The 115343-nt window shown below is 69.5% G+C and carries 95 protein-coding genes and 1 pseudogene (1 of these 96 running past the window's edge); 42 read left to right on the forward strand and 54 right to left on the reverse strand.

Annotation, left to right across the window (positions count from 1 at the left end; translation table 11 throughout):
• The 4 genes and pseudogenes from JKG67_RS07250 to JKG67_RS07265 all read right to left on the reverse strand — a co-directional run.
• Window positions 1-553, reverse strand: a pseudogene (locus tag JKG67_RS07250) (hypothetical protein); the annotation flags it as partial.
• A complete protein-coding gene (locus JKG67_RS07255) occupies window positions 550-1098 on the reverse strand; it encodes a DUF6318 family protein (RefSeq protein WP_203336634.1) in 549 nt (182 codons plus the stop codon). The gene JKG67_RS07255 and the pseudogene JKG67_RS07250, both read right to left, overlap by 4 nt.
• Window positions 1099-1271: 173 nt before the next feature.
• A complete protein-coding gene (locus JKG67_RS07260) occupies window positions 1272-2201 on the reverse strand; it encodes a hypothetical protein (protein ID WP_203336635.1) in 930 nt (309 codons plus the stop codon).
• Window positions 2202-2204: 3 nt separating this feature from the next.
• The gene (locus tag JKG67_RS07265) at window positions 2205-3140 is read right to left on the reverse strand and encodes an alpha/beta fold hydrolase (protein WP_203336636.1); all 936 of its coding nucleotides are present in this window, start codon (window positions 3138-3140) and stop codon (window positions 2205-2207) included.
• Window positions 3141-3304: 164 nt separating this feature from the next.
• Here JKG67_RS07265 and JKG67_RS07270 point away from each other — a divergent pair, with 164 nt between their 5' ends.
• Complete coding sequence (locus JKG67_RS07270; protein WP_203336637.1) at window positions 3305-5374, forward strand: sensor histidine kinase; 2070 nt, start codon at window positions 3305-3307, stop codon at window positions 5372-5374.
• Between the two features lie 2 nt (window positions 5375-5376).
• Here JKG67_RS07270 and JKG67_RS07275 read toward each other — a convergent pair whose 3' ends face one another.
• Window positions 5377-6048 carry a response regulator transcription factor gene (locus JKG67_RS07275; RefSeq protein WP_238998135.1) on the reverse strand — a complete coding sequence of 224 codons (672 nt, stop codon included), beginning with the start codon at window positions 6046-6048 and terminating at the stop codon, window positions 5377-5379.
• Window positions 6049-6194: 146 nt separating this feature from the next.
• On the opposite strand from JKG67_RS07275, the gene JKG67_RS07280 reads away from it, so the two are divergent.
• Together JKG67_RS07280 and JKG67_RS07285 are read left to right on the forward strand one after the other, a co-directional pair.
• Window positions 6195-6560 carry a hypothetical protein gene (locus JKG67_RS07280; RefSeq protein ID WP_203336638.1) on the forward strand — a complete coding sequence of 122 codons (366 nt, stop codon included), beginning with the start codon at window positions 6195-6197 and terminating at the stop codon, window positions 6558-6560.
• A gap of 116 nt (window positions 6561-6676) precedes the next feature.
• Window positions 6677-6910 (forward strand): hypothetical protein, encoded by a 234-nt coding sequence (locus JKG67_RS07285; RefSeq protein WP_203336639.1) that lies wholly within the window; start codon window positions 6677-6679, stop codon window positions 6908-6910.
• 20 nt (window positions 6911-6930) lie between these two features.
• Here the strand turns inward: JKG67_RS07285 and JKG67_RS07290 are convergent, their stop codons facing one another.
• Both JKG67_RS07290 and JKG67_RS07295 read right to left on the reverse strand, forming a co-directional pair.
• Window positions 6931-7896, reverse strand: a complete 966-nt coding sequence (locus JKG67_RS07290) for a helix-turn-helix transcriptional regulator (RefSeq protein ID WP_203336640.1) — start codon at window positions 7894-7896, stop codon at window positions 6931-6933.
• Window positions 7897-7898: 2 nt separating this feature from the next.
• Window positions 7899-8813 (reverse strand): helix-turn-helix transcriptional regulator, encoded by a 915-nt coding sequence (locus JKG67_RS07295; protein WP_203336641.1) that lies wholly within the window; start codon window positions 8811-8813, stop codon window positions 7899-7901.
• A gap of 208 nt (window positions 8814-9021) precedes the next feature.
• Between JKG67_RS07295 and JKG67_RS07300 the strand changes: the two genes are divergently transcribed.
• Both JKG67_RS07300 and JKG67_RS19045 read left to right on the forward strand, forming a co-directional pair.
• Window positions 9022-10026, forward strand: coding sequence for an alpha/beta hydrolase (locus JKG67_RS07300; RefSeq protein ID WP_203336642.1), 1005 nt, complete (start codon window positions 9022-9024; stop codon window positions 10024-10026).
• Window positions 10027-10077: 51 nt separating this feature from the next.
• Window positions 10078-11100 (forward strand): helix-turn-helix domain-containing protein, encoded by a 1023-nt coding sequence (locus tag JKG67_RS19045; protein WP_203336643.1) that lies wholly within the window; start codon window positions 10078-10080, stop codon window positions 11098-11100.
• Window positions 11101-11153: 53 nt separating this feature from the next.
• On the opposite strand, the gene JKG67_RS07310 is transcribed toward JKG67_RS19045, so the two are convergent.
• Window positions 11154-12542, reverse strand: a complete 1389-nt coding sequence (locus JKG67_RS07310) for a hypothetical protein (protein ID WP_203336644.1) — start codon at window positions 12540-12542, stop codon at window positions 11154-11156.
• 327 nt (window positions 12543-12869) lie between these two features.
• On the opposite strand from JKG67_RS07310, the gene JKG67_RS07315 reads away from it, so the two are divergent.
• The 3 genes from JKG67_RS07315 to JKG67_RS07325 all read left to right on the forward strand — a co-directional run bounded on the left by JKG67_RS07315 (window position 12870) and on the right by JKG67_RS07325 (window position 15008).
• Window positions 12870-13181, forward strand: a complete 312-nt coding sequence (locus JKG67_RS07315) for a hypothetical protein (RefSeq protein WP_203336645.1) — start codon at window positions 12870-12872, stop codon at window positions 13179-13181.
• Window positions 13182-13284: 103 nt separating this feature from the next.
• The gene (locus tag JKG67_RS07320; protein ID WP_203336646.1) at window positions 13285-14349 is read left to right on the forward strand and encodes a hypothetical protein; all 1065 of its coding nucleotides are present in this window, start codon (window positions 13285-13287) and stop codon (window positions 14347-14349) included.
• A 305-nt stretch (window positions 14350-14654) separates the two neighbouring features.
• On the forward strand, window positions 14655-15008 hold the full coding sequence (locus JKG67_RS07325) for a hypothetical protein (protein ID WP_203336647.1): 354 nt from the start codon (window positions 14655-14657) through the stop codon (window positions 15006-15008).
• A gap of 22 nt (window positions 15009-15030) precedes the next feature.
• Here JKG67_RS07325 and JKG67_RS07330 read toward each other — a convergent pair whose 3' ends face one another.
• The 7 genes from JKG67_RS07330 to JKG67_RS07360 all read right to left on the reverse strand — a co-directional run bounded on the left by JKG67_RS07330 (window position 15031) and on the right by JKG67_RS07360 (window position 21815).
• Window positions 15031-15657: a hypothetical protein gene (locus JKG67_RS07330; RefSeq protein WP_203336648.1), complete on the reverse strand. Its 627-nt coding sequence runs from the start codon at window positions 15655-15657 to the stop codon at window positions 15031-15033.
• A gap of 176 nt (window positions 15658-15833) precedes the next feature.
• A complete protein-coding gene (locus JKG67_RS07335; protein ID WP_203336649.1) occupies window positions 15834-16226 on the reverse strand; it encodes a hypothetical protein in 393 nt (130 codons plus the stop codon).
• Between the two features lie 377 nt (window positions 16227-16603).
• A complete protein-coding gene (locus tag JKG67_RS07340; protein ID WP_203336650.1) occupies window positions 16604-17347 on the reverse strand; it encodes a hypothetical protein in 744 nt (247 codons plus the stop codon).
• A gap of 44 nt (window positions 17348-17391) precedes the next feature.
• Entirely contained in the window at window positions 17392-17871 is a 480-nt protein-coding gene (locus JKG67_RS07345; RefSeq protein WP_203336651.1) for a hypothetical protein, read from the reverse strand.
• A 275-nt stretch (window positions 17872-18146) separates the two neighbouring features.
• Window positions 18147-19487, reverse strand: coding sequence for a hypothetical protein (locus tag JKG67_RS07350; protein WP_203336652.1), 1341 nt, complete (start codon window positions 19485-19487; stop codon window positions 18147-18149).
• An 85-nt stretch (window positions 19488-19572) separates the two neighbouring features.
• Window positions 19573-20160 (reverse strand): GNAT family N-acetyltransferase, encoded by a 588-nt coding sequence (locus JKG67_RS07355; RefSeq protein WP_203336653.1) that lies wholly within the window; start codon window positions 20158-20160, stop codon window positions 19573-19575.
• A 14-nt stretch (window positions 20161-20174) separates the two neighbouring features.
• The gene (locus tag JKG67_RS07360) at window positions 20175-21815 is read right to left on the reverse strand and encodes a nuclease-related domain-containing DEAD/DEAH box helicase (protein WP_203336654.1); all 1641 of its coding nucleotides are present in this window, start codon (window positions 21813-21815) and stop codon (window positions 20175-20177) included.
• A 141-nt stretch (window positions 21816-21956) separates the two neighbouring features.
• Between JKG67_RS07360 and JKG67_RS07365 the strand changes: the two genes are divergently transcribed.
• Together JKG67_RS07365 and JKG67_RS07370 are read left to right on the forward strand one after the other, a co-directional pair.
• A complete protein-coding gene (locus JKG67_RS07365; protein ID WP_203336655.1) occupies window positions 21957-22550 on the forward strand; it encodes a hypothetical protein in 594 nt (197 codons plus the stop codon).
• Complete coding sequence (locus JKG67_RS07370) at window positions 22547-23422, forward strand: alpha/beta fold hydrolase (RefSeq protein WP_203336656.1); 876 nt, start codon at window positions 22547-22549, stop codon at window positions 23420-23422. The genes JKG67_RS07365 and JKG67_RS07370 overlap by 4 nt, the downstream gene beginning before the upstream one ends.
• Before the next feature lie 249 nt (window positions 23423-23671).
• Here the strand turns inward: JKG67_RS07370 and JKG67_RS07375 are convergent, their stop codons facing one another.
• Window positions 23672-24382, reverse strand: a complete 711-nt coding sequence (locus JKG67_RS07375; RefSeq protein ID WP_203336657.1) for a PaaX family transcriptional regulator C-terminal domain-containing protein — start codon at window positions 24380-24382, stop codon at window positions 23672-23674.
• Window positions 24383-24473: 91 nt separating this feature from the next.
• Here JKG67_RS07375 and JKG67_RS07380 point away from each other — a divergent pair, with 91 nt between their 5' ends.
• Window positions 24474-26105, forward strand: a complete 1632-nt coding sequence (locus tag JKG67_RS07380) for an acyl-CoA dehydrogenase family protein (RefSeq protein WP_203336658.1) — start codon at window positions 24474-24476, stop codon at window positions 26103-26105.
• Between the two features lie 43 nt (window positions 26106-26148).
• Here the strand turns inward: JKG67_RS07380 and JKG67_RS07385 are convergent, their stop codons facing one another.
• Entirely contained in the window at window positions 26149-26769 is a 621-nt protein-coding gene (locus JKG67_RS07385; protein ID WP_203336659.1) for a hypothetical protein, read from the reverse strand.
• Between the two features lie 212 nt (window positions 26770-26981).
• Between JKG67_RS07385 and JKG67_RS07390 the strand changes: the two genes are divergently transcribed.
• Genes JKG67_RS07390 through JKG67_RS07405 form a run of 4 tightly spaced genes read left to right on the forward strand, consistent with a single transcriptional unit; the run spans window position 26982 to window position 29594 of the window.
• Window positions 26982-27668, forward strand: a complete 687-nt coding sequence (locus JKG67_RS07390; protein WP_238998136.1) for a response regulator transcription factor — start codon at window positions 26982-26984, stop codon at window positions 27666-27668.
• 2 nt (window positions 27669-27670) lie between these two features.
• Entirely contained in the window at window positions 27671-28879 is a 1209-nt protein-coding gene (locus tag JKG67_RS07395) for a sensor histidine kinase (protein WP_203336660.1), read from the forward strand.
• Window positions 28880-28914: 35 nt separating this feature from the next.
• A complete protein-coding gene (locus JKG67_RS07400) occupies window positions 28915-29172 on the forward strand; it encodes a hypothetical protein (protein WP_203336661.1) in 258 nt (85 codons plus the stop codon).
• Window positions 29169-29594, forward strand: coding sequence for a TA system VapC family ribonuclease toxin (locus JKG67_RS07405; RefSeq protein WP_203336662.1), 426 nt, complete (start codon window positions 29169-29171; stop codon window positions 29592-29594). The genes JKG67_RS07400 and JKG67_RS07405 overlap by 4 nt, the downstream gene beginning before the upstream one ends.
• Window positions 29595-29608: 14 nt before the next feature.
• On the opposite strand, the gene JKG67_RS07410 is transcribed toward JKG67_RS07405, so the two are convergent.
• From JKG67_RS07410 to JKG67_RS07430, 5 genes are all read right to left on the reverse strand, one after another.
• The gene (locus tag JKG67_RS07410; RefSeq protein WP_203336663.1) at window positions 29609-30304 is read right to left on the reverse strand and encodes a YceI family protein; all 696 of its coding nucleotides are present in this window, start codon (window positions 30302-30304) and stop codon (window positions 29609-29611) included.
• 68 nt (window positions 30305-30372) lie between these two features.
• Window positions 30373-31458, reverse strand: a complete 1086-nt coding sequence (locus JKG67_RS07415) for an ABC transporter ATP-binding protein (protein WP_203336664.1) — start codon at window positions 31456-31458, stop codon at window positions 30373-30375.
• On the reverse strand, window positions 31443-32117 hold the full coding sequence (gene modB, locus JKG67_RS07420) for a molybdate ABC transporter permease subunit (RefSeq protein ID WP_203336665.1): 675 nt from the start codon (window positions 32115-32117) through the stop codon (window positions 31443-31445). The genes JKG67_RS07415 and modB overlap by 16 nt, the downstream gene beginning before the upstream one ends.
• A gap of 3 nt (window positions 32118-32120) precedes the next feature.
• Window positions 32121-32906, reverse strand: coding sequence for a molybdate ABC transporter substrate-binding protein (modA, locus tag JKG67_RS07425; protein WP_203336666.1), 786 nt, complete (start codon window positions 32904-32906; stop codon window positions 32121-32123).
• Window positions 32903-33295 (reverse strand): TOBE domain-containing protein, encoded by a 393-nt coding sequence (locus JKG67_RS07430; RefSeq protein ID WP_203336667.1) that lies wholly within the window; start codon window positions 33293-33295, stop codon window positions 32903-32905. The genes modA and JKG67_RS07430 overlap by 4 nt, the downstream gene beginning before the upstream one ends.
• Window positions 33296-33428: 133 nt before the next feature.
• On the opposite strand from JKG67_RS07430, the gene JKG67_RS07435 reads away from it, so the two are divergent.
• Entirely contained in the window at window positions 33429-37199 is a 3771-nt protein-coding gene (locus JKG67_RS07435; protein WP_203336668.1) for a tetratricopeptide repeat protein, read from the forward strand.
• 4 nt (window positions 37200-37203) lie between these two features.
• On the opposite strand, the gene JKG67_RS07440 is transcribed toward JKG67_RS07435, so the two are convergent.
• A complete protein-coding gene (locus JKG67_RS07440; protein WP_203336669.1) occupies window positions 37204-47076 on the reverse strand; it encodes a C25 family cysteine peptidase in 9873 nt (3290 codons plus the stop codon).
• A 188-nt stretch (window positions 47077-47264) separates the two neighbouring features.
• On the opposite strand from JKG67_RS07440, the gene JKG67_RS07445 reads away from it, so the two are divergent.
• A complete protein-coding gene (locus tag JKG67_RS07445; protein WP_307816468.1) occupies window positions 47265-47981 on the forward strand; it encodes a cyclic nucleotide-binding domain-containing protein in 717 nt (238 codons plus the stop codon).
• On the opposite strand, the gene JKG67_RS07450 is transcribed toward JKG67_RS07445, so the two are convergent.
• From JKG67_RS07450 to JKG67_RS07460, 3 genes are all read right to left on the reverse strand, one after another.
• Window positions 47935-48921: an ATP-binding cassette domain-containing protein gene (locus JKG67_RS07450; protein ID WP_203336670.1), complete on the reverse strand. Its 987-nt coding sequence runs from the start codon at window positions 48919-48921 to the stop codon at window positions 47935-47937. The two genes, JKG67_RS07445 and JKG67_RS07450, sit on opposite strands and share 47 nt — an antisense overlap.
• Window positions 48918-51842 carry a patatin-like phospholipase family protein gene (locus JKG67_RS07455; protein WP_203336671.1) on the reverse strand — a complete coding sequence of 975 codons (2925 nt, stop codon included), beginning with the start codon at window positions 51840-51842 and terminating at the stop codon, window positions 48918-48920. Before JKG67_RS07455 ends, JKG67_RS07450 begins: the two co-directional genes overlap by 4 nt.
• A gap of 83 nt (window positions 51843-51925) precedes the next feature.
• Window positions 51926-52696 (reverse strand): IclR family transcriptional regulator, encoded by a 771-nt coding sequence (locus JKG67_RS07460; RefSeq protein WP_203336672.1) that lies wholly within the window; start codon window positions 52694-52696, stop codon window positions 51926-51928.
• 81 nt (window positions 52697-52777) lie between these two features.
• Between JKG67_RS07460 and hutH the strand changes: the two genes are divergently transcribed.
• Genes hutH through hutI form a run of 5 tightly spaced genes read left to right on the forward strand, consistent with a single transcriptional unit; the run spans window position 52778 to window position 59712 of the window.
• Window positions 52778-54370 (forward strand): histidine ammonia-lyase, encoded by a 1593-nt coding sequence (gene hutH / locus JKG67_RS07465; protein WP_203336673.1) that lies wholly within the window; start codon window positions 52778-52780, stop codon window positions 54368-54370.
• Window positions 54367-56052 (forward strand): urocanate hydratase, encoded by a 1686-nt coding sequence (gene hutU / locus JKG67_RS07470; RefSeq protein ID WP_203336674.1) that lies wholly within the window; start codon window positions 54367-54369, stop codon window positions 56050-56052. The genes hutH and hutU overlap by 4 nt, the downstream gene beginning before the upstream one ends.
• Entirely contained in the window at window positions 56049-57245 is a 1197-nt protein-coding gene (locus JKG67_RS07475; protein WP_203336675.1) for an allantoate amidohydrolase, read from the forward strand. The genes hutU and JKG67_RS07475 overlap by 4 nt, the downstream gene beginning before the upstream one ends.
• Window positions 57242-58558, forward strand: a complete 1317-nt coding sequence (locus JKG67_RS07480) for a formimidoylglutamate deiminase (protein ID WP_203336676.1) — start codon at window positions 57242-57244, stop codon at window positions 58556-58558. The genes JKG67_RS07475 and JKG67_RS07480 overlap by 4 nt, the downstream gene beginning before the upstream one ends.
• Entirely contained in the window at window positions 58558-59712 is a 1155-nt protein-coding gene (gene hutI / locus JKG67_RS07485; RefSeq protein ID WP_203336677.1) for an imidazolonepropionase, read from the forward strand. The genes JKG67_RS07480 and hutI overlap by 1 nt, the downstream gene beginning before the upstream one ends.
• On the opposite strand, the gene JKG67_RS07490 is transcribed toward hutI, so the two are convergent.
• Together JKG67_RS07490 and JKG67_RS07495 are read right to left on the reverse strand one after the other, a co-directional pair.
• The gene (locus tag JKG67_RS07490) at window positions 59670-60815 is read right to left on the reverse strand and encodes an NAD(P)H-dependent amine dehydrogenase family protein (protein ID WP_203336678.1); all 1146 of its coding nucleotides are present in this window, start codon (window positions 60813-60815) and stop codon (window positions 59670-59672) included. The two genes, hutI and JKG67_RS07490, sit on opposite strands and share 43 nt — an antisense overlap.
• Window positions 60812-61822, reverse strand: a complete 1011-nt coding sequence (locus JKG67_RS07495) for a Rieske 2Fe-2S domain-containing protein (protein WP_203336679.1) — start codon at window positions 61820-61822, stop codon at window positions 60812-60814. The genes JKG67_RS07490 and JKG67_RS07495 overlap by 4 nt, the downstream gene beginning before the upstream one ends.
• Window positions 61823-61933: 111 nt before the next feature.
• Here JKG67_RS07495 and JKG67_RS07500 point away from each other — a divergent pair, with 111 nt between their 5' ends.
• A complete protein-coding gene (locus JKG67_RS07500) occupies window positions 61934-62635 on the forward strand; it encodes a TetR/AcrR family transcriptional regulator (protein WP_203336680.1) in 702 nt (233 codons plus the stop codon).
• On the opposite strand, the gene JKG67_RS07505 is transcribed toward JKG67_RS07500, so the two are convergent.
• From JKG67_RS07505 to JKG67_RS07515, 3 genes are read right to left on the reverse strand one after another with little or no spacing between them, the layout of a single operon-like run.
• Window positions 62602-63795, reverse strand: a complete 1194-nt coding sequence (locus tag JKG67_RS07505) for an acyl-CoA dehydrogenase family protein (RefSeq protein WP_203336681.1) — start codon at window positions 63793-63795, stop codon at window positions 62602-62604. The two genes, JKG67_RS07500 and JKG67_RS07505, sit on opposite strands and share 34 nt — an antisense overlap.
• Window positions 63792-64946, reverse strand: coding sequence for a CaiB/BaiF CoA transferase family protein (locus JKG67_RS07510; RefSeq protein ID WP_203336682.1), 1155 nt, complete (start codon window positions 64944-64946; stop codon window positions 63792-63794). Before JKG67_RS07510 ends, JKG67_RS07505 begins: the two co-directional genes overlap by 4 nt.
• 55 nt (window positions 64947-65001) lie before the next feature.
• A complete protein-coding gene (locus JKG67_RS07515) occupies window positions 65002-66036 on the reverse strand; it encodes an agmatine deiminase family protein (protein ID WP_203336683.1) in 1035 nt (344 codons plus the stop codon).
• A 174-nt stretch (window positions 66037-66210) separates the two neighbouring features.
• On the opposite strand from JKG67_RS07515, the gene JKG67_RS07520 reads away from it, so the two are divergent.
• From JKG67_RS07520 to ald, 3 genes are all read left to right on the forward strand, one after another.
• Window positions 66211-67623, forward strand: coding sequence for an aspartate aminotransferase family protein (locus tag JKG67_RS07520; RefSeq protein WP_203336684.1), 1413 nt, complete (start codon window positions 66211-66213; stop codon window positions 67621-67623).
• A 25-nt stretch (window positions 67624-67648) separates the two neighbouring features.
• On the forward strand, window positions 67649-69076 hold the full coding sequence (locus JKG67_RS07525; RefSeq protein ID WP_203336685.1) for a gamma-aminobutyraldehyde dehydrogenase: 1428 nt from the start codon (window positions 67649-67651) through the stop codon (window positions 69074-69076).
• A gap of 72 nt (window positions 69077-69148) precedes the next feature.
• Window positions 69149-70267, forward strand: coding sequence for an alanine dehydrogenase (ald, locus tag JKG67_RS07530; protein ID WP_203336686.1), 1119 nt, complete (start codon window positions 69149-69151; stop codon window positions 70265-70267).
• Between the two features lie 66 nt (window positions 70268-70333).
• Here the strand turns inward: ald and JKG67_RS07535 are convergent, their stop codons facing one another.
• From JKG67_RS07535 to ureA, 3 genes are read right to left on the reverse strand one after another with little or no spacing between them, the layout of a single operon-like run.
• The gene (locus tag JKG67_RS07535) at window positions 70334-72004 is read right to left on the reverse strand and encodes an amidohydrolase (RefSeq protein ID WP_203336687.1); all 1671 of its coding nucleotides are present in this window, start codon (window positions 72002-72004) and stop codon (window positions 70334-70336) included.
• Window positions 72005-72039: 35 nt separating this feature from the next.
• A complete protein-coding gene (locus JKG67_RS07540) occupies window positions 72040-73698 on the reverse strand; it encodes an urease subunit alpha (RefSeq protein ID WP_203336688.1) in 1659 nt (552 codons plus the stop codon).
• Complete coding sequence (gene ureA / locus JKG67_RS07545) at window positions 73695-74435, reverse strand: urease subunit gamma (RefSeq protein WP_203336689.1); 741 nt, start codon at window positions 74433-74435, stop codon at window positions 73695-73697. Before ureA ends, JKG67_RS07540 begins: the two co-directional genes overlap by 4 nt.
• Before the next feature lie 91 nt (window positions 74436-74526).
• Between ureA and JKG67_RS07550 the strand changes: the two genes are divergently transcribed.
• Window positions 74527-75513, forward strand: coding sequence for a LacI family DNA-binding transcriptional regulator (locus JKG67_RS07550; RefSeq protein ID WP_203336690.1), 987 nt, complete (start codon window positions 74527-74529; stop codon window positions 75511-75513).
• 10 nt (window positions 75514-75523) lie between these two features.
• On the opposite strand, the gene JKG67_RS07555 is transcribed toward JKG67_RS07550, so the two are convergent.
• On the reverse strand, window positions 75524-76309 hold the full coding sequence (locus tag JKG67_RS07555) for a helix-turn-helix domain-containing protein (protein ID WP_203336691.1): 786 nt from the start codon (window positions 76307-76309) through the stop codon (window positions 75524-75526).
• 89 nt (window positions 76310-76398) lie between these two features.
• On the opposite strand from JKG67_RS07555, the gene JKG67_RS07560 reads away from it, so the two are divergent.
• Window positions 76399-76806, forward strand: a complete 408-nt coding sequence (locus JKG67_RS07560) for a hypothetical protein (RefSeq protein ID WP_203336692.1) — start codon at window positions 76399-76401, stop codon at window positions 76804-76806.
• Window positions 76807-76827: 21 nt separating this feature from the next.
• Here the strand turns inward: JKG67_RS07560 and JKG67_RS07565 are convergent, their stop codons facing one another.
• Both JKG67_RS07565 and JKG67_RS07570 read right to left on the reverse strand, forming a co-directional pair.
• Window positions 76828-77610: a TIGR01458 family HAD-type hydrolase gene (locus JKG67_RS07565; RefSeq protein WP_203336693.1), complete on the reverse strand. Its 783-nt coding sequence runs from the start codon at window positions 77608-77610 to the stop codon at window positions 76828-76830.
• A 41-nt stretch (window positions 77611-77651) separates the two neighbouring features.
• Window positions 77652-79292, reverse strand: coding sequence for a PucR family transcriptional regulator (locus tag JKG67_RS07570; protein ID WP_203336694.1), 1641 nt, complete (start codon window positions 79290-79292; stop codon window positions 77652-77654).
• Window positions 79293-79387: 95 nt separating this feature from the next.
• Here JKG67_RS07570 and JKG67_RS07575 point away from each other — a divergent pair, with 95 nt between their 5' ends.
• The 4 genes from JKG67_RS07575 to JKG67_RS18855 are packed head-to-tail and all read left to right on the forward strand — an operon-like array spanning window position 79388 to window position 82735.
• Window positions 79388-80902 (forward strand): CoA-acylating methylmalonate-semialdehyde dehydrogenase, encoded by a 1515-nt coding sequence (locus tag JKG67_RS07575; RefSeq protein WP_203336695.1) that lies wholly within the window; start codon window positions 79388-79390, stop codon window positions 80900-80902.
• Window positions 80903-80913: 11 nt separating this feature from the next.
• On the forward strand, window positions 80914-82245 hold the full coding sequence (locus JKG67_RS07580; protein ID WP_203336696.1) for an aspartate aminotransferase family protein: 1332 nt from the start codon (window positions 80914-80916) through the stop codon (window positions 82243-82245).
• Window positions 82242-82583, forward strand: a complete 342-nt coding sequence (locus tag JKG67_RS07585) for a cupin domain-containing protein (RefSeq protein WP_203336697.1) — start codon at window positions 82242-82244, stop codon at window positions 82581-82583. The genes JKG67_RS07580 and JKG67_RS07585 overlap by 4 nt, the downstream gene beginning before the upstream one ends.
• 26 nt (window positions 82584-82609) lie before the next feature.
• Window positions 82610-82735, forward strand: coding sequence for a hypothetical protein (locus tag JKG67_RS18855; protein WP_275403311.1), 126 nt, complete (start codon window positions 82610-82612; stop codon window positions 82733-82735).
• Window positions 82736-82754: 19 nt separating this feature from the next.
• Here the strand turns inward: JKG67_RS18855 and JKG67_RS07590 are convergent, their stop codons facing one another.
• From JKG67_RS07590 to JKG67_RS07615, 6 genes are read right to left on the reverse strand one after another with little or no spacing between them, the layout of a single operon-like run.
• Window positions 82755-84179, reverse strand: a complete 1425-nt coding sequence (locus JKG67_RS07590; protein WP_203336698.1) for an aminobutyraldehyde dehydrogenase — start codon at window positions 84177-84179, stop codon at window positions 82755-82757.
• Between the two features lie 36 nt (window positions 84180-84215).
• Window positions 84216-85661: an NAD(P)/FAD-dependent oxidoreductase gene (locus tag JKG67_RS07595; RefSeq protein ID WP_203336699.1), complete on the reverse strand. Its 1446-nt coding sequence runs from the start codon at window positions 85659-85661 to the stop codon at window positions 84216-84218.
• Window positions 85661-86464 (reverse strand): ABC transporter permease, encoded by an 804-nt coding sequence (locus JKG67_RS07600; protein WP_307816469.1) that lies wholly within the window; start codon window positions 86462-86464, stop codon window positions 85661-85663. The genes JKG67_RS07595 and JKG67_RS07600 overlap by 1 nt, the downstream gene beginning before the upstream one ends.
• Window positions 86461-87378 (reverse strand): ABC transporter permease, encoded by a 918-nt coding sequence (locus JKG67_RS07605; RefSeq protein ID WP_307816470.1) that lies wholly within the window; start codon window positions 87376-87378, stop codon window positions 86461-86463. Before JKG67_RS07605 ends, JKG67_RS07600 begins: the two co-directional genes overlap by 4 nt.
• Window positions 87375-88520 (reverse strand): ABC transporter ATP-binding protein, encoded by a 1146-nt coding sequence (locus tag JKG67_RS07610; protein WP_203336700.1) that lies wholly within the window; start codon window positions 88518-88520, stop codon window positions 87375-87377. Before JKG67_RS07610 ends, JKG67_RS07605 begins: the two co-directional genes overlap by 4 nt.
• Entirely contained in the window at window positions 88520-89761 is a 1242-nt protein-coding gene (locus tag JKG67_RS07615; protein WP_203336701.1) for an ABC transporter substrate-binding protein, read from the reverse strand. Before JKG67_RS07615 ends, JKG67_RS07610 begins: the two co-directional genes overlap by 1 nt.
• A 136-nt stretch (window positions 89762-89897) precedes the next feature.
• On the opposite strand from JKG67_RS07615, the gene JKG67_RS07620 reads away from it, so the two are divergent.
• The 3 genes from JKG67_RS07620 to JKG67_RS07630 all read left to right on the forward strand — a co-directional run bounded on the left by JKG67_RS07620 (window position 89898) and on the right by JKG67_RS07630 (window position 92504).
• Window positions 89898-90392, forward strand: coding sequence for an Lrp/AsnC family transcriptional regulator (locus tag JKG67_RS07620; RefSeq protein ID WP_238998137.1), 495 nt, complete (start codon window positions 89898-89900; stop codon window positions 90390-90392).
• Window positions 90389-91747, forward strand: coding sequence for an NAD(P)/FAD-dependent oxidoreductase (locus JKG67_RS07625; protein WP_203336702.1), 1359 nt, complete (start codon window positions 90389-90391; stop codon window positions 91745-91747). The genes JKG67_RS07620 and JKG67_RS07625 overlap by 4 nt, the downstream gene beginning before the upstream one ends.
• Before the next feature lie 64 nt (window positions 91748-91811).
• Window positions 91812-92504: a TetR/AcrR family transcriptional regulator gene (locus JKG67_RS07630; RefSeq protein WP_203336703.1), complete on the forward strand. Its 693-nt coding sequence runs from the start codon at window positions 91812-91814 to the stop codon at window positions 92502-92504.
• Window positions 92505-92519: 15 nt separating this feature from the next.
• Here JKG67_RS07630 and JKG67_RS07635 read toward each other — a convergent pair whose 3' ends face one another.
• From JKG67_RS07635 to JKG67_RS07660, 6 genes are all read right to left on the reverse strand, one after another.
• The gene (locus tag JKG67_RS07635) at window positions 92520-93305 is read right to left on the reverse strand and encodes a class I SAM-dependent methyltransferase (protein WP_203336704.1); all 786 of its coding nucleotides are present in this window, start codon (window positions 93303-93305) and stop codon (window positions 92520-92522) included.
• Window positions 93305-93880 (reverse strand): helix-turn-helix transcriptional regulator, encoded by a 576-nt coding sequence (locus JKG67_RS07640; protein WP_203336705.1) that lies wholly within the window; start codon window positions 93878-93880, stop codon window positions 93305-93307. Before JKG67_RS07640 ends, JKG67_RS07635 begins: the two co-directional genes overlap by 1 nt.
• 107 nt (window positions 93881-93987) lie before the next feature.
• Window positions 93988-94245 carry a hypothetical protein gene (locus tag JKG67_RS07645; protein ID WP_203336706.1) on the reverse strand — a complete coding sequence of 86 codons (258 nt, stop codon included), beginning with the start codon at window positions 94243-94245 and terminating at the stop codon, window positions 93988-93990.
• Between the two features lie 838 nt (window positions 94246-95083).
• The gene (locus JKG67_RS07650) at window positions 95084-95935 is read right to left on the reverse strand and encodes an SDR family oxidoreductase (RefSeq protein ID WP_203336707.1); all 852 of its coding nucleotides are present in this window, start codon (window positions 95933-95935) and stop codon (window positions 95084-95086) included.
• Window positions 95932-97425 (reverse strand): flavin-containing monooxygenase, encoded by a 1494-nt coding sequence (locus JKG67_RS07655; RefSeq protein WP_203336708.1) that lies wholly within the window; start codon window positions 97423-97425, stop codon window positions 95932-95934. Before JKG67_RS07655 ends, JKG67_RS07650 begins: the two co-directional genes overlap by 4 nt.
• Window positions 97422-98405 carry a patatin-like phospholipase family protein gene (locus JKG67_RS07660; RefSeq protein ID WP_203336709.1) on the reverse strand — a complete coding sequence of 328 codons (984 nt, stop codon included), beginning with the start codon at window positions 98403-98405 and terminating at the stop codon, window positions 97422-97424. The genes JKG67_RS07655 and JKG67_RS07660 overlap by 4 nt, the downstream gene beginning before the upstream one ends.
• Window positions 98406-98465: 60 nt before the next feature.
• On the opposite strand from JKG67_RS07660, the gene JKG67_RS07665 reads away from it, so the two are divergent.
• Window positions 98466-99065, forward strand: a complete 600-nt coding sequence (locus JKG67_RS07665; RefSeq protein ID WP_203336710.1) for a TetR/AcrR family transcriptional regulator — start codon at window positions 98466-98468, stop codon at window positions 99063-99065.
• 13 nt (window positions 99066-99078) lie between these two features.
• Here the strand turns inward: JKG67_RS07665 and JKG67_RS07670 are convergent, their stop codons facing one another.
• The 4 genes from JKG67_RS07670 to JKG67_RS07685 all read right to left on the reverse strand — a co-directional run bounded on the left by JKG67_RS07670 (window position 99079) and on the right by JKG67_RS07685 (window position 104375).
• Window positions 99079-99711 (reverse strand): DUF4230 domain-containing protein, encoded by a 633-nt coding sequence (locus JKG67_RS07670; RefSeq protein ID WP_203336711.1) that lies wholly within the window; start codon window positions 99709-99711, stop codon window positions 99079-99081.
• Window positions 99712-99991: 280 nt separating this feature from the next.
• Window positions 99992-101623, reverse strand: a complete 1632-nt coding sequence (locus tag JKG67_RS07675; RefSeq protein WP_203336712.1) for a DUF726 domain-containing protein — start codon at window positions 101621-101623, stop codon at window positions 99992-99994.
• Between the two features lie 156 nt (window positions 101624-101779).
• Window positions 101780-102553, reverse strand: coding sequence for an NERD domain-containing protein (locus JKG67_RS07680; protein WP_203336713.1), 774 nt, complete (start codon window positions 102551-102553; stop codon window positions 101780-101782).
• Between the two features lie 31 nt (window positions 102554-102584).
• The gene (locus tag JKG67_RS07685) at window positions 102585-104375 is read right to left on the reverse strand and encodes a GmrSD restriction endonuclease domain-containing protein (protein ID WP_203336714.1); all 1791 of its coding nucleotides are present in this window, start codon (window positions 104373-104375) and stop codon (window positions 102585-102587) included.
• Between the two features lie 221 nt (window positions 104376-104596).
• Here JKG67_RS07685 and JKG67_RS07690 point away from each other — a divergent pair, with 221 nt between their 5' ends.
• Complete coding sequence (locus tag JKG67_RS07690) at window positions 104597-105601, forward strand: exonuclease domain-containing protein (protein WP_203336715.1); 1005 nt, start codon at window positions 104597-104599, stop codon at window positions 105599-105601.
• Between the two features lie 327 nt (window positions 105602-105928).
• The gene (locus JKG67_RS07695) at window positions 105929-108256 is read left to right on the forward strand and encodes a UvrD-helicase domain-containing protein (protein ID WP_203336716.1); all 2328 of its coding nucleotides are present in this window, start codon (window positions 105929-105931) and stop codon (window positions 108254-108256) included.
• 39 nt (window positions 108257-108295) lie between these two features.
• Here JKG67_RS07695 and JKG67_RS07700 read toward each other — a convergent pair whose 3' ends face one another.
• Window positions 108296-109183, reverse strand: a complete 888-nt coding sequence (locus JKG67_RS07700; protein WP_203336717.1) for a nuclease-related domain-containing protein — start codon at window positions 109181-109183, stop codon at window positions 108296-108298.
• A 178-nt stretch (window positions 109184-109361) separates the two neighbouring features.
• Between JKG67_RS07700 and JKG67_RS07705 the strand changes: the two genes are divergently transcribed.
• The 4 genes in view from JKG67_RS07705 to JKG67_RS07720 are tightly spaced (at most 9 nt apart) and all read left to right on the forward strand, a layout consistent with a single transcriptional unit that may run on beyond the window.
• A complete protein-coding gene (locus JKG67_RS07705; RefSeq protein WP_203336718.1) occupies window positions 109362-110879 on the forward strand; it encodes a type I restriction-modification system subunit M in 1518 nt (505 codons plus the stop codon).
• Window positions 110876-112015 (forward strand): restriction endonuclease subunit S, encoded by a 1140-nt coding sequence (locus tag JKG67_RS07710; RefSeq protein ID WP_203336719.1) that lies wholly within the window; start codon window positions 110876-110878, stop codon window positions 112013-112015. The genes JKG67_RS07705 and JKG67_RS07710 overlap by 4 nt, the downstream gene beginning before the upstream one ends.
• A gap of 3 nt (window positions 112016-112018) precedes the next feature.
• On the forward strand, window positions 112019-113101 hold the full coding sequence (locus JKG67_RS07715; protein ID WP_203336720.1) for a DUF8606 domain-containing protein: 1083 nt from the start codon (window positions 112019-112021) through the stop codon (window positions 113099-113101).
• Window positions 113102-113110: 9 nt separating this feature from the next.
• Window positions 113111-115343, forward strand: partial view of a DEAD/DEAH box helicase family protein gene (locus tag JKG67_RS07720; RefSeq protein ID WP_203336721.1) — the 5' portion only. 1133 nt of this gene lie beyond the right edge of the window; the window shows 2233 of its 3366 coding nt (coding positions 1-2233); the start codon lies at window positions 113111-113113; its stop codon lies beyond the right edge, outside the window.

Genomic DNA, 115343 nt, shown 5'->3' on the forward strand with positions numbered 1-115343 from the left:
CGAACAACACCACCACCTGACGACTCGGCTCCGTATTCGTCGTATAGAAGTTCGTCTCCAACTGCACCAACGTCCACCCACGATCCGGCTCCACAAACAGCTCCGCCGCCGGCCACTCCAACCGCTCAAACGCCCGCTGCACCACCCCCGGCGTCACTGTCCCGATCTCAGCAAGATCCGTCTCGCCCAGACACGCCTGGCTGTGCCACGTCCAGGGGATCGCGTCACCTGCATCCTTGGGCCTCCACCAGAGGTTGAAGAGATGACCCTCAATGGCTCCCGAACACCGTCGAAGCCTCGTGCAGGCCTCCTGGAAAGTGAGGGAACCCTCGTCTGCGCAACTCGGGGTCCACCGCCAATCACGTTCCACACTCGTCTCAGCGATCATCACGTTCGCCTCAGCCGCCGACGTCACGCACTGAACCTTGGCACCGACGAGCCCCTGGGTCGACGCCTCACACTCGCCACTCGCCTCGCCTCCGTTGGCATGAGCAAGCGGCGGCGTCAACAGCAACGTGACGACAACCGCACCGAGGGCCCAGCGGCTGATCATGCGAAGGCCCCGTGATTACGCACGCTCCACTCGGTCCCTCGACGGACCAGTTCGACGAACTGGGTACTGGTTCCCCCATCCAAAGTGAGCACATCGCCGCCCTCTTCTTCGACGTACTCCGTGGGCGCTGTGGTCACTTCGAACTGCCACCCTCTGAGGTCGCCCGACCGAGACATGCGCTCGAAGTTCGCCAACGACCGCTCGCCACCAACGACGTAGCCGCCTGCTTCATGGATCCCAACGATCAGGTCGGCGGTCTCCTCGCACACCTCACAGTCGTGAGTCATCGCGAGGTAGTCACTCGGATCTCCCGTCTCGGCCATCCGGTCACCTGCGGCAAACCACCGGCGGATGAACTCCTCCGGGTCCTCCCGCTCCACCGGCTCCGCAGTCGGCTCCGGCTCCGGGTCCGGGTCCGGGGTAGGTGTCGGCGCGACGGTCGGCTCTGGATCAGGACGCGGATCATCGCCAGTACACGCAGATAAGGCACCGGCCATCGCCACAACAACGGCAGCGACGACAGCGATGCGACGTCGAAGAAGCACCCCAACCTCCCGAGCAAGGCAATCAGATACCGGCAGGCTACCCAGCCACACCGGACTCGCGAAACCCCACAGGCGATGCTGTGGACAACCCCCACCTCGGCGGGCCACAACCCCCACCTCGACCGGCCACAAACCCCACTTCGACCGGCCACAAACCCCACCTCGGCGGGGGGTCAGGGGCGGTGTCGGAGGTTCTCAGCCATCACGACCAGGAGAGGGGTGGTGAACACCAGGGTCAAGGCCACTGGCATCCCCCACGCGCCATAGCTGGCCCCGATGGCCACGGCAGCGCCCACGACCAGGGAGACCAGACCGACTCCCAGCGGCACCCAGGTCCCGACCCGCATCGCGAACCGCGCCTTGATCCACAGCGAGGCCATCCACAGCCAGCCGATGATCGCCAGCAGCATCGACAGCGACGCACCGGACACCAAGGGGTTCACCGGGAGCAGCGATACGTCGAAGCCTCCGGCCAGCAGAGCGGCGGGCTCCCAGGTCCCGTAGCGCAGGGCGCCGAGGGACCACAGTGCCGCGTAGCTGAGGGTGATCACACCGAACGCCGTTACGGCGACCGTCGGAGTCGTGGGGCGCCGTCTGTGATGGCTGCGCCAGGCGATGAACCCCCACAGGACGGCGAACACGGCCACCGATTCCCTGGTGCCGGGCTCAGCGCCGTAGACCATCACGGCGAGGTCGTCGTGGACCAGGTGCGCCGCGATGTCGAGAGTCACCGTGTCCTCGCCCGGGTTCTCGAGGACCAGCTGGTACGGCGTCCAGCCGCGGTCATCGCAGCAGGCGATCAGCTCGTTGACCGTGATTGCGCGGGCAGGACCGCGCTCGAGGGCCACTGCGCCGGCCTCGTCGACGAGTCGCAGCACCACGGGCCCATCGCCGGAGAGCCGCACGATCAACCGGTGGTAGTGCACGTCCCCGAGAAACTCCACCGAACCGCCACCCGGAATCGAGACCGCCTGGTCGACCAGATCGCCGTCACCGTGCGCGTGCGCCGGCGGACCGGCGACCATCGCCAGGCCCACCAGGGCCAACACCGTCAACGCCCGCGCCGTCCAACCGCCCTGGCGCCGACGGCCGACCTCGTCCATCGGTCAGCCCACCAGGTGCGCGAGGACGACCTTGGCCGCCCGCTCGGGGTCGTCGATCCACGGCAGGTGACCGGCCTCAGGCAGCATCTCGACCTCGGCGTGCGGCATCGCAGCCACGGTGCGCCGCGCGGTGGCCTCGGCGCCGAAGGTGTCGTCGGCTCCCCACAGGAAGCGGGTGGGCGCCTGCACCGCGGCCAGCACCGAGTCGGGGATGGTGATGGCACGGTCGAAACCCAGCGGACCGCCCAGCCCGGAGATCATCCGGACCTCGTGCGCCATCGTGTCGGTGTCCCGTTGCAGGGCGACGTACCAGTCGATGAACTCGGGACTGATCCGTCCGGCGTCGAGGCTGGCCCCGTGACCGATCTGGCGGAGCACCTGCCTGGCGGCCGTAGTGTTGGGGGGCAGTCTGTTGATCAGCGCGCCGAGGCCGGGAGTCATGATGAGCCGCATGAACGGCGGAGTCCGCATCTCCGGCGTGAATGCCGGACAGGCCATCTGCACCATCCGATCGAACCGCTGCGGATGCGCGGCCGCCGACCGGATGCCGACGTACCCGCCGAAGGATGAGACGACCAGGTGCGCGCGGTCGACGTCGAGTGCGTCGAGTACGTCGACGGCAAGCGTCTCGCCGTACTCGGCCAGGTTCTGTCGGTCGACCGGGCGGCGCAGCGGATCCGAGAGCCCGGTGCCCGGCCGGTCGACGACCAGGCACCGCAGCCCGGACAGCCGGGAGACCAGCTCCATCCACGTCGACCCGCTGTTCGGCCCGCCATGCACGAAGAGCACCGGCTCCCCCACCCCCACCTCCTGCACGCGCACGTCGACGTCGAGGGCGGGTAGATGCACCCGGCGTTCCATCGGCTCAACGCCCACGTGCGCCCACCAGCGCCGTTCCGCGTCGCGGTAGCGCTGTTCGCGGTCACTTCTCGGGCCCATCGGTCTCTCCTCACGTTCGGTATGCCGTCCTGTTCCCTCCACCCTGCGCCGGTACGACGCGGCGGGCGAGGGTGCACCCGCCCGGATTCGGCGGGTGCGCGCTGGTGGTGGATGGGGGTGCCAACACCACCGCGCGCCGGCGCCGAACGGCACATACTGAGGTGATGAGCAGCGATGAGGCCGACGTCCGAGCGGGCCGCATCGCCACGGGCCTGGCCGGCGTTTGCGTGCTGCTCGTGCTGGGTGGCGTGCTCTCCTATCTGGTCCGCGGCGCCCCGGGACGCGAGATGTTCGACGCCTGGCTGTTCCAGAACGCGCCGGTAGGGCTGTCCGCTGTCATCTTCGCGATGGCCCTGCGCAGCCAGCCCGGCAACCTGTCGGCGCGTTGGTTGTTCGCCGCGTCGGTCTTCGGGTCCGTTCACGTGGCCGCGGCGGCGGTCCTGTACGCCCGAGCTGAGGCCCATCCCGGACTACTGGAGGCAGTGCGGCGGGGCGAGGTGACCCTCGCGGAGCTTCCCGCGTCGGTGGTCTGGCCGCTGTGGCTGTTGGCCCTCTGGGTGTTCGCGGCAGGCATCCCGATCACCCTCGGGGTGCTGTACTTCCCGAACGGGGAGTTGCCGTCACCTCGCTGGCGGCCGGTGGCCTGGCTGGCTGGCACCGGAATGGTGCTGGGCTGGGCAGCCTTCGCCTGGGGCAACCGCCCCAGGTCCCAGCACGTGCCCGTCCTCGAATCCGTCCCTGCGGACGACCGGGTAGCACTGACTCTGTTGGCCGTCGGCCTGAGCGCCATCGGTGCGGCCGGACTGCTCACCGTGGCCTCACTGGTGAAGAGGCTGCGCAGCACCGACCCGGTCCAGCGTCGCCGGGTCCGGCCGGTGGTCATCACGGGTTCGCTGTTCGTGGCGGTGATGGTGCTGCTGTGGCCGTGGCAGGCGGTGTGGACGGTCGTCACCGTGCCGGCGGTGCTGCTCTTCTTCACTGTGCTCGGGTTGGGCATCACCCGCGGTGGTCTCTTCGACGTCGAGATCATCGTCAGCCGGGCGGTCACCGTGGCGGCCCTGAGCGCGGCGATCACCCTCACCTATCTGGCAGTGGTGATCGGCCTGGGCGGACTGTTCGGCATCCGCGCGAACCTGTGGCTCTCGGTCGCCGCCACCGCAGTGATCGCCGTGGGCTTCGAGCCGGTGCGCAAGCGGGTGCACGCCGCAGCGACCCGGCTGGTGCTGGGTGACCGACCCACGCCCTACGAACTGCTGGCCGACCTCTCGAACCGAGTCGCACGCGCTGACTCCACCGAGGAGGTGCTCGCCGAGGCGGTACGGCTGCTGGTCGAGACGACCGGCGCTGAGCGGGCCGAGATCCGCACGAAGTTCGGCAGCGTCTCGGAGTTCGCGTCAGGCGCGGGGGTGACTCCCCCACGCCCGGTGATGCACTCGGCCCCGATCGCCTTCACCGGCGAACTGCTGGGTGAGGTGCGACTGTTCGCGACCAGGAACGATCCGCTGCCGCCCAGCGACGAGGCGTTGCTGCGACAGGTCGCTGCGATGCTCGGGCCGGTGCTCCGCAACGCGCGACTGACCCGGGACCTGCACGACCGCATCAACGACCTGCGTGAGTCACGCCAACGCATCGTGACCGTGCATGACCAGGCGCGCCGCGCCCTCGAGCGTGACATCCACGACGGCGCTCAGCAGAACTTGCTGTCGTTGCGGATCAGGCTGGGTCTCGCCGCCACCATGGCCGAGCAGGACGGAAGCGCCGCGGGCACCATCGAGGCGCTGTCGACGGCCGCCGCCGAGGCCGAGGCAGCGATCGCGCAACTGCGAGACATCGCGCGTGGCCTGTTCCCACCGATGCTCGCCGAACAGGGCGTGGTCGAGGCGCTGCGCACCCACGCGCTGTCGGCCCCGGTGCAGGTCGAGGTGGTAGCCCCCGAGTTGGGCAGACTCAGCGCGGATGTGGAGGCCGCGATCTACTTCTGCTGCCTCGAAGCGATCCACAACGCGTGCAAGCACGCCCACCCGAGCAGGATCCGGATCGACATCGGCTCCAGCGAGCAGGTGGTGCGGTTCACCGTCGCCGACGACGGCACCGGCTTCGACACGGCGACGGCTCCGCGAGGCACGGGGCTGACCAACATGCGCGATCGGGTCGACGGCCTCGGCGGCAGCGTCAGCGTCGACTCAACGCCGGGCGGAGGGACCGTCGTACGCGCCGAACTGCCGCTCGGGTGACGTCAGCTCCGGGTCTCGGCGAGGTAGAGCAGCACCGCGCGCACCCGGCGGTGCACCTCGACGTCGTCGGGGCTCAACTCGAGCTTGGCGAACAACGCATTGATGTGCTTGGCGACCGCTCGTTCGGTCAGCGCCAGCGCCTCGGCGATGGTCACGTTCGCCGAGCCCTTGGCGATGTGGGCGAGGACCTCGTGCTCACGCGGAGTGAGCCTGCTGAGCAAGGATTCGCGTTTGCGTTGCCTGGCCGCCACCAGGGCGTCGACCACGACCGGATCGAGCATGGTCCCGCCCGCGTGGACCGCCTCGATCGCCTTGCGCAGTTCGACGACGTCGCCGAGTCGTTCCTTGAGCAGGTAGGCGCGACCCCTGGAGCCGTCCTGGAACAGCCGGAGTGCATAGCTCGGCTCGACGTACTGACTCAGTACGACGATGCCCACCTCGGGGTGGGTGACCGCGAGGTGCTCGGCGGCCCGGATCCCCTCGTCGGTCTGGCTCGGCGGCATCCGAATGTCGGTGAGCACCACGTCCGGTTCGAGCCGAGCCACCGCGTCGAGCAGGTCCGGCATCGTCGAGACGGAGTCGAGGAGTTCGATGTCCGGTTGGGTCGCCAGCAGCAGCCGGGTCCCTTCCCGCACCAGGTAGTTGTCCTCGGCGCAGACCAACCGGATCGTCATCCGGTCAGTATCGACCCCGTCGCCGGTCCGCGCAGCCGATGTCGGGGATGCCTGCACCACCGCAGATGCACACCACAGCGCCATTGGACCGCAGTCGATGCCGCAGCAGAGTCAGTAGCGACAACCACACGACGAAGGAGCCGACCATGAACAAGGGACGTTGGATCGCGGTGATCGTCGCCGGGGCAGTCGCGGCGATGGCCCTCGGACCTCAAGGGCCGCTCGGCGGATTCTGGGGTGCGGAGCCGGCGGGGGACGTCGGTATCACCGGTGCGCTCGCCGGAGGCTTCATCGCCTACGGGCTGATCGAGGGAGCCGGCTTCGGGGCGGGGCTGGCTTGGCTGGCGTTCGGCAGGCCTCTGCTCGGCCGCGGTGCCGACGCCACGGCCGCCTATCTCTCGATCGGCTGGCTGTTGGCCAGTGGTGGCCGCACGGTTCGCTGCACCAGTCGATCGGTCACGACAACTACGGCGCGCTGCTCGGGATCGAGTACGCGTTCCACGCAACGATGATCGTGGCCGCTGTGCTGGTCGCCTGGCATCTGGTCCGGGTCACCCAGGGCGCCGGTGCGGTGGCCGCAGCTAACTCGGTCGAGGCGCGGCACTGACGCGAGGAGTACGATGGGGTCATGGTCACGCGGGCCATCCGCAAGTCGATCCAGGCGCTGAGCGTCGAGGAGCGGCGGGAGTTGCTCGCGTTCATCGTGGAGAGCCTGGCCGAGGAACCCGTCGACGAGGCCGCCGGTGACACCGGCAAGGACAGCCAGGATGCCGCGCCTCGTATCCCGCGAACCAGCGGTCGCACTGCCTTGGAGCAGGCGATGGAGGAGTATCAGGCGACGGCGGGGATGCACGTCCGCTGACCGGCGACGCGTCGGTCGCGTCAGCGGCGATGGTGCTCCAGCAGTTGCCGCGCCAAACCCGGCCCCTCCGCGATCAGCGAGGCGGGCTCCGGCACCCGTACGTCGACCCCGCCGGCCAGCATCAGCAGGCCGACCCGCCATGCCACCGGCGGCAGCAGTTCGGCATCGACCTCGATCGTGTCGTCGGTGTCGTCGACGACGTAGTGCGCTTCGGCGTACTCGTCCAGTGCCCAGCGCGCGTCGTGTGGCAGCACCAGTCGCACCGTGGAGGTGCTCCGCTGGGCATCGAGCAGGGTCCTCAGGTCGGCGGGCGACTCGAAGATCTCGTCCAGCACCTCGACCTCTCGGATCCCGGTGAGCAGGAAGCTGCGGATGCTGCCGTCGTGCTGCACCGGTCCGGCGTCCACCTCCCAGCCACGGACGCTGGTCTGCATCAGCCGGTAGGGGTGGATGACGCGCTCGGTGACGCCGACGCGCCACTGTCGGGAGTAGACGATCCGGACGGCCCGGTGGTCGGTGGCCGCGGCCTGCAGGGTGTCCAGGTGCGGCGGTCGCCACGGCTGCGGCGCTGCCACCGAGCCGCCGTACAGGGTCTCGGCGATCACGTTGATGGCTGCCAGCAGGTCGGTGTCGTCGGGGTCCAGCTCCAGGGCACCCATCGCCGCGGTGTAGACCAGCGCCAGTTCGCTGGCGTCGAGGAGCTCCACGCCGAGGTCGTCGGGGGGATCCACGAGTTGCACGATCGAGGCGTCGTTGGGGTCGATGTCGTCGTCGCCGTCGCTGCCTCTGAACTGCAGCGCATGAGGCCGGGAGAGGCCGAGCAGGTCGGTGGCGAAGTAGGTGAGCAGGTCGTCACGGAGTTCGTCGTGGTCGACGCCGACCTCGTTGGCGAGCACACGCAGGGACACTCCGTGGGGATAGCTGGCCAGCCTGGCGAAGACCTCGGGGAGGCGCGCGATGCGGCGCACGTACTGCGGGGTGGCCATCCTCACTCCCCTGCCATCTCGGCGAGCTCGGCGAGCACCTCGGTGAGGAACTCGTCGGAGTCGACCACGGTCACCCTGGTGCCCAGCACGTACAGACGGGCCCGCATCGCAGCCCGGTTGGTGACCGTGTAGGTGAGCTCGACGGTGCCGTCACCGAGCACGCGCTCGCTGCGGGGGCGCTGGAGCCAGCGGATCGCGTCGGGCACGAAGTCGGCTGCCATCCGCAAGGTCACGTCGTACGGCGGGTCGACCTCCCAGCGCAGCGGGTGCAGGGTGAGCCGTTCGACGGTCGGCACTCGGCGGGCGCTGCCGGTTTCGCCGGCCACCACCTCGGCCATCCGGTCCACGACGAAGTTGAGCACCTTGCCGGGGCGATGGTCGACCTCGCCGGTGAAGTACCAGGTGTAGTTCTGGTGCTTCAACCCGGCCGGGTGCGCGAGTCGTTCCTTGCCCTTGTAGCGGAAGCTCAGCGTGGCGCGCTGCTCGATGGCGCGCACGATGGTGGCCAGGGCATCACCCACGGGTCGGGCGGCGACCCCGACACCGGTCGAGACGGTGCGGGCGCTGTCGGGGAGGCCGATCTTGTCGACAAGGTCGGCTCGATCGGCGATCAGGGCGGCGCGTTGAAGGGCGGCCTGCTGACGTGGGGTGAGCGAGACCCGGAGCCGGTTGTCGCCGGCGATCAATCGGTACCGGCCCTCAGACCCGGTGCCGCCGATGTTGTCGATCTGCCACCCGTGGTTGCGCAGATGCTTCAGATCTCGGCCGAGCTGGTCGTCGGCGTGGTCGCCGTCGAAGCCGGCGACCCGCTGCAGTTCCTTGCCCGAGACCCCCTGGTGCGGGGAAGCGCTGAGAACGCCGAGGACGCGCACCAGCCGCTCCATCGCTGCTCGTTTGCTCGCATCCCCACCCGCCACGCGGGTCAGTCTGCCCGATCGGCGGCGTGGGGTGGTCGGAGTTGGTGAATCCGGCCTGGGTGGTCGTGTGTGTCGAGCAGATAGGTCACCGATGTGCTGGGCCCGCCAGTTGGCGGGGAACGGGCCGGTGGTTCCCGCCACCAGAAGGGTTCCGTGGTGGTGGGTCGTGGCCGAGAGTGGAGGTCACCCGTTCACGAAGGAGTGACGCATGTCCAAGACGCCTACCGGCCGGATCTTCGCCGACACACCCGTCCGACCGCCGTTCGATCCTGAGCTCGCACCGGTGCTTGAGGTCCTGCAACAGATGGTTCCTCCCCTCTCCGACGACGTCCTCCCGGGGGTGCGACAGGGGTTTGCCGAGGGCTTCCCCGGGGTCGAGCCGGCGGACCTGAGCGCAGGTGGCGCGGTCAGGGTGGAGGAGCGCCAGGTGCCAGGGCCGGCGGGTGCACCGGACATCACGCTGCTGATCCTGAGCCCCGCGGAGGAGGCAGGTCCGCGGCCGGTGATCTACTACATCCACGGGGGCGGCATGGTGCTCGGTGACCATCGGCTCGGCGTCGACGTACTGCTGCCGTACGTCGCCGAGGGAAGCGCCGTGGTCGTGTCCGTCGACTACCGCCTTGCTCCCGAGCACCCCGATCCGGCGTTGGTGGAGGACTGCTACGCGGGGCTGGTCTGGACGGCGAAGAACGCCGCCGACCTCGGCATCGATCGACAGCGACTGATCATCGCCGGCACCAGCGCTGGTGGCGGGCTAGCGGCCGGTACGGCGCTGCTCGCGCGGGACCGGGCCTTCCCGACGCTGAGCCATCAGGTGCTCGTCTGCCCCATGCTCGATGACCGCTTCGAGACCCACAGCAGCCGGATGCTCGACGGGGAGGGGGTGTGGGACCGTGGCGACAACCTGTTCGGTTGGACGGCCCTGCTGGGTGAGCGGCGGGGCGGGCCGGACGTGTCGCCGTACGCCGCGCCAGCGCGCGCCGAAGACCTCACCGGCCTGCCGCGCACCTACATCGACACCGGCTCAGTGGAGTCGTTCCGTGACGAGGTGTTGAGCTACGCCAGCAGACTGTCCGAGGCGGGCGTCAGCGTCGATCTGCACATGTGGGGCGGCGGCTTCCACGGGTTCGACCTGATGGCACCGCATGCGGCGGTGTCCGGCGCCTCGATCGCGACTCGTGATGAGTTCATCCGGCGCGCACTCGAGAGCTGAGCATCCTGACCGATCCTCCGCTGGTGAGCGATACTGGTCCGGGAGGTTCACGTGCGAGATCTCATCGGCAAGCTTGAGGTTGTGGACGACGACACGGCCAGTGCTCTGCGCGTGATCGATCACTTCGATCATCTGCTCGAGGAGCGTGCGTCGAAGGCGGCAGTGGTCAGGGCCGTAGCGGTGATGGCCGGTTGCCCAGCTGGCCTGCACGATGCCGCTCACGCGCTCACTCGGCGGTTCGCGCCGAGCGGACGAGCACTCCCCATCGCACCCACCGACACGTGGCGACACGAGCCGATCCCTGGGCACCCCGGCTCATGGCTGTGGCTGGAGAGAACCGGCCCCGATGGACCGCTCGATGCGCTCATCGTTGAGCGTGCGGCTCGGGCGCTGCAGGCGCTCGCAGGGGACACGGCCGATCGCTCGACCATGGGGATGGTCAGGATCGCGTGCGACCTGAACGCTTCCGACGACGATCGACGCGATGCCGTCATGCGACTGGGGCTCCTTGGCCCGGTGACAGTGGTCGTCAGCAGGTCCATGGATCTGCAAGCGTCATTGAGGACCGCCTTCGGATCGGACCGCGTCGCACTCCTTCCGGGGACACCCACCGTCCCCGAGGGTATCCGTGCCGGCGTGTCTGTCGCACCGGAGCCTCTGGAGTTGCCGACCGCGCTCGAGCAGGCGCGGGTAGCGCTCCGGGTGGCAGACGAGGTGGACGGTTCTGCTCCCTCGTTGGTCACATACGAGGGCCTCGGGGCACTCGCGTGCGTTGTCGAACGGTTCACGCCGGAGGAGGCGGCCATGGTCGAGGACGTTCGACGCATCGACAACCTGCTCGCCGGCCATCCGTGGGTGATCCAAACCCTCCAGGCTGTGCTCGACCAGACGAGCCTGCGGCAGTCCGCGACCATGCTCCACCTGCACCATTCCACTCTCCAAGAACGGTTGACCTGGCTGAGCGCGGAACTCGGCTACTCGCCCTTGAAGGCCCGAGGGCGAACACGTGCTGGGGTGGCAGTGCTGCTCTGGCGGATCGCTCACTGCCGTGAGGAGCCCCCTCAGCCGCAGTGAGTCAGACGAGACCGTGACAAAGACTTGCCAGAGCATCCAACCGGCATCGACGATCAGTCGGCCATGAACTGCTCGCCGATGATGTCGCCAGCGGTGTTGGTGAGCAGGGTGACGTTGGCGGTGCCGCGGGGAGTGACCACCCTGGCCAGTCCGTGTGGGGTCCGCCACCGGTACACACCCAGCCCCAACTGGTCCAGGCGATACCCCAGATGTGTCTTGGCCCGGTGATGTCGCCGTGTCAACGGCGAGTCGTTGTGGTCGCCGGTCTGCCCGGGTGGACCATGCCCGTCATAAGGGACCGGATGGTCGTGATCGACCCGGACTCCGGGCAGGCTGCTCGAGTGCGGGAACACATCACCACAGGTCCGCAGTTCGGTACGCCGCTTCACCACTGTCGGATGCTCGTACCCATTGACTGCGTGCGTCTGGTTCAGATCGATCACCGGCGCCACCACGACGTCCCGACGCCCCAGCAGGTCAGCCACCTGGCCGGCCAGCATCGGACCGAACCCCTCCACCCGCGCCACCGAATCAGACAGACCCGTGACGGCGTCGGCAGACAGATGCACATAGATCATCGCCCGACCCCGAGGCCGCGAGGCCCGCTTCCCGTCAGCGTCGGCGCGTTCATCGGGGTGTTCATCGATTCCGTCCAGGAACGCCAACGCCTCCGCGGGCCGCCCCAACAACCCCATCGCATCAGCCCGCAACTGATCCATCGACGGCGCCACGTCGTAGTGGCCGTGGACAGCCAACGCCTGCGCCAACTCCTCCACCGCAGCGAAGAACTCCACCGCCTCGGCCTCATCGAGCCGACCCACCACCGACCGGACCCCCGCCGTCGACTCCACCTCATCGACCGCATCCCCTGGACGCGGCCGCGACAACCACACCCCACGCCTGACCCGGTTCGCCGCGATCCGCTCCTCATGCGCGACCCGGTCGGCCTCGATCACCTTCGCCTCCGCGATCACCAGGATCCGCGACGGCGACTCCGCCAACGCTGCCGCCACAGCCGCATCCACGATCGCGACCGCCTTCAGCGACAGCTGCCGCGACATCCGCGCCACCCGACACCCGACCCAGACCTCACATCGCAACGCCTGCAATCCCGCCCACACCCGCGGCAACCGATGCCGCAGGTCCAACGCATCCGCGGTCAGGTTCTGCGTCGCCACCACCCCAGCCCCACGAGCCACCGCGATCTCAGCGAAACACAGATCGTTGACCCCTGGCGTGCCCTCACCCCCCACCGTGACCAGCACCGGACCACCCCGACCACCCGCCAATGCACCGGGCTCGGCCTGCGGGTCACCCGAATGCACATCGGCCCACGCCAACAGACGCCTCAGATCGTCGACATCGCCCTGCCGCCTGGCCACCACCCCCGCCTGCGCGCACGCAAGGATCTCGCGCTTCTCACAGGGTCCCGAGCCGGCCATACCCCCGTATTGTATCGAACGTATGTTCGAGAGTCAAGGGTTTCTGGACACCAAGTTTGCGCCCGGCTCGAGGGAGACCTGTGGATGAACCCGAGGTACTCCCCTCGGCCTCGGGTAGCGTGATCCGCGACCAAGGGCCGCTCGCTGGCCCACCTACTCTCGGGGGTTGTTGTGTCGGGTTTCGAGGTTCAGCCGTACAACGTCTGGAAGGCCGGACGTGTGCATCTGATGGACATCGCTGGGACGTACCATGCGGCTCTCCTGCACAGCAATGCGGCGTGTGCGTCACCTCCAGCGTTACGCGGCCCGTATGGGCATGGTTCCGCGATGAGTGAGGAGTTCACCCAATTGGGGATGGACCTCAACGACTGGTTGCGCACCTCGATGCAGCGGCTCACCGAGACCGCCGAAGCCCTCGGGGCCACGGCCGAGGACTACGCGGACACCGACGCGGCTGTGGTCAACGACTTCGACCGGCGTCACGAGAGTTACGCACACCACGCACTCGACCCGCGCCCTGCCCCGGTACTCCCCCCAGCGCCGCAGCCGGTCACCCTGGCCGAGGAGGCCCAGCGCCGGATCGAGGAGTACGCCGAGTCTGACGGCGTACTGGACGAGTTCGGGAGGCGGCTGCGATGAGTGATCATCTGGCATGCTGCGGCGATTCCCTGAAGGTCGACCGATGGACGTCCTGAGCAGCTACGCGTCGCACTTCCCCGGTGAGCTCTCCTACAACTCCGCGGTGACCCGTGCCCGTGCCGACCTCGAGGAAGCATTGGCCGCCTCCTGGGTCAGCCGGACCTTCGAGGTGGTGCGCCGATCGCCGGTGCCGGATCCCTTTGTCACCTACACCGCTCACAAGCAAGGTGCGATTTCACCCGTCAGCGGATACGGGTCCTACATGGTGCCGTACCGCTGGGATGGGCACGACGGACTTCCGAACCTGACTCCGTGGGAGCACTGCCGCTTCTTCCAGCATTTCACCTCGGGCGGGGCGCCGCTTGCCTATCGATCGGTGACGTGCCAGTGCAACTTCGGCGAGGTGCTGACCAAGGCCGAGGAACTCGCACGCCTCACCTCCCATGAGCTCACCCGCACGTTGCCGGTCTATCCCGAAGAGTCAGTCTCGCGCTTGGACAGTGTGATCGAGTCCTATGCCCGCCTTGCCGCGACTCTGGGAGCGAGTGTCGGTGAGTCGTCGGGCGACAGCCTGATCAGCATTGAGTTCGCCGAGATCGGCCAACTCACCGATCGTTGGGTGAACGGGGATTCGGTGGCAGGGGCCGCCTTCAAGAACAACTTCCTCATTCCCGCCAGACTCAACCACATCCACCTGCGCAACATCGCCATCCACCTGCACTACCTCGCCGTCGCGAAGCGGGTCCAGGTGATCAGTTCACGGCTGAACGTCCTGTCGATCCTGCACGCCGCGATCACTGCCGCCGGCGAGACGAGTCAGGCGACCGCCATGGTGGAGGACATGGATCTGCGGAAGCTGATCGGGCTCGCGGCCAACGCCATGAGCTCGCCCCCCACCGAGGTCATGAGCCTGATCAGCACAACCCTCGGATTAGTTGAGAGTGGGGAGACTCTCAAGCAATCCACCACGCAGATCCTCACCTACGACGTCCCTGAACACGATCCGAATCAGATCGCTCATGCACTCGCCACGGATCTCTCGGCTGCCGGCGCTCACGCGGATGACGCCGAACAGGGGATAGCTGCACGGATGGCTCAAGTCATCGAACTTGTCGAATCACTCTCGGCCAGCGACCTCACCGTCCCTCACATGGGGGCGCGTCAATGACGGCCCTCCGTCCGCTCATCGCCGTACTTTTCGGGCTCATCCCGCTGCTGTTGAGCGGCTGCTACACCTCGAGCACTTCCGTTCCCCCACCCCCTCAGTTCAAGCGGTCCTTCGATGACTACTGCTCTCAAACCCGTCTCGCGGAGATCGCCGATCTAGTGCTCACGTTTGACGGGGCGGTCGAAGTCGAACAATCCGCGTGGCCCGGTCCGGTCCGTTGTAGCGAACCGTGGGGCGACCAGGCCTTGCGGCAGCACGGAGCAGAGTTCCAAGTCGAGGCAAGCCTTGCAACTCCGGGACGGCCGATGCGGTGGTTTGAGCCAAAGCTTCGCTTCGACCCTGGCCCGCGAGCAGAAAGAATCTGGTTCACCGACGGCGAGAAGATCGAGCTCGCTGGCTGGGACCGGGCTCGACTGTCCAGCGTATCGACGATCGACGGCAGCCAACGTGAAGTCAGCCTCGCGGCTCGACTTGCTGACCTCGATGTCAACGTGTGGATCAGGCTCGTACATCCCGACCACACCTGGACCAGGAAGTACGGGCCCCCGCGAGCCACCTACGACGACGGCTTCCAGCAGCGGGTCGTCGACTTCGCCATCGGCGTCGCCGAGGACCTCCGCGAAGCCCTCCGCATCCCCGAGGATGACCTCGCCGACTAGGACAGTCCGGGCTCGTGTCCCTTCACGATTGTTGGCTCGTCTCGTGGTCGCCACGCAACAACGCCACCGCAGGGCCCAGTAGATACTCCGCCCGCCGCTCCGGCGCCAACCGAGCCAACGTCTCCATCACCTCCGCCACCACCCCCGGACGGTCATAGGTGAAGTCATACAAGAAGATCGACCCCTCACCCGGACGCCCGTACAACGGCACCACCCCCCGCACCCGCCGCCACGAATACGACGACGCACCCGGAACCCCCACAACCCGCAGACCCGCAGGAGACTCCTCCACCCGCACCGCCACCAACTCATCCCACCCCAACTCAGCATCAAAGATGTCCCCACGCACCCGCACCCCCGCCGGCGACAACACCGTGCACGGACGCCGCACCAAGGCCATCGAGCCGTACCAGGCCAATGCGAGAGCGGCGACTGCCGCGACGACTGCCCCGCTCCGGTACACAAGATTCGTGGAGATCTGAAGCACCGCGACATTGGCCACTGCACCGGAGATGCCACTGGGAACGCAAGCAACCTGCATCCGGCGTTGGTGCCTCAGCACCAACTTGTCGCCGACCACCTCCAGCCGGCGACGCGCCCGACTGTCTCCCGACCGGAGACTGCCAGCGAGAGCAATCGGTGCTGCCACGCCCACGACGGAAGCCAATAGGACGACGAGCCACAACTGGCCATCCGAGCTGGCGTACCTATATCCAAAGAGCGCCACGCCTGCCGCGGCACCGGCCGTGCCTATCCAGAGCCATCGCACCCACGGCTTCACGAAAGTCCCCCTCCCAACCCGACGAACTCCACCGCCCACACGATTCAGGACTCCCGGATCGTCTCGTGGTCGCCACGCAACAACGCCACCGCAGGGCCCAGTAGATACTCCGCCCGCCGCTCCGGCGCCAACCGAGCCAACGTCTCCATCACCTCCGCCACCACCCCCGGACGGTCATAGGTGAAGTCATACAAGAAGATCGACCCCTCACCCGGACGCCCGTACAACGGCACCACCCCCCGCACCCGCCGCCACAAATACGACGACGCACCCGGAACCCCCACAACCCGCACACCCGCAGGAGACTCCTCCACCCGCACCCCGACCAACTCATCCCACCCCAACTCAGCATCAAGGATGTCCCCACGCACCCGCACCCCCGCCGGCGACAACACCGTGCACGGGCGCCGCAACACTGCGATACACAGACTGATCATGGCCGCCGGAGTCAGCAGTAGGACCATCCAGGCACCCACGATAAAGATCGGATTCGTCGTATCGAGCGCGATGGCGAGAGCTCCGGCCCACATGAAGAGCACAGAGGCCACCCCCGCCGCATGGGTCGCCCTTCTGTGCCTCACCACAATGTCTTCACCGATAACCACCACCCGTCGATACGTCCGCGATGATCGACCTTCCACGCTGCCTGCGATAGCAAAAGGCAAGGCCATCCCCGTGAATGACGACGTGGCCACGAGCAGAGAGAGCTCACCCACACCCAGAAACGCGAACAGGCCAGTGAGCCCCAGCCCGACCACGGCGCACCCCCAGGCCCAGAGGGTCCTCGATCTCGCCTCCGCCTCCATCGAGCCTGTCATGCCTGACTCGTCTCGTGATCGCCACGCAACAACGCCACCGCAGGACCCAGTAGATACTCCGCCCGCCGCTCCGGCGCCAACCGAGCCAACGTCTCCATCACCTCCGCCACCACCCCCGGACGGTCATAGGTGAAGTCATACAAGAAGATCGACCCCTCACCCGGACGCCCATACAACGGCACCACCCCCCGCACCCGCCGCCACGAATACGACGACGCACCCGGAACCCCCACAACCCGCACACCCGCAGGAGACTCCTCCACCCGCACCGCCACCAACTCATCCCACCGCAACTCAGCATCAAAGATGTCCCCACGCACCCGCACCCCCGCCGGCGACAACACCGTGCACGGACGACGCCAAACGGCGCACAGATACGACCAAGCAACGGGAACCGCGACAATCAGACCGGCCACGATAATGCCGGTGAGCACGGCGTTCGGTCGCTGGGAGAGTGCGACAACACCGGCGAGCGCGAGCAGGGCGAAAGCGGAAATCATGGCCACGTGCGTGGCGCGCCGATGCGACACGACGACTTCCCTTGCACTCGGTCGAACCCGCCGAGCTCTGGGCTGCCCCCGACGCCGACGCCAGGCCGACAACTCCAACACCCCGAGCGCTGCTGCGAAGCACAGTCCGACAACGGGGACGGCGAGCGACACATCGCCATCGATGTAGAGGAAAACGAAGAACCCCGCCAAGGCAGTGCAGGCGACAGCAACGATCCAACCCACCTTCACTGCGACCGCCCCTCCTGACCAACGAACTCCAACGCCCACACGATTCAGGACTCCTGGATCGTCTCGTGGTCGCCACGCAACAACGCCACCGCAGGGCCCAGTAGATACTCCGCCCGCCGCTCCGGCGCCAACCGAGCCAACGTCTCCATCACCTCCGCCACCACCCCCGGACGGTCATAGGTGAAGTCATACAAGAAGATCGACCCCTCACCCGGACGCCCATACAACGGCACCACCCCCCGCACCCGCCGCCACAAGTACGACGACGCACCCGGAACCCCCACAACCCGCACACCCGCAGGAGACTCCTCCACCCGCACCGCCACCAACTCATCCCACCCCAACTCAGCATCAAAGATGTCCCCACGCACCCGCACCCCCGCCGGCGACAACACCGTGCACGGGCGCCGCAACAGGGACAGCAGGTAACTCCATGCGAGGAACGGCGCCACGGGCGCGACGAGCAGGGCAAGGCTGCGGTACACAGGGTTGGCTACCGCGATGAGCGCCACAACAGCGCCCACCACACACGCCAACGCGCTCACGAGAAAGGCGAAGTGGGTCCCCCACTGATGCCGCAGGACCACCTCGCCGGCCTCCACCTGGACCCGCCGATTGGCGCGAGCCGAACGCGGCCGGTGAGTGCCTGATATCGCAATGGGAACGAACACGCCAACGATGGAGCCTGCTAGAAGCATCGCCCAACCTTGCCCGCCCTGCCTCAGGTGGAAGAAGCCCAAGAAGAGAAGCATCGACATCCCAAACGCTGCGACGATCCACGCGTTGCGCGCCCACGGCTTCAAGACAACCCCCCTCCCAACCGGACGAGCTCCAAGGCGGACTCCGCGTCAGCGGCCGTCATGTCCTCACGGGCCATACTCAACCCCAGCGCCAACAGAGCCGCCTCGGTGACCAGCTTGGCGGCGCTTTCGGACACCGCCGACAAGATGAGCAAGACCAGCGCCCCTGCCGTCCCGAAGTCACCTGGCGCGGGCTTGTCAGCGGCTTCCTCGAAGTCCTCGGCGATGGTGAGCAGCCGCCCTTCAGCCTGCTTGATCCGGTCCGGATCCAGCCGCAACTCACGGGCGGAGACTCCGTGGCGGTCGCGCAGTTTCGCTAGGACTTCGGCTTCACGCCGCTGTGCCAACTGTTCCTGTTGGCCCCAGGCATCCCAGGCAGCGTCCACCCCGGCATCAGTCGTGGCACCGGCAAGCGCCGCTCCAAGAAGGGCCGTGCCGACCCTGACCCCGGGATGGGGGATGACACTGGCCAGCCGGGCGACGGCCGTCGCAGCCCCCAGTGCAGCCCCCTGCGACGCGGCCGCCTGCGCCAGCGACTCCCCGCTCTGCCGGTCCGCATAGAGCCCGTGCGCCAATGCCAGAGCACCCAAGCCACCCACTCCCACGCGTACACCGCGGGGCAGTTTCGACTTCGCGTCCGCTGCAGCCGCCGCCCGGTCGGAGTCCAGGGCTTCGTCGATCAAGCCATACAGGTGGCCCGCATGCTGCGCCGGGTATCGTCCCGCACTCGTCAGCGCGGCTACATGGTCACGGCTCCGTTGGGCGTCGGCCAGGTGGCCCTTGGCGATCTCGGCCCACCGGGAGGAGTGCAGGTGCAGCGCTTCGGACGCACCCACCGACATCAGGTTCATGGTCAGGTTGATCAACTCGGCACTCACCCCGCGAGATGCCTCCGCCGTGCCCTCGAACGCGATCCGCCAGTCAGTGACGACCTCCTCATACTCAGCGACCGCCTTGTCCCAGGCGGCCACCAGCGCCGGATCACCGGAAGCGGGTGGCAGCACTCCGTCGTCGGTGAGCGTGAGTCCCGCCAACTGCGCCTCGGTCCGGATCCGCAGCAGTTGCTGGTTCGACGTGCGAAGGGCCACACCCAGCGCGGCCACGTGTCGGCCCGCGGACTTGGCCACCTCGGCGAACCCATCCGCAGCCCGGGCCAGTTCCTTCGCCCTGAGTCCGAACAGTTCACCCGCCTCGCTCGCGAAAGCCAGGGCCAGGGCGATGCGCTCACCCACGACAGCGTCCGCGAACTCCGTCGCGGCGGGTGTCACCCGATCAGCCATGAAAGCGTCCACAGCGTGGAAGTCCTCGGGCCGGCCCGGCAGCCTGGTCCGCAACATCATCTGACACCTCCGAGATAGGTGCCACGATCGTAGTGCGCCAGGCCGCCCACACTCTGTCTCTATCCACAACATCGCACCCGCCGGACTAGCGAGGTGCGGATGAGTGGCGCCGCATCACCAGTCGCGGGAACCCACTGAACTCGAAGCCCGCGTCCGCGGCCTTGGTGAAGCCCGCACCTTCGAAGAGTGCCCGAGTGCCGACGTACGCCATCGTCTTGTGCACCGACTCCCCCTGGTTGTCCACCGGGTAGCCCTCGATGATCTCCGCGCCACAGGCGGTCGCATGCTCCACCGCCCCGGCCAGCAGGGCGTGGGTGATGCCGCGCCCACGGTGCCCGCCTCGGGTGTGGAAGCACCACACGCTCCACACCGGTTCGTCGTCCAGATGAGGGATCTTGCTGTTCGCCCTGGCGAAACTGTTGAGCTCCGCCCGCGGAGCGACGCCGGCCCAACCGACCGGGGTGTCACCGTCATAGGCGAGTACGCCGGGAGCCAGCGGGCCCGCGCACAACTGGCGCACGTACTCGCCCCTGGCCGGACCGATCAACTCGCGATTCAGCGCCGAAGGGATCCGGTAGGACAGGCACCAGCACACGTTCGCGTCCGGCCGTCGCGGCCCGATCACCGCCGCCACGTCCGCGAACACATCCGCCGGCCGCACCTGGAAGTCCATGCTCCGATCGTGCCTCATACACCGAGCCGTGTGGCCACCTCCTGGCCGCCGACCGCACGCACCAGCGCCGGATCCCCCACGACCACCAACTGGTCGGTGGCCCGGGACATGCCGACGTACAACTTCTCTCGGGCCCGCTCCCCGTCGCCGAACCCGTTCAGGCACAGCACCACGACCTTGCGCTCCAGCCCCTTGCAGCCGAGCACATGGCCGTAGAACACCTGATCCGGGTCCCAGTAGCTGCGCCAGTAGCCGTCCTGGCCGCCCGACTCGGTGCGGGCGATCTGCTCCGGATGCCGAGCCCCGGTGGTGAGCAGGCACAGGTGTGCCGGCGCCCACCCCTCGTCGAGCAGTCGATCGATCTCGTCGTCGGCGGCGTCGAGGGCCGCATCGCTGCCGATGAATCGCACCTGCGGGCCCTCGCCGCCGCGTGCATACATCCGGCTCGGCGCCATCGGCGCGAACACCTCATGGATCTGTCGGGTGTTGCGCAGGTTGTGGTCGAGCACCAGCGGCACCAGCTCCACCGGCGGCCGCCCGAAGCGGGCGAAGATCCGCTGATTCTCATCGGAGTAGACGTACACCCCACCCTCCTCCTCGTCGCGCAGCGCACCCAGGATCGGCCGCCACCAGGAGTCGGCGAAGTCCTGGGCCTCGTCCACGATCACCGCGTCGTACCGGTGCCCGTCAGCGAGGCCGGCCGCCAGTTCTGCCATCAAGTCAGGCAGCCCGGTCTCCCAGAAGTGTCCGTCCTCGCGGTTCCCGTCCGGGGCACCCCACTGGGAGCCGAACTCGTGGAACGTGCCCACGAACGCCGGCCGCTCCCGCCGCCGCCAGGACGCCACCTGGCGCTTCAGATGCTCGGCCAGCCCGATCGAGTAGCACAGCAGCGCCACCCGCTGCGGTGCCCGGCCGCCGCGCCCCAGCGTCAACTCCTTGGCCTGCTGCAACGCCAGTACGGTCTTGCCGCTGCCCGCCCCACCGCGCACCTCGACGCGCGGCAGCAGTCGGGTCACCCGCAGCAGGGTCGCCTGCTCCTGGGTGAGCCGGTCCGCGGTCGCCTCGCGACCCTCAGCCTCGGCCACCGGGTCGTACGGCGTCGGGGTGCCGGTGAGGATGTCCACGATCGCGGTCACGTCGTCGTACGACGGCGCTCGTTGTCCGTGGTTGAGGTCGGCGCCGTTGCGGCGTACCCGCGCCGCAAGCGACCCCAGGTCGTCGCGGTCGTGAAGGGCCCAGCGTGGCAGTTCGGGCACCGCGAACTCGGCAGCGAAGCTCGCGTGCGGCGCTGCCACGCCGTGTGCCCAGGCCACCCGGGTGCGGCTCCCCCAGCGGGGGCTGCCCTCGACGTAGCGGCGCAGCGAGTACTTCGCATCGCGCGCCTGGGCGACCGGATTGATCCGAGTGTCGGCGCCACGACGCTTGATCCACCAACCGTCGTCGTACCAGACCGAGCCGCCCTTGACCTCCAGGACCACCACCCCGACATCGGGCATCAGCACCACCAGGTCGGCCTCGTGGTCCTTCGACTCATCGGTGAGGCGCAGGTTCGCCAGCAGCACGTCATCGGGGCCGAGCTCGTCACGCAGGCGCTCCCAGACCTGGCGCTCGGATTCGGTGGTGAAGGACGGCTGCTCCGGGATCAGCAGGGGCATGCGCCTCAGCCTGCCAAAGAGGGCCGACACACGCGGCGGGTTCGCGGCCCATTGACCCTGTCCCGGACCGGTTCTAGCGTGGGACTGCTCACCACCACCTCAGCCGAGGCGGCGTCCTGCACCCGAAGGAGGTCGAGCAGAATGTTCATCCAAGTGATTCAAGGCATGTGCTCCCGCGAAGAGGAGCTTCACGAACTCGCCGACGAATGGCTCCGCGATCTCGCCCCAGAATCGGTGGGCTGGCTCGGTGGAACCTACGGTGTCACCGACGACGGCATGTTCATCGGAGTGGTCCGGTTCCAGTCCCGGGAGGCGGCGCTGGCCAACTCCGCCCGGCCCGAACAGGCCCGGTGGGCCGCCCGGCTGGCGGCGCTGTGCGACGGTCCGCTGGAGTTCCACGACTGCGACGACGTCACCTTGATGCTCGACGGCGGCTCCGACTCCGCCGGCTTCGTCCAGGTGATCCGAGGCAAGGTCGATGACCCTTCGAGGCTCAAGGCGATGATGGCCGACACCACGCTGCTCCACGAACTGCGGCCCGACATCGTCGGCGCCTCGCTGGCGATCGAACCCGACGGCACGTTCACCGAGACGGTCGCCTTCACCGACGAGGCGAGCGCCCGTGCCGGCGAAGCCCAGGAACCACCCGCCCAGATCCAGGAGGAGTTGGCCTACGCGATGAAGGGAGCAACCTTCTTCGACCTGCACCACCCGTGGTTCGCGTCACCACGGTGACCCACCACCGCCTCCGGAGCCGGGACCTGGTGGCCCGGCATGAGGCCAGCGGCCGCCGATTCACTGCGGCCGGGATCAGTAGCTTCACCCTCGACCAGGGCGAGGGTGAGGCGGTGCTCTGCCTGCACGGCGTACCTGCGTCGTCCTACCTCTACCGCGCACTGGTCCCGGCGCTCGCCGAGCGGGGCGTTCGGGCGCTGGCGTTCGACCTGCCCGGCTTGGGGCTGGCCGATCGGCCGGCCGACTTCGACTACTCCTGGACCGGCCTCGGCGCGTGGGCGGCGGCGGCCGTGGACGCGCTGGGCCTGGGCCGTTTCCACCTGGTGGTGCACGACATCGGTGGGCCGGTCGGCTTCGAGCTCGCCGCCCGCACCCCGGACCGGGTCGCCTCGATGACGGTGCTCAACACCCTCGTCGAGGTCGACGGCTTCACCAAGCCGTGGGTGATGCGCCCGTTCGCGCTGCCGCTCATCGGGCCGGCGTACCTGGCCGCTCTGACCCGACCGGTCAGCCGGGTGATGATGCGCCGCCAAGGTGTCCTCGGACCGGTGCCGGGCGCCGAACTCGACGTGTACGTCGACCTGCTCAAGCGTGGCGACCGGGGCCGGGCGTTCCTGAGGATCATGCGTGGCTTCGAGACCACGGCGGCCAAGCAACGGGCGTACGCCGAGGTGCTGGCTCGACACCCCGCGCAGGTGATCTGGGGCGAGCACGATCCCACGTTGCGGCTCGACCCCTACGGGCTGGCCGCGCAACGGGCGACCGGGGCGCCGCAGATCCACCTGCTGCCGGGCAAGCACTTCCTGCCCGAGGACAACGCGCCCGCGATCGCCGACCTGGTGGCCCGCCTCGTGGAGGCGAACCCGGGCTGAGGCCCGGCCAGGTCGGCGATCAGGGAGGGAGATCTCGCGGCGGCGAGCCCCGTGACCCGCCGCCGGCGTCGTCACTGCAGGCAGTAGGCCTTGGCCCTCAGGTAGCTGGACGAGGCATTCTGGTTGGTGCCGAAGGCCCGCCAGCCATTGCCGTCCTTGTGGCTGCGCTGCTCCTGCATCATCTGCTCCTGTCGTGGATGATCTACTTCCACACAGGAGTGGCCGACCGGCTTCCTGATACATCCGGTCTCAGCCGAGGGCGAGATCGCGCAACTCCCCCTGGTACGCCGCGTACGCCGCGCGCAGTTCGGCCCCGGGCCAATCCCCGGGCAGCAGGGTGCCCGGCAGCAGCGGGTCGGCGGCCAGGTGTCGCACGAGTTGGGCGGCCGCCGCCAGCCGTCGTGCCGGCTCGGACGTGCGGGTGAGCAGTTCGAGGAGGTCCCGGCCACGCCGGCTCCACTCGTTCAGGTCCCACAGGCCGCCCGCCAGTGTGGCGGCATCCCCATCGGGCCGGGCCGCGAAGGTGGCCAGCACCGGGTCACCGATCCCGGCGCGGCGCAGATTCGCCGGCCGGGTCCACACCCCTTCGCGCAGTTCGGCCAGCCGATGTCGCGCCAGCCGCTCCCGCAGCGCGGCGCGTTCGGGGCCCGGTCGCCCCGAGACCACCACGACGGCCATCTCCCAACTGCCGTCCCAGGGCCGCTCGGCATCCTCGACGCCTTCGTCCTGCCACCGCTGGCGGGCCGCCAACCGCTCCCCGAGCACGTAGTCGCCGTCGCTGCGCCGCAGGTCGCCGGCTGCGACCGCCCGCGACAGCGCCACCCGCAAGGTGGGGGCGGCGATCCCGAAGTGGGCGCCGGCCCGAATCAACTCCGCGGCACGCATCCGGTCCGGGTGCGAGCCCAGCATCAGACTGAGCACGACCGAACGCGCCGGCAGCGGGGCCAGGGCGACGGGCATGACCCCGATCCTGTCATGCAACATCTATGGACACAACCGTTGCGATTCCTGTAACGTCCGTGGTCCAGCGCCGACCCACCCGAGGATTGCCATGCCGAACACCCACGAGGTCTTCAACCAGGTCCCACCGTTGACCGGCCACGACACCTCCGCCGATCCCGCACTCCGCGAGGGTCTGGAGCGGGAAGGCGCCGGCTGGGCACTGGACGAGGTCAGCGCACTCGGCCGGCTGGCCGGCACGAGCCAGGCCCAGGAATGGGGTCGGCTCGCCGAACGGGTGCCGCCGCGACTGCACACCCACGACCGGTACGGCCATCGCATCGACGAGGTCGAGTACGTGCCGGCGTACCACCAGCTCATGGAGACCGCGGTCGGCCACGGCCTGCACGGCGCCCCGTGGGCCGACGACCGTCCGGGCGCGCACGTGGCCCGCGCCGCCAAGTTCTACTCGTGGTCGGTGGACGCCGGCCACGGCTGCCCGATCTCGATGACCTACGCCGTCGTCCCCGCACTGCGGGCCAACCCGGAGCTCTCCGCGCAGTTCGAGCCGCTGCTCACCAACAGGACCTACGATCCCCGACTGAGCGATCCGGCCACCAAACAGGGCCTGATCGCCGGTATGTCGATGACCGAGAAGCAGGGCGGCTCCGACGTCCGCGCCAACACCACCACCGCGACCCCGCAGAGCGACGGCAGCTACGCGCTGGTGGGGCACAAGTGGTTCACCTCCGCGCCGATGTCGGACATGTTCCTCACCCTGGCCCAGACGCCGGGTGGCCTCTCCTGCTTCCTGGTGCCGCGGGTGCTGCCCGGAGGTGAGCTCAACCCGCTGCGACTGATGCGTCTCAAGGAGAAGCTGGGCAACAAGTCCAACGCCTCCTCGGAGATCGAGTACGACGGCGCCGTCGGATGGCTGGTCGGCGAGGAGGGCCGTGGGGTGCGCACCATCATCGAGATGGTGAACATGACCCGGCTCGACTGTGTGATCGGCAGCTCGATGGCGATGCGCACCGCACTCGTCCTGGCCACCCACCACGCCCGGCATCGCTCGGCCTTCGGGAAGACCCTGATCGAGCAGCCGGCGATGCGCAACGTGCTGGCCGACCTGGCTGTGGAGTCCGAGGCCGCGACCACCGCGATGATGCGACTGGCCGGCGCCAACGACCGGGCGATCCGCGGCGACGAGACCGAAGCCGCGGTACGCCGGCTGGCCCTGGCCGCCACCAAGTACTACGTCTGCAAACGAGCCCCGATCCACGCGGCCGAGGCGCTGGAGTGCCTCGGCGGCAACGGCTACATCGAGGACTTCGACGCCGCCCGGATCTATCGTGAGGCACCCCTGATGTCGATCTGGGAGGGCTCGGGCAACGTCGCCGCGCTCGACGCGCTGCGGGCGATCGCGAAGGAGCCGCACACCCTGGACGCCTACTTCGGTGAGGTCGAGCAGGCCGCCGGGGCCGACCCGCGTTTCGACGGCGCCGTGGACCGGCTGAAGAAGGAGTTCACCTCCTTCGACGACATCGAACTGCGGGCCCGCCGGATCGTGGAGCAGTTGGCGCTGGTCTTCCAGGGGTCACTGCTGCTGCGGCACTCCCCCGCCGCCGTGGCGGACGCGTTCTGCGCGTCCCGGCTGGACCGGGACTGGGGTGGCGCGCTGGGCACCTTGCCGACCGGCCTGGACCTGGCTCCGATCGTGGACCGAGCGGTCGTCGACGTCGACTGAACGCTCGTCGGCAACGCCCAAGGTGCGCAGCGGCCACGGTCCCTCAGCGCCGCACCACCAGGAACGTGAATCCCATGTGCGCGGCACTGCCGGAGTTGTCCCAGCACCGGACCCGGAGCTTGCCCTGGTTGGGCAGCGCCGTGCAGTGGCGGTTGTAGAGCGGTGTCGGGACCTGGTTGACGAGCTGGATCGTGAAGCTCGGCGTCACCTGATAGATCGCGGTCCCGGAGATGCTCACTCCGGGGATCTCGACGTCGTAGATGCCGGTACCGACCGTGCTCACCACCGGGTTGGCGGCACCGAACCGGTTGAACGAGGTGGTCATCACCGGGTTGGCGAACTGCACGATCACCTGGCCGCCGGCCTGCGCCACGCCGTCGGTTCCGATCGCCACCTTGCGGGTGGTGACCGCCCCGTCGGCGAGCTTGCCGGTGCGCACCGCGCCCGCGGCGATCTTCGGCGCCCGCACCGCACCCTTGGCGATCTTGCCCGGCTTCACCGCGTTCTTCGCCAACTTCGGCGTGGTGACGGCCCCGTTGACGAGGTCGCTCGTCTTGACGTTGAGATGGTTGGCCGCGACCGGCGCGGAGACCGCGATCAGCAGTCCGGCCACAAGGCCGACCACCCCGGTCACCACCCCTCGGCGGTTCCTCTGCTGTTCCATGACGCTTCCCTTCGTTGGTCTCCGGCCCCGCCCCGATTGGCCGACGCCGCCCCCGCCGTCCCAGCGTCGTCGCCCGCCCCGGTCCGTGGAACCGCACCACCTCCCCGGCGTACCCTCCGGCTGACCGCCGCTGACCCGGGGGCTATCCCTACCTCCGGCCGGGTCGTCAGCACCCGTGTCAGCGCCCCGCCGCGCTGGTAGCGTCGTGGGGCATGTCGGTGCTGCGCCTGGTGGTCGCCGAGGACAACCTCCTGGTGCGGGAGGGGATCCTCCGGCTGCTCGCGGAGATCGAGGAGTTCAAGGTGTGCGCCGCCTGCAGTTCGTACGACGAACTGGTCGAGGCCGTCGAGGCGCACGCGCCGGACGTGGTGCTGACCGATATCCGGATGCCGCCGACCCATCGCGATGAGGGGATCCGGGCCGCTCGCCGGTTCCGCGGCAGCCACCCCGAACTGGGCGTGGTGGTGCTCTCCCAGTTCCTGGATCCGGCGTACGTGCTGACGCTGCTGGAGGACGGCACCAAGGGCCGCGGCTACCTGCTCAAGGACCGTGTCGATGAGGTGGACCGGTTGGCGCATGCGATCCGCACCGTCGGCACCGGCGGCTCCTACATCGACGACGAGGTGGTCGACGTGCTGGTCCGGTCCCGGACCAGGACCGTGGACTCGCCGTTGACCGGGCTGACCGCCCGGGAGTTGGAGGTGCTCTCGGAGATGGCCACCGGCGCCACCAACTCCGCGATCGCCGACGCGCTCGGCGTCTCCGAGCATTCGGTCGAGAAGCATGCGAGCGCGATCTTCATGAAGTTGGGATTGACCGAGGACGTGGAGATCAACCGCCGGGTCACCGCGGTGCTGCTGTTCCTGTCCGGGCGGCCGGCGAGCGGCGAGACGGCCTGACCATGGTGGGGACCGAGCAGGTGACCCGGCTGCGGATCCTGATCAGCGTCAATGTGGCGGTCACGGTGGCTGCGGCCGGCTTCATGCTCGGCGTCTACCTGATCGCGCTGCCGCACACCTCGCTGCTGGTGCTGACCGGCCTGGTCGCGGCCGCCGGGGTGACGATGGCATGTGGCTTGGTCCCGCTGCGGCACCAGAACGTGGGGCGGGCAGTGGCCTGGTGGGCGGTCGCGAACTGGTCGATCGCGCTGGTGGCCGCCCTGGCGGCGACCTTCGCGTGGCCGATCCAGATGCTGGCCGCGCTGCTGCCCGCGGTGCTCGCCACCGCGACCGCCACCGGCCGCACCCTGGTCGGCTATGTCGCGGTCTCGGTGCTGGTCTGCACGGGCGCGGTGCTGCTGGGGTTGCTTCAGGACGTGACCGGACTGACCGCGGCCACGCCGGTCGGTCTGCAGGTGGCGATCCTGGCCGTCTTCACGCCCCCGATGGCCGCCATCGTCGGGCTGATCGTGCTGCAGAACGGGCTGCGGCTCCAAGGCGCCCTCGACGCCGCGTTGCAGGCCCAGCAGGAGTTGCGCGAGCAGGCCGAGGAGTTGCGCAGGTCCCGAGCCCGGGTGGTGGCGGCCACCGACCGGGAACGACGCCGGATCGAACGTGACCTGCACGACGGCGCCCAGCAGCGACTGATCTCCATCGGCATCGGCCTGGCCGCGGCCAGGTCCACCTGCCGCACCGACACCGACGCCGCGATGGCCGAGCTGGAGGTGTTGCGGCATCAGTTGCACGTCGCCCATGACGAGGTGCGCAGTCTGGCCCAGGGCGTGTATCCGCCGGTGCTCTCCGAGCACGGTCTGGTGGAGGCGCTGCGCTCGGCGGTGGATCGCTACCCGCTGCCGATCACGCTGAACCTGACAGAGGTCGGTCGCCACCCCTCCGACATCGAGGCCGCCGTCTACTTCTGCTGTGTGGAGGCGCTACAGAACGCTGCGAAGCACTCCCGGGCGAACCACGTCCGACTGGCGCTGGGTCGCGACCCGACCACGGTGTGGTTCGAGGTCGGCGACGACGGAGTCGGCTTCGACGAGGTGGTCGCCGTGGACGCCGGCGGCACCGTCAACATGCGGGACCGGCTGGGAGCCAGCGGTGGCGACCTGCAGGTGGATTCGAGTCCCGGCCGCGGCACCGTGGTGCGGGGCTGGATCCCCATTTGATGCCTTGCTGTCATTGCTGATGATAGGCTGGCCCCATGCGCACCACCGTCACTCTCGACCCGGACACGGAGCAGATCGTGCGCGCCCGGATGGCGGCGAAGGGGATCTCCTTCAAGAGGGCCCTCAACGACGCGATCCGTGACGGCGCCCCGCGCCGGGTCGACTACGTGTTCCGGATGCCGACCTTCGAGATGGGTGCCCCGCTGCTCGACGTGACCAACGCGAACCGGTTCGCGGCCGAGCTCGAGGACGACGAGATCCTGGCCTCCACGGGCGGCCACGATCCGGCATGAAGATTCCCGATGTCAATGTGCTGCTGGCGGCGGCCAACGCCGATGCCCCAGCCCACGCACCGTCACGTCGCTGGCTGGAGAACTCGCTGGCCGGCGGCGCACCCGTGGGTCTGGCCTGGGTCGCACTGCTGGGGTTCGTCAGGATCGCCACCCACCCCCGGGTCTTCGCGACCCCCCTCACCGGCGACCAGGCGATGGGGGTCGTCGAGCAGTTGCTCGCTGCCCCCACCGCGCACGTGGTGCACCCCGGAAGCACTCACGCGACCCGGATGCGGGAACTGCTCCGCCGCGCCGGGAGCGGCGGGAACTTGACCACCGATGCCCATCTGGCCGCGCTCGCGCTGGAACACAAGGGCACCATCGTGACCTTCGACTCCGACTTCGACAGGTTCGCGGGCGTGCGCTGGGAGCGGCCCAGCTGAGCCTCGCGTGGAGGTCAGCGCTGCAGCCGCAGCAGGAACTCGATCACGCCGTGGTCCTCGACCGAGATGCCGGCGATTCCGGCCTCGGGGATGCCGTGGTCGGCGAAGGTGACGTCGATGGCCCCGGCCACCTCGAGCTGGTCGTCGACGACCTGGACGTCGAGGATGACCGTGACGGCTCGGGTGACGCCGCGGACGGTCAGCTCCCCGGGCACCTCGACGGTGAAGGTGTCCGCGGTCGCCGGCAGCCTCACGTCGGCGGTCTGGGCGAAGGTCGCCGTCGGATGGTTGGCGGTGTCCATGATCCGGGTCCGGTACTGCGCGTCCCGGCGTTCCTCGTCGGTGGCCACCGCCGCCATCTCCACCTGGACCTGGGTCCCGGTGAGCACCCCGTCGGTCACCGTGGCGCTTCCGATGACCTGGTCGGTGCGACCGACCACGGTGACGTTGCGGCCGAAGAGCACTTCGTCGACCCGATAGCCGGCCACCGAGTCGGCGCCGACCTGCCAGGTGCCGTCCAGGGACGCGTCTCGGTCGGCCTCCGAGCCGTCCTCGGGTCCCGCCGGCGCGGTGGTGGGCGAGGTCAGCTGCAGCTCATCGGGCTGCTCGCCGACCACCCACGTGCCGTAGGCCCACGGCCCCACCACAACCACCGCCAGCAGCAGGGCCACCAACGTCCCGACGATCCCGAGTACCTTGTTGCGTGTCATGGTCGCGGAGCCTAGACGCCCTGGCTGAACGCCTCCTGAAGACCTGAGCCGCCGTGTTCGGCGAATCCTCAGGTTGTGCCGCGGGGCACCAGGTGCACGGCCGGGGCCTTGATCACTGCGGTCACCCGGAGCCCGGGGGTCAACCCCAGATCCTCACGGGTCGGCCGGGTGACGTACGCCGCGAGCGCGAAGCCGGCATCGAGGTCGACGCGCAGCAGTGGCCCGTGGTCGTCGAGGCCGGTGACCACCGCAGCCAGGTGGTTGCGGGGGCTGCCACCGGACTCGGCCGCGCCGAGGTGCAGGGCCACGTCCTCGGCCCGGACGCAGGCGAGCACCGGGCTCCCCTCCGGCAGCGGTTCGGCGGTGACGGCGTGCAGCAGGTGGCCGCGCACCTGCACACGGGTGACCCCCTGGTCGGTGTCGACGACCTGGCCGGCCACGATCGTCTCGGTGCCGACCGCGTCGGCGACCGCCAGGTCCGCCGGGGCGGAGAAGACGGTCGCGACATCGTCGAACTGCCGCAGCCGACCGTCGATCAGCACCGCCACCCGGTCGCCCAGGGCGAGCGCTTCGGCCCGGTCGTGGGTGACCACCAGTGCGGGGACGCCGGCCTCGCGGAGCAGTCGGCGCAGTTCGCCGCGGAGCCGGGCCCGGGTCGGTGTGTCCAGGGCCGAGAGCGGCTCGTCGAGCAGCAGCAGTCGGGGGCGGGGGGCGAGTGCCCGGGCGAGGGCGACGCGCTGCGCCTCCCCTCCGGACAGTTGCGGCACCGCCCGATCGATGAGGTGCTCGGCACCGGCCGCGGCCAGCGCCTCACGGATGCGGGCCGGCCGGTCGGCGCGGGGCAGCTGCCGCAGCCCGTAGCCGACGTTGCCCGCGACCGAGAGGTGCGGGAAGAGCACGTGGTCCTGGAAGAGGAGGCCGATCCGGCGGTCCCGGGCCCGGACCCAGGTGCTGTCGTCGCACCAGAGGGCCCCGTCGTACTCGATCCGGCTGCCCGACTCCGGCCGGTCCAGGCCGGCCAGGCAGCGCAGCAGGGTGGTCTTGCCGGATCCGGACGGCCCGAAGACCACCGTCACCGGCGCCTGCTCGACGTCCACGCTGAGGTCGAGGTCGAGGAGGTGCCGCCGCACGCGTGCGGTCAGCGTCGTACCCATGTCAGCGCCCCCCGTCGTTGCAGGCTGTAGGTGACGGTCAGCACCACCAGCGAGAAGGCCAGCAGCGCCAGGCTGGTGCGGGCGGCAGTGGCGTAGTCGAAGGCCTGCACGCTGTCGTAGATGGAGATGGAGACGGTCCGGGTCTCGCCGGGGATGTTGCCGCCGACCATCAGCACCACGCCGAACTCCCCCATCGTGTGCGCGAAGGTGAGCACCGCGGCGGTGGCCAACCCGGGTCGACACATCGGCAGCACCACCCGGAGCAGGGTGTCGACCCGGCCCCGACCGAGCACCTCGGAGGCGTCCAGCAGTCGCCGGTCCAGCCCGGCGAAGGAGGCGAGCAGTGGTTGCACCGCGAACGGCAGGCTGTAGAGCACGCTGGCGATCAGCAACCCGGTGAAACTGAACGCCAGGGTCTTCCCGGTCAGTTCGTACCACCATTGACCGATCGGCGACCGGGTGCCGAGCGCCACCAGCACATAGAAGCCGAGCACGGTCGGTGGCAGCACCAGCGGCAGCGCCACCACCGCCTCGATCAGCACCGGCCAGCGACGCGGGGTGTGCGCCAGCCAGGCCGCCAGCGGCACCGCGATCACCAGCAGGATCGCGGTGGTGGCCAGCGAGAGCCGGACGCTGAGGTCGATCGCCTGCCAGTCCACGGCTCACGCACCGGGCTCGTAGAAGCCGTACCGCTTCAGGATCGCTCGGCCCTGCTCGCCGAGCAGGAAGGCACGCACCGCGCGAGCGCCGTCGGGCTGGGCGGCGGCGGCCGGGATCACCCCGCCCTGCAGCAGCCGCGGGAAGGAGTCCAGCGGCACCTCCACCCAGCGGCCGCGCTCGGCCAACTGCGGCGCGAGGGCCAGGGAGAGAGCCAGGATCCCGACCTGGGCGTTGCCGGACTGGACGAACTCGGCGGCCTGGGCGATGTTCTCCCCCAGCACGAACCTCGGGCGCACGTCGTCGAGGATCCCGGCGGACTCCAGGGCTGCCACCGCCGCCACACCGTACGGCGCGTGCTCGGGGTTGGCGATCGCGATCCGCTGCGCTGCCGGGTCCAGCAGCGCGTCCACGCCAGCGGTCGGGTCCACCGGCGACGAGTGCGGCGCCCAGACCACCAGCCGGCCCACGGCGTACTCGAAGAGGTCGGCCTCGTCGGCGAGACCGGCAGCGACCAGGTCCTGCGGATAGCTCAGGTCGGCCGAGAGGTAGAGGTCGAACGGGGCACCGTTGGCGATCTGCTGGTGGAAGACCCCCGACGATCCGTAGGTGACCGCGAGGTCGAGGTCCGGCTCGGTCTCGGCCAGTTCGGCGACGATCTCGTCCAGGGCGAAGCGCAGGTCACTGGCCGCGGCCACCCGGACGGTGGTCGACGCCGATCCCCCGGTGACGCCGCCGCAGCCGGTGGCCAGTATCGCGGCGAGGAGCAGCGACACCGCCCGGTGGATCATCGTGGGCCCGCCGACCGCTCCACCATCACGGTGGTCGCCTTGACCACGGCGGTGGCCAGCACTCCCGGCTCCAGGCTCAACTCCTCGGCGGCCTCCCGGCTCATCAGCGAGACCACCCGGAAGCCACCGGCAGCGATCTCCACCTGCGCCATCAGGCCGTCGACCTTGACGTCGGTGACGATCCCGGCGAGACGGTTGCGGGCCGAGCTGGTGCCACCCTCGACGACCACCTGGTCGCGGAGGAAGGCAGCGAGTGTGGCCCCGTCCACCACCTGGCGATGAGCGTCGTCGGTGCTGGCGGCCAGCCGACCTCCGGCGACCCAGCGGCGCACCGTGTCGTCGCTGACCCCGACCAGGGTGGCGACTTCGCTGATTCTCAGATGCGGCATAGAAGGCATTCTAGTGCCGATTCCACGGGGCTACTAGGCCAAAAGAACCGCAGGCGCGGTCTGGCTAGAAATAGTCCCCGGAAGGGATCGTGATTTGCCTCACACTCGTCACGCCCGCGACTACCATCAACCCATGACAGCGCCGGTCGCGCCTGAGGGGGCGATCTTCGGCACGCCGTACGTGTCCCAGCTCGAGAGCCGATGGCTCGCCGAGCAGCCTGAACAGCGGCACCGCCGACTCAACGGCACCCTGATGTCGGCGGACCTGTCCGGCTTCACCGCGATGTCGGAACGGCTGGCCGCCCGCGGCAAGGAGGGCGCCGAGCGCCTGACGACCCTGGTCAACGACTGCTTCACCGCACTGATCAACGCCGCAACCCTCGAGTCCGGCGACGTGCTGAAGTTCGGCGGCGACGCACTGCTGCTGTGGTTCGACGGCGACGAGCACCCGATCCGTGCCGCGCGAGCCGCCGGACGGATGCAGCGCGCGATCGGCGCGGCCCGCTTCAAGCAGGCAGGCCTACGGATGTCGATCGGCGCTCACTCGGGTGACGTCGACATGTTCCTCGTCGGCCCCCCGGCACGACGTGAACTCGTGCTGGCCGGCCCGGCCGTCAGTGCCACCGTGGAACTGGAGTCCGCGGCGACGGCGGGCGGCACCCTGATCAGCCCCGAGTTGGCCGCACTCCTGCCATCCCACTGGTGTGGCGGCGCCCGGGGGTCGGGGGTCGAACTGAACTCGTTGACCCTGCCCCGACCGCGCCGATCGGCGCCCAGCGCGACGAGCCCCACCCCACGGCTATCGCCCCCCGTGAACGACGACCTGGATGCCCTGGAGCGGATCGGGGGCGAGCACCGCATGGCGACCGTCGTCTTCGCGGAACTGGAGGGCACCGACGCCCGGATCGCCGCCGACGTCTCCGCCATCGCCGCCAGCATCGACGACCTCATCCATGCCGTGCTCGACTTGTCGGCGCGGTATCGACTGCACTTCCTCTACACCGATGTGATCGCGGACGGGATCAAGGTGATCTGCACCGCCGGAGCACCGCTGACCACCGGAGAGGACGAGGAGTCGGGCCTGCGCTTCGCTACCGACCTGGTCGCCGGCGACCCCCAACACCGACTCCGGGTCGGGGTCAACCGAGGTCGTGTCTTCGCCGGCTTCCTGGGCAGCCGCGAGCGGCACACCTTCACCGTGATGGGCGACCCGGTCAATCTGTCGGCACGCCTGATGGCCAAGGCCTCCGAGGGCGAGGTGGTCGCCTCCGACGACGTGGTGCGCCGCTGCCGAGCCACCTTCCGACTCACTCCGTTGGCCCCGTTCCTGGTCAAGGGCAAACAGACCCCCGTGCACGCGCACCTGGTGGGCCGCCCCACGGGCGAGCGCCGAGGACAGTTGCAGTTGACCTTGCCGCTGGTAGGCCGCGAGGCCGAGCTGTCGGTGCTGCAGGACGCGATCGAATCGGCGGCCAACGGTCACGGCCGCGTGGTGGAGGTCAGTGGCGAGGCCGGCATCGGCAAGACCCGCCTGCTGGAGGCGATCGCGGACGACCCACGCCTGGTGGGTCGGGTCGCCACGGAGTGTCAGCCCTACGACGGGCTTGCCGCCTACGCCAGCGCCCGCACCCTCTTGCGCCGGGTCCTGGGTATCCCCCACCGGGCCAGCCCGGCCGCCGCCGGGAAGCAGTTGCAGGCCACAGCCAGCCGGATCGCCCCCGACATCCTGCCGATGCTGCCACTGGTCGCGGTCGCGGTCGGGGCCGACGTCCCGGCCACTCCTGAGGCCACCGGCGTGGCCGAACGGTTCCGTGCCGCTCGCCTGCACGAGGCAGCAGTGGCGCTGCTCTCCGCCGCGCTGCCCCAGACCACGCTGCTGGTCGTCGAGGATGTCTACTACGCCGATGACGCGTCACTGGCGCTCTTCATGGCACTGGCCGAACGGATCGCGGACCGGCCATGGCTGCTCACCCTGACTCGACGCCCCGACGGCGACGGGCTCCTCGGTGCTGGCGTGCCGGGGACCCTGATCCAACTCGAGGCGCTGGCTGACGACGCAGCGGCCACACTCTCGCGGCTCGCCAGCGGCGGCGGCGCGCTGCACCCCTTGGAGCAGGAGGAGATCGCTCAACGGGCCGGCGGGAACCCGCTGTTCCTGTTGCAGCTGCTCTCGGCCAGTCGTGAGGACGGGGACACCGAGCTGCCCGAATCGATCGAGCGGGTGGTCGCGACCCGTATCGACCGGCTCCCCGGTCCCGAGCGGACCCTGCTGCGCCAGGCCGCGGTCATCGGTCGGATCTTCTCCAGCCACCTGCTCGATGCCCTGCATCGACGTGAGTACGACGACGTGATCGTGCCCCAGCGCTGGGAGCTCCTCTCCGACCTGCTCGAGCCGGCCGGCACAGATCAGTGGCGGTTCCGGCACGCACTCTTCCGCGACGTCGCCTACGAAGGGCTGGCCTTCGCTCGGCGTCGCCGGATGCACCGACAGGTGGGAGAGCTTCTCGAGCAGGGCTTCGCCGGAGCCGCCGACGTGGCGCTGCTGGCCGAGCACTTCTGGCGGGCGGGCGACTCCGAGCGGACCTGGCGATACTCGGTCGCTGCCGGCGACCAGGCCTGGGCGGCGTACGCCACCACCCAGGCCATCGCGGCCTACCGTCGAGCGTTGACGGTCAGGGTGCCGACCAAGGACCCCCAGGAACGCAGCCGCATCGCCGAGAGCCTGGGCGATGTGTGCGAGCGGGCCGGCCGGTACGACGAGGCTCTGGTCGCCTACCGGACCGCCCGGCGCTGGGCGCGGCGAAGTGACGTGGCCGACGCGCAGGGTCGACTGATGCGCAAGGTGGGTGTGGTGAACGAGCACACCGGCCACTACGGTCAGGCGCAGCGTTGGTACCAGTCAGCCATGCGGGATGCCGAGAGCCGCGGCGCGCGCGACGAGATCGCCGAGGCGGAACTGTGCGTGGCGGGGCTGCGGCTGCGCCAGGGCAGACCGGCGGAGATGGCGCAGTGGGCCACTCGGGCGATCGACAGCGCCCAACGCGCCGGCGAGGACCGCGCGGCTGCCCACGGTCGGCTGCTGATGGTGGCGGCGGCGGTCTACGACCCCGCGATCGACGCACACGTGCACGGTGCCGCCGCCCTCGAGCACTTCACCACCGTCGCGGATCAGCATCGGCGCGGCAAGGTCCTCAACAACCTCGGAGTCATCGACTACTTCAGGGGCGACTGGGACCGAGCCGCCGACCTCTACCGTGAGGCCGCCGAAGCGCTCACCGCGGCCGGTGACGTGGTGGAGGCCGCCACCGTGCAGAACAACCTGGCCGAGATCTACTCCGATCAAGGCCATCTGGAGAGGGCCACCGAACTGCTGGAGCAGTCACTGGCCACCTACGCCAGCGCGGCCTACCCGATCGGAGTCGCTCTGGCCCAGAGCAACCTGGGGCGGGCAAAGGCGCGAGCCGGACAGAGCGAGGAGGCGGTGCGGCTGCTGGAGGCCGCCCGGACCGGATTCCAGGAGATCGGTGCCGAGAGCTATGCCGTGGAGACCTCCACCCGACTGGCCGAAGCTCTGGTGCTGGGCGGCAATCCGGAGGCCGCGCTGGCGGTCCTCGACACGTTGGAGGGAACCGAGGGATCCTCGTTCCCGATCGTGGCCGTCACCCGCACCCGGATCCGTGGTTGGGCGTGCTCGGCGCTCGGCCTCCCAGATCGGGCCCGCTCCCTTTTCTCACAGGCACGGGACGCGTCCAGGAGCGCGGACCTGCCCTACGAGGAGCTGCTCGCGCTCCGTGGCCTGCTCCAGGAGGAGCAACCTGCCGACACGACGTGGGCCGAGGACGCCGACCGGATCGCTCGCCGTCTCGGGATCGCCGAGGTGCCACAGGTGCCGGCCGTGCTGTGAGGCGTCACGGCAGCAGGGCGGCGGTGGTGGAGATGCCCAGTTGGATCCCGGAGCCGGAGTACGACGCCTTGTAGTGGCCGCTCAGCACCACCTGCAGTGACACGGTGAGGGCGCCGCAACTGGCCCGCCCGACATCGTTGGTGGTGGCCGTGCACAGCGACGCCCCGTTGCCGGCGGTGAAGGTGACGCTCTGACCGACCAGCGGGTTGCCGTCCACGTCGGTGAGTGTCGCGGTCACCGACCCGGAGGCGATCTTGAAGACGCTCAGGAGGGAGGAGAGGAACTGAGCCGGTTTGGCGATGATCGCCGTGGTCCGGTTGAAGGTCACCAGACCGCTCGCCTGCTGTCCGAGCCGGTCGGTCACCGTGACGGTGACGGTGCGCTTGGCCAGGTTCGGGTACTCGTGGGTGGCCGTGGCGGTGACCACGCCGTCCACCATGGCACTGACGTCACAGCCCGCGACGGCCTTGTCGGTCCGGCACACGGTACTGGTGCCGTCGTCCCACTCGTAGGTCATCGTGTAGGGCCCGGCCTCCGGCACCCCGACCCAGACGACGCTGACCGATCGGGTGGTGCCGCCCGGATTGCTGGGCAGGTTGACCGCGTCGACCCGCGGTGGAGGCACCACCGAGAAGGTGCTGGTGGCCGTCGCCACCTCCGGTGGGTTGCCGGCCACGTCCGGGCCGGTGGTCACGGTCAGGGTGTGCCGCCCGACGGTGCCGCTGACGTCGTCACCGTTCTGGACCGAGGCGGTTTCGCCGGCGGAGCTGCCGAAGCCGGGTCTGGTGGTCAGCGTGGCCGCGCACTCGGTGACTCCGGAGCCGGCGTCGAGGCAGGCGAACTGCGCGGTAGCGCCGCCGCGGTGGGCGATCACCGCTCCGTCCTCGGGAGCGATCACCATCGCGATCGGCCCGCTGGTGTCGATCCGGATCTGACGAGCCACCTGCTGCCCGTCACTGCTGCGGACGATCACCGTATGCAGCCCCTCGGCGGTCAGCGTGATCGGGCCGTCGTACGGCTGCGCCTGACCCTGACCGACCACTTCGAGGGTGAGGTCGGCACCGCCGGACGCAGAGACGGTGACCGGACCCACATACCACCCCGCGTTGCCCTCCGGACCATCCAGGTGAAGCCGCAGGGTGGGCGCGGTGGGCTGGTCGGTGAGGGCCTCGTCGCGGAAGTTCAGCGCCTTGTTGGCGGACACCGCCACGTTCCCGGCCGCGTCGACGGCCTGCACGACGTACTCGATGTCGTCACCGAGTCCGGTCACCGAACCTGTCCATCGGGTGCCTTCCCCGCGGACCAGGTCGACGCCGACCCAGGAGGCCGACTGACCGTGCTGAGCATCGGAGAGCGCCAGCACGTAGACCCGCTTGACTCGCGCCGGACCGCCACGGTCGTCGGCGACGTCGACGGCCAGAGTGAGGCTGCCGTCATCCACCAGCGCGTCCACCCGACGGAAAGTGGGCGGGGTGAAGTCATCGACCTCGTCGTCCACGAAGTACGGGGTCACCGTCATCGTGTCGACGAGACGCTGGATGCCGGTCCCATCCGCAGCCGTGGTGCGGAAGTAGCCTGCGGTGGCAGTCATCGTGAAGGCCTCGCCTGCCGGGGTGAGGTGCGGGTTGACCCGCACCGGGCTGGACGGGAACGCGACCACGGACGGGGCGTGCACCTTCTCGCCGCTGGTGCCGACGATCGGCTGGAAGATGTGCGGCCGTACGCCGTGCAGGTCGGTGGTCGTCATCCCCAACACCAGCGCGTCGTGAGCCTCGGCGCCGGCCGGGGCCACGAACTCCTCCTCGACCCTGGGCAACACGGGGCGATCGTGCACCGCCGTGGTGAGCTCGTCCTCGTCCTGACTGCCCACCCAGTATCTGCCTCCCTCGGTGGTCGTCTGCTCGACGAGCAGCGGCGTCACCTCGATGGTGCTGGTATCGATCCCGGTGATCGGGTCGGGGTGCAGTACCGGGGCCGGCGGCAACGGCGGCACCGGCGGCGGGTTCGCCACCGCCAGTCGATAGAACGGCAACCCGTACAGGGTCGCCTCCATCATCGCCTTCTCGTCGTAGACGCCGTAGGCCGTCAGATCGGCGGCGTACTCGGCCTTGGCGTAGCGCAACGCCTCCCCGACGGTGAGAGCGCCATCGAGACGAGCCGCGAAGCCGGCCATCAACTGCTCCGACAGCGCCACGATCTCGGTGTCGCCGTACCCGTAGCCGGTGTTCCCGACGAAGACGCCGCCCTGGGAGGCGATCGCCTGAGCGAAGTCCAGGGAACGTCCCTGGTCGACCAGCAGGTCACTGACCGACAGGCCGCTGTGGCAGCCCATCGAGAAGACGATCGACCCGGCCAGGTCGCCGGCCAGCGAGCCACGGACGGCGGCAGCCATGAAGAGATCCGACTCGTCGTGGGTGGCGTTGCCCAGGCCGGGCAGCGCCCGGAAGTGGTCGAAGTGGGCGTTGATCGAGGTCAACTCCGGTGTCAGGGAAGCGATCGCCTGCTCCAGATCGCTCCTCGTCCACGTGTCGGAGATCAGCGAGCGGTCGATCGGGTCATAGGTGCCGACCAGGCCGTCCGCGGTCGCCTCGGCTCCGTCGGTGAGGAAGTCGTAACCGGTGACCAGAGCCGTCCCGACGTCCAGCAGGCCGCCCGCGGTGACGAAGTCGGCGAGCTGGTCGCTGATCTCCTCCGGTGTCTCCACCAGTCGTCCGACCGCGGTGTCGGTGACGAAGAGCACCCGGTCCCCGAAGCCGTAGGGGTCCAGGTCGCCGTAGGCGTCATCGGTGAGCACGTGGCCCGAAGCCATCGCCGCCCAGAGCGCCGAACGCCGGTCGCTGAACATGCTGGCGTAGCTGCGCTCGTTCGCGATCACGGTCCGGTCGGGGACCCGGGCGAACGGGATGGAGTCGTCACCGCCGACGAGCACGATGTGCTTCAGCGGCGAGTCGGCGCGGTACTGGTCGAGCAGGCGCACCACTTCGGCCACCACGTTGTTGGCGGTGTCCGGCAGGCAGGGAGCGGCGTCCCAGGCGTCGTACGCCGCACGGACGCCCGCATCGGCATCGATGGCCAGTGTGGCAGCGGTGACGCCCAGTGAGGCCTGGGCGGGGTCGTTGACCCAGGTCACCAGGGCGTCGACACCGGCTCTCACCTCTACCGCCGGCCCGGCGCCGTGCAGCCCGGCCATCCGGGACTCGTTCACCAGGAAGACGGTGTCGGTGCCAGCGGGCAACTGCGCCGGAAGGGAACCGGTCACCGGGGCGCTGGTCACCGGGCGGGGCTGGCAGGAGATCGGCGTCACGGCACCCAGTGCCTTCATCCGCAGCGCATACGGGTCCGCATTCGTTGCGCCGTTGTAGCCGGTGACCGCCACGTAGTAGGTCCCGGTCACCGCCAGTGGCCCGGTGTCGATCTGTTCGTCCCGGGTCCCGCGGCGCAGCGACGTCCGGATCACGGCGAGGTCCCCGAGGTCGCTCGGCTGGGCGATGTCATCGTCGGCGACCGGGACCACCTCGCTCTGGGTGGGGATCGCCGAGTGATCCTCGTCCTCGACCGGGACGATGGAGCGCTCCGAGGGCTCCTGGATGTTCGCCGACGAGGCCTTGGGGCCATAGAGGGTGAGGTCGAGGTCGGCGTCGAGGTTGGAGAGGATCAGTGAGACGCGAGCCCCCAACTCGCTCACCTGGAAGCGGTACAGGTCGAGGTCTTCACCATGCGCGATGTGCGAGAGCACGATCGTGTCCGGGGGCAGCGGCACGGCGTCGGCGATCGTGTCGTTGGGCTCCAGCGCTTCGATGACAGTGACGCCGGTGGTGTCGGTGGCGGTCACCTCGTCGGCGATCAGGGTCGCGGTGGCCCGGATGTCGGCCAGCCCGATCCGCACCGTCGGCTCCAGGTCGAAGGTGAGCGTGTGCACCGCTGCGGCCGGCACCGCTGTGAAGGTCCAGACCAGGGTGTCGTCGACACGCGTCGGCACCAGTTCGGTCGGGTCGACCGGCAGCGACAGTGCCGCAGAACCCGGCACCATGACCGACCCGTGCGGTGCCCGGACGGTCACCCGGATGTCCCGGGCATGACCGTCGGGGGCTTCGGCTTGGAACGCCACCGCGATCGGCACGGACTGGTCACCGGGGTCGAGGCTCTGGGCGAGGACGGTGCGCAGATCCAGTGACTGCCAGGGGTACTGGGTGGGTGCGACCAGGGCGAGCAGCAGGTCGCCCAGGGTGAGGCCGCCGAGGATCGCTGCGTCCAGAGCGGCGAGCAGTTGCCCGATGGTGGTGGCGCCGTAGTCGGCCAACTCCCCCAGGGTGAGGTTGTCGAAGTCGGGGCCCAGGTCGAGCAGCACCGCATCCGAACCCAACGCAGCGGTCAGCGCGTCCCGGAGCGCCGCCTCGTCGAACCTGCCGTCGGTGCCGTCGTCGATGGCATCGGCGAGGTCGGCGAGCCGGATCCCGGAGAGCGCGCCGGCCAGGTCACCGAGGACCAGGTACTGGTGCAGGATCACCAGTTCGCCCAAGGTCACGTCGTCGAAGCCGGAGAGGTCGGCCAACGTGAGGTCCCCTAGAGCGGCCACCAGATCCGGGTGGGTGAACCCGTCGACGACGAGATCTGCCAGGCGAATCCCCGCAAGGCCGCCGGCCAGGTCTCCGAGGGTGAGGTAGGCGTGCAGTGCCACGATCTCAGCGAGGGTCAGGTCGTCGAAGCCGAGCAGGTCGGCCAGGGTCAGTCCTGCAAGCGCCGCCCGGAAGTCGGCCGCGTCGACTCCGTCGATGGCCCCGACCAGGTCCGCCAACCGGACGCCCGCGAGAGCGCCGGCCAGGTCGCCGAGGGTGGCGCCGTCCAGCAGGGCGCCTGCCCGGGCGGCGTCACCGAGGGTGGCCCCCGGACGATCGCAGTCGAGCAGGGCACAGTCGACCACCTGATCCACCGGGATGGACTGCAGCGGGATCGCGGCCAGCGCAGCGGACCTGAGCTCGCCGGCCGCCGTGGTGATCGACTGCAACGGGATGGACTGCAGCGGCGTCCCGGCCAACTCGATGCTCTGCAGTGGGATCGACTGCAACGGGATCGACTGGAGCGGGATGGACTGCAGCGGGATGCTCTGCAACGGGATGGACTGCAGCGGGATGCTCTGCAACGGGATCGACTGCAGCGGGGTCCCGCCGATCTGGATCGACTGCAGCGGGATGCTCTGCAGCGGCGTACCCGCCAACTCGATCGACTGCAGCGGGATCGACTGCAACGGAATACTCTGCAGCGGAATGGACTGCAGCGGAATGCTCTGCAACGGAATGCTCTGCAAGGGAATCGACTGCAGCGGGATCGACTGCAACGGCGTCTCGGCGATGTCGATCGACTGCAGCGGGATGCTCTGCAGCGGCGTACCCGCCAACTCGATCGACTGCAGCGGGATCGACTGCAACGGAATGCTCTGCAACGGAATGCTCTGCAAGGGAATCGACTGCAACGGCGTTCCGGCGATGTCGATCGACTGCAGCGGGATGCTCTGCAGGGGTGAGCCGACGATGGCGATGCTCTGCAACGGGATCGACTGCAGCGGTGTCCCTGCCAGCTCGATCGACTGCAACGGGATCGACTGCAGCGGGATGGACTGCAGGGGCGCGCCCTGGACCGCGATCGACAGCAGCGTGACCGACTCGTTGTCGGGGTGCTGTGGGTTGCTGCAGCGGAGCCCGTAGACCTCCGGATCCGCTCCGGCTGCGGACAGCGCGGCGCACCATTGGGCGATCGCCGGATCGCCGGACTCCGGATCGATCTCGATGGACTGCAGCGGGACCGCACCGACGGCCAGGGCTGCGATCGGGATCGACTGCAGTGGGCTGGCGACCAGATCGCCGACGGTCAGCGCGCCGATGATGTCGGGGAGATCCAGGATGTCGAGCAGGGTGATGCTCTGCAACGGAAGGTGCGCCAAGGTCGTGCCGGCCAGCAGCGCCTCCCAGCCCCCGTCGATGGATTGGAGTGGGATGGACTGGAGCGGGATCGCCAGCAGGGTGCGGGCGGACTCCGGGAGTCCATTCAGATCGATGCTCTGCAACGGGATCGACTGCAACGGCGAGGCCTGCACCGTGGTGCCCGACGGTGGCTGACTCAGGTCGATGGCACCCAGCGGAGTGGCCGCGATCGAGCCCGACCCCGACTCCGTGTGGTCGGTGAGCAGCGACGGTGCGAGGCCGGCGGTGGGCACGAACGTGGCACCGACGACCATCTGGGGTGGGGAACTGACGTCGACGAACGGCTGGGGACCCGGCGGTGGCACCAGGTCGATGGTGGTGAAGCGGAAGGTGGCGCCCGCGTCGACCTCCGGGACGTCGTACCTCGGCGCACCCACGGTCGCACCGCCATGATCGACCCAGTTCACCAGCGCCGCACCGAAGTCGGCATCCTCCGGGCCGATCAGCGACGCCTCGTGGCTCCAGGTGGCGGAGCCGTCGCTCTTGCGGGTCGCGACGTAGGCGTAGGTGCTGCCGGTCGCGGGCGCACCGACCAGCAGGCTGAGGTGCTCCCCGCCGCGACTGAGCGCGACCGCAGCGCCGAGGCGTTCCCCCTCGGCGACCCACGACCCCTCGAGGGCCGGCCCCGAGCCGGCGGGCATCCTATAGACGCGCGCCTGGTCGCCCGAGCCGGCTCCGACAGCGAACCGGTCACCGGCCAGATCCAGGGAGAGTGCCCCTCCACCCTCGAGTCCCACCTGGAAGGCACGGTCGAACTCAAGGGTGTCGCCGAGGAAGAAGCGACTGATCCTGATAGCACCGTTGCTGGCATGGCCAGCCACCAGCACAGTGTCACCGTCGGCGGCCAGCGCCTTGCCCCACTCGGTCGCATTCTCGTCCAGGGTGACGGTCTCGCGGTGCGTGAAGCTCGGCGAGTAGCTGTCCTGCACCCCGGTGCGCTGGTAGCGGTGCACCTGGCCCGCTCCCCCATTGCCGCCGGGCTCACCGACGATCAAGGTGCCGTCAGCGGTGAACGCGACACTGCTGCCGAATCGGCCGAAGTCGGTGACCGCATCGGGATCGAACACCCCGGGCCGACCGCCTCCCGGCCCGGAGTGGCCGCCTGCCCAGATCTCTGCCGCCCAGGCGGAGTATGGGTTGCCCGGAGGGCCGCTGCGTCCGTAGACACCGACGGTGCCGATATCGGTGCCGACCCTGGTGATCGGATGCAGGTCACCGCGGCCGTCCAGGTCGATGTCGTTGTCGGCCGGGTTGCCGACGGCGACCCAGATCCCGGTCTCGTTGCCGTCGGCGTCACGCTGCACGTGCACCGCCAGTGCGGTGCCCCACTCGCTGGCGCCGCTGACCGTCTGGTGGAACATGCCCGGGTTCCAGGTCCGGTCGAGGGTCCACGCCCCGCTCTCACGGCGGAACAGGTAGACAGCGCCTTCACCGCGGGCGTCCGATTGCCAGCGACGGTCCCGGGGGGCGGTCACGGCGAGCACGTCACCGTCCTGGGCGATCCGGTAGCCGAACTGGGCGTGGAAGCGGTGACCGATCGGGCGCAGGTCCTCGCCGACGTCGAAGCCGGCTCCGGTCAGCTGGTAGGTGGCCACCGCGCCGGGCAACGTCGACGTATCGAAGTGGCTGTCCGGGGCACCGACGGCCAGGTGCGGCCCGTGGGTGGCGACGCTGGTACCGAACCGGCTGTGGTTCCACCTGAGTTCATCGGTGAGGTTGCGGTGGAAGCGACCGTCGAGGCGCTGGCGGAACTGCGGCACATCGTCGGAACCCAGTCCGGGGCGCTCCCAGACGTGGACCGCGCCGATGGCGCCGATCCCGGCCACCGATTGCAACCGGGCACCGATGACCAGGCGCTGGCCGGTCTCGTCGAAGGCGACCGACCAGCCGAAGGCGGCCGTGGCTTGGGTGGATTCGTCCTCGGGCGTCGTCGGGTCGTCGTGGTTCCACGCGTGCACCCGGATCCAGGTGTCGACGGGCTCCGGCTCGGGTTCGGGCTCCGGCTCCGGTTCGGGTTCGGGTTCGGGCTCCGGCTCGGGTTCGGGTTCGGGCTCGGGTTCGGGCTCGGGTTCGGGCTCGGGTTCGGGCTCCGGCTCGGGTTCGGGTTCGGGCTCGGGCTCCGGCTCGGGTTCGGGTTCGGGCGGCAGCGTGACCTGGTGGTGGTACAGATGGGCCAGGTTGGCCCCCGGCTCACCGACCAGCAGGTCACCGCCAGCCAGCGCCACCGCGTGGCCGAACTGGCCTTCGTCATGCCGGGTCGGTGGCACCACGAGCGCCTGGGGCACCCAGTCGGCAGCCACCTGCCGGAACAGGTGCACCGCGCCCCGGTTGGCCGAGACCCCTGCCGGATACGGATCGTCGAACGTGCCTGCGGTGGGAGTCTGGGTCCCGTCATCGCCGGGGGCGCCGACCGCGATCAGGTCACCGTCGACGGCGACCGAGGTGCCGAACCGCTGCAGCACATCCCGGTCCTCGGGTGCCTCGGTCGCGCCGTTGGGCGGATCCAGGATGGTCTGGATCGCGTAGTTGCCGCCGAACCCCCCGGCACGCTGGTGGACCTCCACCCAGCCGATCCGCTCCACGAACGGGTCCGGGTCGTCGTTCGCATCCGGCCCGTCGGGCACGAACCGGCCGTTCGCGGTGCTGTTGGGGGCACCGATCACCAGCACGTCGCCGGCGATCGCCACCGAGTTGCCGTACAGCCCCTGCTGAACGCCGGGACGGGCCGTCGGGGCGATCACCTGCGGTGCCGCCGCCGACTGGTGCGGTGCCACCGTGACCGGATCACCCGGGAATCGCCACACCACCACCCGGTTCGCGTTGACCGCAGACGCAACCACAGTGACGCCGGCAGACTCCACCTGCAGCGCCACGGCCGCACCGAGGAAGCCGCTGTTGACCCCTGCGGGTGGCAGCAACTGCTGTACCAGCCGCCAATCGCCGTCTCCGGAGTCGTCGAAGTACACGTAGATCGAGCCGGCGTTGTTGGCCCCGGTCGGCAGCACCCGATCCCCAGGCGCGGAGATCGCCATCCAGCGCTGGTCCACGGCCACCGAGTGGCCGAACCGGTCCCACGCGTCGTTGGGCAAGGCCTCCAGTGTCTCCACCGAGTTCAGCACCGGGTCGATCACGATCGGGTAGACGGCGCCCCTGTCGTCCACCACGATCCGCAGGCCTGTCGCAGTGACCCGGAAGTCGGCCTGCAGCGTGGTGCCGACCGCGTCGAAGGCGGTCAGCCCGCCGTAGGCCACCCACGCGCCGGACGGGAGCACGAACCTGGCCGCTGTGGCGGCGGGCAGCTCAACCGCAGCTCCGGTCACCGTCAGATCCAGGGCGAGGCGGCCGCGACCACCGGGCCTGGCCGGCACCGTCCACCCCTGCTCCAGCCCGGCGCTCCGGTTCCGGAACCACTCCACCACCGGCCCACGCACGGCCGTCGCCGTCGTATCGGTGGCGAGCGGGGCAGCTTCGGGAAGCGCCGCCAACTCCCCACGGCGGCCGAACGCGGTCGCCTGCAGGGCCATCGACTCCGCGGCACCGGAGGGAGTGACCTCCACCCGACTCCCGGCCAGGGTGGCCGTGATCCCCGCCTCGGCGTTGTGGACGGCCAGAGTGCCGTCCGCACCCCGGGCGAACATCAGCTCCGCGGCGGCCAACTGGGCCGCGATCGAGGCGCTCTCCGCAGCCGACAGGGCGGCTGGCTCCGCCGTCGCGGGCCCCGCCGAGCCAACTCGGTCCACCAGGGCCGGGGCCAGTCCGGTCAGCGAGGCGAGCAGCGCCAAGGACAGCAGCGAGACGAGTACGCCGCGCATCGAGTCCGGAGCCCGCGACGGCGCGAGCACCCGACCCTGTTGGCCCCCGACCACACCGACCTGCATGCGAATCACCTCGACAGTCATGTGCTCAGACTGTTCGGCTCGGGCGGATCAAGCATCCCAAGAACTGGTGATTCTCCAGCCGAATGGTCCGGAGGCCCCCCGTCGGTGCGCCTCCGAACATCACCCCCAACCGGACGGCGTCGCGACGAGTTACGGCAAAAGTGTGAAATTGGCCACAAACTTTGCTTTCGGATAGGCACACTGATCCCGTGACCGGCTCGATGGTGGCTCCCGCGGCCCTGCTCCGCTCGCTGGGTACGCCGGTCAGGCTGGCCGCCGGGGACGCCCTGGTCCGCCAGGGCGACCGCGCCGATCACGTGTACCTGGTCCTCTCCGGATCTGCCCGGGTGGAGATCGACGGAGCCGAGATGGGGCCGCCCGTCTCGGCCGGCGACTGGGTGGGAGAACTGGCAGTCCTCGACGACGCCCCCCGAGCGGCCACCGTGACCGCGACCGGCCCGGTGGAGCTGCTCGCCTTCGGTGCCGAGACCTTCACCGACCTGCTCGCCGACCTTCCCGACCTCCGGCGCCAGATCACCGCCTCGCTGACCCGGCGACTGCGCCAGGTCAGCACCGGTTGGGCGCAGTTGGCGGTGGACACCGACGTGTTGCTCGACGCCTACTTCGCGATCCAAGGGGCCGGCAGTGACCGGGACCGGCACACCGCCATCGAACAGGCCGCCCTCCTGCTGCGCCGCCTGGCCACCGCGACGCCGACGGAGACTCCCCGGGTGCCGTTGGGCGCGTTGACCCCCGCCGAGCGTCGCGTCGCCGACCTGGTCGCCCGGGGGTTGTCCAACGCCGCGGTGGCGGCCGAACTCTTCCTCAGCGAGCACACGGTGGCCAGCCATCTCAAGCACATCTACGTCAAGCTCGAGATCACGTCCCGGGTGGCGCTGGCCGGGCTGGTGCTTCGCTCGAGCTGATCCGGGCCCGGAAATCGCCCACCGACATCGCGAGCACCCGCACCGGGCTGAGCGCGGTTGCGGTGGCCGAGCGGGGGAACCCCAGCGTCGGCCCGAGCTCGCCGAAGTAGCGCCCGGCCTCGACGGTGGCGACCGACTCGCGCTGCCCGTCGGCCCGGGTCCGGGTGATCTCGACGGCGCCCTCCTCCACGACGTACACCAACTCACCGCGGCTGCCCTGCTCGAAGATGACCTCACCCGCGGCGTACTCCTGGACCTGCGGCGGCTGCTCGTCACTGCGGAACTCCGGGACCAGGTGGATGACCCGGTCGGCGATCGGCGCCAGCCGGTCGTCATGGGTGGAGACCACGATCAGCCGGCCGTCGGCCCGCAACTCCCTCAGCAACGCGATGATGCCCTCGGCATGGATGTAGTCGAGGTTGGCGGTCGGTTCATCGGCCACCAGGATCGGGGGGTCGGCGGCCAGCCCCCGCGCCACCGCGACCCGCTGCTGCTGGCCTCCCGACAACCTCCCTGGTCGACGGCCGCTCTCGGCGGTGAGACCCACTCGGTCCAGCAGCACATCGGCGCGCGCCAGCGCTGCTCGACGTCCGACACCGGCCAGCAGCAAGGGGACGGCCACGTTCTCTCGCGCTGTCAGCGACGGCACCAGGTTGAAGGCCTGGAACACGAAACCGACCTGTCGCTGTCGATAGCCGGTCAGCTCACGTCCGGACAACCCGGTCACCGGCACTCCACCAGCCCGGATGCTGCCACTGGTCGGGCTCAGGATCCCGCCGATGGCCGACAGCAGCGAGGTCTTGCCGCACCCGGACGGCCCCAGCAGCACCACCAGCTCACCGGCGTCGGCCTCCAGGGTGAACCCGTCCACCGGCCGGACCGGATAGCCGCCGGTGCGGTACTCGATGACGAGGTCGCGGACCTCCAGCAGCGCGCTCATTGGCCCGGCCCCGAGAAGGCCAGCGCCGGGTCGGTGCGGACCGCCTGACGCAGGCCCGCGGCCCCGGCCGCGAGGGCGACCAGCACCGCCAGCGCCGGCAGTTGCCAGAAGGCGCGGGCCGGCACGGTGATGGCCATCGGGAAGATCGGCACCAGCAGCGCCTGTAGGCCGGTCGCCACCGCCGCAGCGCCCAGCGCCACCAGCACTCCCTGCAGAGCGATCGAGGCACCGAGCTGGCCGGTCCCGCCTCCCACGGCCTTCAGCACGGCCACGTCGCGGCGCCGGTCCAACGCGGAGAGGTAGGTGAGCGTGCCGATGATCATCGCGGCCACGAACCACAGCAGCATCCGGATCAGGTTCACCGAGGAGATCGCCCCGTCCAGTGGCCGCATCGCGTCCTCGGCGATGGCCGCGCTGGGCAGCACCGTGTATCCCCGCGGCACCCGATCGGGGAAGCCGTCGAGCAGCAGCGCGTTGGCCAGCGGTTGCCCGCGGTAGAGCAGCGCCTGGGCGTCCTGGAGTGGCATGAAGACCAGCGGCATCCCGGCGAAGAGCGTCATCCCGGAGGTGTGCCCGACCACGGTGTAGGTCGTCGGGCCGATCGTCACCGGGTCACCCAGTGGCACCCCCAACGACAGGTCGACGACCACCTCACCCGGCTCGGTGGGCAGCGTCCCAGCCACCGGGGACGGCTCGCCCCGGGCACCCGGCGAGAAGCCGGCGATCACGATGTCGGTGTGGGCATCCCCCTCGGTGACGCTGTGCCGGGCGGTGACCAGCGGCGCCGCACCCGGCACCCGCCGGGCCACCCCGGTGCGGATCGTCGCCGAGGAGGTGAACGCCCCGGTGGCGCCGTCGCGCAGCAGCCAGGCGTCCGCCTCCATCGCGTCGACGACCTGCCGGGGCTCGCGGATGAACTGCTCGGTCAGGCCCGTCATCAGGAACAGCATCGCGAAGACGACCGAGGTGCCGATGATCGCCGACCCCACCCGGGCGACCCGCAGTTGCAGGTCCCGGACGGTGAGCAGCCAGACCCCGCCCCCGCGGCCCCGTCGCACGGGGGCGGGGGCGGCCTCAGGGGTGCAGTCCACCCGGACGTGCCCCGCTGTGTTGGTGCCCTCGGCCAGCGCCCGCAGCGCCGGCCGGGCGCGGGTGGCCGCGTCGTCGGCGAGTCGGTCGCCGCCTTTGAAGTCGAGCATGCCGCCTCCTGGCAGGTCGAGGTCGAGGTAGAGATCGGCCACCTGTTCCTGAAGGGCCGCGTCGCGACGGGCCGCCGAGGCGACCAGGGTCGATCGGACCAGGGTGGTGAGCAGCCGGGGTGGCCCGGCACCCCGGCGGCGGAGCAGCCACGCCGACAGCCCGCCGATCGAGAGCGGATAGGTGGCACGGGCCGCTGGCCCTCGCGAGGGAGCGACGTCGACGGCGAGCAGGTGCCCGGTCGGGACCCGGCGCCGCATCTCCGCGACCGGCACGTTGTCCAGCACACCGCCATCCACCAGAAGGTCACCGTCGCGGGCCACCGGCGGGAGTACGCCGGGGATGGAGATGGTCGCCCGCAGTGCGGTCAGCAGCGGCCCGCGGTCGTGCACCTCGACCCGGCACTGGGTGAGGTTCGTGGACACGCAGAAGAACGGCAGCCACAGGTCGGTGATGTCCAGGTCACCGACCAGCGACTCCAGCCGTGAGGTGATCCGGCGCCCGGCCAGCACCGAGGTCACCGGCAGCGTGTAGTCGAGGATCCGCCGGAACGCCTGACGCCCCATCACCCGCCGGTCCTCGGGGGTCATCTCCATCCCCAGCGCCATCGCCATCAGGGCACCGAAACTGGTGCCGGCCACCTGGTCGATGGGGTGGTCGAACTCCTCCAGCAGTTCGACCACCCCAAGGTGGGCGAAGCCGCGGGAGCCGCCGCCGCCGAAGACGGCGGCGTTGCCGGTGCCTGCCAGCAGGCGGGCCACCCGCGCCACCGCCTGCGGGTCCCCCGCGCGCAGGTGCAGGTGCGACAGCAGTGGCCGGTCGGCGAGCCACCGTGGCGTGCCGGTCGGGATCCGTGTCTCCGCCGGATGCACCAGCACCAGGCAGACGGCCGGATCGTGATGGCTGCTGAGCATCCGCCACATGTCCTGTTCGTGCGGCCGGATCCTCGGGTCGTCCGTGGCGTCGGCGAGCAGCACCACCCGGTCCGCCCCGCGCAACACCCGCCGACTCCACGCCGTCCACCCCGAGTCGACGACCAGGACCAGGTGCGAATGGTGCGCCTCCAGCGCTGCCAGGTGCGCCTCCAACTCACTCACCCCGGGCGCCCCGGGCTCACGCTGCGCCGCGCCCGAACCCAACGCCTGGTCCACATCCCCACTGGTGACGATCCGGACACCCGGACCCCACTGCTCGGCCAGGTGCCCCGCCCAACTGCCGACGTCGATGCCGGGTGAGCTGGGCACCAGCGTGAAACAGGCCGGTCCGGCGCCGCGCTGGTCACCTGAGCGCACTCGGTCCAGCGCTCTGGCCGCCAGGTGGAGCCCGACCTGGGGGTCCCGGGTGAGCAGGGTCCGGTAGGCCGCGCGCCCCAACCGCAGCACGGTGGTGTCCCGGACCGCGTACACCGAGGCGGCCCGGGGCTCTCCGCTGAGCAGTGCCACTTCACCGACCACCTCGCCGTGCCCGTGCTCTCCGACGACCTGTTCGCCTGCCCGGTCGGTGCGGAATGCTCGGAGCCGTCCCCAGGCGACGACGTACAGCGCGTCGCCGGGGTCGCCGGCCCGGAAGAGGCATTCGCCCGCAGGGACGGTCAACCGCTCCGCCAGGCCGGTGATCACCGCCGCGTCGACGTCGGTCAGCCCGAACGCCCCGGCCACGGTCCCGAGCAGTCCGTCCTGCTCGGGGACCAGATGCTGGGCCATCGCCCGACCGGAGTCCGCCACATCGTTCAGGCTCCCTCAGTCGGGCCGGGTCCGGCGTCCCCCGAAGTAGTGATCTTGGTCCTCGCCCGCCTGGCCCATCCGGGTCACCTTCGGGACACCAACGGGCCACCCGCGACCCGTCGACTGAGGACGGTCGCGGCTGAGCTGACCTCGGCGGCCAGCGCGGCGACATCGACGTCCTCGGCGCTCGGCCAGGTCAGCGCGATGCCGGCGACCGGATGGGCGTTGTGGTCGAGCACCGCAGCGGCCACCGACGCGAACCCCGGGGTGACCTCGCCCTCCTCCGAGGCGTAGCCGCGGCCTCGGGTCGCGGCCAGCACACTGCGCAGTGCGGTCAGCGAGGTCGGCCCGACGCCGTGCCGGTCGACGAAGGCGGACCGGTCGGGGAAGAGCGCGCGGACCTGGCTGGCCGGCAGGGCGGCCAGGATCGCCCGGCCGCTGGCGGTGAGGTGGGCAGGCAGGCGTACGCCGACGTCGGTCACCAGCGGCGGCCGTCCGGGGGCCCGCTCCTCGATGATGTAGAGCACCTCGCGGCCGTGCGGGACGGCCAGGTGCGCCGAGTGGCCGGTCCGGTCCACCAGCGCCGCCAGCGGTCGGCGGGCGATCCTCGACATCGGCTCCTGGTGGGTGTAGCCCGAGCCCACCTCGAAGGCGGCCACCCCGAGGCCGTAGCGGTGCTCCTCGGCCAGGTGCACCACGAACCCCTCCTCGATCATCGCCGCCATCAGGTGGTACCCGGTCGACCGCGGCATTCCGACGCCGGCGCAGATCCGGTCCAGGGTGACCGGCTCGGACTGACGCGCCAGGAACCGCAGCACGCGCAGCGTGCGGGTCGCCGCCGGCACCTGTGCCATCTCTGCTCCTGTCTCGGATCCGAGACTGATTGTCGGTCACGGGGATCCTCCCAGGCCCGCGACGGGTGTGCAATGGCAGACATGAGCACACCACCTGTCCGCACCGTGGCCGTCGGGGTCGGCCCGGTCACCTTCGACGACGTTCTCGCGGTCGCCCGACACGGCGCCGGGGTCGAACTCACCGCTGAGGCCGTCGACGCGATCGAACGGGCCAGGGCGGTGGTGGACAAGCTCGCCGCCGACCCGACCCCCGCCTACGGGATCTCCACCGGCTTCGGGGCACTGGCCACCCGACACATCGACGCGGACCTGCGGTCCCAACTGCAACGTTCGCTGATCCGCTCCCACGCCGCCGGCAGCGGCGACCCCGTCGAGACCGAGGTGGTCCGGGCGTTGATGCTGCTGCGGCTCTCCACACTCGCCTCGGGGCACACCGGCGTACGGGCGCGGACCGCGCAGGCCTACGCCGACCTGCTCACCCATCGGATCACCCCGGTGGTGCACGAGTACGGATCACTGGGCTGCTCCGGCGACCTGGCGCCGCTGGCCCACTGCGCGCTGGCGGTGATGGGCGAAGGCGAGGTGGACACTCCGGCCGGCCGGATGCCGGCGGCCGACGCGTTGGCCGCGGCCGGGCTGCGACCGGTCGAGTTCGAGGCCAAGGAGGGGCTGGCGCTGATCAACGGCACCGACGGGATGCTGGGCATGCTGGTGATGGCACTGGCCGACCTGCGGCTGCTGCTGCGCACCGCCGACGTGGCGGCGGCGATGTCGGTGGAGGCACTGCTGGGCACCGACCGGGTCTTCGCTCCCGAACTGCAGGCGCTGCGGCCGCACCCGGGCCAGGCCGCCTCGGCCGCCAACCTGGTCCGGCTGCTCGCCGACTCCGGTGTCGTCGCCTCCCATCGCGGCACCCCAGAAAGTGGGACACAGTGCGACCGGGTCCAGGACGCCTACTCGCTGCGCTGCTCCCCCCAGGTGCACGGCGCCGGCCGGGACACCCTCGACCATGCGGCCACGGTGGCCGCCCGGGAGTTGGCCAGCGCCATCGACAACCCGGTGGTGGTCTCGGCCACCTCGACCAGGGTCGAGTCGAACGGCAACTTCCACGGCGCCCCGGTCGGCTACGTGCTCGACTTCCTGGCGATCGTCGCCGCCGACCTGGCCTCGATCAGTGAACGCCGCACCGACCGGTTCCTGGACAAGGCGCGCAACCACGGACTGCCGCCGTTCCTGGCCGACGATCCCGGCGTGGACAGCGGCCACATGATCGCCCAGTACACCCAGGCCGCGATCGTCTCCGAGCTCAAACGGCTGGCGGCTCCGGCCAGCGTCGACTCGATCCCGTCCAGCGCGATGCAGGAGGATCACGTGTCGATGGGCTGGTCAGCGGCCCGCAAACTTCGCCGAGCCATCGACGGGCTGGGGCGGGTGCTGGCGATCGAGGTGCTCACCGCGGCCCGGGCACTGGCGATCCGCACCGCCACCGGCGACACCGCCGGGGTCGCCCCGGCGCCGGCCACCGGAGCGGTCGCCGCGCTGCTGCACTCACGAGACGCCGGCGTCCCCGGACCGGACCGGTTCCTGGCCCCCGAGATCGCCACCGCCGTCGAACTGGTCACCACCGGCGCCGTCCTGGCCGCCGCCGAATCCACGATCGGAGAACTGGCATGACCTCGAACCCCCGACTGCCCATCCACGCACCGCACGGCAGCACCCTCACCGCACGGTCCTGGCAGACCGAGGCAGCGATGCGGATGCTGATGAACAACCTCGACCCGGAGAACGCCGAACGCCCCGAGGACCTGGTCGTCTACGGCGGCACCGGCAAGGCGGCCCGCGACTGGCCGTCGTACGACGCGATCCTGCGCACCCTGAGCACCCTCGCCGACGACGAGACCCTGCTGGTCCAGTCCGGCAAGCCGGTCGGGGTCTTCCGGACCCACGAGTGGGCGCCGCGGGTGCTGATCGCGAACTCGAACCTGGTCGGTGACTGGGCGAACTGGGAGGAGTTCCGACGCCTGGAGCAGCTGGGCCTGACCATGTACGGCCAGATGACCGCGGGGTCGTGGATCTACATCGGCACCCAGGGGATCCTGCAGGGCACCTACGAGACGTTCGCTGCGGTGGCGGAGAAGATCTCGACAGGCTCGATCACCGGGAAGGGCGGCTCGCTGGCGGGGACGATCACGGTGACCGCCGGGCTGGGCGGGATGGGGGGTGCGCAGCCGTTGGCAGTGACCATGAACGAGGGCGTGGCGATCTGCCTCGAGGTGGACCAGTCCAGGATCACCCGCCGGATCGAGCACCGCTACCTCGACGTCCAGGCCGACTCACTGACCGAGGCGGTGGCGATGGCCGTCGCCGCCCGCGACGAACGCCGGCCGCTGTCGATCGGGGTGCTCGGCAACGCCGCCGAACTGCTCCCGCAACTGCTGCGGATGGACGCCCCGATCGACATCGTCACCGACCAGACCTCCGCGCACGATCCCCTGAGCTACCTGCCGATCGGGGTGCCGTTCGAGCAGTGGCACGACCGCGCCCAGGCCGATCCGGACGAGTTCACCCGACAGGCCCGCGCCTCGATGGCGATCCACGTCCAGGCGATGGTGGAGTTCGCGGACCGCGGCGCGGAGGTCTTCGACTACGGCAACTCGATCCGCGACGAGGCCCGCAAGGGCGGCTACGACCGGGCGTTCGACTTCCCCGGCTTCGTGCCCGCCTACATCCGGCCGCTCTTCTGTGAGGGCAAGGGCCCGTTCCGATGGGCGGCCCTCTCCGGTGACCCGGCCGACATCGCCGCCACCGACCGGGCGATCCTGGAGCTCTTCGGCGAGGACGAGCGGCTGCGCCGGTGGATCACGATGGCCAGCGAGCAGGTGCAGTTCCAGGGGCTGCCGGCGCGGATCTGCTGGCTCGGGTACGGCGACCGGCACCGGGCCGCGTTGAAGTTCAACGAGATGGTGGCCAGCGGTGAGCTCTCCGCACCGATCGTGATCGGCCGCGACCACCTCGACTGCGGGTCGGTCGCCTCCCCCTACCGGGAGACCGAGTCGATGCTGGACGGCTCGGACGCGATCGCCGACTGGGCGCTGCTCAACGCGCTGGTCAACACCGCGTCGGGGGCCACCTGGGTCTCCATCCACCACGGCGGTGGGGTCGGCATGGGCCGCTCCCTGCACGCCGGCCAGGTCTGCGTCGCCGACGGCACCGAGCTCGCCGCCCAGAAGCTGGAGCGGGTGCTCACCAACGACCCCGGGATGGGGGTGATCCGGCACGTCGACGCCGGCTACGACCGGGCCGGCGAGGTGGCCCGGGAGCACGGCGTACGGATCCCGATGCAGGAGCAGCCGTGAGCTTCGAGAGCCTGTGGGGCGACCTCGCGCCGGTGGGCCGGCAGGCCGGCGGCGGCTACTTCCGGCAGCCCTTCGGCAGCGCCGAACGGGAGGCGGTGGCCTGGTTCGTCGAGGCCGCCCAGGCTCGCGGCCTGGCGGTGACCGGCGACGGGTTCGGCAACCTGCGGGCCACTTGGCAGGCGGGCTCCGGCCCGGCGGTGCTCACCGGCTCGCACCTGGACAGCGTCCTCGACGGCGGCGCGTACGACGGTCCCCTCGGCGTCGCCTCGGCGTTGGCCGCGATCGACATGCTCCGTGACCGGGGCTTCTCCCCCAGCCGGCCGATCAGTGTGGCCGTCTTCGTCGAGGAGGAGGGATCCCGGTTCCCGACCGCCTGCCTGGGGTCGAGGCTGGCCACCGGCGCCGTCGACCTGGACCGGGCCGCGACCATCCGTGACGCCGACGGGGTGAGCGTGCTGGACGCGATGGCCGACGCCGGGTTGGATCCGAGCGCCGGCAGCGACCTGCTCAACGAGGTCGGTTGCTTCGTGGAGTTGCACGTGGAGCAGGGCCGCACCCTGGTGCACCGCGACGCCGCGATCGGGGTCGCGGAGTGCATCTGGCCGCACGGGCGGTGGCGGTTCGACTTCACCGGTGAGGCCAACCATGCCGGCGCCACCGCGATGGCCGATCGGCGCGACCCGATGCTGAGCTACGCGATGACCGCGCTGGCGGCCAACAAGCAGGCCCGCCTGGCCGATCTCAGTCGGGCCACCTTCGGCCGGGTCGAGGTGACCCCGAACGGCACCAACGCGATCCCGTCGCGGGTGACCGGCTGGCTGGACGCCCGCAGCGCCTCCGAGGAGGTGCTGGCCCAGATGGTGGCCGCGATCACCGCGCAGGCGGCCGACCGGGCGGGCCGGGACGGCACCGCGGTGGCCGTGACCCCCGAGTCGGTCTCGGCGGCGGTCGACTTCGACACCGGTCTGGCCGCCCGGATCGCCGGCCCGCACGGCTGGCCGGTGATCGGCAGCCAGGCCGGCCACGATGCGGGGATCCTGCAGCAGGCCGGCATCGCCACGGCGATGCTTTTCGTCCGCAACCCCACCGGCGTCTCGCACTCGCCCGCCGAAAGCGCCGAGCTGGTCGACTGCCTGGCCGGGGTGGGCGCGCTCGCGGACACCCTCGCCCTCCTCGCCGGTGACCCGCCGTGACGGCGTACTGGCTGGAGCGGGCCTGGCTCAGCGCCGGCGACGTGGTCGACGGGGTCCGGGTCGAGGTGGACGGGACCCGGATCGCGGGCGTCGAGGTCGGCGTCGCGCCCGGCTCCGCGCAGCCGCTGCGCGGGATCACCGTCCCGGGGTTCGCGAACTGTCACAGTCACGCGTTCCACCGGGCACTGCGCGGCCGCACCCAACGCGAGCGCGGCAGCTTCTGGACGTGGCGGGAGCAGATGTACGGGCTCGCTGCGACGCTGACCCCGGACTCCTACTTCACTCTGGCCCGGGCCGCGTACGCCGAGATGGTGGCGGCCGGGATCACCAGCGTCGGCGAGTTCCACTACCTGCACCACGCCCGGGACGGCGCGCCGTACGCGGATCCGAACGCGATGGGCCACGCCCTGATCGAGGCCGCCCGGGAGGCCGGGCTGCGGATCGCGCTGTTGGACACCTGCTATCTGGCCGCCGGCATCGGCCGCGACGTCGAGGGCGTGCAGCGCCGCTTCAGCGACGGTGACGCCGACTCGTGGGCGCAGCGCTGGTCGGCGCTGGCCGCGGCGTACGCCGGCGCCGAGGACGTGGTGATCGGGGCGGCGATCCACTCGGTGCGGGCGGTCCCGCGCGATCAGCTCGGGGCCGTGGTCGCGGCCGCCGCGGGCCGGCCGTTGCACGTGCACCTGTCCGAGCAGGTCGCCGAGAACGAGGAGTGTCTGGCCGCCTACGGCCTCACCCCCACCGGGCTGCTCGCCGAGGCTGGGGCTCTGGGTCCGGACACGTCGCTGGTGCATGCCACCCATCTCAGCGGTGCCGACATCGCCGCGATCGGGGCGGCGGGCTGCCACGTCTGCCTCTGCCCGACCACCGAGCGTGATCTGGCCGATGGGATCGGCCCGGCCGGGGCTCTGCACGGCGCCGGCGCCCGGCTCACCCTGGGCAGCGACAGTCACGCCGTGGTCGACCCCTTCGAGGAGATGCGGGCGATGGAGCTGCACGAGCGACTGGCCACCGGCCGCCGCGGCCACTGGCGGGCGGCCGAACTGCTGGCCGCCGGCGGCCGCTCCTCCTCGCTGGGCTTCGCCGACGCGGTGATCGCGCCCGGGGCCCGGGCCGATCTGGTCACCGTCGACTCGGTCAGCCCGCGCACCGCCGGCACCGGCGCGTCGGCCGAGACGGTGGTCTTCGCGGCCACCGCCGCCGAGGTACGCCACGTGGTCTCCGGTGGCACAGTGGTGTTCACGACCGAGCGGGCCGGCCAGGTCGGCGCCCGGCTCGAGGCTGCGATCGCCGCCGTCTGGGAGGAGGACTGATGGGCACGCTGGTGGTCTACCGGATCGGCGAACTGGTCAGCAACGACCCCGAGCTCGGCGACGGCTCGCCGCTGGGTCTGCTCCGGGACGCCGCGGTGGTCATCGAGGACGGCGTGGTGGCCTGGGTCGGGCCGTCGTCGCGGGCGCCGGCGGCCGATGCGGCGTACGACGCGGCGGGGCGGGCGGTGATCCCCGGCTTCGTGGACTCGCACGCGCACCTGGTCTTCGCCGGCGACCGGTCTGCCGAGTTCGCGGCCCGGATGGCGGGGACGGCGTACTCGGCCGGCGGGATCCGGACCACGGTGGCGGCCACCCGCGCCGCCGCCGACGAGACACTGCAGGCCGGCGTGGCCCGGCTGGTGGCCGAGATGCGCCGCCAGGGCACCACCACGGTGGAGATCAAGAGCGGCTACGGCCTGACCGTGGCCGACGAGGCCCGCGCGTTGGCGGTGGCCCGTGCCTTCACACCGGAGACCACCTTCCTGGGTGCCCACGTGGTCCCGGAGGAGTACGCCGAGGATCCGGGTGGCTACGTCGACCTGGTCACCGGGCCGATGCTGGACGCGGCTGCGCCGTACGCGAAGTGGGTGGACGTCTTCTGCGAGGTCGGCGCCTTCGACGTCGACCAGGCCCGGGCGGTGCTGACCGCCGGGATGGCCCGTGGCCTGCTGCCGCGGGTGCACGCCAACCAGCTCGGCCTCGGCCCCGGGGTGCAACTGGCCTGCGAGCTCGGTGCGGCCTCGGCCGACCACTGCACCCACCTGAGTGAGGCGGATGTGGCGGCGCTGGCGGAGTCGGGCACGGTCGCGACGCTGCTGCCCGGCGTGGAGTTCTCCACCCGGTCGCCCTATCCGGATGCCCGGCGGCTGCTCGCCGCCGGGGTCACTGTGGCGCTGGCCAGTGATTGCAATCCGGGCTCGTGCTACTCCTCGTCGATGCCGCTGATGATCGCGCTGGCGGTCCGCGAGATGCGGATGACGCCGGCCGAGGCACTGTGGGCGGCCACCGCCGGTGGCGCGGCCGCGCTACGGCGCCAGGACGTGGGCCGGTTGGTGCCGGGCGCCCGCGGTGACCTGGTGGTGCTGGACGCTCCGTCGTACCTGCATCTGGCCTATCGGCCGGGGGTGCCGCTGGTGGCCGATGTGCTGGGTTGAGCCTCGGTCGTGGGGCCGGCGAACCGCCCGGCGAACCCTCGCAGCGGCATGTCGGCGCTGGTGAGGATGCCGGGCGGGGCGGCGACCACGGAGCGGATCGCGTTCAGTGCGGGCAGCCCGGTGACGGTCATCCCGATCGAGGCGAAGGCCGCGACGCTGGAGAAGTCGGTGCCGGGCTTGGGGAAGATCATGTGCTTGCTGTAGATGCACGGGTCGCCGGCGATCTTGGTGATGTAGCAGCCCTGGATGTCCCACTTGGGTTCGGTGTGCGGGGTCATCTGCCACTCCAGATGCGCCTCCACTCGCGGCACGCCGTCGACCAGGCCCTGGTACTTGAGGTAGTTGGCGCCGAGCGACCCGGCGGGGAGCTGGTACCAGCCCAGGTCGATGTCCTCGGTGCAGGCGCCCAGCTCGTAGGAGAAGGCGACCTCGTCCAGCTCCAGCCCGAAGCAGTCGGCCATCATCCACACCGAGTCGGCGAAGACGCTCGTGTACTTCTCCAGCATCCCCGGCAGCGCCGGGTCGTCGACGGGGAGGCCGTAGCCGACCTCGCGCCAGGTGTCGGCCGAGTGGTGGCAGGACACGTCGACCGACTCGATGACGGTGACGTTCTCGATCTCGGCCACGTCGGCGGTGTGCACGACGCCGAGGATCTGGCAGAGACCCGGGTTCATCCCGGTGCCGTAGAAGGTGGCGCCGCCACGCTGGCAGGCCTCCTCGATGATCTCGGTCCAGGGGCGTCCGGAGGGGTGTGGGTGGTTGGCGTTGCGGTGGTGGCCGGTGATCCAGTCGGCGGTGGTGACGATGTCGATGCCCGCCTCGAGCACCTGCAGGTAGAGCTCCTCGTCGGGGAAGACCCCGTGGAAGGTGACCACGTCGGGCTTGGCGGCGATGATCTCGGCGACGCTGCCGGTCGCGGTGACGCCGATCGGGTCGAGGCCGGCGAGTTCGCCGACGTCGCGGCCGACCTTCTCCGGGGAGTAGCAGTGCACACCGATCAGTTCGAGGTCCGGGTGCTGCCCGATCCGCTTGATCATCTCGGTGCCGACGTTGCCGGTGGCGACCTGGAAGAGTCGGATCGGGGCGTCGGGGGTGGTGGTCATCGGGCTTCCTCTCGGGGTGCGTCGACGCTGCCTGCGTCGGGGTAGAACTGGGTGGCCCAGCGGCGGAGCGCGGTGAATCCGGCGTACTCGCCGCGGGCCAGGGCGGCGGGGTCGGCGTACTTCTGGTGCGACCAGATCTCGACGTCGGCCTCGAACTGGTCGATGACGCCTTGGGCGTGCCGGGCCGCGGCGGCTGCGGACTCTGCCTCGCTCAGCTCGGGGTTGTGGCCGATCCAGACCGAGAACCGGACGTCGCAGGTGCGGTCGTCGACGGGGGTGACGGCGGTGGCGGTGCGGTTGTCGATCATTCCCCAGCTCTTGGTGATCGCCAGTCCGAGGCCGGCGTTGATGGCCTCCACTCCGCTGTTGATCTCCTCGGCGCTGGCGGCGGACCCGTCGAAGGTGATGGTGAAGTCGACGTAGGAGATCGGGTCGGTGAACTCCTGGCGGGTGAACACCGGCACGATCGGCACCTTGTGCACGTAGGTGAAGTGCGCGAAGTCGACGCCGTTCTCCAGCACGTACTGCGGGTGCAGTTCGAGGCTGTCCCAGCGTCGGGTGGTCGTGGGGTGGTAGTCGGCGGCGGTGCGCCCGTCGTCCCAGCTGTCGAAGATGTCGGGGATCTCGAACCAGGGGTCGCGCCGTTCGGTGTCGTGCCAGAGATAGATGGCGTCGTTGCGTTCGACGGTGGGATAGGTGGCGATCTTCTTGCCGATGTTGGGGCGGTCCTCGTACGGGATGCACACGTTGCGTCCGGCGCTGTTCCACTGCCAGCCGTGGAAGGGGCACTGGATGGTGTCCTCGACGACGGTGCCGCCGTGCCCCAGGTGGGCGCCCAGGTGCTCGCAGTAGGCGTCCATCACCGTGACGGCACCCGAGTGTCCGCGCCAGGCGACCAGTTCCCGGCCGAAGTAGTGCATCCGATGCACCTGGCCGACCGGGACCTCGTCGGCCCAGGCCACCTGGAACCAGCCGGTCGGCGTCATGCACAGGGTGGGGCGTGCCATCCGACGCTCCCCTCTCACTCCAGAATGGTTGTCACGTGAAACAGAATTGCAATTCTGCGGAAGGTAGCATGGGGGCGATCACGCCGACAAGAGCCGCCCAGGAGTACGCCGATGACCCCGCCGACGACCCGGCCGATGACCCCGCCGACGACCCAGCCCGCAGCCGTCATCGGCCCCATCTCCGAGGCGCGTCGGGAGATGTATCGGCAGCAGATCCTGGCTGCCGCCGAGGTGGAGTTCGGGCGGGCCGGGTTCGCCGACACCAAGGTGAATGCGATCGCCGGCACCGCGGGGCTCTCGCTGGCCACCGTCTACAAGCACTTCGCCGGCAAGAACGAGATCTGGGACGACCTGCACAGCGAGCGGATGCGGCAACTGCTGGAGGCGGTCGATGCGGCTCCTCGGCAGGGGCTCGCTCCGTTGGAGCGTCTGCTCACCGGCATCGCGGAGGTGGCCCGCTTCCTCACCGACCACGGCCCCTATCTGGAGATGAACCTGTGGGCCGGGGCCGGTTGGGCGCAGCACAGCGGCCGCGCCCAGGGCGTGCAGGGCAGTGTCTGGAACGCCGGCCTGGAGACCATCACCAGCGGCGTCGAGGCCGCACTGGCCGAGGGTGAGGTGGTCGGGATCCGGCCGCGGGTGGCCGCCGGCATGGTCGTCTCGGCGCTCCAGGTGTGGCTGGCCGACTGGGTGGCCACCGGACGAGCCCAGGACCCCGAGGAGATGATCGCCGGGATGGTCGATCGGCTGCGTCGACTGCTGGCCGAGCCGGCCGCCGTTCAGCGGAAGGCGGCCTCCCCGGTCAGGGCCTGACCGAGCACCAGGGTGTGCATCTCCACGGTTCCCTCATAGGTGAGCACCGATTCGAGGTTGTTCATGTGCCGGATGATCGGGTACTCCAACGAGATGCCGTTGGCGCCGAGGATGCTGCGGGCGGTGCGGCAGATCTCCAACGCCTCCCGGACGTTGTTGAGTTTGCCGATGCTCACCTGCGTCGGGCTCAGCACCCCGGCGTCCTTGCGTCGGCCGAGGTGTACGGCGAGCAGGTAGCCCTTCACGTACTCCAACGTCATGTCGGCGAGCTTCTGCTGGGTCAGCTGGAAGCCGCCGATCGGCTTGTCGAACTGGGTGCGTTCGATGGCGTAGCGCCGGGCCGTTTCGATGCTGGACCGGGCCGCCCCCAGGGAGCCCCACACGATGCCGAAGCGGGCCTCGTTGAGGCAGGCCAGTGGCCCCTTGAGGCCGCGCGCCTCCGGCAGCATCGCCGAGGCGGGGAGCCGGACGCCGTCGAGCACCAGCTCTCCGGTGGCGGAGGCACGCAGCGACAGTTTGTGTGTGATCTCGGGGGTGCTGAGGCCGGGAGTGTCGGTGGGGACCAGGAAGCCGCGCACCCCGTCGTCGGTCTGCGCCCAGACGATGGCCACATCCGCGTACGGCGCGTTCGAGATCCACATCTTCTGGCCGTCGATGATCCAGTCGCTGCCGTCCTTGCGGGCCCGGGTCCGCATGCTGCCCGGGTCCGAGCCGGCGTCGGGTTCGGTGAGCCCGAAGCAGCCGATCGCCTCACCGGCGGCCATCGCGGGCAGCCACTGCTGCTTCTGCTCCTCCGACCCCCACCGCCAGATGGCGTACATCGCCAGTGACCCCTGCACCGACACCAGCGATCGCACCCCGGAGTCGCATGCCTCGAGCTCCAGACAGGCCACGCCGTACTCGGTGGCGCTCATCCCGGCGCAGCCGTATCCCTCCAGGTGCATCCCCAGCAGTCCCAGTGACCCGAACTCCCGGGTGAGGTCGCGTACGTCGGGGATCGCGCCGCGCTCGAACCACTCGGCGATGTGCGGCTCGACGCGTGTGTCCAGGAGTTGCCGGACCGAGGCCCTGATGGCCCGCTCGTCGGCGGTGAGCAGGTCGTCGAGTCCGGCCACCTCGGTGACGTCGAGGGTGGTCGGGGTGGGGTGGGACGCGGTCACGGTTGTTCCTCCTTGCTCAGCCAGCGGCGGAGCTCGTCGCTGTGTTCGCCCAGCCGTGGCGGGGCCTGGTAGTCGGTGACGGGGGTGCGGGAGTAGCTGACCGGGTGGCGCACCTGGGCGGGCCGGTCCTCGCCCACGTCGACGAGGGGGTCCAGCCCCAGTGTGCCCGCCAACGCGAACCCGTCTTCGATGCTGCCGAGTTGACCGGCCGGCACGCCCACCTCGGCCAGACGCTCGGCCCAGTGCGCGGCGGTGTCGGTGCCCAGCAGCCGCTCCAGTGCGGGCACCAGGACGGCACGGTTCGTCACCCGCGCCCCGTTGCTGGCGAACCGTGCGTCGTCGGCGAGCGCGGCATCGCCGAGCACCCGCGCCAGCCGTGCGAACTGGGCGTCGTTGCCGCAGGCGACGGCCAGCATCGCGTCGGCGCACCGGAGGAGTTCGTAGGGGGCGATGGAGGGGTGTGCGTTGCCGAGCCGCTCTGGTGGTCGGCCGGTGGCGGCGAACGCGGAGGCCTGGTTGACCAGGGACGCCAACAGGCTGGAGAGCAGGTTGACCTGCACGTGCTGGCCCTCGCCGCTGCTCCCCCGGGCGAGCAGCGCGGCGAGGATCCCGGCCACCGCGTCCTTGGAGGTCAGCACGTCCACGAGCGCCACGCCCACCTTGGTGGGGGTGCCGTCGGGTTCACCGGTGATGCTCATCAGTCCACCCACGGCCTGCACCAGGAAGTCGTACCCGGGCAGGTCCGCGCCGGCACCGCTGCCGAACCCGGTGATCGAGCAGTAGACGAGGCCCGGGTTGTCGGCACGCAACTGCTGGTAGCCGAGCCCGTGGCGCTCCATGGTGCCGGTGCGGAAGTTCTCGACCAGCACGTCGGCCCGGATCGCCAACTCCCGGGCGAGCGCGGCGTCACCGGGGACAGTGAGGTCGAGGGTCACCGACTCCTTGGTGCGGTTGCAGCTCTCGAAGTAGGAGCTGGTGTTGGCCGTCCACGGCGGCCCCCAGGCCCTGGTCTCGTCGCCGCTCCCGGGGCGCTCGACCTTGATCACCCGGGCGCCGAGGTCGGCGAGCGTGGCGGTGGCGAGCGGGCCGGCCAGGACGCGACTGAAGTCGGCCACCAGCATGCCCGAGAGCGGCAGCGCCGAGTTGCTCACATGCCCTCCTGTTCCGGCGGACTCTCCTCGGGTCGAGATGCTGTCACCTCGGCGGTCACTGGGTGGGTAAGGCGGGCTGCTGCTGGGTGATGCAGTGGATCCCGCCGCCGCGCGCGAACAGCGGTCGCGCGTCGATCTGCACGATCTCACGTCCGGGATAGGCGTCCGCGAGGATGGCTCCCGCTTCGGCATCGGCGGGATCGTCGAAGGCACACGCGATCACGACGCCGTTGGCCACGTAGTGGTTGACGTAGCTGTAGTCCACGAATCCCTCGTCGTCGCGCAGCGTCTGTGGCGCCGGCAGCGGCGTCACCTGCAAGGGGTCGCCCGCGGCGTCGCGGGCCCGGCCGAGCACCTCGACCAGTTCGGCGGTGACGACGGCGTCCGGATGTGCCGGGTCACGCTGGTCGTGGACCAGCACCCGGCCGGGTGCGGTGAAGGTGGCCAGCAGGTCGACATGACCCTTGGTGCCGAACCGGTCGCTGTCGCGAGTCAGCCCCCGGCGCAGCCAGATCACCTCACGGGCGCCGATGGTCCGGGCCAACTCCGCCTCGACGTCCTGCTTGGTCCAACCGTGGTTGCGCAGCGGGTCCAACTGCACGGTCTCGGTGACCAGGACGGTACCGGCGCCGTCGGTATGGATACCCCCACCCTCGTTGACCAGCGGAGAGTCGATCGGGACGGCTCCGCTGGCCGCGATCGCGACCCCGGCGGCCAGCGCGTCCTGCTGCCAGGTCGCCCACTCCTGCTGCCCCCAGCCGTTGAACACCCAGTTCACCGCGCCCAGACCCTGCGGGCCGAGCACGAAGGTCGGCCCGATGTCGCGGTACCACGCGTCGTCGAGCGGCTGCTCGTGCTGGACGATCTCGGCGGTGAGGTGTCGCTGGGCCTCGCGGCGCTCGTGCGGCGGCACCAGCAGATGCACGGGTTCGTACTCGGCGACCGCGTTGGCCACCGCAGCCCAGGTACGCCGGGCCTCCTCCGCGTCGGCGGGGGTGTCGCCCAGCGTGTAGCCGGTGGCCGGCCAGGCCATCCAGGTCCGCTCGTGTCGAACCGTCTCGGCCGGCATCGCCCAGGTGTGCTCGCTCATGCTTCTCCTCGTGCCAGGCGGTCGATCGACCAGTGGCGCCGCAAAGTCAGGCTTCCTCTTCCGTCAGAACGTGACGTAGGTTACCATCAATAAACGACGCACGTTCGTTTTCTGTCGAGGGACTCCTCGCCGGACCGGACGCCGGCCCGACGCCGGCCAGAAGGGTTAGCCGCCATGACCATCGCAACCTCGCCCAGCACCGGTGCCGACCGAGCCCCGACGCTCGATCCCGGGCAGAGCTCGGCCACCGCACACGAGCACCTGTGGATGCACTTCACCCGGATGTCGTCCTACGCCGAGAACCCGGTGCCCACCATCGTGCGTGGCGAGGGAGCCCGGATCTTCGACGACCGGGGCAAGAGCTACCTCGACGGACTGGCCGGACTCTTCGTGGTCCAGGCCGGACACGGCCGCGAGGAGCTCGCCGCCGCGGCGTACCAGCAGGCCAAGGAGCTGGCGTTCTTCCCGATCTGGTCCTACGCGCACCCGCCGGCCATCGAACTGGCCGACCGACTCGCCGACTACGCCCCCGGCGACCTGAACAAGATCTTCTTCACCACCGGCGGCGGCGAGGCGGTCGAGACCGCCTGGAAGCTGGCCAAGCAGTACTTCAAGCTCACCGGCAAGCCCTACAAGTACAAGGTGATCAGCCGGGCCATCGCCTACCACGGCACCCCGCAGGGCGCCTTGTCGATCACCGGCCTCCCGGACGCGAAGAAGTACTTCGAGCCGCTGGTGCCCGGCGCGCACAAGGTGCCCAACACCAACTTCTACCGCGCCGCCGAGCACGGCGACGACCCCGAGGCGTTCGGTCGCTGGGCGGCCGACCAGATCGAGCTGGCCATCGAGATGGAGGGCGCCGACACCGTCGCCGCGGTCTTCCTCGAGCCGGTGCAGAACTCCGGCGGCTGCTTCCCTCCCCCGCCGGGCTACTTCCAGCGGGTCCGGGAGATCTGCGACCGGCACGACGTACTGCTGGTCTCCGACGAGGTGATCTGTGCTTTCGGCCGGCTGGGCACGATGTTCGCCTGCGACAAGTTCGACTACGTCCCCGACATCATCACCTGCGCCAAGGGACTCACCAGCGGCTACAGCCCGCTCGGCGCGGCGGTGGTCAGCGACCGGGTCGCCGCCCCGTTCTACAGCGGCGACAACTACTTCCCGCACGGCTACACCTTCGGTGGCCACCCGGTCTCGGCCAAGGTCGCGATGGCCAACCTGGACATCTTCGAGCGCGAAGGCCTCAACCAGCACGTGCTCGACAACGAGGCCGCCTTCCAGGCGACCCTGGAGCGCCTCTCGGACCTGCCGATCGTCGGCGACGTCCGCGGCAACGGCTACTTCCGGGCCATCGAGCTGGTCAAGGACAAGGCCACCAAGGAGACCTTCGACGAGGACGAGTCGGAGCGGCTGCTGCGCGGCTTCCTCTCCACCGCCCTGTTCGACGCCGGCCTCTACTGCCGCGCCGACGACCGCGGCGACCCGGTGATCCAGCTGGCGCCGCCGCTGACCATCGGTCAGCCCGAGTTCGACGAGATCGAGCAGATCCTGCGCGGCGTCCTCACCGAGGCCTGGCGCCGGCTCTGACCCCCACCAACCCCAGGAGAGATCGATGACAAGGGTGCAGAACTTCGTCGACGGAGAGCTCGTCGACGCCGCGGACGGACGGCGTACCGACCTGATCGACCCGACCACCGGTGAGGTGTTCGGCTCCGCGCCGCTGTCGGGAGAGGCCGATGTGGACGCGGCGTACACCGCCGCCGGACGGGCCTTCGAGGGCTGGCGCGACAGCACCCCGGCGGATCGGCAGCGCGCGCTGCTCAAGCTGGCCGACGCGATGGAGTCCCGCGCCGACGAGCTGGTCGCCGCCGAGTCCCAGAACACCGGCAAGCCGCTGGCGCTGACCGCCGAGGAGGAGGTCCCGCCGATGGTGGACCAGCTGCGCTTCTTCGCCGGTGCGGCCCGGCTGCTGGAGGGCCGCAGCGCCGGCGAGTACCTGGCCGGCCACACCTCCTACGTACGCCGTGAGCCGGTCGGCGTGGTCGGCCAGGTGGCGCCGTGGAACTACCCGATGATGATGGCGGTCTGGAAGATCGCGCCCGCCCTGGCCGCCGGCAACACGGTGGTGCTCAAGCCCAGCGACACCACCCCGGTGACCGCCGCGATGATCGCCGAGATGGCCGCGGAGTTCCTGCCTCCGGGCGTGCTCAACGTGGTCTGCGGCGACCGGGACACCGGTCGCGCGATCGTGGCGCACCCGATCCCGGCGATGGTCTCCATCACCGGCTCCACCCGGGCCGGCTTCGACGTCGCCGCCGCCGCGGCCAAGGACCTCAAGCGCACCCACCTCGAGCTGGGCGGCAAGGCGCCGGTGATCGTCTTCGACGACGCCGACGTGGAGGCTGCCGCCGAGGCGATCGCGGTCGCCGGCTACTTCAACGCCGGCCAGGACTGCACCGCAGCCACCCGAGTGCTCGCCGCACCGGGGATGGTCGACGACCTGGCCGCGGCGCTCGCCGAGCAGGCCCACGCCACCCGGACCGGGATGCCCGACGACCCGGACGTGCTCTACGGCCCGCTGAACAACGCCAACCAGCTCGCCCACGTCGGCGGCTTCGTCTCCCGGCTCCCCGACCACGCCAAGGTGCTGGCCGGCGGCGAACGCCAGGGCGAGCGCGGCTACTTCTGGCAGCCGACCGTGGTCAGCGGGCTGCACCAGGACGACGAGATCATCCAGAACGAGGTGTTCGGCCCGGTGATCACCGTGCAGCGGTTCACCGACGAGGACGAGGCGGTCGGCTGGGCCAACGACATCGAGTACGGCCTGGCCTCCTCGGTGTGGACCAAGGACCACGGCCGGGCGATGCGGGTCTCCCGGCGTCTCGACTTCGGCTGCGTGTGGGTCAACACCCACATCCCGCTGGTCGCGGAGATGCCGCACGGCGGCTTCAAGCACTCCGGCCATGGCAAGGACCTGTCCATGTACGGCCTGGAGGACTACACCCGGATCAAGCACGTGATGCACAACCTCGACGGCTGACGTCGTACCCGCGCCCGGCGGTCCCGGGCTCCCCCGAGTCACACAGCGAGCATGCGCAGAAGGAGTAGGTCGATGAAGGTCGGCGTGCCGAAGGAAGTCAAGAACCACGAGTACCGGGTGGCGATCACCCCTGCCGGAGTGCACGAACTGGTGTTGCACGGCCACGACGTGGTGGTCGAGGCCGGGGCCGGACTCGGCTCCTCGATCACCGACGAGGAGTACCTCGCCGCCGGCGCCAAGGTGCTGCCGACCGCCGACGAGGTGTGGGCCACCGGCGAGATGATCCTCAAGGTCAAGGAGCCGATCGCCGAGGAGTACCACCGGATGCGTGAGGGGCAGGTGCTGTTCACCTACCTGCACCTGGCGGCCGACAAGCCGCTGACCGAGGAGCTGATGAAGCGCAAGGTCACCTCGATCGCCTACGAGACCGTGCAGACCCCCAACGGGGCGCTGCCGCTGCTGGCGCCGATGAGCGAGGTGGCCGGCCGGCTCGCCCCGCAGGCTGGCGCCCATCACCTGATGCGCGCCCAGGGGGGCCGCGGTGTCCTGCTCGGTGGAGTGTCGGGGGTGTACGCAGCCAAGGTGGTCGTGATCGGCGGCGGCGTGGCCGGCATGAACGCGGCCGCGATCGCGCTCGGGATGGAGGCCGAGGTGCTGCTGCTGGACCGCAACATCGACGTGCTGCGGGCCGCGGACCGGATCTACCAGGGCCACGTGCAGACGGTGGCCTCGAACGCGTATGAGATCGAGCGCGCGGTGATCGACGCCGACCTGGTGATCGGTGCGGTGCTGGTCGCCGGCGCCAAGGCGCCGACGTTGATCTCCAACGAGCTGGTCTCCCGGATGAAGCCCGGCTCGGTGCTGGTCGACATCTCCATCGACCAGGGCGGCTGCTTCGAGGACTCCAGGCCCACGACCCACGCCGACCCCACCTACCCGGTGCACGGCTCGGTCTTCTACTGCGTGGCGAACATGCCCGGCGCGGTGCCGCACACCTCGACGTACGCGCTGACCAATGTCACCATCCCGTACGCCGTGGCGCTGGCCGACAAGGGCTGGGCGCAGGCCTGTCGGGACGACCACCCGCTCGCCCTCGGACTGAACACCCACGACGGTGCCCTCACCAACGCCCCCGTCGGTGAGGCGCACGGGATCGCCGCGGTCAGCCTGGAGGCGGTGCTCGCCGGCTGAGTCGGGCTGCAGCGGGGCCGCCGGGGTGCTGATTCTGGCTGGCGGCCCCGGAGCCGCCGAGCCGCGTCAGGACTGGTGGACGATGCGGCCGGCGGCCATGGTGAGCCGGACCGCCGCATCAGCGGGCAGCACGGCGTCGTCGCCGAACAGGTCGTGGTCGAGGACGGCCAGGTCGGCGCGGGCACCGACCCGCAGCTCGCCGGCCTCGTCGTCGTGGTTGACGTACGCCGACCCGGCGGTGAAGGCGCGCAGGGCCACCTCCAGGGGCAGTGCCTGCTCGATCAGGAAGGGCTCCGATTCCCGTGCTCCGGGGTCGGCACGACGGACCGCGACCTCGATCTGGGCGAGTGGGTCGGCGGTGCTGACCGCCCAGTCACTGCCCATCGCCAGTCGGGCGCCGTGCCGGTGCAGCGCCCCGAACGGGAACTGCAGCCGGGACCGCTCCTCCCCCAGGAACGGCACCGTCAACTCGGTCATCTGGGCGTCGGCCTGGGCCCAGTAGGCCTGCAGGTTGGCGACGACGCCCAACTCGGCGAACCTCGGCAGGTCGGATGGCTGCACCAGCTGCAGGTGCGCAATGTGGTGCCGGTGGTCCGAAGCGCCGTTGACGGCGCGGGCCCGAGCGACGGCGTCCAGGGCGTGCCGGGCGGCCCGGTCCCCGATCGCGTGCATGTGCACCTGGAAGCCACGCGCATCCAGTGCGGTGACCGCCTCGGCGAGGGTCTCGGCGTCGACGAAGTCGAGTCCGGCGTTGTCGGTGTGGCCGCCGCAGCCGTCGCAGTAGGGCTCCAGCAGCGCGCCGGTGTAGTTCTCCATCACCCCGTCGGTCATGATCTTGACCGTGGTGGGGTGGAACGACCCGGCCGCGCCGTTGGCTCGTTGCTCCTCGAACTCGCCGATCTGCTCCACTCCGCGGTGCCGGTCCCACCACAGCGCGCCGACCACTCGGGCGGTGAGTCCGCCGGACTCGGCCAGGCTGCGGTAGGCGGCCAGCGTCGCCGGGGTCACCCACGCGTCCTGCCAGCCGGTGATGCCGAGGGAGTGCAGGTGCCGTTGGGCGGTGAGGATCGCGGCCTCCCAGTCGGCCTGGGTGGGCAGCGGCAGCAGCCGCTCGTTGAACGAGTACGCCGCTCCCTCGTGCAGGGTGCCGGTGGGTTCGCCGGTGACCGGGTCTCGTTCGATCCGTCCGTCGCCGGGGTCGGGGGTGTGCTTGTCGATGCCGGCGATCTCCAGGGCGCGGGAGTTGACCCAGGCACCGTGCACGTCACGGTTGAACACGAACACCGGCCGGTCGGGCACGATCGCGTCGAGGTCCTCCTTGCGCGGGGTGCCGCCGGGGAAATGCTCCATCGCCCAGCCGCCGCCGACGATCCACTCGGTGTCGGGATGCGCGGCGGCGTACGCAGCGACCCGCGCCTGGTAGGCGGGCAGTCCCTCGTCGTCGTTGAGCCAGACCCTCAGCAGGTTGTGGCCGGCGAACGGGGCGTGCACGTGCGCGTCGATGAAGCCGGGGACCACCAGGCCACCGGCCGCATCGAGCACCTCGGTGGCCGGCCCGGTCACCGAGGACACCGCCTTGGACCCGAGCGCGACGATCCGGCCGCCGCGGACCGCGATCGCGTCGCTGTGGCCGGGGTCTTCGGTGAAGACCCGGCCACCGCGGATCACCCAGTCGGCGGGCGCGCCGCTGGGCGGGCGTGGGTCGGAGGCGTGGCCGTCGAGGCGAGCGGTGGACACGATGCGGGGCCTTTCGCGCGGTTCAGGGGCAGGATTCAGAGGAAATAGCGGCGGGTCAGACTGACCCGCTCTGCCGGGGCACTGCTGAGGGGTTCGCCGTCCATCGACACCGACGCGGACTCGGGGTGGACGACGACGTCGGCGACCCGGTCGTTGCGCACCATGTCGGCCAGCCCGATGCCTCGGGTGTCCCGCACGGCGACCCGGAGTCGGCGGGTCGGCAGGTCGTCGTTGCCGGTGGCGGCTGCGGCGGCGCTGACGTAGGCGACCGAGATCTCGGCCGGGGCCGCGCCGTGACCGCCGTACTGAGGGCCGATCACCAACGGTTGGGCGCGTTCGATGGCGGCGTTGGGGTCGCCGGTGACGCCCCAGGCCGGGAAGCCGGACTTGAGCACCAGGTCGGGGGTGGCGCCGAAGTGCCGCGGGTCCCACAGCACCAGGTCGGCGCGCTTGCCGACCTCGACGGAGCCGACGTCGTGGGCAAGCCCGTGCGTGATCGCGGGGTTGATCGTCAGTTTGGCCAGGTAGCGCAGCACCCGGGCGTTGTCGTGCCGCTCGTGCTCGGCGCCGCGTTCGACCTTCATCTTCCCGGCCATCGCGAAGGTACGCCGCACCGTCTCTCCGGCCCGGCCCATCCCTTGGGCGTCGGAGGAGGTGATCGGGATGACCCCGAGGTCGTGCAGCACGTCCTCGGCGGCCATGGTGGCGGGCCGGATCCGCTCAGAGGCCCGGATCATCGCCGCGGCTCCGTCGCCGGTGTGGCCGTGCACGTCGAGGATCATCGCCAGGTGTTCGGCGGCCGCGTCCCGGCCGAACGGCAGGGTCGGGTTGGTGGAGGAGCCGATCACGTTCGGTACGCCGGCCAGTTGCAGGACGTCGGGCACGTGTCCGCCGCCGCAGCCCTCGACGTGGAAGGCGTGCGCGGTGCGTCCGTCCAGCACTGCCAGGGTGTCGGAGACGTGCAGCGACTCGTTGAGACCGTCCGAGTGCAGGGCGACCTGGACGTCGTACTCCTCGGCCACGGTCAGCGCGGTGTCCAGGGCCCGGGCGTGCGCGCCGAGGTCCTCGTGGACCTTGAAGCCGCAGGCGGCGCCCTCGACCAGGGCCTCCTCCAACGCCGACGCCCGGGACGCGGACCCGCGGGCCAGGAACCCGACGTTGATCGGCCAGGCGTCGAAGGCGGCGAAGGCACGCTCCAGCGCCCAGGGCGAGTTGACCCCGACCCCCCAGACCGGCCCGAACTCCTGGCCGATGATGGTGGTCACCCCGCTGGCCAGGCAGGCCTCCATGACCCGCGGGCTCATCACATGCACGTGCGGGTCGATCACGCCCGCGGTGAGGATCAGACCCTCGCCGGGAATGATGCTGGTGCCGGTGCCGACCACCACGTCGACGTCGTCGAGCGTGTCGGGGTTGCCGGCCCGGCCGATGCCGCTGATCCGGCCGGCCCGGATCCCGACCGAGGCGGTGCGGATCCCCAGGATCGGGTCGATGACCAGGGCGTTGGAGATCACGATGTCGCAGGTCTCGCTGGCCGGGGCGGCGCGCAGGTGCATACCGTCGCGGGCGCTCTGCCCGAAGCCGACCACGAACTCCTCGCCGGGCAGCGAGGCGTCGTGCTCGACCTCGACCACCAGGCCGGTGTCACCCAGCACCAGGCGGTCGCCGACGGTGGGTCCGTAGCGGGCGCTCATGACTGGGCCGCCTCGGTGTCGAGGTAGCCGCGTTCGTGGGCCCGTTGCAGCGCGGCCTGCTTGGCGCCGGGCGCATCGAGGGGGCCGTCGACGAGGCCGGAGAAGCCGATCGCGATCCGGGCGCCGCCGATCGGCACCAGGTTGACCTCGCGGGTCTCCCCCGGCGCCCAGCGGACCATGCCGCCGACGCCGATCGCCAGCCTGCGTCCGTAGCCGGCGGCGCGGTCGAAGGCGAGCCGCCGGTTGACCTCGAAGAAGTGGAAGTGGGAGGTGACGCTGATCGGCACCGGGCCGGTGTTGGTGACCCTGACGGCGACGGTGTCGCGGTGATCGGGTCGTGGTGGTGTGGCGGCCGGCAGCAGGGTGCCCGGCGGCAGACTGGCGGCCTCGGTGGAGGTCATCGCGGTCAGGGTGCCGGCGTCGTGGGGCTCGGCGGGGCCGAAGGGGTCGCTGACCACCACCAGTCGGGTGCCGTCATCGAAGACCGCCTCCACGGCGACGTCGCCGACGAGTTCGGGCACGCCGTCGAGGGCCTGGGCACGGGTGAGTACGCCGCGCCCTGCGGCCACTGCCTCGGCGTGCCGGCCGCCGTCGCGGGCCACCTCGCAGACGGTGTCGGCGATCAGCGCCTCGGCCTCGGGGGCGTTGAGCAGCAGGCCGCGGGCCAGGCGACGGCGGGCCAGTTCGGCTGCGGAGAAGATCAGCAGCCGGTCCCGCTCGGACGGCGTCAGTCGCATGGCGTGCTCCTCGGATGGATTGTGACGTGGATCATGGAATCACGTGCAGAAACGTTCCTGCAAGGCCTTCTGAGCGGTAAGTTGTGGACCCATGCCGACCAATCGCGGGCCACGACGCGCCACCATCAGGGATGTGGCCCGGGAGGCGGGCGTCTCCACCACCACCGTCTCCGACGCGTTGGCCGGTCGCGGCCGGCTCACCGAGGCCACGAGGCAGCGGGTCCGCGCCGCCGCCGACGCGGTCGGCTACGTGGCCAGCGCCGCGGCCCGCAACCTGCGCCTGGGCCGCTCCGGCAGCCTGGGGCTCTACCTGCCCGACCGCACCGTCGGCTTCGAGTACTACACGCACCTGGCCCGCGGGGCCGCCGAGGAGGCGCTGGGACACGGGTACGCGCTGACCCTGATCCCGGCCTGGCACGACGCGCAGCAACTCGCTGCCCTGCACCTGGACGGGCTGATCGTCTCCGACCCGGACGTGAACGACCCGGTGCTACAGATCCTGCGCAGCCTGCCGATCCCGATGGTCACCTGCGAGCAGGACCTGCATCCTGACGCGGCCCCGGTCGGGGTGGTGCATTCGGACCACGCCGCCGCGATGACCGAGTTGCTGGCGCACCTGCGCGCCGCGGGCGCGCACCGGATCGACGTACTCGCCCCGGAGCAGACCAACTTCTTCGGCGCCGAGATCCGCCGGGCCTGCCGAACCGACCCCGAGGTCCGGGTCATCGACGTGCCGTTGGCCTATGAGATGTCCCAGATCCGCACCGCCGTCGATGTCTCCCTCGGGGGTTCGCCTGACGCCCTGGTGGTGGTCCCCGACGGTGCCGCCCTCGGCGCGCTCCAGCATCTGCAGCGTCGCGGGGTCAGCGTGCCTGAGGACCTGCCGCTGGCCTCCTACGTCGACGGCCCGTCGCTGGCAGCCTGTGCACCGTCGATCACCGCGGTCGACATCGATCCCCGCAGTGCCGGGGCGGCAGCGGTGCAGAGCCTGGTCGGGGTGGTCCGCGACGGTGCCGAGTACGCCGACCCGGTGCAGGTGTCGGCCCGGCTGGTGGTCCGGGAGTCGACCCAGAGGTAGCCAGTTGACCTCATCCGTCGCCGCGGAGGATCCGGGCGGTGGCCTCGTCGGCTGGCAGGAACGCCTCGATGCTCAGTTCGGCCAGCGCAATGTCGACGGCGGTGCCGAAGGTGGTCACGGTGGAGATGAAGCAGAGCTCCCCCGCGTCAGAACGCACCCGCAACGGAACGGCGACGCGACCTTCGGGCGGCGGGTGTTCCTCCCCGCCGGGGTAGCCGCGCAGCTCCCGCACCAGGGCTGCGATCTCCTCGTCGCCGGTGATCGCCGCCTCCCTCGCCAGCCGGTCGATCAGGTGGCCGCGCCACTCGGCGAGGTTGACGATCCGCGGGCTCATCCCGTGTGGGTGCAGGCTCAGCCGCAGCACGTTGACCGGAGGCTCCAACAGTTCCGGAGCGACCCCCTCGATCAGCGGAGCCACCGCGGCGTTGGCGTGGAGCATGTGCCAGCCCCGGTCGATCACCAGTGCCGGGTAGGGCTCGTAGCCGGCGAGGATCTGCTCCAGCGCGCCACGCACCGGTGCCATCTCCTCGTCCGCCAGCGATCGCTCGCGATAGGCCGGTGCATAGCCTGCGGCGAGCAGCAGGGTGTTCCGCTCGCGCAGGGGTACGTCGTAGTGCTCGGCGAGCCGCAACACCATCACCCGGCTCGGTTTGGAGCGGCCGGTCTCGACGTAGCTCAGGTGGCGGGTGGAGATCCCGGTGTCGGCGGAGACGTCGAGCTGGCTGCGTCGGCGTCGGCTGCGCCACTCACGCAGCAGTGGCCCGACCCGGTCCTCGGCTTGGAGTGTGCTGGTCACGGACCTCAGTCTGCCGTCACCATCGAATCGAAGACCATGACCTCAGACGTCATCGACACCATGACGCCGCCGGGGCCACGCTGTCGGCCATGAACACGACACACACCACACACCAGTCCACCTCCACCACCAGCCCGTCATGGCTCCGTCCGGCCGTCGTGATCGACGCCGGGGTCTCCGGCGTCAACGGGCTGGTCTACCTCGTTGCCGCGTCGATGCTCTCCGATCTGCTGGGGCCCTCGGCGACCCTGATCCAGATCCTCGGGGTCGTTCTCGTCGGCTGGGCGGTCGCCTTGGCCGCGGTCGCCACCCGTGACCCGCTGCCGCGCGTCGTCATCCGGGAGATCGGCTACCTCAACCTGGTCTGGGTCGCCGGCTCCGTGGCGGCCGCCGCCGGGCTCCTCAGCCTGACCGGGATCGGCCTGGCCTGGTGCCTGCTGCAGGCGGCGACGGTGACCGTCTTCGCCGCTGCGCAGATCCTGGGCACCCGTCGTTGACCCGTGGCCTGCCTGGTGGCGTCAGGTCCACCAGGCAGGCAGGTCAGCGATCGAGTCCAGGACCGCGTCCGGACGCTCCTCGCGGAACAGGTCGCCAGGGGAGAACTTCCCGGTGCGCACCAGCACACCTCGCAGCCCAGACCGCTGCGCTCCGGCCACATCCACCCGGACATCGTCGCCGACCATCGCCGTCTCGGCGGCTTCCACACCGAGTGCCTCGAGTGCGGCGCTGAAGAACGACCGGTCGGGCTTGCCGAGCACGACGGCCTCGGTGTCGGCGGCGTACTCCAACGCCCGCACGAACGCTCCGGCGTCCAGCCGCAAGCCGTCCTCGGCACGCCAGTAGCGGGTCATCCCCAGAGCCAACAGCGGCGGCGCCTGGTCGTTCATCAGCAGTCGCAGCGCCTGGTTCAAGGTCGCGTAGTTCCACTGCTCAGCCAGATCGCCGATCACCACGGCACCGACGCCGTCGGGGGTGTCGGCGTGGGAAGGCGCCACCGGATCCAGGTCGGCGAACTCGGCCATCGTCGCTTCCGGCACGAATGTGGCCGGCCGCTCGAGGCCCCGCTGCCGCAGCCAGGCCACCGCAGCCACCGCAGGGGTGAGGATCTCCTCCTCCGTGACGTCAATGCCTAGGCCGGTCAGCTTGGCCACGATCGCGGATCGCGGCCTGGAGCTGGTGTTGGTGACGAACCGGTGCGCGATGCCCTGATCGTTCAGCCACGCAGCCGTCTCGACGGCACCGGGCACCACCCGGTCTCCTACGTAGAAGACTCCGTCGAGATCGAGCAGTACGCCGCGCACACCTCCATCATGCGTGCCGGGCGAGGGACCAGCAACGGACCTCAGCGCGCAGTACGACGCACCCGGTTGCTGTGATCGTGGGCCAGCATCGCCACGCCCAGCGACAGCACTGACGCCGGGTCGTCCAGGCTCACCCCGAGCAGCCGCTCCAACCGGTCCAGCCGGGCATAGACCGCGGACCGGCTGCGGTGCGCGCGCTGGGCGAGCCGGGACTTGTTGCCGCCGACGGCCAGGTAGTCCCGCAGCAGGTCGATGAGCCCGTCGCCGTGTGTGCCCTCGTGTTCGAGCAGTGGCGCCAACTCTGCCTCGGTGAAGGCCTGCACCCGCGGGTCGTCGTGCAGCAGCGCGATCAGCCCGTGCAACCGGACGTCGGTGACCCGGCGCACCCGCTCCGGGCCGGGCATCGCGACGGCGACCTCGGCGACGTGCTGGGCGGCCGCCAGCCCGGCGCCGGCGGCCAGCAGGGTCGGGGCCGGGGTGCCGACACCGAGCAGGTGATCCTCGGGGAGGGCGTCGGCCAGGGACTGCAGCAGCCGGTCCTCGACGTCCCGGCCACCGGCACGGCCACCGGCACGGCCACTGTCCCGGCCACTGGGCCTGACAGTGGCCGCGGGGACCGCGACCAGCACCCCCACCTGACCCGCGCGCAACTGCCCCACCAACGATCGTGAGGCCAGGCCGCGGGCGGCGGCCGCAACCCGCTCGGGAAGGCTCCGCGGATCGACCCCGTCGCTGTCGCGCCGCTGCACGACCACCGGCAGGTAGCGCGCGGCCACGGGGAGCCCCAACGCGCTGGCGCGGGCCGACGCGTCGGCCTCGGTGGGCACGGCCCGGGTGAGCAGCTCCACCAGCAACCCGGCCTGGGCCTGCAGTTCCAGGCCGTAGCGGTCCCGCTCGGCCATCCGGTGCAGTTCCAGGGCCTGCGCGGCGCGCTCCAGGACCATCGCCAGCCGGTCCTGCGCGGCGCGGGGGTCGGGCACCACCAGCCGCCCCCAGGCGTGCGGACCGATGCCCACCGACGCGGCCATCCACCCCTCGTCCCCCACCAGTCCGACCTCGGTGAGGTACGGCGTCCGCCGGGACCGCTGCTCCCAGTCGGCGAGCAGCCCGGCAGCAGGACGGCCCCGGGCCCGGTAGGCCAGCACCGTCCGGGACAGGTCCTCCAGCACCACCGAGGAGTCGCACAGCTCGGCGGCGGTGTCCACGATCTCCTGGACGCCTGCCTCGGCCAGGCTCAGCCGGGTGAACGCCTCGTGGGTGGATCGGGCGAAGTCGACGAAGGCGAACTGTTCGGCCACGATCGCCCGGTGCGCCAGCTCGGTGATCTCCACGAACCGGACCTGGTCGCGCAACGCCACCACCGGCAGTCCGTGGGCCTCCGCGCGGTCCAGCACTGCGGCCGGGATGGCCGGCAGCGCCGCGCCCAGCTCCACCACCAGACCGCAGACCCCGGCCTCGACCAACCCATCCACATAGCGACGGACCTGGGCGCCCGAACCGGTCAGCGGATGGCCCACGGTGAGGATCAGCTCCCCACCGGAGAGCAGCCCGGGAACCTCGGCCACCTCGCTCACGTGCACCCACCGGATCGGACGGTCCAGGTGATCGCCACCGGTCATCACCAGCGGGCGCCCCCGGCGGACCGGGTCGCTGGCGAGCAGGTCGCGCAGAGTCAGGGCCATGCTCCGAGCCTAGCCGACACTTTGTCGTCAGATCGTCCGAGAGCCATACATTCTGTCGCTGGCCGTCGAGTAGGGGGAGCCGCCACAGTGGAGGCATGTCGCAGACCTCCCCCGCCCTCATCACCCACTGGGCCGCTGGCACGGCGTACGCCGGCCGCAGTGGCCGCACCGCCGATGTCACCAACCCGGCCACCGGTGCCGTCACCGGCCGGGTGGCGCTGGCCGACACCAGCGACGCCGAGCATGTGATCGGTGCGGCCCGCGCGGCCGCCACCGCCTGGGCCAACACCTCGCTGGCCCGGCGTACCCAGATCGTCTTCGCGTTCCGGCACCTGCTCGACGCCCGCAAGGAGGAGCTCGCGGCGATCATCACCGCCGAGCACGGCAAGGTCCTCGACGACGCCCTCGGCGAGGTCTCCCGCGGGCTCGAGGTGGTCGACTTCGCCTGCGGCATCCCGCACCTGCTCAAGGGCGGCTACTCCGAGGACGTCTCCACCGGCGTCGACGTGCACTCCAAGCGGCAGCCGCTGGGCGTGGTCGGCATCATCAGCCCGTTCAACTTCCCGGCGATGGTGCCGATGTGGTTCTTCCCGATCGCCATCGCCGCCGGCAACACCGTCGTCCTCAAGCCGAGCGAGAAGGACCCCACCGCGGCGCTGTGGATGGCGCGGTTGTGGCGGGAGGCCGGCCTGCCCGACGGTGTCTTCAACGTGCTCCAGGGCGACAAGGTCGCCGTCGACGCGCTGATCGACTCCCCCGATGTGAAGGCGATCTCCTTCGTCGGCTCCACCCCGATCGCCCGCTACGTCTACGAGCGCGGCAGCCAGGGCGGCAAGCGGGTGCAGGCGCTGGGCGGCGCCAAGAACCACATGGTGGTGCTGCCCGACGCCGACCTCGACCACGCCGCCGACCAGGCGGTGAGCGCCGGCTTCGGCTCCGCCGGGGAGCGGTGCATGGCGATCAGTGCGCTGGTCACCGTCGGCCCGATCGCCGACGACCTGGTCGCCAAGATCGCCGACCGGACCCGCACCCTGCGCACCGGTGACGGCACCCGCGGCACCGACATGGGGCCGCTGGTCACCCGCGAGCATCGGGACAAGGTGGCCGGCTACGTCGCCGCCGGCGAGGCCGCCGGAGCGAAGGTGGTGGTGGACGGCCGCGAGGTGCGCCCCGACGGCGCCGCCGACGGCTTCTGGCTGGGCCCCACCCTGCTCGACCAGGTCACTCCGGAGATGAGCGTCTACACCGACGAGATCTTCGGGCCGGTGCTCTCGGTGCTTCGGGTGGACTCCTACGACGAGGCCGTGGCCCTGGTCAATGCCAACCCGTACGGCAACGGGGTGGCGATCTTCACCGCCAGCGGCGGCGCGGCCCGCAAGTTCGAGCACGACGTGGAGGTCGGCATGATCGGCGTCAACGTGCCGATCCCGGTGCCGATGGCCTACTACTCCTTCGGCGGCTGGAAGAACTCACTCTTCGGCGACAGCCATGCGCACGGCACCGAGGGCGTGCACTTCTTCACCCGCGGCAAGGTGGTCACCTCCCGCTGGGGCGACCCGGCCACCCGACCCACCAGCGGCCTCGAGCTCGCCTTCCCCAAGAACCACTGAGGAGCCAACAGATGCACGACGACGCACGCCGGACCTGGGAGCTGGACCGGGCGCATGTCTTCCACTCCTGGTCGGCGCAGGCGACCCTGGACCCGATGGTGATCACCCGGGCCGAGGGCAGTCACGTGTACGACGGGGAGGGGCGCCGCTATCTGGACTGCTCCTCGCAACTGGTCTACACCAACATCGGCCACCAGCACCCGAAGGTGGTCGCGGCGATCCAGGAGCAGGCGGGCCTGCTGTGCACCATCGCACCGCAGCACGCCAACGCGGCCCGGTCGGAGGCGGCCCGGCTGATCGCCGATTTGGCACCCGACGGCTTGGAGCACGTCTTCTTCACCAACGGCGGGGCCGAGGCGATCGAGCATGCGGTGCGGATGGCCAGGCTGCACACCGGGCGGATCAAGGTGCTCTCGCAGTACCGCTCCTACCACGGCGGCACCCAGACCGCGATCAACCTGACCGGTGACCCGCGTCGCTGGCCCAGCGACCACGGGTCGGCCGGCGCGGTGAAGTTCTTCGGGCCGTTCCTCTACCGTTCCGAGTTCGACGCGACCACCGAGGCCGAGGAGTGCGAGCGGGCGCTGCGGCATCTGCGTCGTACCGTCGAGCTGGAGGGGCCGGGCACGATCGCCGCGATCGTGCTGGAGACGGTGCCCGGCACCGCCGGGATCATGCCCTACCCGGACGGCTACCTGGCCGGGGTGCGGGAGCTGTGCGACGAGCACGGGATCGTGTTCGTGCTCGACGAGGTGATGGCCGGCTTCGGCCGGACCGGGGCCTGGCTGGCGCTGGACCACTACGGCGTCACTCCGGACCTGATCACCTTCGCCAAGGGGGTCACCTCCGGCTATGTGCCACTGGGCGGGGTGATCATCTCCGGGGCGATCTATGACACCTTCGCCGAGCGTCCCTACCCGGGCGGTCTTACCTACTCCGGGCATCCGCTGGCCGCGGCGGCCGCGGTGGCCACCATCGAGGTGATGCGCGAGGAGCGGATCATCGAGCAGGCGGCGACGCTGGGCGCCGAGGTGTTCGGCCCGGGCCTGGCCGCACTGGCCGAGCGGCACCCGTGTGTGGGTGACGTGCGGGGCCTGGGCGCGTTCTGGGCCGTCGAACTGGTCCGGGACCGGGTCACCAAGGAGCCGTTGGCTCCCTACGGCGGCTCCAGCCCGGAGATGAACGAGATCCTGGCCGCGTTGAAGGCCGGCGGGGTGCTGCCGTTCGCGAACTTCAACCGGATCCATCTGGTGCCGCCGTGCAACACCTCCGCCGAGGACGCCCGAGAGGCCCTGGACGTGCTGGACACCGCGCTCAAGCTCGGCGACGTGCACGTCCGATGAGCACCACCAGCGACCGGGGGGTCGACGTGCACCGGCTGCCGCTGCAGCCCCTCCCTCTGGACCCCGACGACGTCCTCGCCGGCGCCCCGCAGGCGGCGGCCGCGGTGGTCGGCGACCTGGCCGGCGTCGAGGTCGGCGTGTGGTCACTCACCGAGGGCACGGTCCGCGATGTGGAGGCCGACGAGTACTTCCTGGTCCTCGCGGGCGAGGCGACGGTGACCTTCGCCGACGGCGAACGGCTCGACCTGACGCCGGGTCGTCTGGTCCGGCTTCATGCCGGTGAGCGGACCACCTGGGAGGTCCGGTCACCGCTACGGAAGGTGTACCTGACGACCTGACGCTGCGTCATGTGTGAGGCAGCGGCGTGCCCGCCACCACCCTGATGCGGGAGTGGATCGAGGCGCGGGTGACCGGGGGTCCGACTGACCTTGTCGTCGCCGTGACCGACCTGGAGCAGTTCATCTCAGCCCGCGCGCACCGCGCATCGTGAGTGGGCGGGGCAGGTCACCTCAGCCCAGCGCGCTCATCACGTGCTTGATCCGGGTGTAGTCCTCCAGCCCGTAGCCGGACAGGTCCTTGCCGTAGCCGGAGATCCCGAACCCGCCGTGCGGCATCTCGGAGACGAACGGGATGTGCGTGTTCACCCAGACACAGCCGAAGTCCAGATCCATCGTCATCCGCAGGGTTCTCTGGTGGTCACTGGTCCACACGCTCGCGGCCAGCCCGAACGGCACCCCGTTGGCCATCGCCAGCGCCTCGTCGTCGTCGGTGAAGGTCTGCACGGTGATCACCGGCCCGAAGATCTCCTGCTGCACCACGTCGTCATCCTGGCGGACCCCGGTGATCACCGTGGGCGCGTAGTAGTAGCCACACTCCCCCACCTGGTGACCGCCGGTGGCCACCTTCGCGTGCGGCGGCAACCCTTCGACGTACCCGCTCACCTTGGCGAAGTGGCTGGCGTTGTTGAGCGGTCCGTACGCCGACTCCTCATCGTCGGCGGGCCCGGGCCGGTGCGCTTCGGCGTGCCGCACCAGCGCGGCCAGGAACTCCTCGTACACCGACTCGTGGACGATCGCCCGACACGCGGCGGTGCAGTCCTGGCCGGCGTTGAAGTACGCGGCCCCGGCGATCCCCTCGGCGGCCGCCTGCACGTCGGCGTCGGCGAAGACCACCGCCGGCGCCTTGCCGCCCAGCTCCAGATGCGCCCGCTTCAGCTGCTGCGCGGCCGAGGTGGCCACCGCGATCCCGGCGCGCACCGATCCGGTGATCGCGACCAGTGCGGGGGTGGGGTGCTCGACCAGCAGTCGCCCCGTCTCGGCGTCACCGTTGACCACGTTCAGCACCCCGGCCGGCAGCACCTGCTGCGCCAGCTCGGCGAGCCGCACCGTGGATCGGGGGGTGGTGTCGCTGGGCTTGAGCACGATGGTGTTGCCGGCCGCCAGCGCGGGCGCGATCTTCCACACCGCCATCGCGAACGGATAGTTCCACGGGGTCACCTGGGCGACCACGCCGATCGGCTCGCGGCGGATGCTGGAGGTGTGCCCGGCCAGGTACTCCCCGGTGGCGCGGCCCTCGAGCATCCGGGCGGCGCCGGCGAAGAAGCGGAGCTGGTCGATGCCCTGGTCGACCTCCTCGGTGGCGATGTGGTCCTTGATCTGGCCGGTGTCGCGCGACTGCAGCTCCACCAGTTCGTCGCGGTGGGCGCCCACCAGGTCGGCCAGCGCCAGCAGTGCCGCCTGCCGCTCGCCGGGGGTGGTCCGCCGCCAGGTCGTGAAGGCCCGTTCGGCGGCAGCGCAGGCGCGGTCCACCTCCTCAGCGGTGGACTTCGGCGAGCGTCCGTCCGGCTCCCCGGTGGTCGGGTCGACCAGCTCGATGAACTCGGTCGCCGCGGACTCCTCGACCCGGCCGTCGATCACGTTGCGGATGGTCTCCATGGGTGGTGCTCCTTGGTGGTGGGTACGACGTGGGCGTCAGGAGTCGAAGCCGAGCCCGAACCGGTCCAGGGTGCGCAGCCAGGAGTTGCGCCGGCCCTGATTCCGGTCGGCCCGGGCCAGCGACCAGCGGGTCAGGTTGATGCCCAGCGCCCGGGCGGGCTCGGGTGGGAACGGCAGCGGCGTGCTGCGCACCATCTCCAGTTCGGTGCGTTCGGTGGTCTCGCCGTGCAGCAGGTCGAGCATCACGTCGGCGCCGAACCGGGTGGCGGCCACGCCGAGCCCGGTGTAGCCGAGCGCGTAGCCGACCCGGCCGTGCCGGGCGGTGCCGAAGAAGGCGCTGAACCGGGTGCACGTGTCGATCACCCCGCCCCAGCGATGGGTGAATCGGATGCCCTGCAACTGCGGGAAGGTCTCCAGGAAGTGCTCGGCCAGCGTCGCGTGGGTGCTGGCGGACTGCTCCAGGGACCGGTCGATCCGGGAGCCGTAGTGGTAGACCGCGTCGTAGCCGCCCCACAGGATCCGGTTGTCCCGGGTCAGCCGGTAGTAGTGGAACTGGTTGGCGACATCGCCGATGCCTTCGCGACCCGACCAGCCGATCGACGCCAGTTGGGCCTCGCTCAACGGCTCGGTGACCAGCACATGGTCGTAGACCGGCACCGTCATCAATCGCAGCCGGCGCAGCAGCGGCCGGAAGGCGTTGGTGGCCAAGGCGACCCGGTCGGCGCGCACCGCGGCGGCGACCCCGTCGCGGCTCACGGTGTGCACCACCGGCCGGCCGCGTTCGTCGGCCACCGCGGTGACCCGGGTGCCCTCGTGGATCACCACGCCCCGCTCCAGGCAGGCCCGACGCAGCCCCCAGGCGAGCCGGGCCGGCTCCACCATCACGGTGCCGGCCGCGTCGTAGAGGCCGCCGAGGTACGTCGGTGAGTCGACCCGTTTGCGGGTCTGCTCGCCGGAGAGCAACTGCACCTGGTGACCCCGGGCGGTGAGCTCGTCGGCGTACTCTGCCAACTCCTCGACCTGCCACGGCGCCAACGCCACATCCAGGGCACCGGTGGCCTCCAGGTGGCAGTCGATGCCGTAGCGGTCCACGTCGGCGGCCAGGTCGGCCAGGTTCTGCGCACCGAGCCGGTCCAGGGTGTCCAGTTCGTCGGGCCAGCGGGCCAGCCCGTTGCCGAATCCGTGGGTGAGGCTGGCCGCGGCGAAGCCGCCGTTGCGGCCCGACGCCTCGTTGCCGCAGCGGCCCGCCTCCAGCACCATCACCGAGGCGTCCGGGTACCGCTCCACCGAACGCAGCGCGGTCCACAGGCCGGTGTAGCCGCCGCCGACGACCACCAGGTCGGCGTGCTGGCGACCCGACAACGGTGGCAGCGGCTCGGGGCGGTCCGGGTCGTCGAGCCAGAAGACACTCGGTGACGCGTCGGCCAGGGCTGCCCCTGCGGCGGCACTGGCTGCCGTCGGGACCCGACTTCGGGCAGACATCAGGCGGCCTGCTTCCGGCGGCCGATGCCGGTGCTGACCAGCACCAGCAGCAGCGCGGTGAGGAACATCAGGCTTCCGACCACGTTCACCTGCGGCGGGATGCCGCGTTGCGCGGCCCCCCAGACGAACATCGGGAAGGTGATGGTGTTGCCGTGGTTGAAGTTGGTGATGATGAAGTCGTCGAAGGAGAGCGAGAAGCTCAACATCGCCGCCGCCATGATGCCGGGGAAGACCAGCGGCATGGTGACCCGCCAGAACGTCGTCCATTCGCTGGCGTAGAGATCCATCGACGCCTGCTCCAGGGTGGAGTCCAGCCCGGCCAGCCGGGCCTTGACGGTCACCACCACGAACGACAGACAGAACATGATGTGGGCGATCAGGATCGACCAGAAGCCGAGCCGTCCGGCCAGGCCGCCGGCCGCGAAGAGCGCCAGCAGCGAGGAGCCCATCACCACCTCCGGGGTGGCCATCGGCAGGAAGATCAGCACCGAGGTCGCCTTCCGGCCGCGGAACCGGTGCCGCACCAGCGCGAACGCGGCCAGGGTGCCCAACACGGTGGCACCGAGGGTGGCAGCCAGCCCGATCTGGATCGAGGTCAGCAGCGACGAGCAGAGCCCGGCCGGCGCGCACATGTTGCGCCAGTTGTCCCAGGTGAACCCTTGGAACTCGTAGGAGAGCCGGGAGACCGGGTCGTTGAACGACATCAGCACCACGAAGGAGACCGGCAGGAACATGTAGAGCAGCACCAGCCCGGCCACGAAGAGGACCGCATGGTCCGCGGCCCAGCGTCCGACACGCGTCACAGCAGTTCCTCCGCTCCGGAGCGGCGCACGTAGAAGAGCACCATGGTCACGATGGCGACCATCAGCGTGACCGAGCACGCCGCAGCCATCGGGTAGTCCAGGATCACCAGGAAGTTGCGGTCGATGACGTTGCCGATCATCGCCTGCTTCGGGGTGCCCAGCAGTTGGCTGTTGATGTAGTCACCCGACGCCGGGATGAAGGTGAGCAGGGTGCCGGCGACGAGGCCGGGCAGCGACAACGGCAGCGTCACCTTCCGGAAGGCGGTGAACCCGTTGGCGTACAGGTCGCGGGCCGCCTCGACCAGCCGCAGGTCGATCTTCTCCAGGCTGGCATACAGCGGCAGCACCATGAACGGCAGGAAGTTGTAGGTCAGACCGGCGACCACGGCCACCGAACTGGCCAGCAGCCGGCCGTCCTCGGGCAGGATGCCGATCGTCTTCAGCGAGCCGACCACGAAGCCGTTGTCGGCCAGGATGGAGTTCCAGGCCAGGGTGCGGACCAGGAAGCTGGTGAAGAACGGCGCGATCACCAGCACCAGCATCAGGTGCTTGAACCTCCCCGCCCGGAAGGCGATCGCGTACGCCAGCGGGTAGGCGAGGAAGATCGCCAGCACCGTCGCGATGCCGGCGTACATGAAGGAGCGCCCGAACTGGGTGGCGTACGCCGTCCAGGCCGCCGGGTAGTTGCCCACTGCGAAGGTCATCTCGTAGCCGTACTCCAGCGAACCGCTGCGGTCGTACAACGAGGTGGCCATCAACTGGACGCTGGGGACGGCGAAGAAGATCGCCAGCCAGGCGAGCGCCGGCAGCAGCAGGAAGTAGCCGGTGAGCTTGCGCCGCGAGATCGGGGTCGGAGTGGGGGTGGTCGCGGTGCCCCGGGCCGCGTCGGTCAGGCCGCCGACGACCGCACTCACTCCTCCTCCCCCGCATGCGCGTCCTGGGCGGCGTCGAGCAGGAAGGTGTGCTCGCCGCGCCAGTGCACGTCGACCGGGTCACCGGGACGGAAGTCGTCGCGGGCGCCGTTGTTCTGGACGAAGACGGTGAGCTGCTGACCCCAGGGCATCTCCACCAGGTACTGGGTGGACACCCCGATGAAGGCGACCTCGGCGACGACACCGCCGGCCAGGGTGGTGCCGGTCTGGGTGGTGCCGGGCGCGCCGGCCGCCTGGCCGGCCGCGGTCAGCTCCACCTTCTCCGGACGGACGCCGACCCAGACGTCACCCGAGGTGACCCGGGCCCGGTCGGCCGGCACCGCCGCAGTGGTGCCATGGACGTCCACGACCACGTCGGCACCGGCGGTCTTGACGGTGCCCCGGATCAGGTTGGACTGGCCCAGGAAGTTGGAGACGAAGGTGGTGGCGGGGTTGTCGTAGAGCTCGGTGGGGCCGCCCAACTGCTCGACGACGCCGTTGTTCATCACCGCGATCGTGTCGGCCATCGTCATCGCCTCCTCCTGGTCGTGAGTGACGTGGATGAAGGTGATGCCGACCTCGGTCTGGATCCGCTTGAGCTCCAACTGCATCTGCCGACGCAGCTTCAGGTCCAACGCGCCCAGCGGCTCGTCGAGGAGCAGGATCCTGGGCTGGTTGATCAGCGCCCGCGCCAACGCGACCCGCTGCTGCTGGCCGCCGGAGAGCTGGGAGGGCTTGCGGGTGGCCATCGCCCCGAGCTGGACCAGCTCCAGCATCTCGTCGACCTTCGGCTTGACGTTGCCGATCCGGCGCCGGCGCAGGCCGAAGGCGACGTTCTCGAAGATGTTCAGGTGCGGGAAGAGCGCGTAGTTCTGGAAGACGGTGTTGACCGGCCGCTTGTAGGGCTTGAGCCGGGCGATGTCGTCGCCGCCGAGCAGGATCTGCCCCGAGGTGGGCTCCTCGAGTCCGGCGATCATCCGCAGCGTGGTGGTCTTGCCGCAGCCCGAGGGGCCGAGCAGGGCGAAGAACTGTCCGGCACCGACGTCGAGGTCGAGGGCGTCGACGGCCACGAACTTCTCGAAGCGTTTGGTGAGCGCCCGGAGGCTGAGTTGCGCTCCCGCAGCAGGCGTCTGGGTCTCGGTCATCAGCCACCGACCACTTCGGAGAAGAGCTGCTGGTAGCGCCGCTCGGTGGCCTGGTCCATCGACATGAACCCGTGACTGTTGGCGAGCAGTTCGTCGCTGGGGAAGATCAGTTCGTTCTCGGCGAGCTCGGGGTCGATCTCGAGCATCGCCTCCTGGGCGCCCTTGACCGGGCAGATGTAGTTCACCCAGGCGGCCAGCTCGGCGGCCACGTCGGGCTGGTAGTAGAAGTTGATCAGGTCCTCGGCGTTGGACTTGTGGGTGGCCCGGTTGGGCACCAGCAGGTTGTCCGACCACAGCGACAGACCCTCGGTGGGGGCGACGAACTTGATGTCGGGGTTGTCGAACTGGAGCTGGATCACGTCACCTGACCAGGCCTCGCAGGCGACGATGTTGCCCTTGGACAGATCCTGGGCGTACTCGTTGCCGGTGAACCGGCGGATCTGACCCGACGCGGTGACCTCCTTGAGCCGCTCCAGCGCGGTCTCGAACTCGTCGTCGTTGAAGTTCTCGGGGTCGGCGCCGGTCATCAGCAGCATGAAGATCATCGTGTCCTGCATCTCCGAGAGCAGCGAGACCTTGCCCTTGAGGTCGGCGCGGGTGAGCAGCTCCTCGAAGCTGCTCACCTCGCCGGTCAGCTTGGCGTTGTAGGCGATGCCGGTGAGCCCGGTCTGCCACGGCACCGAGTAGGTGCGGTCGGCATCCCAGGACGGGCTGCGCAGGCTGTCCACCAGGTTCGCCTCGACGTTGGGCATCCGGGACATGTCCAGGGCCTGCAGCCAGCCCAGCTCGACCATCCGGCGGGCCATGTAGTCGGTGAGCACGAAGAGGTCCCGGCCGGTCGGCTGGCAGTCGGCGAGCTGGTTGCGGACCACCCCGAAGAACTCGGCGTTGCTGTTCACGTCGGCCACGTAGTCCACGGTGATCCCGGACTCGGCCTGGAACCGCTCCAGCGTCGGGAAGACGGTGACCCGCTGACCGCCGCGCCGGATCTCCTCCTCGTCGATGTAGAGCGGCCAGTTGGAGAAGTGCAGCGTCCGCTCGGTCGCGGAGAGGTCCTCGCTCACACACGAGTCGGCGGTCTGGCGGGCACCCTGGGTGCCGCAGCCGACCAGCCCGGGAGCCGCCACGGCGAGGGCCGCGAGCCCGGCGCCGCCGAGGAATCTGCGACGGCTGACGCCTGCAGCGCCGGCCTGTCGAGCGAGCCGGGCAACCTCATTGCGCAGTGCGGGATCTGTGGGCATGACGAGTCCTCCTGATCACGATGTCGACGGGTGCGACCTACGGCACTATGCCAAATGTGGCGCAGCCCACACAAGGGATATCGTTGAGAATCTTCTGAAGAACTACGAAATCCGTCGTTAACACGATCGTAAAGCGTTGACCTCGGCACTGTTCTTCGCCAAGATGGCTCTCGTGAAGAAGTCAGGCGCCCCACTGGACGACGTCTCCAAGGCCATCATCGAGCAACTGCAGCAGGATGGTCGCCGCCCCTATGCCTCCATCGGCAAGGAGGTGGGACTCTCCGAGGCCGCGGTGCGACAACGCGTGCAGCGGCTGATCGAGAGCGGCGTGATGCAGGTGGTCGCGGTCACCGACCCGCTGGAGCTGGGCTTCGCCCGGCAGGCGATGATCGGCGTCGGGGTGCAGGGGCCGGTGGAGCCGGTCGCGGACAAGATCGCCGAGCTCGACTCGGTGGAGTACGTCGTGGTCACCGCCGGGACGTTCGACATCCTCGTCGAGGCCGTCTGTGTGAGCGACGAGCACCTGCTGCGGCTGCTCGACGAGATGCGCTCGGTGGGGGGCGTGCACACCACTGAGACGTTCATGTATCTGAGCCTGCGCAAACAGACCTACTCCTGGGGTGTGCGGTGACCTCACTCTGGGCGGACCAACTCGGTCCCGACCAGATCGACGTCCCACCCCGGGCGCCGCTGACCGGCGACGCCGACTACGACGTGGCCATCGTCGGCGGCGGGCTCACCGGACTGTGGACGGCCTACTATCTGGCCCCGCACGCACGCGTCGTGGTGCTGGAGGCCGAGCACGTCGGGTTCGGTGCCTCCGGGCGCAACGGCGGCTGGTGCTCGGCGCTCTTCCCTGCCTCCCTGGAGTCGCTGGCCGCCCTCGGTGGCTCGTCGCGGACCGCCGCGCTGGCCCAGCACCAGGCGATGGTGGCCAGCGTGGCCGAGGTCGGGCGAGCAGCCGAGGCCGAAGGGATCGACTGCGACTTCGCTGCCGGCGGCACCGTGGTGCTGGCCCGTTCGGCCGCCCAACTGGAGCGGGCGCGGGACGAGGTCGCCCATGCCCGGTCCTGGGGTCTGGACCAGCCGACGCTGCTCGACGCCGACCAGGCGACAGCCCGGCTGGCCGCCACCCGGGTCATCGGTGGCACCTTCACCCCCGACTGTGCCGCCTTGCAGCCGATGCGGCTGGTGGCCGGGTTGGCGCGCGCCTGTGAACGGCGCGGGGTGGTGATCCACGAGCACAGCCCGGTACGTCGGATCGAGCCCGGCCTGGTGCAGACCGACGGTGGCACGGTCCGTGCCGGCTCGGTGATCCGGGCGACGGAGGGGTACACCGCCCAACTGCCCGACACCCGTCGCGAGGTGGCGCCGGTCTATTCGCTGGTGATCGCGACCGAGCCCCTCCCGGATCAGCTGTGGGAGCAGATCGGCCTGCGGCAGCGGGAGACCTTCTCCGAGCACCGGCATCTGATCGTCTACGGCCAACGCACCGCCGACGGGCGACTGGTCTTCGGCGGCCGGGGAGCGCCGTACCACGCGGGCTCGCGGATCCGGCCGGAGTTCGACCACGAGCCACGGGTCTTCGCTCGACTGCGCGAGACGCTGGTGGATCTGCTCCCGGTGCTGGCCGGGACCCGGATCACCCATGCCTGGGGCGGCGCGCTGGGCATCCCCCGGGACTGGTGCGCCTCGGTGGGGCTGGATCCGGCGACCGGGCTGGGTTGGGCCGGGGGGTACGTCGGCGACGGGGTGAGCACCACGAACCTGGCCGGTCGCACCCTGCGCGATCTGGTGCTGGGTGAGTCGACCGCGCTGACCGGGCTGCCGTGGGTGAATCATCGTTCGCCTCGGTGGGAGCCGGAGCCGTTGCGCTGGCTGGGGATCAACGCCGGTCTGCGGGCGATGACGCTGGCCGACGTCGAGGAGCGCGTGACCCGTCGGTCCAGCGTGGTGGCGCGGATGATGCGGCCCCTGGTCAGTTGAATGCGGTCACTTGATTCGGCTGCGCCGCTGAGCACGGACGGACACGACACGGCAGGATGGCCCCATGAGCACCGCATCTGAGAGGCAGAGCCCGCGCGGGGTCGGCCGACCCCGCGAGACGGTGCTCAGCCGCGACCGGATCGTGGCCGCCGGGCTGACCCTGCTCGACGAGGTCGGGCCGGAGGGGTTCTCGATGGCCGCGCTGGCGGCCCGGATGTCGGTGCGACCCTCGTCGTTCTACAACCACGTCTCCGGCAAGGAGGACGTGCTCGACGGGATCCAGGAGCTGATCACCGACTCGATCGACGCGTCGATGTTCGACGAGCGGCCGTGGACCGAGGCGGTCACCGCGTGGGCGCGGGGCTATCGCGCCGCGTTCATCGCCCATCCGCGGGCGATCACCCTGTTCGCGACGATGCCGGTCAAGGGGGCGATCCGCACGCTGCACATGTACGAGCACGTGGTGCTCGGCTTCCGCCGGGCCGGCTGGCCCGAGGAGCGGATCATCCCGGCGATGGTCGCCCTGGAGTCGTTCATCCTCGGCTCCGCGCTGGACGCGACCGCGCCGACGGATGTGCTCTCCCCCGGCGCCGCGGCCGAGGCGGTGCCGGACTTCGCCGCCGCGGTCGCCGCCCATGACGAGGCTCTGCAGCGGACCGGCGGCAGCCCCGCCGATGCCGCCTTCGAGGAAGGCCTCACGGCTCTGGTGACCGGGCTGTCCGCGTCGCTGCAGGGCGGCGACGGCCTTACCGACTGAGCCTCACCAGCACGGTCAACGCGCGTGGGCGTCGACGACGCGCACCAGGCCGGAGCCGGGTTGGTGCAGGGTGGCGGCGGTGAACCCGCTCTCCAGCAGCACTCGCTGAGCTTCGTCGGTGTCGGTGAAGTGCAGGTGGATCCGGCCGCGGACGAAGGCGCCGATCATCTGGGCGCCGATCCGGGCGGCGGCGCCGGTGTTCTCCCCGGACAGGTGCAGGTCGGAGAGGTAGCGGCCGTGGGGGTGTTCGGCGAGGGCGCCGGCGATCGTCGCCCAGAGGCGTCGTACGTCGGCTGCGGGCAGGTAGTTGAGCAGTCCTTCGGAGATGACCGCCACCCCGGCGCTGCGGTCCAGGCCGGCGAGGACGTCGACGAGGCTGCCCGGTCCGGTGCCGAGGGCGTCGGCGGCGACCACCTGGTGGTGGTCGGGGCGGGTGCCGAGCAGGTCCCGTTTGCGGGCGGCCATCGCGGGCAGGTCGGTCTCGACGTAGCGGACCGGGTAGTTGTCGGTGAACCACAGCCCACGCGGGGACATGCCGGCGGCGATCTCGACGACCTGGGTCACCTCGCCGGCTTCGATCGCCTCGGTGAGCAGCTGGTCGATGAGTCGGTGCCGGGCCAGCAGGAAGCTCTCCAGGGTGGGGCCGTCGACGGTCCGGGAGGCGAGCATCGCCGGCTGCAGCGCGGCGTACATGAGCCGGCCGGGGCGGGTGCGCCAACTGGTGGGCGCGAGCCCGTGCCGGACCCAGACGTGACCGGTGTAGTAGGCGGTCGGGCTGACCGCGGCGGCGCTGCGCGCCATCACAGGCTCGCCTTCACCGGGACGGGAGACTGGTGGTAGTCCTCAATGCCACGCACGCCGGCCTGAGCCTTTGAGTGGCCCGGCTTGACCTCCCAGCTAGGGGATGAGGCTCGCCGGCGTCGCTCGGCCAGGTGCGCGTTCACGATCGTGAGCTCGTCTCGGCTCAGACCGGAAGCCTCATCCGAATGCTGGTTGGCTCGCGCCCAAGCGACGACCTCGCCCCAGGTCCAGATCCGCTTCCCACCCGGCGAACCAACGGGGCGCGGGAAGCCCTTGCCGCGCTTCCCGGTAGCCCAGAGCTGAACAGCCTGGCGGGTCACTCCGAGCCGACTGGCGATCTCAGAGGCGTCAACCAGGTCGCTGTCGACGTGACAGACGCTCACATTCAGCCTCTCGAGCTTGTCGATGGCCGCGTGCGCTGCATCGATGGCCGTCGGGCCCTCCACGTAGACCGTCACGATGATCTGACCGGCGCGCTCGACGAGCACGCCGTCGAAGTGCTCATAGAAGCCCTCCGAGAGTTCCTCGATCGACAACGGCGAGGCAGCTTCGAAGGACAGTCGGTACTCGTTCATCGGTGCCTCTCCCAATCCAACTGTTGTCATCAGACAACACTATCGGCCCGGACTCGACCCGACAATGGGGTTTCGATCACAATCCGAGATCGGACGGCCACCCGCGGTCAGCGCAGCTTGTTTCGGACATCTCCGTCGTCGCGCGGGCACTTGGCAGCCTCGCGCAGCAGTTCCAAGGCATGGCGCGGGGCGTTGCGGGGGCTGCCGCTCACCGAGATCTGGCAGCACCCGTTGTCGCACCTCAACATCCCCCAGTGGCCGCCCTTGACCAGTTCGAACGGTCCCTCCAGGATCCTCTTGAGCGCTTTGCGTACATCCTTGTCGGGGTGATCGGACGCATCGAGACGCTTGCGCGAGTCGCTCAACCGAACCCTCCCTCCCCCACTCTCACTGGGGGCCCGAGCATCCCACGACCCACCCACAAAACGTGGCTGGAGCACGCGGCCTCCCCGTGAACGACCACCGGCAAGTCAGGCAGGCGTCGAGACGTGGACTGGCGAGTGCGGATGCCTGCGCGAAGATTGCTGGCGTCGATCGCATTCATGATCCGCGTCGTCAGTTCATTGTCGTGGCTCGTCTGGCCCAAAGATTGCTACGGCGCTCCCCGACCTCGTCCACGGTGAAGGTGCGAGGAGGGCGACGGAGGCCCGACCCAGGGGCTGACCAGAACCCATCCGCCGGACTCGTCTATGGGTCTCCGGAACCAGTACGCGGCGTATCACGTCTCAGGGGGGTAGCGTCACGTACCTCGGAACTGTGGAGTAGCCGATGCTGTCCCAGGCAAGGAGTAGTGCCACTGGCGGGGTGGTGCTTGCTGCGGCGTTCACGGCGTTCCTCGTTGCATGCCAGATGTCCCCGTCGGAGGGGAGCGACGGGAGTGAGTCGTCGATCGAGGACAGTGCTCGTGTCTACTCTTACGAGGAGCTCGACAGCGCTCATAGGCGTCTATCCAAGGCTGCGAGCAACAACGAGTGGCCGCTTGAGGCGGTCAGCCTGCGGCCAGATGGGTTGGGCCTGATCGTGGGCTTGAGAACGAGACAGCAATCTCGCTCACCCGAGATCGAGCAGGCGATGCGAGAGACCGCACAGGTCGAGCTCTGGTTCAGGTACGGCCTTATGCCCTCGCCGCAAATGCCAGAGGTCACTCCATAGCGCTGCTAGGGCCCACTGGCCTCGGGATGGACCTCATGGAGGTCTCGTTCATCAGGCCTCCTCGCGACCCAGGATCCTGCCAAGGTACGTGCCTCGCACCGCGTCGTCGACCCGGGTGATCGCGGCGTCGTCGTGGGCGAGCCGACGGAGGGTGCGCAGCACGGGTTCGGGGGTGAGCGGGGTGATCGCAGCGAGCCGGCCGAGGTAGCCGGGCACCGCGATCTCGGCGCGGCGGCTGCGCACCGAGCCGACGATCGCCGCCGCGATCGCCTCGGGTTCGACCTTGGGCAGCACGCCGAGGTCGATGCCTGAGGAGAGTTCGGTGTTGACCGCGCTGGGCAGGACGGTGCTGACGCTGACGCCGGTGCCGTCGAGTTCGAGGCGGACCGCGGCGCTGAGCCCGACGACGGCGTACTTGCTGGCGTTGTAGACGGCGAGCCCCTTGAGCGGGAACTTCCCGGCCAGCGAGGCGACGTTGACGATGTGGCCGCGGCCGCGGTCGGTCATGCCGGGCAGCACCAGCCGCATCCCGTGGATGGGGCCGTGCACGTTGACGTCCATCATCAGCCGGTCGATGCGCTCCTCGCCGTCGACGAAGCGGCCGTTGGGCATCACGCCGGCGTTGTTGACGAGGACGTCGACGGGCCGCTGGTGGTGGCCTTGCGCGGCGGTGAGGAAGTCGGCGTACGACGTGAGGTCGGCGACGTCGAGGTGGTGTCCGCTGGCCATCCCGGGAGGCAGTTCGTGGGCGGCCTTCTCGGCGAGGTCGCCGTCGAGGTCGCCGAGGGCGACCCGGGCGCCGGCTTCGGCGAAGGCGGCGGCGGTGGCGAGCCCGATGCCGCGGGCGGCACCGGTGATGACGACGAGGGCGCCGTCGAGGTCGATGCGCGGGTAGCGGCTCATGCGGGGGTCTCCTGGTAGTCGGCGGGGTGGAAGTGGCTGACCCGGCGGACGAGTTCGCCGGTCGACCAGGGCCAGCTGAACGAGTTCCGGCCGTTGGCGTCGATGTAGTAACTGCTGCACTGGCTGAGGTTGTAGGCGGTGCCGCCCAGCGCGGCCTGGACTCCGGCGACGTACTCGGCCTGCACCTCGGGGCGGACGGCGAGCGGCTGCCCGGTGTCCTGGCTGTGCCGGATCGCGTCGACGAGGTAGCTGACCTGGGATTCGGCGATGGCGAACGCGGAGGTGTGGCCGGTGCCGAGGCCGGGGCCGAGCACGATGAACGCGTTGGGGAAGCCGGCGACAACGGTGCCGAGGTAGGCCTCCGGGGAGCTGGCCCAGTGCTCGGCCAGGGTGCGGCCGTCGGCGCCGCGGACCCTGTCGGCGACCGGCATGTCGAGGATGTGGAAGCCGGTGCCGAGGATGATGGTGTCCACCTCGGCGTGGCTGCCGTCGGTGCCGATGACGGTGTTGCCGCGGATCTCGGCGACGCCGGTGGCGTGCACGGTGACGTTCGGCCGGCCCAGGGTCTGCAGGTAGTCGTTGGAGAAGAGGATCCGCTTGCAGCCGATCAGGTAGTGCGGGGTGAGTGTGGCGCGCAGTTCGCGGTCGGGTACGGCGGCGCGCAGGTAGGCCTTGCCAAGTCGTTGCAGGGCGTGCATGAGGGGCTTGGGGCGATGGAAGGCGAGCCCGACCAACTCCATCATCGAGTACTCGAGCCGCTTGAGGGTGCGGGCGAGCAGCGGCACGGTGCGCAGCGCCCACTTCTCCACGTCGGGGACGGGGTGGTCGAGTTTGGGCAGCACCCAGTGGGCGGTGCGTTGGAAGAGGTGCAGGGCGGCGACGTCGGGCTGGATGCGGGGCACGAACTGGACGGCGGAGGCGCCGGTGCCGATGACGGCGACGCGTTCGCCAGTCAGGTCGTGGTCGTGGTTCCAGCGGGCCGAGTGCCAGACGGGTCCGGCGAAGTCGGCGAGGCCGGGGATGTCGGGGATCTTGGGTTCGTTCCAGGGGCCGGCGGCGCTGACCAGGTAGCGGGCGGTCAGCTGGCTGGTGGCGGCCTGGCCCGCTGTCTGGGGACTGGCGGTGCCGTGGTCGGTGGTGGTCAGCTGCCAGACTTTGCCGTCCCATTCGGCGTCGGTGACCTCGACCCCGAACCGGGTGACGTCGTCGAGATGGTGGTCGCGGGCGACGCCTTGGATGTAGTCGAGGATCTCGTCCTGGGTGGAGTAGACCCGGGACCAGTCGGTGCTGGGCGCGAAGCTGTAGGAGTAGAGCCGCGAGGGCACGTCGCAGGCGCAGCCGGGGTAGGTGTTGGCGCGCCAGGTGCCGCCGTAGGTGTCGGCCTTCTCGAGTACGACGATGTCGGTGATGCCGGCCTCGCGCAGCTTGATCGCGGCCGCGATCCCGGAGATCCCGGCCCCGATGATCGCCACCTCCACATCACCCCTCACTCCCCCTCCTCCCCATCTCGGTGGTCGAGTGCCGCCGAGGAACGAGGCGGTGTATCGAGACCACCCCCTCGCCGGTCGAGCGACGTATCGAGACCCCGCCGCGCCACCCCCAACGTCTCCCCCCGCCTACGCAGGTCCATGAAGTTGGCCCCCATCGCCTCGAGTTCGGCCGGCCCCGGCTCAATCCGCCGCACGCGAACTCCCGCCGCTCGCAGCCGGTCGACTTCGGCGTCCAGCCCGCGGGTCATCTGCCGTCGCAGCACCCGTTCGACACGGGCAACGCCACGCGCCGGGGCACCACCTTCGCTGGTCATCGGGGCGACGATGATCACCTCGTCAACGCCCGCCTCGAGGAGCAGGTCGGCGGAGACCGAGGAGACCGCTCCCCCGTCGACGTAGCGGCGGTCGCCGATCGTGACGGGCGGGAACCAGCCGGGGATGGCCCAGGAGGCGGCGATCGCCTCCCCGAGGTTGGCTTCGGGTGCGCCGGGGGCGCCGAACGCGACCCGTGCTCCGGTGGCGGCGTCGGCGGCGACGATCCAGGTGGCCGTGTGGGTGGTCCAGCCGTGGTCGGTGGCGAGCGCGTCGCCGTACTCGCGGAGCCAGGTGGCGTCGCCGCGGCCGCGGGGCAGCAGGCCGGCGAGGGCGGTGTACGCCGAGCGTTGCTGCAGTCCGGCGCGGATCAGGCCGGTGGCGGGCAGGAGTGGGAGGGGCAGCGGGGGCAGGTGGCCGGGGTGGGTGGCGACGTGCCGGGCGAGCAGCGCGTCGGCGTCGGGGTGTCCGTCGAGGGCGTCGAGGAGGTCTTGGGGGCGGTGGCCGGAGCCGAGGGCGGCGACGATCTCCGCGCCTGCGGAGGTGCCGATGAGGATGTCGGCGGTGCGGGCGTCCCAGTCGAGTTCGGTTTCGAGGGCGCGCAGGGCGACCGCGGTCCAGGCGAAGCCGAGGGTGCCACCGCAGCCGATGGCGAGTGCTCGTGTCATACATTCAGATACTAACGGTATTCCAATACCAGCGGTAGCCCTGATTGCTAGGGTTTCTCCATGACCCGCTTGTCCCGCAAGGAGTCGCACGCCCAGACCCGGGAGTCGTTGGTGACGACCGCGGCGCGGCTGTTCTTGGCGGATGGCTACAACGCCACGTCGCTCGATCGGGTGGCTGCCGAGGCGGGCTTCTCCAAGGGGGCGGTCTATTCGAACTTCGCCACCAAGCACGGGCTGGGGTTGGCGGTGTTGGACCGCGTGCGGATGGAGCGGGCGATCTCACTGGCCGAGGCGGTGTCCGGGGTGGAGGGGACCGAGGAGCGGATCGAGGCGTTCGCTGCCTGGGCCGAGGCCAACATCGGCGACGTGGGCTGGACCGCGCTGGAGGTGGAGTTCGCCACCAGCACCCGCCACCTCTCCCCCCTCGCCCCCCACCTGGCGCAACGCCGCCGCGAGATCACCACGCTCGTCGCCGGCCTGATCGAACAACAGGCCGAAGAGTTGGGCCTGACCCTGCCGATGCCGCCCGAGGACGCCGCCGTGCAGCTCCTGTCGCTGGGCATCGGCCTGGGTGTGCAACGCGCCTTCGACCCGGAGCTGCCGGTGCACGCACTGGTGGATCTGCTGCGGTCGATGCTGGCGGCGTCGCGGCCGGCGTGAGTCAGACCAGCGTCTATTCCGTGGGGGCCTCGTCGATGAAGGTCACCTCGATGGCGAGGGCAGCGAACATTCCGATCAGCATCGCCCTGGTGTTCTCGTCGGCTCGCTGCACCAGTTCCGACTCCTGAGCGGCAGAGGCGAGTTTCTCCTCTGCGAGTTTGTAGAACTCCGACTGGTCCTTCACCGAGATCGCGCCGCTGATTCGGTTCGTCAGCCCGCGCTGCTGCGAGAACAGGTAGGTGCGCTCCTGGTCCAGGTTGGGCTTGTCCAGTTCCGCACCGGGAAGTCTGACTTGGACCGACTCCATGTCGTCAGACAACGCCAGGTCACCGCCGGCGAGGCCGGACAAGTCGACGTAGGCATTGACCGTTCCAGCGGCCACGAACAGCGTCCGCTCACCGGCGAGGAAGCTCGGCACCCATCCCGTGTCGTGTTCGACGTCCAGAATGACCTCGAAGTTGCCGACGGCAGCGTGGTACTGGCCGATGTCCTGGATCGACTTCAGTAGAGCGGGCTGACTCCGGTCCGTGGTCGTGGTCTGGAACGGGTTTGAGATGAGGCTGAACTGCGCGGCCACACTGGCCCCGGCGACGAGCACAAGCACGCCGACAAGGACGAAGGCCACGGCCCGAATCGCGATACGCATGATGGATACCTTCCTGGTGAGCGAACGCCTCCGCCACCCAGGGCGCGATCGGCGTCAACAACGTCGTCGTCAGACCTGGCTCGGCTTGGCTTCAGCGTGCAAGGTACGAGCCCCCTCCGACTCATTCAGTGGCCGCGCAGCCCGATCGCCCACAGCGCCGCCTCCGGGCGTGTGACATGCACGCTAGCGAGTCGCGATGCTGGCCGGAGGTGAAATCTCCAACTTCGCCCTCAGCAGGCCCTCCGGGTCCAGTGAGTGCTGCGCTCGGAGGGCACTGCTCCTACCGCAGAATCACGTTCTCGAAGTAGTCCGAGTGGCCTTTGACCTGCTCTGAGACGTCGATGTTCTGCAACTTGTCCTCGATTGGGGTGAAGCCCTTCAACCCGGCCGCAGTCTGACCGCCCTGAGCGACCGTGTACAGCATTTTCAGGACGCGGTCGTTGGTCGAGTGGTAGTTGTAGACTGCCTCATCGACCGCTGCGGTGAGGGTGAACCAGTCGCTCTTGGCGCCGATGGCTGCCCCGAGCAGGTGGGCAGCCTCGAGCCGCGGGCCGCCGGACTTGCTGCTCAGGGCCTGCGCGGCGACCACCATCGCCCGCGCGCCGAGGCTGTGGCCGATCAGCACGTACGACTTCTCGTCGGTCCGGGCGAGGAGATCGGCGACGATGAGGCCGGTCTTCTCGGACCGGCTCTTCGCCACGTGCCAAGGGTTGTGCGCGAGGTCCAGGGCCATGAGGGCGGGTGCGATTGGGCCGATTCGTTTCGCTGCCACCTTCGCTGCCCTCGCCGCGGCGCGCTTGAACGCAGCACCGCCAACGAACTTGGCTGCTCCGCTGCCGCCCAAGAGGCCCAGATTCTTGAGTTCCTTGGCGCCCCAGTGGACCCGGTATACCGGCGAGTCTGGGTAACGCCGGTTGATGAGCTCTCGCCATTCTCCCCAGCCCTTGCCGTTCTGGCTGAGGAAGCCGCTGCACACGATCACAGCGGTGCCGGGACCACCCCGGAGCATCTCGATGTGGAATGACTTGTCCTCACGAACATAGGTGTTAGTGATCGAGGCTCCCAAGGTGCCGCCGAGGGCACCGCCCAGCGCACCGATCACCAGAGTGCCTCCGAGCATCCCGAACCCACCCGCAGACACCGCACCTCCGCCGAGGAGCGCAAGACCAAAGTTCGTGGCTGCGGCGCCCGTGTATCCGCCGATCACCGTTCCAACAGCACCGCCGATGGCGGGGGCTGCCGCCAGCGCGGCGGGAGTTGCCATGAGGAGCCCGCTAAGACCGAGGCCGACGAGCTTTGAAGTACCGCTGAGGTTCCGCTTCTCGAACTCCAGGAACTCGCGGTAGTTGCTCAGGTCGCCGATGGTCTGGCTGGCCTTTGAGAACCCGGGGATCTCGTGTCGATGCTCGGCACAGTAGCGCGGCGTCCGCACTCCACCGCGCCCTCGGACCGCCATGTTCTTGCACGTGGGACCGGCGCAGGGCAGGGTCGGCGAGCCGCAGCCAACGCACAAGTACGACGGAAGCTGGCCAGCGGGCCGTTTGGCCTTCCGGTGGGAGTGCTCACCGAAGCAGGCGGAGCACCAACCGTGCCGGCTCTCGGTGGTCACGTCGCTCGCAACTTCAGCAATCCACTTGGCCACGGTCTCGTGGGCTTTGGCACGCTTCGCAGCAGCCGTCTGTTGTTCCCGATCGGGCAGGCTCACGGACTTGTGAGTGAAGGTGGCATAGGCCCAGGCGTTGCTCGCGAGAGCGCGGTTCTCCACGAACGCGGGGTCCCCTTGGCCGTTGATCTCGGGGTCCTGGTCGTCGACGCTCCCCGTGAGCGTGAGCTCCGGGCCTTGAGCCGATACCACTCGACACTCGATCCGGTTCCCATCGATGACGCGGGCAACAATGCTGACCTTCGACATGCCGCGAAGCCTGCCAGCCTCAGACGCACTGGCGCAACCATATCCCGCCACGACCGCCCCCCGGATCCCTCTCAGAACCTGGCAACCGAGGATCCATGACTCTCCCGATGGTGGATCTGCTGCGGTCGATGCTGGCGGCGTCGCGGCCGGTGTGAGTCAGGTGGCGCGTTCCGCCACACCGGCCCGGAACGCTTCGATCTGCCCGAGGACGTCTTTGGCTGCCGCGGCATCCACCCGGTCGCCGTCCAGGGCACTCAACCACGGGACCAAACTTCGCCCGGGCACGAAGTCCACGCCCTCGAAGTTCCTAGGCTCCCCCAGCCGTTGCGCTTCCGCGCCCCACAGCACCACCACCGCACGGACTTGGTAGGCGGCGCCGCGCTCTCGATGACCGCCTCGCTCCCGCTTCAGCAGCGTGTGCACGACCGCGACTGCTCGCCCGCGGGCACGCTGGGCCGCCTCGACCATGCTGGCTCGGTCCGTCTGGTTTGTCGTCGAGCGCCACTTCGAGTCGATCGCCAGCACGCCACCGGCTCGGGTGACCACCAGATGGTCGATATCTCCCTGCTGCAGTGGGATGCTGTCGACCCAGCCCCAGATCAGCTTCTTGCGCTTGGCGCGGCGCAACTCGGTGCTGGTGTTCTCCTCGCCCCACGCTCCACGCAGGTGTCGCATGGCTTCGCCGTCCGTGACGATGAAGAGCGTCGCCACCATGGCGACGACGACGAACACAGAGAATGCATGCAGTACGCCCATCAGGTACCACTGGGTGGGCCCGGGGTCGTAGACACTCCACAGGGCCCAAGTCCCGAGGCCGGCGACGATCGCGAACAGCAGGACAACAGCGATAAGCACCAACGTGTTGCGGCCCAGCCAGCGAGTGAAGCGGCCGCGCAGCTCTCGCCTCGGGTAGGGCCGGACTCTAGACATGGAGCAGCCTCTCGCAGGGGCCTTCTCGAGCTCAGAGGGAGTCGTAGTACCGACGGATGAGTGCAGCCATGAGGATCCGACGTGCGGCGAGGAACTCGCGGTAGTTGGCAGCGGTGACGTCTCCGATGAAGTCAGGTATCGCGTTCTCGACAAGGTTTTCCTGCAGATCCGCGGCATCGCTGATCTCCCCCAGCCGCAGTGCCCCGGTCTCGATCTGTTCGGTGACCCAGGGAATGTACTGGGCTGGCGGCCGGTCGCCGATCGCGATGTTGATGGCAGTCTCGGTCAGCGCGAAGTTGGCTACCTGGTTGTAGTCGCCGGACTTGGGGTAGCCGTTCTTCTGAAGATGGTTCTTGGGGACGATGTGGTGGATGTCGCCGCGGTGTTCGATCATCGACGAGACCTTGATGGTCTTGGACAAGAACCCACGCCCACCGAGGACCACTCGAGCCGCAAGGTAGGTCTGGAAGTATGGACTGCGTGAACTGGGGGTGTTGAGGTTCTGCGGAAGCGTTGCCGTCCAGAACCCGTCATCGAGTTGCGACTCTTCTAGAACCTTGAGGTAGTTCAACGCGCCTTGCTCACTGATCCGCCGCAGGTCGGTCTCCCAGGTGGTCTCGAAGCTGCCGACGGCACGTCCGGTCAACAGCGTGAGCACGAACCACCTCTTGACCACGCGCTGCCGCTCCCCCTCGGACAGGTCGCGATCGGCGCGCAAGCGCAGGTACAAGGCGTACGCGAAGTTGAGCGCGTTCTTGGAGGTGATCATGTCGGCGTCGATGAATCCGGCAGACTTGATCAGCATCAGGAAGTTCTCGAAGTGGTACCTGCGGACGAACTCGTCCAGCGCCCCGGCGAAACGCTGGTAGGCACCGGGAATCAGTCTCTCGTCGATCTTGCGGGTCGCCGGGTCCAGCCCGGACAGTTGGCTCACCAACGACGACGCCTTGCCGCGGCTGAAGCCGACCATTCCAGCGACCCTGATCATGTCGGTGTACGACGGGTTGTAGAGGTCGACGCTCTGGTCCTTGAGCCAGGAGATCTTGCTGAGGTGTTCGGAGGCAGCGAACTCTTCATCGTTGTCGCGAATGTCTTCGTAGGCGTGCGGGGCCACCGCCAGGTGGCAGAAGTAGTCGATGAGCTTGCGCAGGTTGCGGCCTTCGTCGCCGTATGTCGCGATCTTGCTCATCGCGAAGTCCGCGCTCGACAGCGGCACCCCCTTAGAGTTGATCCTGACGAAGATCTCAGCGACCGTCTCGACATCCAGATCGTCAGCGAGCGAGATCACGCCGACTTGCGCGTGCTGGATGGCGGCGAGTCGGTTGATGGCACGTTCGACTTGGCCGGGGTCGACGTCGGGGTTGCGTTCGACGTACTCCCGCACGAACGTGAACTGGCTGGTTTGGGAGAAGAACTCCGCGATATCGCCAATCCAGGTGCTGCTCTTCTTGATGGCCGCGCTTTGGGTCTCGAACTCCTCGGTGACAGGGTTGAAAGCGATCTTGATCCGCTTCTTCGCGTAGTTCTTGTCAACCACCGTCTGACCATCGACAGCCGCGCGCAGCGCCGTCACTCGTTGCTGGCCGTCGATGAGGATCTGCTGGTGCTTGGCGACCTGGCCACCTTTGAGCTTGGCGCCCACCGATTGCCAGGTGATCAGGTACCCGACCGGGTAGCCGTTGTAGAGCGAATCCATCAGGTCTCGTACCTGACTGGTCTTCCAGACGAATGGACGCTGCAACTCCGGGATGGCGATCGAATCGCTACGAACCTGCGCGAGCAGCTGGCTCACCGCAGTCTGCTTGACCTCGTACTTCGTCATTGGGACCAACCTCCGAGTGCCCTCACCTGGCCGTGCCGGTGACGCTACCGGGGTTCGGTGCCGGGCGGGCCGTAATGGGGAAGCCAACTGCTCGGACGATCCCGTGCGCCTCAACCCGCTAGCGGAGCGGTTGGACGGGTGGACGGTCCTGAAGAATCCACAGTGCGTGTCGTTGGTCTCCATTACCTTGCTCCCCAAGGCCGACGTGTCCGAGCAGGACCGTGAGCACAGGCGCAACTACCCAGCGCGGGAACAGCGGCACAGGGAGGAACTCCATGGACTACGTTGCAATCGACTTCGAAACTGCGAACTTCTACCGGGGATCGCCGTGCGCGGTCAGCCTCGCTCGCGTCCGTGACGGCCAGGTCGTGGACCAGCAGACGTGGCTCATGCGACCACCCGAGCAAGTCGACCACTTCGAGCCATTCAATGTCCACATTCACGGCATCACTCCCGAGATGGTCGCCCATGCTCCGCGGTGGCGCGACGTGCTTCCGCGGCTCGTCGCCTACGTCGGCGACGATGTCCTGGTTGCCCACAACGCAGGCTTCGACACCGGAGTGATCCGCTACGCCTGCGCTGTCGACAACATCGCCTGGCCCGACATCCGTTTCCTCTGCACGATGGTCCTCGCGCGCCGGGCACTGCCACTTCCCTCCTACCGGCTCCCGTACGTCGTCGAGGCCCTCGGCGGCCACATGGGAACACATCACGACCCGACCGACGACGCTCGAGGCGTGGTCGCCATCGTCAGCGGGCTCGCTACGCGCACCCAGTCTGCAGCCGATATCCACGAGCTCGCGTTCGCCCATGGAGTCCGGGTGGGGCGCATGTTCGCCGGTATCTACGAGGGCAGCGTGTGCACGCAGACTGGCGGCTCGTACGGGTTGACGATCCCCGATGTCAATCCCAACGCAGACCCCGACGGCTACCTGTATGGCCGGGAGGTCGTATTCACCGGCACGCTCATGGCAATGCGCCGCCAAGATGCCTTCGAAGCAGCTGCGCGCGTCGGGGCAGTCCCGGCCAAGAACACCACCCAACGGACCAACGTGTTGGTCGTGGGCGACATCAACCCCGCAGTCCTTCGCCCCGGATCGAACCTCACCGGTAAGGCTCAGAAGGCCTTCGCGCTGCAAGAGAAGGGACAGGACATCGAGGTGATGACCGAGGACGACTTCCTCCGGTGCCTTGATGGCGGCACCGCTGACCTTCGAACCCTCTGATCAGTGACTCGAGATTGGACGGGGAACAACGACGTGTGGTCGGGGAAGGGCGGTTGGACTCTGACCGCCGACCTCGACCAGCTCACCTTGTCCAGAAACGGTGCGCACGAGGTGTTCGTGGGCGTCGATGCCTCCCGCCTTTGTGTTCGGCGTGGCTGGTTCCGCAGTTCCGTTTCGGTCAAGGGTTCCGACCCGAGGAAGCTGCGTGGTCTGCGACGGCGGGAGGGCAGGGATGCTCAGTTTGCGATCAACCGAGCCGTGGTCCGAGGGAAGCTGGGACCACAGCTCGCACTCGCAGTGGAGGGTAGGGCGTCCTTTGAGCACCTTGTGGACTCCCACGTCGCCAACCAGCGCTGGATCGCACATGACACCGCTCAACATGTCCTCGCTGGCCTCCCGACGAAGGGTGAGGTGCTGTCCCAACTCACCGCGGCCGAGATTGCGGCCCTCGGCGACTCCCTGACCGCGGCAGAGATCGAGTCGCTCGACTTCCTCGACGGCGACCACCGAGCAAAGATCGCGGCCACCAACCACGACATCCTGCAGCGTGAACTAGCCAGCAGACGCGACTTCTTCGACAAGGTCGAGAAGTCGCCCCTCACCGACGAGCAAGCAGGCGCAGTGGTCTCCTTCGACAACCGAGTGCGCGTGATCGCGGCGGCCGGATCGGGGAAGACCTCGGTGATGGTGGCCCGCGCGGCCTATGCGATCGAGCGTGGTTTCGTATCTGCCGACCGCGTTCTCATGCTCGCTTTCAACACCGACGCCGCACACGAGCTCCGGGAGCGGGTGAGCACTCGGTTGGGCGCGCTCGGGCTCTCGTCTGACGGTTTGACGGCCAGCACATTCCACGCGTTCGGACTCTCCGTCATCGGCCAGGCGACCGGCCGTAAGCCGCGGATCGCTCCGTGGGTTGAGAGCGGTCAGGACGCCACGAAAGTGGAGCAGATCGTCGACGAGTTGCGCGATTCCTCCCCTGGCTTCCGATTCAAGTGGGACGTCTTTCGCCTTCTCTATGGTCGCCTCTCTGAGGAACCTGACGGCGGGGCGCCCGACAGCTACGACAGCTCCTCGCGGCTGACAGGCTTCCAGACCTATCGAGGCGAAACCGTCCGCAGTGAAGGCGAGCGACTCATCGCCGACTGGCTGTTCCTCAACGGGGTCAACTACGAGTACGAACGGCCGTACGCCTTCGACGTCGCCGACAGCGAACACTCCCAGTATCGGCCGGACTTCTTCTACCCCGACGCTCAGGTGTGGCACGAGCACTGGGCCCTTCGAGCGGATGGCACGGCACCTGAAAGCTTCGCTGGCTACAGCGACTCGATGCGGTGGAAGCGGCAGGTTCATCAGCGGTGCGGCACGACGCTGGTCGAGACGACGTGGCACGAGATCATCAACCTCAGCGGTTTCGAAGCCCTGGCGGCGGAACTCACCGGGCACGGCCTCACCCTCGATTGGAACCCTGATCGGCCGACCCCCGGGGCGAAGCCTCTTGAGCACGAACGCCTCGCGCGGCTGGTGCGCACGTTCATGTCACATGTGAAGTCCGCGTCGCTGACCCGCCGCGACGTGGAAACTCGCCTGCGCCAGCAACCGCAGCGAGCCAACCCTCGCACCCTGCTGTTCCTCGACCTCTACTGGCAGATTCACGACCGTTGGCAGGCAGCTCTGCGCGCCGCGGACGCTGTGGACTTCGATGACATGCTCTTGCAGGCAGCCGAACTCGTCGAGCGAGACCCGAGCCTTGCCCGCTATGACCTCGTCATGGTTGATGAGTTCCAAGACACCAGTCGCGCCCGGGCTCGACTGACAAGAGCCCTCCAGCAGGGCGAAGGCAAGCACCTCCTGGCCGTGGGCGATGACTGGCAGGCGATCAACCGCTTCGCCGGAGCGGACCTATCGCTGATGACGAACTTCGCTTCGTACTTCGGGCCCACTCAGACACGACGCCTGCAGACGACCTTCCGATGCACTCAAACGATCGCCGACGTGGCCAGTCGCTTCATCTCACGCAACCCAGCCCAAATCGCCAAGGAGGTGCAGGCTGCACGCGACAAACAGGGAGCGCCCGTCACCATCGTGCGCCTTGACGACCGCGAGTCGATCTCGAGCGCACTTGAGGAGCACCTCACCAGACTCTCCGCCGAGTCTCCGGGCAACAGTGTCGACGTGCTGGGCCGCTACCGATTCGAGCGCGATCTGATGCCGCGACGACGGTTCCCGAGTCTCACGGTGACCTTCCGGACTGCACACAGCGCGAAGGGCCTAGAGGCCGACCACGTGATCCTTCCCAACCTCACCACAGGCATCTACGGATTCCCGAGCCAGATCATCGATGACCCGGTTCTGGCCCTGGCGATGTCGAACGAGGACGACTACCCGCACGCGGAAGAGCGTCGCCTCTTCTACGTTGCCCTGACGAGGGCACGCCACACTGTCACGATCTTCACCGTGACCGGCTTGGAGTCACCGTTCGTCGTTGAGTTGCTGAAGGACCCAGGAGTCCGGGTCACTACCGAGACCGCGGCAGCAGCTGATGTACAGGCCTGTCCAGGCTGCGGCGAGGGGACCCTCGTGCGACGAGAGGGTCGCTACGGGTCATTTCTTGGGTGCAGCCGATTCCCAAGGTGCCGCCAGACCCTCCGACTCTGAAATGCCTGCCTACGCCGCGGACTCCCCGCCTTCGGGTCCTCAGGCAGGCGGGAAGTGATCGGCGAGGAGTTGATGGACCGCGGCTACGTCAACGACGATCTCGTCTTCGCTGGATTGGTTGATCACTTTCGCGAGCCGCTTGGGCCAGAGGACGTGGACTGCCCGGGTGGCGAAGGCGCCCCCGATCAGCGGGAAGTCTGCTTCGACAAAGCAGAGCGCACCGGTGACGGGCACGTCGCCGACGACATCGCGGACCAGGCCGACCTGCTTCAGTACGCCGTCGACGAGTTTGGTGCAGTCGCGGCGGCCCACCAGGAGCTTCTCGACGCGAGGCCGGAAGATGCCGCCCTCGACCTTGAGGGTGGGTCGGGCCTTGTACTTCTTGGCATCGACGACCCAGACCCCCGTGGCGGTGATGACCATGTGGTCGATGTTGGCCTTGGTGCCGGGGATGCGCCGGTCGTGCAGGACTGCAACCGAATCGGAGGCGAGCCCATCAAGGCGGGCACCGAGGCGCTCTTCCCCGACGGCGCCGGTGTCCCATGCCCTCGTGCTCTGCTTCTCCTCCGACAGGGCGACGGCGAGGCCCCCCAGCCGTCCCCATTTCTGGCGGAGTCGCTCCTCGTCCCTGGCTTTGCGTCTTTCGTACTCGCGACGCGCGGACGCCCCCGCTACCCCCGCCTTCTCGGCTGCCACGGCCTCCTCGACTGCTTCAGTCTCCTCGACTGACGCTTCGGCCACTGGTTCCGTCTCCGTCACCGCGGCCTCATCTTCGGTCGCGCTCGTGCAATCCAGACAGCGCACGGTCTTCGAAACGCGCTCATAGATCGCCTCGGTCCGTGCGGCCAGTTCCGTTCCGCAGAGGCGACAGGCTCCGGCGTAGCGGAGCTTCATGCGCTTGTCGGCAACGTCGCCAGGCTCGGGCATGGCTGGCACGCTATCGGATGGTCCCGACGCTCCATGGCGAAGACGAACTCTCGATATCACTGGTGCAGATCCGTCGGACCGTCGTGCCATGCTGCCCGGCTGCGCTGGAGGGACCAGAGCGGCAAGGAGGTATCCAATGCCACGATCCACACCCGGCACCGACGCTATTGTTCCTCGTGTGATCACCGGTGAGTTGAAGAGCAAGATCGACCGCGTCTGGGACTCGTTCTGGTCTGGCGGGATCAGCAACCCGCTCGAGGTGATCGAGCAGATCACCTACCTGCTCTTCGTCCGGCGCCTCGACGACCTCCAGGTCCTCGCCGAGAAGAAGGCGCGCGTCACCGGGGGCGTGATCAACGACCCGGTGTTCTTGCCCGGACAGTCGCACCTGCGGTGGAGCCAGTTCAAGAACGCCTCCCCCGAGGTGATGCACCGGACCATTGCCGACGACGTGTTCCCGTTCCTCCGCACTCTCGGCACTCAGCTCGGCGGCGACGGCTCCACCTATAGCGAGCACATGAGGGACGCCCGGTTCACGATCCCCACCCCGGCGCTGCTCAGCAAGGTCGTCGACCTGCTCGACGACATCCCGATGACGGATCGCGACACCAACGGCGACCTGTACGAGTACCTGCTGTCCAAGATCGCCTCGGCCGGGGTGAACGGCCAGTTCCGTACGCCGCGCCACATCATCGAACTGATGGTCAAGATGACTGCGCCGAAGCCGAGCGACGAGATCTGCGACCCTGCATGTGGCACCGCCGGCTTCCTGGTCGCTGCGAGCGAGTACATCCGCGAGACGCACGCCGATGCCCTGCTCGACGCCACGCAGCGGACCCACTTCCACCGCTCGATGTTCCACGGCTACGACTTCGACTCGACGATGCTCCGTATCGGCAGCATGAACATGCTGCTCCACGGCATCGAGTCCCCCGACATCCGCTACCGCGACTCCCTTTCCGAAGGCGCAAGCGAGGACGCCGAGAAGTACACCCTCATCCTCGCCAACCCACCCTTCGCAGGGTCGCTGGACTACGAGTCGACGTCCAAGGATCTGCAGCGGGTCGTGAGAACGAAGAAGACTGAACTGCTGTTCCTGGCACTGTTCCTCAAGCTGCTCAAGCCCGGCGGCCGGGCCGCGGTGATCGTCCCCGACGGCGTGCTGTTCGGGTCGTCCAATGCACACAAGTCGCTACGAAAGGCGCTTGTCGAGGACCAGAAACTCGACGCCGTCGTCAAACTGCCGAGCGGCGTATTCCGCCCGTACGCCGGCGTCTCGACCGCGATCCTCTTCTTCACCAAGACCAACTCCGGCAGCACCGACAACGTCTGGTTCTACGACGTGCGCGCCGACGGCTACTCCCTCGACGACAAGCGCAACCCGATCGAGGCCAACGACCTCCCCGACCTACTAGACCGCTGGTCGAGCCGCCCCATCGCCGGTCGAGTAGCGAGCGCCAGCGATTGTATCGAGACCACCTGGCCCGAGTTGTCCCGTGCCCGCACCGAGCAGTCCTTCCTCGTACCCAAGGCTGACATCGTCGCCCAGGGCTACGACCTCTCCCTCAACCGCTACAAGGAGATCGAGTACGACGAAGTCGAGCACCGCACCCCGCTGGAGATCATCGCCGACATCGAGACGCTCGAAGAGGAAATCGCAAAGGGTCTCGCGGAGCTGAAGGCGATGCTGTCATGAAAGTCACCCCCCTCGCCGAGCTTGTGCGCCCTGGCGGTCGGAGGGCGGGCACCGAGACGGACTTGCCCGTCTACTCGGTCACCAAGCACGCAGGCTTCGTGCCGAGCCTGGAATACTTCAAGAAGCAAGTATTCAGCCGCGACGTCGCGGGCTACAAGCTCGTCAACCCGGGTGACTTCGCCTACGCAACAATCCATCTCGACGAGGGCTCGATCGGGATCGCGCCGGAACGCAGCCTCATCAGCCCGATGTACACCGTTTTCAAGGCCGACGACTCGCTGGTCGACCCGGGATACCTGATCCGATTCCTCAAAAGCCCCCGCGCGCTCGCGCACTATCCTCAACTCGGCAAAGGCGCGGTCCACCGACGCAAAGCGATCTCCCTGGCAGCGCTGGGCGCACTGCCAGTGCCCCTCCCGCCCCTCCCCGAGCAGCGCCGCATCGCCGCGATCCTCGATCACGCCGACGCCCTCCGCGCCAAGCGCCGCCATGTCCTCGCCCACCTTGAGGACGTCGGCCCCGCAATCTTTCGGCAGATGTTCGGGAACCCGGTCACCAACGACCGCAACTGGCCCCTCAAGCCTCTCTCAGAGCTCGGCACCCTGGACCGAGGAGTATCCAAGCATCGGCCTCGCAATGACCCGGCCCTACTGGGAGGTGCGCATCCGCTGATTCAAACGGGTGACGTCGCCAACTCTGGTGGATACATCAGGAACTTTCGGGCCACGTATTCCGATGTCGGCCTCGCGCAGAGCAGGATGTGGCCAGCAGGGACGCTCTGCATCACCATCGCCGCGAACATCGCTAAGACAGGCATCTTGACGTTCGACGCGTGCTTCCCTGACAGCGTTGTCGGTTTCACCTCGAGCCCTGAGTCGTGCACCTTCGTCCAAGCGTGGCTTGGATTCCTGCAGGCGGTTCTTGAGGCATCAGCCCCACAGTCCGCTCAGAAGAACATCAATCTCGCGATCCTACGACAACTGAAGGTTCCAGCCCCGGGCGACGACCTCTTGAAGGAGTTCCACGAGCGCATACGCGCCGTGAAGGAGCAACGAGCCAGCACCAGCAGTGCGCAGGAGGCGCTAGACGGGATGTTCGCCTCCCTCCAGTCCCGCGCCTTCCGAGGGGAGCTGTGACCGATGTCGGTTGAGATGCGGATGTGGCGTATCGACGGAGACGACCCGCGCCCCCTGACGGCGTCGGTGCTCCCAGCGGAGAAGGATCTGCACGAGTTCCTCAAACGCGACCCGTCGTTGCTCGGCGAGCGTCTGCTGGTGATCGGCAGCGAAGTGATCACGCCGTACGGGTCACGTCTCGACCTGCTCGCTGTCGATGCTGACGGCAACCTGCACCTGCTGGAGCTCAAGCGCGACAAGACACCGCGTCAAGTCGTAGCTCAAGTGCTCGACTACGGGTCGTGGGCATCGACGCTCTCGCGCGACGACGTCATCGACATCGCCGACAGGCACCTCGACCAGCCTTTCGAGGCCGCGTTCGAGGACGTCTTCGGCAGCGCGCCACCAGACGAGCTCAACAGCGAGCTCAGCCTGACTATCGTCGCCGCCGAGCTTGACGCCAGCTCCGAGCGGATCGTCAACTACCTGCGCGACTTCGGTGTGCCGGTGAACGCCGTCTTCTTCTCCTACCTCGAAGATGACGGACGCCGCTACCTTGCCCGATCGTGGCTCGCGGCATCGGCGGAAGAGACGTTAGCCAAGACGACCGGAAGCAAGAAGAGCAAGCGAGCCGCCTGGAACGGCAAGGACTGGTACATCTCCTTCAGCGGCGGTGACCGCGTGTGGGAGGACGCGCGGCAGTTCGGCTTCGTCTCGGGTGGTGGCGCGAAGTTCTGGTCCCAGGACATGCGGTCATTGCCGAAGGATGCGCGAGTCTGGGTGAACGTGCCGCCCATGCGATACGTCGCGGTCGGGCGAGTCTTGGCGCCGGCCACCCGCTTCGAGGACGCCCAGGTGCGTAAGGGTGACAGCTGGATACCTCTAGCGAGCCAAGCCCTGCAGGGCAACTACCCCACTGACCGGGAGACCAGCGACGACGATGCCGAGTGGGTGGCGCCGGTTGAATGGATCCATGCTCGCCCGCTCGACGCTGGATTCTGGGAGAAGGGCATGTTCGCCAGCCAGCACAGCGCCTGCAAACTCCGTCAGGAGTTCACCCTGCAGCGCCTCGCCGACCACTTCGGTCTCGACGAGGACGGCGAGTGACTCCCCGGCATGGGTAACTTCGCCTTCGTCCGCCAGACGCTGCCGTCGCTCCACGACGACTGCGCCCGGGCTGAGTCATACCTGGCCTCCGACCCGCGCTCGGCCTGCTTCTACAGCCGCCGAGTGGTCGAGGAACTGGTGGGCTACCTCTACGACGTACTGTCACTGCGTACGCCCTATCGCGACGACCTCGCCGCGAAGATCAACGACGCCGCGTTCAAGGCACAGGTGCCGCAAGGCATCACGCAGAAGCTGACGGCTATCCGTCGCATCGCCAACACCGCCGTCCATGAGAATCGGCAGATCCGTCCCGACGTGTCGCTGGCCGTGCTCCGCGAACTGTTCCACGTCGTCGTGTGGGCGTCGTACCACCACTCCCCCAAGCCCGGCGTCGTGCCGCTGCAGGCGCAGTTCGACCCGAAGGTCGCCGCCAAGGCGGCTCCCCTGTCGCGCGAGGAGGTCGGGCGACTCGCAGCGAAGTTCAGAGCACAAGACGAGGCCCACGCCCGCGCGCTCGCCGAGAAGGACGAACGGCTCGCGGTCCACGAGGCCGAGATCGCCGAGCTCAAGGCTCAGATCGCCGCGGCACAGGCAGCAGCAGCCCCGGATACGCGCGACTACGACGAGGCGGCCGCACGCGACCTGTTCATCGACGTCCTGCTGCACGAGGCCGGGTGGGCGCTGGGTCAGGAGCGCGACCGCGAGTATGAGGTCGTGGGAATGCCCAACGCTGTGGGCAAGGGCTTCGTCGACTATGTCCTGTGGGGCGCCGACGGTCTCCCGCTCGCGGTGGTCGAGGCCAAGCGCACCTCCAAGTCACCCGAGGTCGGCAAACAGCAGGCCAAGCTCTACGCCGACTGCTTGGAGACGCAGTTCGGACGTCGGCCCGTGATCTTCTACACCAACGGCTATGAGCACTGGCTGTGGGACGACGCCGGTGGCTACCCGGCGCGTGAGACCCATGGGTTCTACACCCGCGACGAGTTGGAGCTGCTGATCCAGCGCCGCCAGACCAAGCTCACCCTGTCGACAGCGCCGGTGAACACTGACATCGCCGGTCGGCCCTACCAGGTGCGCGCGATCAAAGCAGTCGGCGACGCATTCGACCGCAAACAACGCGAGGCGCTCCTGGTGATGGCGACCGGGTCCGGCAAGACCCGGACCGTCATCGCGCTCGTCGATCAACTCCAGAAGGCGAACTGGGCCAAGCGGGTGCTGTTCCTCGCCGACCGCAAGGCCCTGGTCAACCAGGCCGCCAACGCGTTCAAGACCCACCTGCCCGGCTCCACCACCGTCAACCTGGTGGCCGAGAAGGTCACCGACGGGCGGGTCTACGTGTCGACGTACCCCTCGATGATGAACCTCATCAACGAGATCGACGACGGCACTCGTCGCTTCGGGCCGGGCTACTTCGACCTGATCGTGATCGACGAGGCCCACCGGTCGGTCTATGCGAAGTACGGCGCGATCTTCGACTACTTCGACTCGCTCCTCGTCGGCCTCACGGCGACACCCAAGGATGAGGTCGACCACAACACCTACCGGCTGTTCCACCTCGAGGACGGTGTCCCGACCGACGCGTACAGCCTCGACGAAGCCGTCGAGGCCGGCTACCTCGTGCCGCCCAAGGGCGTCTCGGTGGGCACCAAGTTCCTGCGCGCCGGCATCAAGTACGACGATCTCAACGAGGACGAGAAGGAGCAGTGGGACACCCTCGAATGGGGTGATGACGCAGCCTCAACTGGAGATGCGCCCGACGAGGTCAGCGCCGAGGACCTCAACCGGTGGCTGTTCAACGAAGACACCGTCGATAAGGTGCTCGCCACCCTCATGCTCGACGGACACAAGGTCGCCGGCGGGGACCGGATCGGCAAGACGATCATCTTCGCCAAGAGCCAGAAGCACGCCGAGTTCATCTCCCAGCGTTTCGACCTTGCCTACCCCGAGTTGGCGGGTCACTTCGCGAGGGTGATCACGCACGGGATGCCCTACGCCCAGTCCCTGATCGATGACTTCAGTCAGAAGGACAAGGCGCCCCACATCGCGATCAGCGTCGACATGCTCGACACCGGGATCGACGTGCCCGAGGTCGTCAACCTCGTCTTCTTCAAGATGGTGCGCTCCAAGTCGAAGTTCTGGCAGATGATCGGCCGCGGCACCCGCCTGTGCCCCGACCTGTTCGGCCCCGGGGAGGACAAGCAGGACTTCTTCGTCTTCGACTTCTGCGGCAACCTCGAGTACT

The sequence above is a fragment of the Nocardioides limicola genome (assembly GCF_016827675.1).
Taxonomy (GTDB): Bacteria; Actinomycetota; Actinomycetes; order Propionibacteriales; family Nocardioidaceae; genus Nocardioides; species Nocardioides limicola.

What these genes read in the sequence shown, in the direction of transcription:
- JKG67_RS07260 (WP_203336635.1), bottom strand. Translation starts at nt 2,201, where the DNA reads ATGGACGAGGTCGGCCGTCGGCGCCAGGGCGGTTGGACGGCGCGGGCG.
- JKG67_RS07265 (WP_203336636.1), bottom strand. Translation starts at nt 3,140, where the DNA reads ATGGGCCCGAGAAGTGACCGCGAACAGCGCTACCGCGACGCGGAACGG.
- JKG67_RS07270 (WP_203336637.1), top strand. Translation starts at nt 3,305, where the DNA reads ATGAGCAGCGATGAGGCCGACGTCCGAGCGGGCCGCATCGCCACGGGC.
- JKG67_RS07275 (WP_238998135.1), bottom strand. Translation starts at nt 6,048, where the DNA reads ATGACGATCCGGTTGGTCTGCGCCGAGGACAACTACCTGGTGCGGGAA.
- JKG67_RS07280 (WP_203336638.1), top strand. Translation starts at nt 6,195, where the DNA reads ATGAACAAGGGACGTTGGATCGCGGTGATCGTCGCCGGGGCAGTCGCG.
- JKG67_RS07285 (WP_203336639.1), top strand. Translation starts at nt 6,677, where the DNA reads ATGGTCACGCGGGCCATCCGCAAGTCGATCCAGGCGCTGAGCGTCGAG.
- JKG67_RS07290 (WP_203336640.1), bottom strand. Translation starts at nt 7,896, where the DNA reads ATGGCCACCCCGCAGTACGTGCGCCGCATCGCGCGCCTCCCCGAGGTC.
- JKG67_RS07300 (WP_203336642.1), top strand. Translation starts at nt 9,022, where the DNA reads ATGTCCAAGACGCCTACCGGCCGGATCTTCGCCGACACACCCGTCCGA.
- JKG67_RS07310 (WP_203336644.1), bottom strand. Translation starts at nt 12,542, where the DNA reads ATGGCCGGCTCGGGACCCTGTGAGAAGCGCGAGATCCTTGCGTGCGCG.
- JKG67_RS07315 (WP_203336645.1), top strand. Translation starts at nt 12,870, where the DNA reads ATGAGTGAGGAGTTCACCCAATTGGGGATGGACCTCAACGACTGGTTG.
- JKG67_RS07325 (WP_203336647.1), top strand. Translation starts at nt 14,655, where the DNA reads ATGCGGTGGTTTGAGCCAAAGCTTCGCTTCGACCCTGGCCCGCGAGCA.
- JKG67_RS07335 (WP_203336649.1), bottom strand. Translation starts at nt 16,226, where the DNA reads ATGATCAGTCTGTGTATCGCAGTGTTGCGGCGCCCGTGCACGGTGTTG.
- JKG67_RS07350 (WP_203336652.1), bottom strand. Translation starts at nt 19,487, where the DNA reads ATGATGTTGCGGACCAGGCTGCCGGGCCGGCCCGAGGACTTCCACGCT.
- JKG67_RS07355 (WP_203336653.1), bottom strand. Translation starts at nt 20,160, where the DNA reads ATGGACTTCCAGGTGCGGCCGGCGGATGTGTTCGCGGACGTGGCGGCG.
- JKG67_RS07360 (WP_203336654.1), bottom strand. Translation starts at nt 21,815, where the DNA reads ATGCCCCTGCTGATCCCGGAGCAGCCGTCCTTCACCACCGAATCCGAG.
- JKG67_RS07365 (WP_203336655.1), top strand. Translation starts at nt 21,957, where the DNA reads ATGTTCATCCAAGTGATTCAAGGCATGTGCTCCCGCGAAGAGGAGCTT.
- JKG67_RS07375 (WP_203336657.1), bottom strand. Translation starts at nt 24,382, where the DNA reads ATGCCCGTCGCCCTGGCCCCGCTGCCGGCGCGTTCGGTCGTGCTCAGT.
- JKG67_RS07380 (WP_203336658.1), top strand. Translation starts at nt 24,474, where the DNA reads ATGCCGAACACCCACGAGGTCTTCAACCAGGTCCCACCGTTGACCGGC.
- JKG67_RS07385 (WP_203336659.1), bottom strand. Translation starts at nt 26,769, where the DNA reads ATGGAACAGCAGAGGAACCGCCGAGGGGTGGTGACCGGGGTGGTCGGC.
- JKG67_RS07390 (WP_238998136.1), top strand. Translation starts at nt 26,982, where the DNA reads ATGTCGGTGCTGCGCCTGGTGGTCGCCGAGGACAACCTCCTGGTGCGG.
- JKG67_RS07395 (WP_203336660.1), top strand. Translation starts at nt 27,671, where the DNA reads ATGGTGGGGACCGAGCAGGTGACCCGGCTGCGGATCCTGATCAGCGTC.
- JKG67_RS07400 (WP_203336661.1), top strand. Translation starts at nt 28,915, where the DNA reads ATGCGCACCACCGTCACTCTCGACCCGGACACGGAGCAGATCGTGCGC.
- JKG67_RS07405 (WP_203336662.1), top strand. Translation starts at nt 29,169, where the DNA reads ATGAAGATTCCCGATGTCAATGTGCTGCTGGCGGCGGCCAACGCCGAT.
- JKG67_RS07410 (WP_203336663.1), bottom strand. Translation starts at nt 30,304, where the DNA reads ATGACACGCAACAAGGTACTCGGGATCGTCGGGACGTTGGTGGCCCTG.
- JKG67_RS07415 (WP_203336664.1), bottom strand. Translation starts at nt 31,458, where the DNA reads ATGGGTACGACGCTGACCGCACGCGTGCGGCGGCACCTCCTCGACCTC.
- modA (WP_203336666.1), bottom strand. Translation starts at nt 32,906, where the DNA reads ATGATCCACCGGGCGGTGTCGCTGCTCCTCGCCGCGATACTGGCCACC.
- JKG67_RS07430 (WP_203336667.1), bottom strand. Translation starts at nt 33,295, where the DNA reads ATGCCGCATCTGAGAATCAGCGAAGTCGCCACCCTGGTCGGGGTCAGC.
- JKG67_RS07435 (WP_203336668.1), top strand. Translation starts at nt 33,429, where the DNA reads ATGACAGCGCCGGTCGCGCCTGAGGGGGCGATCTTCGGCACGCCGTAC.
- JKG67_RS07440 (WP_203336669.1), bottom strand. Translation starts at nt 47,076, where the DNA reads ATGACTGTCGAGGTGATTCGCATGCAGGTCGGTGTGGTCGGGGGCCAA.
- JKG67_RS07450 (WP_203336670.1), bottom strand. Translation starts at nt 48,921, where the DNA reads ATGAGCGCGCTGCTGGAGGTCCGCGACCTCGTCATCGAGTACCGCACC.
- JKG67_RS07460 (WP_203336672.1), bottom strand. Translation starts at nt 52,696, where the DNA reads ATGGCACAGGTGCCGGCGGCGACCCGCACGCTGCGCGTGCTGCGGTTC.
- hutH (WP_203336673.1), top strand. Translation starts at nt 52,778, where the DNA reads ATGAGCACACCACCTGTCCGCACCGTGGCCGTCGGGGTCGGCCCGGTC.
- hutU (WP_203336674.1), top strand. Translation starts at nt 54,367, where the DNA reads ATGACCTCGAACCCCCGACTGCCCATCCACGCACCGCACGGCAGCACC.
- hutI (WP_203336677.1), top strand. Translation starts at nt 58,558, where the DNA reads ATGGGCACGCTGGTGGTCTACCGGATCGGCGAACTGGTCAGCAACGAC.
- JKG67_RS07490 (WP_203336678.1), bottom strand. Translation starts at nt 60,815, where the DNA reads ATGACCACCACCCCCGACGCCCCGATCCGACTCTTCCAGGTCGCCACC.
- JKG67_RS07495 (WP_203336679.1), bottom strand. Translation starts at nt 61,822, where the DNA reads ATGGCACGCCCCACCCTGTGCATGACGCCGACCGGCTGGTTCCAGGTG.
- JKG67_RS07500 (WP_203336680.1), top strand. Translation starts at nt 61,934, where the DNA reads ATGACCCCGCCGACGACCCGGCCGATGACCCCGCCGACGACCCAGCCC.
- JKG67_RS07515 (WP_203336683.1), bottom strand. Translation starts at nt 66,036, where the DNA reads ATGAGCGAGCACACCTGGGCGATGCCGGCCGAGACGGTTCGACACGAG.
- JKG67_RS07520 (WP_203336684.1), top strand. Translation starts at nt 66,211, where the DNA reads ATGACCATCGCAACCTCGCCCAGCACCGGTGCCGACCGAGCCCCGACG.
- JKG67_RS07525 (WP_203336685.1), top strand. Translation starts at nt 67,649, where the DNA reads ATGACAAGGGTGCAGAACTTCGTCGACGGAGAGCTCGTCGACGCCGCG.
- ald (WP_203336686.1), top strand. Translation starts at nt 69,149, where the DNA reads ATGAAGGTCGGCGTGCCGAAGGAAGTCAAGAACCACGAGTACCGGGTG.
- JKG67_RS07540 (WP_203336688.1), bottom strand. Translation starts at nt 73,698, where the DNA reads ATGAGCGCCCGCTACGGACCCACCGTCGGCGACCGCCTGGTGCTGGGT.
- ureA (WP_203336689.1), bottom strand. Translation starts at nt 74,435, where the DNA reads ATGCGACTGACGCCGTCCGAGCGGGACCGGCTGCTGATCTTCTCCGCA.
- JKG67_RS07550 (WP_203336690.1), top strand. Translation starts at nt 74,527, where the DNA reads ATGCCGACCAATCGCGGGCCACGACGCGCCACCATCAGGGATGTGGCC.
- JKG67_RS07560 (WP_203336692.1), top strand. Translation starts at nt 76,399, where the DNA reads ATGAACACGACACACACCACACACCAGTCCACCTCCACCACCAGCCCG.
- JKG67_RS07570 (WP_203336694.1), bottom strand. Translation starts at nt 79,292, where the DNA reads ATGGCCCTGACTCTGCGCGACCTGCTCGCCAGCGACCCGGTCCGCCGG.
- JKG67_RS07575 (WP_203336695.1), top strand. Translation starts at nt 79,388, where the DNA reads ATGTCGCAGACCTCCCCCGCCCTCATCACCCACTGGGCCGCTGGCACG.
- JKG67_RS07580 (WP_203336696.1), top strand. Translation starts at nt 80,914, where the DNA reads ATGCACGACGACGCACGCCGGACCTGGGAGCTGGACCGGGCGCATGTC.
- JKG67_RS07585 (WP_203336697.1), top strand. Translation starts at nt 82,242, where the DNA reads ATGAGCACCACCAGCGACCGGGGGGTCGACGTGCACCGGCTGCCGCTG.
- JKG67_RS07590 (WP_203336698.1), bottom strand. Translation starts at nt 84,179, where the DNA reads ATGGAGACCATCCGCAACGTGATCGACGGCCGGGTCGAGGAGTCCGCG.
- JKG67_RS07595 (WP_203336699.1), bottom strand. Translation starts at nt 85,661, where the DNA reads ATGTCTGCCCGAAGTCGGGTCCCGACGGCAGCCAGTGCCGCCGCAGGG.
- JKG67_RS07610 (WP_203336700.1), bottom strand. Translation starts at nt 88,520, where the DNA reads ATGACCGAGACCCAGACGCCTGCTGCGGGAGCGCAACTCAGCCTCCGG.
- JKG67_RS07615 (WP_203336701.1), bottom strand. Translation starts at nt 89,761, where the DNA reads ATGCCCACAGATCCCGCACTGCGCAATGAGGTTGCCCGGCTCGCTCGA.
- JKG67_RS07630 (WP_203336703.1), top strand. Translation starts at nt 91,812, where the DNA reads ATGAGCACCGCATCTGAGAGGCAGAGCCCGCGCGGGGTCGGCCGACCC.
- JKG67_RS07635 (WP_203336704.1), bottom strand. Translation starts at nt 93,305, where the DNA reads ATGGCGCGCAGCGCCGCCGCGGTCAGCCCGACCGCCTACTACACCGGT.
- JKG67_RS07640 (WP_203336705.1), bottom strand. Translation starts at nt 93,880, where the DNA reads ATGAACGAGTACCGACTGTCCTTCGAAGCTGCCTCGCCGTTGTCGATC.
- JKG67_RS07650 (WP_203336707.1), bottom strand. Translation starts at nt 95,935, where the DNA reads ATGAGCCGCTACCCGCGCATCGACCTCGACGGCGCCCTCGTCGTCATC.
- JKG67_RS07660 (WP_203336709.1), bottom strand. Translation starts at nt 98,405, where the DNA reads ATGACACGAGCACTCGCCATCGGCTGCGGTGGCACCCTCGGCTTCGCC.
- JKG67_RS07665 (WP_203336710.1), top strand. Translation starts at nt 98,466, where the DNA reads ATGACCCGCTTGTCCCGCAAGGAGTCGCACGCCCAGACCCGGGAGTCG.
- JKG67_RS07670 (WP_203336711.1), bottom strand. Translation starts at nt 99,711, where the DNA reads ATGCGTATCGCGATTCGGGCCGTGGCCTTCGTCCTTGTCGGCGTGCTT.
- JKG67_RS07675 (WP_203336712.1), bottom strand. Translation starts at nt 101,623, where the DNA reads ATGTCGAAGGTCAGCATTGTTGCCCGCGTCATCGATGGGAACCGGATC.
- JKG67_RS07680 (WP_203336713.1), bottom strand. Translation starts at nt 102,553, where the DNA reads ATGTCTAGAGTCCGGCCCTACCCGAGGCGAGAGCTGCGCGGCCGCTTC.
- JKG67_RS07685 (WP_203336714.1), bottom strand. Translation starts at nt 104,375, where the DNA reads ATGACGAAGTACGAGGTCAAGCAGACTGCGGTGAGCCAGCTGCTCGCG.
- JKG67_RS07700 (WP_203336717.1), bottom strand. Translation starts at nt 109,183, where the DNA reads ATGCCCGAGCCTGGCGACGTTGCCGACAAGCGCATGAAGCTCCGCTAC.
- JKG67_RS07710 (WP_203336719.1), top strand. Translation starts at nt 110,876, where the DNA reads ATGAAAGTCACCCCCCTCGCCGAGCTTGTGCGCCCTGGCGGTCGGAGG.
- JKG67_RS07715 (WP_203336720.1), top strand. Translation starts at nt 112,019, where the DNA reads ATGTCGGTTGAGATGCGGATGTGGCGTATCGACGGAGACGACCCGCGC.